Origin of the sequence: Saccharopolyspora spinosa NRRL 18395 (assembly GCF_000194155.1) — a bacterium.
Lineage (GTDB): Bacteria > Actinomycetota > Actinomycetes > Mycobacteriales > Pseudonocardiaceae > Saccharopolyspora > Saccharopolyspora spinosa.
This window is the reverse complement of sequence record NZ_GL877878.1, coordinates 2,522,810-2,606,003: the sequence shown is the minus strand read 5'-3', so window position 1 is coordinate 2,606,003 and position 83,194 is coordinate 2,522,810. Positions and strand designations below refer to the sequence as shown.

79 protein-coding genes (1 of these 79 only partly in view) are annotated in these 83,194 nt (G+C 69.4%); 49 read left to right on the top strand and 30 right to left on the bottom strand.

Annotated features, from left to right (window positions below):
* Nucleotides 1–80 precede the first annotated feature (80 nt).
* From SSPN_RS63250 to asnB, 3 genes are all read right to left on the bottom strand, one after another.
* Complete coding sequence (locus SSPN_RS63250) at nucleotides 81–797, bottom strand: hypothetical protein (protein ID WP_010695322.1); 717 nt, start codon at nucleotides 795–797, stop codon at nucleotides 81–83.
* Complete coding sequence (locus SSPN_RS59645) at nucleotides 798–1,070, bottom strand: hypothetical protein (RefSeq protein ID WP_237710536.1); 273 nt, start codon at nucleotides 1,068–1,070, stop codon at nucleotides 798–800. It abuts the gene before it with no gap.
* Nucleotides 1,071–1,466: 396 nt separating this feature from the next.
* Nucleotides 1,467–3,395, bottom strand: coding sequence for an asparagine synthase (glutamine-hydrolyzing) (gene asnB, locus SSPN_RS0113050; RefSeq protein ID WP_010695320.1), 1,929 nt, complete (start codon nucleotides 3,393–3,395; stop codon nucleotides 1,467–1,469).
* A gap of 263 nt (nucleotides 3,396–3,658) precedes the next feature.
* Between asnB and ctaC the strand changes: the two genes are divergently transcribed.
* The 3 genes from ctaC (at nucleotide 3,659) to SSPN_RS0113035 (ending at nucleotide 5,416) form a co-directional block, all read left to right on the top strand.
* Entirely contained in the window at nucleotides 3,659–4,597 is a 939-nt protein-coding gene (gene ctaC / locus SSPN_RS0113045; protein ID WP_010695319.1) for an aa3-type cytochrome oxidase subunit II, read from the top strand.
* A gap of 42 nt (nucleotides 4,598–4,639) precedes the next feature.
* Nucleotides 4,640–5,038 carry a cytochrome c oxidase subunit 4 gene (locus tag SSPN_RS0113040; protein ID WP_010695317.1) on the top strand — a complete coding sequence of 133 codons (399 nt, stop codon included), beginning with the start codon at nucleotides 4,640–4,642 and terminating at the stop codon, nucleotides 5,036–5,038.
* Between the two features lie 93 nt (nucleotides 5,039–5,131).
* Entirely contained in the window at nucleotides 5,132–5,416 is a 285-nt protein-coding gene (locus tag SSPN_RS0113035) for an Lrp/AsnC family transcriptional regulator (protein WP_010695315.1), read from the top strand.
* A 94-nt stretch (nucleotides 5,417–5,510) separates the two neighbouring features.
* Here SSPN_RS0113035 and trpD read toward each other — a convergent pair whose 3' ends face one another.
* From trpD to SSPN_RS0113020, 3 genes are all read right to left on the bottom strand, one after another.
* Complete coding sequence (gene trpD / locus SSPN_RS0113030; RefSeq protein WP_029535286.1) at nucleotides 5,511–6,539, bottom strand: anthranilate phosphoribosyltransferase; 1,029 nt, start codon at nucleotides 6,537–6,539, stop codon at nucleotides 5,511–5,513.
* A gap of 149 nt (nucleotides 6,540–6,688) precedes the next feature.
* A complete protein-coding gene (locus SSPN_RS0113025) occupies nucleotides 6,689–7,096 on the bottom strand; it encodes a response regulator (RefSeq protein WP_010695312.1) in 408 nt (135 codons plus the stop codon).
* Between the two features lie 121 nt (nucleotides 7,097–7,217).
* On the bottom strand, nucleotides 7,218–7,592 hold the full coding sequence (locus SSPN_RS0113020) for a hypothetical protein (RefSeq protein WP_010695311.1): 375 nt from the start codon (nucleotides 7,590–7,592) through the stop codon (nucleotides 7,218–7,220).
* 148 nt (nucleotides 7,593–7,740) lie between these two features.
* On the opposite strand from SSPN_RS0113020, the gene ctaE reads away from it, so the two are divergent.
* The 5 genes from ctaE to SSPN_RS0112995 all read left to right on the top strand — a co-directional run bounded on the left by ctaE (nucleotide 7,741) and on the right by SSPN_RS0112995 (nucleotide 12,513).
* Complete coding sequence (gene ctaE / locus SSPN_RS0113015; RefSeq protein ID WP_083821697.1) at nucleotides 7,741–8,352, top strand: aa3-type cytochrome oxidase subunit III; 612 nt, start codon at nucleotides 7,741–7,743, stop codon at nucleotides 8,350–8,352.
* 64 nt (nucleotides 8,353–8,416) lie between these two features.
* Nucleotides 8,417–9,223, top strand: coding sequence for a cytochrome bc1 complex diheme cytochrome c subunit (gene qcrC, locus SSPN_RS0113010; RefSeq protein WP_010695309.1), 807 nt, complete (start codon nucleotides 8,417–8,419; stop codon nucleotides 9,221–9,223).
* Nucleotides 9,220–10,344, top strand: coding sequence for a cytochrome bc1 complex Rieske iron-sulfur subunit (gene qcrA, locus SSPN_RS0113005; protein WP_010695308.1), 1,125 nt, complete (start codon nucleotides 9,220–9,222; stop codon nucleotides 10,342–10,344). Before qcrC ends, qcrA begins: the two co-directional genes overlap by 4 nt.
* The gene (gene qcrB / locus SSPN_RS0113000) at nucleotides 10,341–11,993 is read left to right on the top strand and encodes a cytochrome bc1 complex cytochrome b subunit (RefSeq protein ID WP_010695307.1); all 1,653 of its coding nucleotides are present in this window, start codon (nucleotides 10,341–10,343) and stop codon (nucleotides 11,991–11,993) included. The genes qcrA and qcrB overlap by 4 nt, the downstream gene beginning before the upstream one ends.
* 94 nt (nucleotides 11,994–12,087) lie before the next feature.
* Nucleotides 12,088–12,513, top strand: coding sequence for a PPOX class F420-dependent oxidoreductase (locus SSPN_RS0112995; protein WP_010695306.1), 426 nt, complete (start codon nucleotides 12,088–12,090; stop codon nucleotides 12,511–12,513).
* 43 nt (nucleotides 12,514–12,556) lie between these two features.
* Here the strand turns inward: SSPN_RS0112995 and SSPN_RS0112990 are convergent, their stop codons facing one another.
* Nucleotides 12,557–14,275 (bottom strand): DEDD exonuclease domain-containing protein, encoded by a 1,719-nt coding sequence (locus SSPN_RS0112990; RefSeq protein WP_010695305.1) that lies wholly within the window; start codon nucleotides 14,273–14,275, stop codon nucleotides 12,557–12,559.
* Nucleotides 14,276–14,693: 418 nt separating this feature from the next.
* On the opposite strand from SSPN_RS0112990, the gene SSPN_RS0112985 reads away from it, so the two are divergent.
* The 4 genes from SSPN_RS0112985 (at nucleotide 14,694) to SSPN_RS0112975 (ending at nucleotide 18,841) form a co-directional block, all read left to right on the top strand.
* Nucleotides 14,694–16,010 (top strand): NYN domain-containing protein, encoded by a 1,317-nt coding sequence (locus tag SSPN_RS0112985; RefSeq protein ID WP_010695304.1) that lies wholly within the window; start codon nucleotides 14,694–14,696, stop codon nucleotides 16,008–16,010.
* 371 nt (nucleotides 16,011–16,381) lie between these two features.
* Nucleotides 16,382–16,687, top strand: coding sequence for a hypothetical protein (locus tag SSPN_RS59640; RefSeq protein ID WP_237710535.1), 306 nt, complete (start codon nucleotides 16,382–16,384; stop codon nucleotides 16,685–16,687).
* Nucleotides 16,688–16,765: 78 nt separating this feature from the next.
* A complete protein-coding gene (locus SSPN_RS43640) occupies nucleotides 16,766–17,440 on the top strand; it encodes a C40 family peptidase (protein WP_237710534.1) in 675 nt (224 codons plus the stop codon).
* Nucleotides 17,441–17,539: 99 nt separating this feature from the next.
* Nucleotides 17,540–18,841: a basic secretory protein-like protein gene (locus SSPN_RS0112975; RefSeq protein ID WP_192814542.1), complete on the top strand. Its 1,302-nt coding sequence runs from the start codon at nucleotides 17,540–17,542 to the stop codon at nucleotides 18,839–18,841.
* A 107-nt stretch (nucleotides 18,842–18,948) separates the two neighbouring features.
* Here SSPN_RS0112975 and SSPN_RS0112970 read toward each other — a convergent pair whose 3' ends face one another.
* Complete coding sequence (locus SSPN_RS0112970; RefSeq protein ID WP_029535283.1) at nucleotides 18,949–20,760, bottom strand: AMP-dependent synthetase/ligase; 1,812 nt, start codon at nucleotides 20,758–20,760, stop codon at nucleotides 18,949–18,951.
* A 241-nt stretch (nucleotides 20,761–21,001) separates the two neighbouring features.
* Between SSPN_RS0112970 and SSPN_RS0112965 the strand changes: the two genes are divergently transcribed.
* The 5 genes from SSPN_RS0112965 (at nucleotide 21,002) to SSPN_RS0112945 (ending at nucleotide 24,876) form a co-directional block, all read left to right on the top strand.
* Nucleotides 21,002–21,790, top strand: coding sequence for a metallophosphoesterase family protein (locus tag SSPN_RS0112965; RefSeq protein WP_029535282.1), 789 nt, complete (start codon nucleotides 21,002–21,004; stop codon nucleotides 21,788–21,790).
* 64 nt (nucleotides 21,791–21,854) lie between these two features.
* Nucleotides 21,855–22,298 carry an SRPBCC family protein gene (locus SSPN_RS0112960; protein ID WP_010695297.1) on the top strand — a complete coding sequence of 148 codons (444 nt, stop codon included), beginning with the start codon at nucleotides 21,855–21,857 and terminating at the stop codon, nucleotides 22,296–22,298.
* 38 nt (nucleotides 22,299–22,336) lie between these two features.
* Nucleotides 22,337–23,554: an ArsA family ATPase gene (locus tag SSPN_RS0112955; protein WP_010695295.1), complete on the top strand. Its 1,218-nt coding sequence runs from the start codon at nucleotides 22,337–22,339 to the stop codon at nucleotides 23,552–23,554.
* A gap of 3 nt (nucleotides 23,555–23,557) precedes the next feature.
* On the top strand, nucleotides 23,558–23,950 hold the full coding sequence (locus SSPN_RS0112950; RefSeq protein WP_010695285.1) for a hypothetical protein: 393 nt from the start codon (nucleotides 23,558–23,560) through the stop codon (nucleotides 23,948–23,950).
* Entirely contained in the window at nucleotides 23,944–24,876 is a 933-nt protein-coding gene (locus tag SSPN_RS0112945; protein WP_010695278.1) for an ROK family protein, read from the top strand. Before SSPN_RS0112950 ends, SSPN_RS0112945 begins: the two co-directional genes overlap by 7 nt.
* A gap of 89 nt (nucleotides 24,877–24,965) precedes the next feature.
* On the opposite strand, the gene SSPN_RS0112940 is transcribed toward SSPN_RS0112945, so the two are convergent.
* Together SSPN_RS0112940 and SSPN_RS0112935 are read right to left on the bottom strand one after the other, a co-directional pair.
* Nucleotides 24,966–25,436, bottom strand: a complete 471-nt coding sequence (locus SSPN_RS0112940) for a DUF308 domain-containing protein (RefSeq protein WP_010695273.1) — start codon at nucleotides 25,434–25,436, stop codon at nucleotides 24,966–24,968.
* Complete coding sequence (locus tag SSPN_RS0112935) at nucleotides 25,433–26,200, bottom strand: alpha/beta hydrolase (RefSeq protein WP_010695271.1); 768 nt, start codon at nucleotides 26,198–26,200, stop codon at nucleotides 25,433–25,435. Before SSPN_RS0112935 ends, SSPN_RS0112940 begins: the two co-directional genes overlap by 4 nt.
* Nucleotides 26,201–26,390: 190 nt before the next feature.
* Between SSPN_RS0112935 and SSPN_RS0112930 the strand changes: the two genes are divergently transcribed.
* The 10 genes from SSPN_RS0112930 (at nucleotide 26,391) to SSPN_RS0112880 (ending at nucleotide 35,193) form a co-directional block, all read left to right on the top strand.
* The gene (locus SSPN_RS0112930) at nucleotides 26,391–27,140 is read left to right on the top strand and encodes a lysophospholipid acyltransferase family protein (protein WP_010695270.1); all 750 of its coding nucleotides are present in this window, start codon (nucleotides 26,391–26,393) and stop codon (nucleotides 27,138–27,140) included.
* Nucleotides 27,141–27,185: 45 nt separating this feature from the next.
* Nucleotides 27,186–27,683, top strand: a complete 498-nt coding sequence (locus tag SSPN_RS0112925) for a polyadenylate-specific 3'-exoribonuclease AS (RefSeq protein WP_010695269.1) — start codon at nucleotides 27,186–27,188, stop codon at nucleotides 27,681–27,683.
* A 223-nt stretch (nucleotides 27,684–27,906) separates the two neighbouring features.
* On the top strand, nucleotides 27,907–28,932 hold the full coding sequence (locus tag SSPN_RS0112920) for a 6-phosphofructokinase (protein ID WP_010695268.1): 1,026 nt from the start codon (nucleotides 27,907–27,909) through the stop codon (nucleotides 28,930–28,932).
* A gap of 89 nt (nucleotides 28,933–29,021) precedes the next feature.
* Nucleotides 29,022–29,171: a DUF397 domain-containing protein gene (locus tag SSPN_RS50900; protein WP_010695267.1), complete on the top strand. Its 150-nt coding sequence runs from the start codon at nucleotides 29,022–29,024 to the stop codon at nucleotides 29,169–29,171.
* Nucleotides 29,172–29,276: 105 nt separating this feature from the next.
* Nucleotides 29,277–29,714 carry a hypothetical protein gene (locus SSPN_RS0112910; RefSeq protein ID WP_010695266.1) on the top strand — a complete coding sequence of 146 codons (438 nt, stop codon included), beginning with the start codon at nucleotides 29,277–29,279 and terminating at the stop codon, nucleotides 29,712–29,714.
* Nucleotides 29,711–30,235 carry a DUF3558 family protein gene (locus tag SSPN_RS0112905; RefSeq protein WP_029535281.1) on the top strand — a complete coding sequence of 175 codons (525 nt, stop codon included), beginning with the start codon at nucleotides 29,711–29,713 and terminating at the stop codon, nucleotides 30,233–30,235. Before SSPN_RS0112910 ends, SSPN_RS0112905 begins: the two co-directional genes overlap by 4 nt.
* A gap of 11 nt (nucleotides 30,236–30,246) precedes the next feature.
* Nucleotides 30,247–31,722: a PPE domain-containing protein gene (locus SSPN_RS0112900; RefSeq protein ID WP_010695264.1), complete on the top strand. Its 1,476-nt coding sequence runs from the start codon at nucleotides 30,247–30,249 to the stop codon at nucleotides 31,720–31,722.
* A 163-nt stretch (nucleotides 31,723–31,885) separates the two neighbouring features.
* Entirely contained in the window at nucleotides 31,886–32,704 is an 819-nt protein-coding gene (locus SSPN_RS0112895) for an ESX secretion-associated protein EspG (protein ID WP_010695263.1), read from the top strand.
* Between the two features lie 389 nt (nucleotides 32,705–33,093).
* Nucleotides 33,094–33,570 (top strand): PPOX class F420-dependent oxidoreductase, encoded by a 477-nt coding sequence (locus SSPN_RS0112885; RefSeq protein ID WP_010695261.1) that lies wholly within the window; start codon nucleotides 33,094–33,096, stop codon nucleotides 33,568–33,570.
* 183 nt (nucleotides 33,571–33,753) lie between these two features.
* Nucleotides 33,754–35,193 carry a class II 3-deoxy-7-phosphoheptulonate synthase gene (locus SSPN_RS0112880; protein ID WP_044572886.1) on the top strand — a complete coding sequence of 480 codons (1,440 nt, stop codon included), beginning with the start codon at nucleotides 33,754–33,756 and terminating at the stop codon, nucleotides 35,191–35,193.
* Nucleotides 35,194–35,434: 241 nt separating this feature from the next.
* Here SSPN_RS0112880 and mptB read toward each other — a convergent pair whose 3' ends face one another.
* Both mptB and pknB read right to left on the bottom strand, forming a co-directional pair.
* A complete protein-coding gene (gene mptB, locus SSPN_RS0112875) occupies nucleotides 35,435–37,027 on the bottom strand; it encodes a polyprenol phosphomannose-dependent alpha 1,6 mannosyltransferase MptB (protein ID WP_029535279.1) in 1,593 nt (530 codons plus the stop codon).
* Between the two features lie 226 nt (nucleotides 37,028–37,253).
* The gene (pknB, locus tag SSPN_RS0112870; RefSeq protein ID WP_029535278.1) at nucleotides 37,254–39,239 is read right to left on the bottom strand and encodes a Stk1 family PASTA domain-containing Ser/Thr kinase; all 1,986 of its coding nucleotides are present in this window, start codon (nucleotides 39,237–39,239) and stop codon (nucleotides 37,254–37,256) included.
* 171 nt (nucleotides 39,240–39,410) lie between these two features.
* Here pknB and SSPN_RS0112865 point away from each other — a divergent pair, with 171 nt between their 5' ends.
* Nucleotides 39,411–39,776: an Rv2175c family DNA-binding protein gene (locus SSPN_RS0112865; RefSeq protein ID WP_202798810.1), complete on the top strand. Its 366-nt coding sequence runs from the start codon at nucleotides 39,411–39,413 to the stop codon at nucleotides 39,774–39,776.
* Between the two features lie 164 nt (nucleotides 39,777–39,940).
* Here the strand turns inward: SSPN_RS0112865 and crtI are convergent, their stop codons facing one another.
* Nucleotides 39,941–41,404, bottom strand: a complete 1,464-nt coding sequence (gene crtI, locus SSPN_RS0112860) for a phytoene desaturase family protein (RefSeq protein ID WP_010695255.1) — start codon at nucleotides 41,402–41,404, stop codon at nucleotides 39,941–39,943.
* On the bottom strand, nucleotides 41,404–42,525 hold the full coding sequence (locus SSPN_RS0112855; RefSeq protein ID WP_010695254.1) for a polyprenyl synthetase family protein: 1,122 nt from the start codon (nucleotides 42,523–42,525) through the stop codon (nucleotides 41,404–41,406). Before SSPN_RS0112855 ends, crtI begins: the two co-directional genes overlap by 1 nt.
* Before the next feature lie 246 nt (nucleotides 42,526–42,771).
* Here SSPN_RS0112855 and SSPN_RS0112850 point away from each other — a divergent pair, with 246 nt between their 5' ends.
* On the top strand, nucleotides 42,772–43,641 hold the full coding sequence (locus tag SSPN_RS0112850; protein WP_029535275.1) for a methylenetetrahydrofolate reductase: 870 nt from the start codon (nucleotides 42,772–42,774) through the stop codon (nucleotides 43,639–43,641).
* A gap of 3 nt (nucleotides 43,642–43,644) precedes the next feature.
* Here SSPN_RS0112850 and SSPN_RS0112845 read toward each other — a convergent pair whose 3' ends face one another.
* Entirely contained in the window at nucleotides 43,645–44,313 is a 669-nt protein-coding gene (locus tag SSPN_RS0112845; protein ID WP_010695252.1) for a DUF3153 domain-containing protein, read from the bottom strand.
* Between the two features lie 253 nt (nucleotides 44,314–44,566).
* On the opposite strand from SSPN_RS0112845, the gene SSPN_RS0112840 reads away from it, so the two are divergent.
* A complete protein-coding gene (locus tag SSPN_RS0112840; RefSeq protein WP_029535274.1) occupies nucleotides 44,567–46,246 on the top strand; it encodes a DUF885 domain-containing protein in 1,680 nt (559 codons plus the stop codon).
* 202 nt (nucleotides 46,247–46,448) lie between these two features.
* Here SSPN_RS0112840 and SSPN_RS0112835 read toward each other — a convergent pair whose 3' ends face one another.
* Nucleotides 46,449–47,018, bottom strand: a complete 570-nt coding sequence (locus SSPN_RS0112835; protein WP_010695250.1) for a GNAT family N-acetyltransferase — start codon at nucleotides 47,016–47,018, stop codon at nucleotides 46,449–46,451.
* Between the two features lie 437 nt (nucleotides 47,019–47,455).
* Here SSPN_RS0112835 and SSPN_RS0112830 point away from each other — a divergent pair, with 437 nt between their 5' ends.
* Together SSPN_RS0112830 and SSPN_RS0112825 are read left to right on the top strand one after the other, a co-directional pair.
* Complete coding sequence (locus tag SSPN_RS0112830; protein ID WP_237710533.1) at nucleotides 47,456–47,779, top strand: SAV_6107 family HEPN domain-containing protein; 324 nt, start codon at nucleotides 47,456–47,458, stop codon at nucleotides 47,777–47,779.
* Nucleotides 47,776–48,546 (top strand): maleylpyruvate isomerase N-terminal domain-containing protein, encoded by a 771-nt coding sequence (locus SSPN_RS0112825; RefSeq protein WP_029535272.1) that lies wholly within the window; start codon nucleotides 47,776–47,778, stop codon nucleotides 48,544–48,546. Before SSPN_RS0112830 ends, SSPN_RS0112825 begins: the two co-directional genes overlap by 4 nt.
* A gap of 255 nt (nucleotides 48,547–48,801) precedes the next feature.
* On the opposite strand, the gene SSPN_RS0112820 is transcribed toward SSPN_RS0112825, so the two are convergent.
* The 3 genes from SSPN_RS0112820 to SSPN_RS0112810 form a co-directional block, all read right to left on the bottom strand.
* Nucleotides 48,802–49,014: a hypothetical protein gene (locus tag SSPN_RS0112820; RefSeq protein WP_010695246.1), complete on the bottom strand. Its 213-nt coding sequence runs from the start codon at nucleotides 49,012–49,014 to the stop codon at nucleotides 48,802–48,804.
* 72 nt (nucleotides 49,015–49,086) lie between these two features.
* Nucleotides 49,087–49,356, bottom strand: coding sequence for a MarR family winged helix-turn-helix transcriptional regulator (locus SSPN_RS0112815; RefSeq protein ID WP_143539512.1), 270 nt, complete (start codon nucleotides 49,354–49,356; stop codon nucleotides 49,087–49,089).
* Between the two features lie 73 nt (nucleotides 49,357–49,429).
* Nucleotides 49,430–53,998: an ATP-dependent helicase gene (locus tag SSPN_RS0112810; RefSeq protein WP_010695243.1), complete on the bottom strand. Its 4,569-nt coding sequence runs from the start codon at nucleotides 53,996–53,998 to the stop codon at nucleotides 49,430–49,432.
* A 252-nt stretch (nucleotides 53,999–54,250) separates the two neighbouring features.
* On the opposite strand from SSPN_RS0112810, the gene SSPN_RS0112805 reads away from it, so the two are divergent.
* A complete protein-coding gene (locus SSPN_RS0112805) occupies nucleotides 54,251–56,080 on the top strand; it encodes an Hsp70 family protein (RefSeq protein WP_029535271.1) in 1,830 nt (609 codons plus the stop codon).
* 5 nt (nucleotides 56,081–56,085) lie between these two features.
* On the opposite strand, the gene SSPN_RS56655 is transcribed toward SSPN_RS0112805, so the two are convergent.
* A complete protein-coding gene (locus SSPN_RS56655) occupies nucleotides 56,086–56,262 on the bottom strand; it encodes a hypothetical protein (RefSeq protein ID WP_010695241.1) in 177 nt (58 codons plus the stop codon).
* Here SSPN_RS56655 and SSPN_RS0112795 point away from each other — a divergent pair.
* The gene (locus SSPN_RS0112795) at nucleotides 56,252–56,446 is read left to right on the top strand and encodes a DUF3046 domain-containing protein (RefSeq protein WP_029535270.1); all 195 of its coding nucleotides are present in this window, start codon (nucleotides 56,252–56,254) and stop codon (nucleotides 56,444–56,446) included. The genes SSPN_RS56655 and SSPN_RS0112795 overlap by 11 nt on opposite strands.
* Here SSPN_RS0112795 and SSPN_RS48810 read toward each other — a convergent pair.
* Nucleotides 56,443–57,213: a DUF4383 domain-containing protein gene (locus SSPN_RS48810; RefSeq protein ID WP_049887630.1), complete on the bottom strand. Its 771-nt coding sequence runs from the start codon at nucleotides 57,211–57,213 to the stop codon at nucleotides 56,443–56,445. The genes SSPN_RS0112795 and SSPN_RS48810 overlap by 4 nt on opposite strands.
* Before the next feature lie 263 nt (nucleotides 57,214–57,476).
* On the opposite strand from SSPN_RS48810, the gene recA reads away from it, so the two are divergent.
* The 3 genes from recA (at nucleotide 57,477) to SSPN_RS0112775 (ending at nucleotide 60,056) form a co-directional block, all read left to right on the top strand.
* Nucleotides 57,477–58,517, top strand: coding sequence for a recombinase RecA (gene recA / locus SSPN_RS0112785; RefSeq protein WP_010695238.1), 1,041 nt, complete (start codon nucleotides 57,477–57,479; stop codon nucleotides 58,515–58,517).
* Nucleotides 58,518–58,544: 27 nt separating this feature from the next.
* Nucleotides 58,545–59,165, top strand: coding sequence for a regulatory protein RecX (locus SSPN_RS0112780; RefSeq protein WP_010695236.1), 621 nt, complete (start codon nucleotides 58,545–58,547; stop codon nucleotides 59,163–59,165).
* A gap of 252 nt (nucleotides 59,166–59,417) precedes the next feature.
* A complete protein-coding gene (locus tag SSPN_RS0112775; RefSeq protein ID WP_010695234.1) occupies nucleotides 59,418–60,056 on the top strand; it encodes an HAD family hydrolase in 639 nt (212 codons plus the stop codon).
* Nucleotides 60,057–60,339: 283 nt separating this feature from the next.
* On the opposite strand, the gene SSPN_RS43630 is transcribed toward SSPN_RS0112775, so the two are convergent.
* From SSPN_RS43630 to edd, 3 genes are all read right to left on the bottom strand, one after another.
* The gene (locus SSPN_RS43630) at nucleotides 60,340–61,704 is read right to left on the bottom strand and encodes a polysaccharide deacetylase family protein (RefSeq protein WP_010695232.1); all 1,365 of its coding nucleotides are present in this window, start codon (nucleotides 61,702–61,704) and stop codon (nucleotides 60,340–60,342) included.
* Between the two features lie 375 nt (nucleotides 61,705–62,079).
* On the bottom strand, nucleotides 62,080–62,715 hold the full coding sequence (gene eda / locus SSPN_RS0112765; protein WP_010695231.1) for a bifunctional 4-hydroxy-2-oxoglutarate aldolase/2-dehydro-3-deoxy-phosphogluconate aldolase: 636 nt from the start codon (nucleotides 62,713–62,715) through the stop codon (nucleotides 62,080–62,082).
* Between the two features lie 152 nt (nucleotides 62,716–62,867).
* Nucleotides 62,868–64,715 (bottom strand): phosphogluconate dehydratase, encoded by a 1,848-nt coding sequence (gene edd, locus SSPN_RS0112760; protein WP_010695230.1) that lies wholly within the window; start codon nucleotides 64,713–64,715, stop codon nucleotides 62,868–62,870.
* A gap of 179 nt (nucleotides 64,716–64,894) precedes the next feature.
* On the opposite strand from edd, the gene SSPN_RS0112755 reads away from it, so the two are divergent.
* Nucleotides 64,895–65,509 carry a transporter substrate-binding domain-containing protein gene (locus SSPN_RS0112755; RefSeq protein WP_010695229.1) on the top strand — a complete coding sequence of 205 codons (615 nt, stop codon included), beginning with the start codon at nucleotides 64,895–64,897 and terminating at the stop codon, nucleotides 65,507–65,509.
* A gap of 321 nt (nucleotides 65,510–65,830) precedes the next feature.
* Here SSPN_RS0112755 and SSPN_RS0112750 read toward each other — a convergent pair whose 3' ends face one another.
* From SSPN_RS0112750 to SSPN_RS0112735, 4 genes are all read right to left on the bottom strand, one after another.
* Nucleotides 65,831–66,694 (bottom strand): amino acid ABC transporter permease, encoded by an 864-nt coding sequence (locus SSPN_RS0112750; protein ID WP_010695228.1) that lies wholly within the window; start codon nucleotides 66,692–66,694, stop codon nucleotides 65,831–65,833.
* Nucleotides 66,691–67,338 carry an amino acid ABC transporter permease gene (locus SSPN_RS0112745; RefSeq protein WP_029535267.1) on the bottom strand — a complete coding sequence of 216 codons (648 nt, stop codon included), beginning with the start codon at nucleotides 67,336–67,338 and terminating at the stop codon, nucleotides 66,691–66,693. Before SSPN_RS0112745 ends, SSPN_RS0112750 begins: the two co-directional genes overlap by 4 nt.
* A gap of 67 nt (nucleotides 67,339–67,405) precedes the next feature.
* Nucleotides 67,406–68,305 carry a glutamate ABC transporter substrate-binding protein gene (locus SSPN_RS0112740; RefSeq protein ID WP_029535266.1) on the bottom strand — a complete coding sequence of 300 codons (900 nt, stop codon included), beginning with the start codon at nucleotides 68,303–68,305 and terminating at the stop codon, nucleotides 67,406–67,408.
* Between the two features lie 29 nt (nucleotides 68,306–68,334).
* Nucleotides 68,335–69,063 (bottom strand): amino acid ABC transporter ATP-binding protein, encoded by a 729-nt coding sequence (locus SSPN_RS0112735; protein ID WP_010695225.1) that lies wholly within the window; start codon nucleotides 69,061–69,063, stop codon nucleotides 68,335–68,337.
* A 243-nt stretch (nucleotides 69,064–69,306) separates the two neighbouring features.
* On the opposite strand from SSPN_RS0112735, the gene miaB reads away from it, so the two are divergent.
* The 3 genes from miaB to SSPN_RS43625 are packed head-to-tail and all read left to right on the top strand — an operon-like array spanning nucleotide 69,307 to nucleotide 71,712.
* A complete protein-coding gene (gene miaB / locus SSPN_RS0112730; protein ID WP_083821695.1) occupies nucleotides 69,307–70,782 on the top strand; it encodes a tRNA (N6-isopentenyl adenosine(37)-C2)-methylthiotransferase MiaB in 1,476 nt (491 codons plus the stop codon).
* Nucleotides 70,770–71,246, top strand: a complete 477-nt coding sequence (locus SSPN_RS0112725; RefSeq protein ID WP_029535263.1) for an Rv2732c family membrane protein — start codon at nucleotides 70,770–70,772, stop codon at nucleotides 71,244–71,246. Before miaB ends, SSPN_RS0112725 begins: the two co-directional genes overlap by 13 nt.
* A gap of 19 nt (nucleotides 71,247–71,265) precedes the next feature.
* A complete protein-coding gene (locus tag SSPN_RS43625) occupies nucleotides 71,266–71,712 on the top strand; it encodes a tyrosine-protein phosphatase (RefSeq protein WP_010695222.1) in 447 nt (148 codons plus the stop codon).
* Nucleotides 71,713–71,767: 55 nt separating this feature from the next.
* Here SSPN_RS43625 and SSPN_RS0112715 read toward each other — a convergent pair whose 3' ends face one another.
* The gene (locus tag SSPN_RS0112715) at nucleotides 71,768–73,093 is read right to left on the bottom strand and encodes a DUF349 domain-containing protein (RefSeq protein ID WP_010695221.1); all 1,326 of its coding nucleotides are present in this window, start codon (nucleotides 73,091–73,093) and stop codon (nucleotides 71,768–71,770) included.
* Between the two features lie 352 nt (nucleotides 73,094–73,445).
* Between SSPN_RS0112715 and SSPN_RS0112710 the strand changes: the two genes are divergently transcribed.
* The 5 genes from SSPN_RS0112710 to SSPN_RS0112690 all read left to right on the top strand — a co-directional run bounded on the left by SSPN_RS0112710 (nucleotide 73,446) and on the right by SSPN_RS0112690 (nucleotide 78,930).
* Nucleotides 73,446–74,150 carry a class III extradiol ring-cleavage dioxygenase family protein gene (locus SSPN_RS0112710; RefSeq protein ID WP_010695218.1) on the top strand — a complete coding sequence of 235 codons (705 nt, stop codon included), beginning with the start codon at nucleotides 73,446–73,448 and terminating at the stop codon, nucleotides 74,148–74,150.
* 317 nt (nucleotides 74,151–74,467) lie between these two features.
* On the top strand, nucleotides 74,468–75,379 hold the full coding sequence (miaA, locus tag SSPN_RS0112705; RefSeq protein WP_010695216.1) for a tRNA (adenosine(37)-N6)-dimethylallyltransferase MiaA: 912 nt from the start codon (nucleotides 74,468–74,470) through the stop codon (nucleotides 75,377–75,379).
* Nucleotides 75,380–75,482: 103 nt separating this feature from the next.
* Nucleotides 75,483–76,325 carry a diaminopimelate epimerase gene (gene dapF / locus SSPN_RS0112700; RefSeq protein ID WP_010695214.1) on the top strand — a complete coding sequence of 281 codons (843 nt, stop codon included), beginning with the start codon at nucleotides 75,483–75,485 and terminating at the stop codon, nucleotides 76,323–76,325.
* Nucleotides 76,326–76,516: 191 nt separating this feature from the next.
* The gene (gene hflX, locus SSPN_RS0112695) at nucleotides 76,517–77,884 is read left to right on the top strand and encodes a GTPase HflX (RefSeq protein WP_237710640.1); all 1,368 of its coding nucleotides are present in this window, start codon (nucleotides 76,517–76,519) and stop codon (nucleotides 77,882–77,884) included.
* Nucleotides 77,881–78,930 (top strand): NHL repeat-containing protein, encoded by a 1,050-nt coding sequence (locus SSPN_RS0112690; RefSeq protein WP_010695211.1) that lies wholly within the window; start codon nucleotides 77,881–77,883, stop codon nucleotides 78,928–78,930. The genes hflX and SSPN_RS0112690 overlap by 4 nt, the downstream gene beginning before the upstream one ends.
* Nucleotides 78,931–79,211: 281 nt before the next feature.
* Here SSPN_RS0112690 and lexA read toward each other — a convergent pair whose 3' ends face one another.
* On the bottom strand, nucleotides 79,212–79,934 hold the full coding sequence (gene lexA / locus SSPN_RS0112685) for a transcriptional repressor LexA (RefSeq protein ID WP_010695210.1): 723 nt from the start codon (nucleotides 79,932–79,934) through the stop codon (nucleotides 79,212–79,214).
* A gap of 213 nt (nucleotides 79,935–80,147) precedes the next feature.
* Between lexA and SSPN_RS59635 the strand changes: the two genes are divergently transcribed.
* From SSPN_RS59635 to SSPN_RS0112665, 3 genes are all read left to right on the top strand, one after another.
* Nucleotides 80,148–80,612 (top strand): LysM peptidoglycan-binding domain-containing protein, encoded by a 465-nt coding sequence (locus SSPN_RS59635; RefSeq protein WP_237710531.1) that lies wholly within the window; start codon nucleotides 80,148–80,150, stop codon nucleotides 80,610–80,612.
* Nucleotides 80,613–80,961: 349 nt separating this feature from the next.
* Nucleotides 80,962–81,456: a transcriptional regulator NrdR gene (gene nrdR, locus SSPN_RS0112670; RefSeq protein WP_010695206.1), complete on the top strand. Its 495-nt coding sequence runs from the start codon at nucleotides 80,962–80,964 to the stop codon at nucleotides 81,454–81,456.
* Nucleotides 81,457–81,619: 163 nt separating this feature from the next.
* On the top strand, nucleotides 81,620–83,194 hold the 5' portion of the coding sequence (locus tag SSPN_RS0112665) for a vitamin B12-dependent ribonucleotide reductase (protein WP_010695205.1). Its footprint extends 1,254 nt past the window's final position; 1,575 of the gene's 2,829 nt are visible here — the first part of the coding sequence; it begins with the start codon at nucleotides 81,620–81,622; its stop codon lies beyond the right edge, outside the window.

Here is an 83,194-nt window from a genome sequence, read left to right as displayed (position 1 = left end):
GTCAGTCCGTTCGAGGGTCAGACCCACCAGCGGCGTCACTACACACATCATCACTGTCCGTTCACTCCAACCGCCCAGCGTCAGCGGTTCCTCGTCAGCGGCCTCTCGGCCGCAGGCACTGCCACCAGCGCCGACGCTGCCGCCAAGTGTCCCCACTCGGCGCGGTTCTGCTGCGCGAACACCTGCAGGCCCAATGCCAGCGTCTTCGACCGGTCCCGGCCGAGAGGAACGCCGAGGCGAACGCCACTTCGCTCCAGGCCATGATGAACAAGTAGAACGCCGTCACCGCCAACCCCGGCTTCGCCAGCGGCAGCACGAGAAGCCAGAACATCCCGAACAGCGACAGCCCGTCGACCCGCCAGGGCTCGTCGATCTCGCTGGGCATCCCGTCGAAGTAGCCCTTCAACAGGTAGGTGCGGAACGAGATCGCGGTGCTTGCAGCAGTACACCGGCACCAGTCCGAATACGCTGCCCTGCAGGCCAAGGGGCAGCAGGCTGTTGTACAGCGGCACGATCAGCACCGCGAACGGGAACATCTGCACCACCAGGAACGACGGCAGCAGCCAGTGCCGCCCCGGGAAGTGGGACCGGCTGGCGGCGTAGGCGGTGGTGGCCGCCAGCGGCACGCCGAGCACCGTCGTCAGCCCCGCGATGGGCACCGAATTGCCGAACCAGCTCCGGAATGCGCCCTTGGTGCTGGAGAGCACGTCCCGGTAGTTGTCCAAACTGGACCCGTTGAACAGCGTCGGGGTGGACTCGATCGCCTTGGCGTCCGGCCTGAACGACACCACGAGCATTTAGAACACCCCCGAGCCCCCAGAACACCGCGAGCACCCAGAACACCGGGAACACCAGAACACCGGGAACACCCAGAACACCGGGAACATCGCGATCAGCGAAGCGACGACCAGCGCCGCGTGCAAGCCGATGCTGGCTGCGGTGGATCTCCCAGGATCAGCACGCCGTAGGTGGAGGCGATCGCGTAGCGACACCAGCGCCAGGTCCGACTGCCCCAACCACACCTGCGCGGACAGCCCCACTGCGTCATGGCCGCGACCTTCAGCGGCCACAGCCACAACCCGCAGTACTCGGTGAACTTCCCCGCGACACACGATGTTCGCGGCAGAATCGCGAAATGTTGATCTTCTCGCCCTGTGTGGCGCGTGACTGCGGCGACGAACTCAGGATCCACCGAGAAACCCTGTTCTGCCCATCCGAGCACGATCACCAGGCAACACCCGATGATCACGGGCAACACCCGATGATCACGCCGACAGGCCGGTCAGTGTTCACGATGTCCTGAAACATCAACTGTTCACGATGTCCTGAAAAGACAGGCTGCTGTCACGACCCAAGGTGCTCACGAGTCCTGATCCGGCGGAACGGTCATCTGGTCCGGCCAGGAAAGCGAACGGCCCGTTCGCCTCGGTAGGTGAAGTGAACGGGCCGTTCGCTGCGCGGAGCCGTCAGAGGCGGACCGGGTAGTGGGGCTCCGGGACCTCGGGGGACAGGCGTCCCTCGACGAAGATCCCGTGCCACAGCATGAACACCAGCAGCGCCCAAAGGCGGCGGCTGTGGTCTAGCACGCCGGAGCGGTGCTCCTCCAGCAGCTGCAGCACCGCGGTGCGGTTGAGCAGGTGGTCCGTCTGGGACTGCTGGATGATGTTGCGCGCCCAGTCGTGCATCTCGTCGCGCAGCCAGTGCTTGATCGGCACCGGGAACCCGAGCTTGCGGCGGTTGATCACGTGCGCGGGTACCACCTGGTACATCGCCTGGCGCAGCGCGTACTTGGTGGTCTCCTTGGTGATCTTCTGCTCCAGCGGGATGCCCCTGGCGACCCGGAACACCTCCGTGTCCAGGAACGGCACCCGCAGCTCAAGCGAGTTGGCCATCGTCACCTTGTCGGCCTTGACCAGGATGTCGCCCCGCAGCCAGGTGAACAGGTCCACGTGCTGCATCCGGGTCACCGGGTCCCAGCCCGCCGACTGCCGGTACGGGTCGGCCGTGACGTCCTTGTGCGACACGCCCGGGTCAAAGCTGCGCATCACGCTGCGCAGCTGGTCGTCGCGGAAGATGCGCGCGTTGCCGTAGTAGCGCTCCTCCAGGCTCAGCGCGCCGCGCCGCAGCAGATCCTTGCCCCGCACGCCCTCCGGGATGGCGGTCGACACGCGGCCCATCGCCTTGCGCAGCGCCCCCGGCACCTTCTCGAACGGCGCCAGCGACAGCGGTTCCCGGTAGATCGTGTAGCCACCGAACAGCTCGTCGGCGCCCTCGCCGGAGAGCACCACCTTGACGTGCTGGCGGGCCTCCCGTGCGATGAACCACAGCGGCACCAGCGCCGGGTCGGCCACCGGGTCGTCCAGGTACCAGATGATCAGCGGCAGCGTCTCCATCATCTCCTCGGCGGAGACGGTGCGGACGACGTGCTTGACACCGATCGCCGCGGCGGACTCGGCGGCCACGTCCACCTCCGAGTAGCCCTGCCGCTCGAAACCGGTGGTGAAGGTGATCAGGTTCGGGTTGTGCTCCTTGGCCAGCGCCGCGATCGCCGTGGAGTCGATGCCGCCGGAGAGGAACGAGCCGACGGTGACGTCCGCGCGCATGTGCTTGGCGACCGAGTCGCGCATCACGTCGACGATCTCGTCGTGCAGCCGTCGCGCGTCGGCGTCGGTGTTGACCGGCCGGGACTGGAAGTTCGGCTGGAAGTACCGCTCGGTGACCAGCTGGCCGCCCGGGGAGACGGTGAACGAGGTGCCCGACTCGATGCGGCGGATCTGCCGGTGCAGCGACTCCGGCTCCGGCACGTACTGCAACACCAGGTAGTGCTGCAGCGCCTTGTGGTCCAGCTCCTCGCCGATGCCCAGCGTGCTCGCCAGGCTCAGCAGGCTCTTCTTTTCACTGGCGAACGCCACGCCACCCGGCCCGGCCGCGTAGAACAGCGGCTTGATGCCGAACGGGTCGCGCGCGCCGAAGACCACCTTGCGCTCGTTGTCCCAGATCAGGAACGCGAACATGCCGCGCAGCCGACCGACCACCGAAGTGCCCAGGTAGTGGTAGGCGGCGACGATCACCTCGGTGTCGCCGTCGGTGCTGAACCGGGCGCCGAAGCGCTCGATCAGCTCGGCGCGCAGCTCCAGGTAGTTGTAGATCTCACCGTTGAAGTTGATGGTGTAGCGCTGCGGGGTCTCCGGTGGGCCCCACGTCAACGGCTGGTGGGAGTGCTCCAGGTCGATGATCGACAGCCGGTTGAAGCCGAAGACGACCTCACCGCCGTGCCAGGTGTCGCTTTCGTCCGGGCCCCGGTGTCGTTGACACGGCAGCGCGTTGGCCACCGCGTTAACGGCGAAGCCGGCGTTCTCTTCGGTGGGACAAACAAGTCCAAGCAGGCCGCACACGCGTCTGGTGCACCTCTTCGAGTCGGCGGTCGTATTTCCAGCCCCCCACAGCTCGCACCAGTATGCCGTCCGTTCGCCCTCGCGCTGCACGCGCGGGGCGGCAATCCGGGCCGGGCCGCGATCTACGCCCCCGGAGCAGTATCGCGGCTACACCTGGGCTAGGCTCTGCGCAGGATTCCGGCGGCAGATCTCCGGCTTCGTCCGCGGACGAACGGCGATCACCAGGCCGCAGCGGTGAGTTTTGCACGAGGAGGCGTCGCGCAGTGGGCCTGAAGGAGGGGACCCGAGTGCCACGGCTGGTCAAGGTCGCTGGTCTGATCGGTCTGGTTGGTGTCGCGGCCACGGGCTGCACGACCGACGAGGTCCTGCGGTTCGGCTGGCCGGAGGGGGTCACCCCGCAGGCCGAGGCGATGCGGAACCTGTGGACCTGGTCAGTCATCGCGGCACTCGCGGTAGGTGTGATCGTGTGGGGGCTGATCTTCTGGACGGTCGCCTTCCACCGCAAGAAGAAGGGTGACGAGGAGCTGCCCCGGCAGTTCCAGTACAACCTGCCGCTGGAGCTGATCTACACGGCGGTCCCGTTCGTAATGGTGGTCGTGCTGTTCTACTTCACGGCCGTCACCCAGAACACCGTGCTGGCCAAGCCGGCCAACCCGGACCAGCGGGTGAACGTGGTCGCGTTCCAGTGGAACTGGGAGTTCAACTACCCCGGGTACAAGACCCCGGACGGGCAGCCGGTCCGCACCATCGGTAGCAGCAGCGAGATCCCACTGCTGGTCGTGCCGGTCGGCCAGCGCGTCGAGTACAACATCCGCGCGACCGACGTGATCCACTCGTTCTTCGTGCCGGAATGGCACTTCAAGCGGGACACCTTCCCGGACCCGGAGAAGAACAACCAGGACAACGTCTTCCAGAACACCGTCGAGCGCGAAGGTTCGTTCGTCGGCCGGTGCGCCGAGCTGTGCGGCACCTACCACTCGATGATGAACTTCGAGGTCCGGGCGCTGTCGACGGACAAGTTCGACCGGTACATGCAGCTGCGGACGCAGGCCAACCCGCAGACCGGCCAGCCGTACACCGCCGCCGAGGCGCTGGGCGCCATGAACTGCGGTGAGCTGTGCACCCCGCACGCGGTCACCGGTGTTCCGTTCAACACCGTCCGCACCGGCGGAGTGCCCTCAGGGCAGAGCGGGACCAAGTAGGGGTGCCCTCGGCAGGGCGTACGGCGTGAGAGCGAGGACTCCATGAAGGTCGAATCCAAGATCTTCAACTACATCACCATCTTCTTCTTCCTGTCCGCGATCGTGTACGGGGTCTGGGCCAAGGAGCCGGTCGGCACGGTGGCGCTGATCCTGGTCGGCGGCCTGTCTCTGATCATCGGCAGCTACTTCTCGTTCGTGGCGCGCCGCATCGAGGACCGGCCCGAGGACAACCCGGACGCGGAGATCAGCGACGGTGCCGGTGAGCTGGGCTTCTTCAGCCCGGGCAGCTACTGGCCGGTGGGCCTGGCGGCCTCCGCCGCCTTCGCCGGTCTGGCCCTGGCGTTCTTCCACGTGTGGATGATCGTCATCGCGGTCGGCTTCGTGCTGATCATGGTGGCCGGGCTGGTGTTCGAGTACCACACCGGTCAGAGCCACCACTGACGACGACACCGACCGCAGGCCCCCGAGTCCACCGGACCCGGGGGCCTGCGCGGTTTAAGATCTTCCAGTACCCCTGCAGCAGGAGGTTTTGCCGTGATCACCGCGATCGTGCTGATCCAGACCGCCGCCGATCGCCTCGCCGAGGCGGCCCAGGAGATCGCCGACCTGGACGGCGTCGACGAGGTCTATTCCTGCGCGGGCGATGTGGACCTAATCGCCATGCTGCGGGTGTCCCGCCACGAGGACCTGGCCGAGATCGTGCCCGGCCGGATCAACAAGATCGAGGGCGTCCTCGACACGGACACCCACATCGCGTTCCGCTCCTACTCCCGCAGGGACACCGAAGCGGCCTTCTCGATCGGCCTCGAAGAGGAGTGACCCCGCTCGGTTTCAGTTGAAACCGAGCGTCGCAACGCCTGACGGACCCGCAGTTTCAATTGAAACTGCGGGTCCGGTCGTTTCCGGTACCGGGTCAGGCGCGGAGGGCTGTGGAGCGCGCCGCCCAGCGGTCCAGGAGGTCCGCGGCGGCACCGGAGTCGACTGCGTTCGCCGCGCGTTCCAAACCGGCGTTGAGCTGGTCGCTTAGGTTCGTTCCGGGGCCGTCGTAGGCCGCCGCCGCGCCGGCCGCGTTCAGCAGCACAGCGTCCCGCACCGGGCCCGTGGCGCCGGCCAGGAGATCGCGGACCGCCTTCGCGTTGACCGTCGCGTCGCCGCCCTGAAGATCCTCCGGGCGGCTGCGGGCGATGCCGAACTCCTGCGGGTCGATCCGGTCCTCGCGGACCGCGCCGTCGTGCACCACCCACACCGTGCTGTCGGCAGTGGTCGTGATCTCGTCCATGCCGTCGTCGCCGCGCACCACCAGCGCGGAATTGCCGCGGGAGGCGAACACCTCGGCCACCACCGGCGCCATCCGGGAGTCGGCGCAGCCGATCAGGCCCGCAGCCGGGAGCGCCGGGTTGGTCAGCGGCCCGAGCATGCCGATCTCGCGCCGCGGGCCGCCCGCGTGCTTGAACGCCGGGTGGAACACCGGCGCGAAGCAGAACCCGATGCCGATCTCCTCGACGCAGCGCCGCACGCCCTCGGGCGCGAGGTCGATGGCCACGCCGAGCTCCTCCAGCACGTCCGCGGTGCCGCACTTCGACGACGCGGCCCGGTTGCCGTGCTTGACGACCGTGATGCCGGACGCGGCGAGCACGATCGAAGCCATTGTGGAGATGTTCACGCTGCCGGATCGGTCACCGCCGGTGCCGACGATGTCCACCGCGCGCTGCGTGATCTCCAACCGCCGGGCGTGCGCGAGCATCGCGTCGGCCATCCCGCGCACCTCGGCGGGCGTCTCGCCCTTGGCGCGGAGCGCGACCACGAACGCCGCGACCCGCGCGGGCGAGGCCTCCCCGGACATGATCAGGTCCATCGCCCAGGCGGTTTCCTCCGCGGCGAGATCCTCACCTGCGACCAGGCTGCCCAGCAGTCCTGCCCAGTTTCCCGCCAAGGTTCCCACGTTCTTCTCTCCGTCTTCAGCAAGCGGCGGCGGCCCGACACGGTGCAACGGACACCTCCACGAGCCGCGCGCCAGAGGACGCAGCGGCGGTGCCTCCTGAAAGGGGAGCGCGGACCGCGCCGCTGCGCAAATCATCCCGCAACGTTAGGTCAGGCGGGTACCGGCTTGCCCTGCGATCGCAGGACCTCGGCGACGGTTTCGGCCGCGGCCAGCGGGTCCAGCGGGTGTACCAGGACCGCGTCGGCCTGTGACCAGGTTGCCAGCCATCGGTCGTCCTTGCGGCGCACAGCGACCACCACCGGCGGGCACTGCGTGATCTCGTTCTTCAGCTGCCGGGATACGCCCATGCCGCCGGTCGGCTGCGCCTCGCCGTCCAGGATCACCAGGTCCGCGTGGCCCGCGTCGACCTCGCTGAGCACGTCCGCCACGGTCCCGGCCTCGATGTAGTGCAGCCGGGCGAGATCCGGGGCCGGTCGGCGCCCGATCGCTGTGATGATCGCCTCTCGGACCTCGGGGCGATGGCTGAACACGAGAACGTTCGTGGTCGGTGTGCTCATCACTAGCTCCTCGCGGGTCGGCGCAGGATGGGGCGGTGGGACCGCCGAACATCTCCGGATGCTATCCGCCCGACCGGGGCGAACAGTAGCCGCCCGGGCAAATCGATCAACCGGAAGTCGATCAGCTCGGGTCGGGCTGCAGGGCGTCCCAGCCGAAGGACTGACCGCCGTGGCGCTGGGCGAGCCCGGCCATCCGGGAACTCTCCTGTGAGCAATGCAATGCGTCGAGTTGCTGGACACGCAGCGCGATCAACGCGGTCAGGCCCGGCGCGGCGAGCTCGCCGCCCCGCCCACCTGGGCGGAGTTCCCAGCCGTCGGCGGCCAGCAGCACCCGGGCGGCCTCGATCGAATGATCCGGCAGGGCCAGGTGGTGGCGCAACACCGCAGGTAGTTCGGGCTGCCAGCGCTCGGAGCGGCCGAGGGCGGCCGAGGCTGCCTCGGTTTCGTCGAACGCGGTCACGACGACCTTCAGCGCGGGATCGCCGACGCTGATCACGGGCCTGCTGCGGGCCCTGCGGGCGGCCCGGAAGGCTGACCATCGCGCGTGGATACTTTTCACAGAGCGTTACCTCCCAGTTGCAATCCGAACACCCTGCGGCTGACGGCCGGACCCGAAGGCGCGAGGCGAAAACGTGCAAGACATAATGCGTCGCGTGACAACGGCAGCGCCCTCAATCAGTCAACGCGTGCACTCGCTGAACCGGCCGAACATGGTCAGCGTAGGCACCATCGTTTGGTTGGCCAGCGAGCTGATGTTCTTCGCTGGGCTCTTCGCCATGTTCTTCACGGTGAAGGCGCAGAACGAGGGCGAGTGGCCACCATCGCCCACCGAGCTGAACCTTCCGTACGCCCTCCCGTTCACGATCATTCTGGTGGCGTCCTCGTTCACCTGCCAGTGGGGCGTGTTCGCGGCGGAGCGGGGTGACGTCTTCGGCCTCCGCCGCTGGTACGTGATCACGCTGATCATGGGCACGGTCTTCGTGCTCGGGCAGGCCGGTGAGTACCACACGTTGGTCACCGAGCACGCGACGACGATCGCGTCGTCGGCTTACGGGACGGTCTTCTACATGACGACCGGCTTCCACGGGCTGCACGTCATCGGCGGGCTGATCGCCTTCATCTTCCTGATCATCCGGACGAAGCTCAGCAAGTTCACGCCGGCCCAGGCCATCGCCGCCATCGTGGTGTCGTACTACTGGCACTTCGTGGACATCGTGTGGATCGGCCTGTTCGCCGTGATCTACCTCGTCCCGTGATCGGCTTCTTATCACGAGGTCGAAACCGAACACCCCGAACCGGACAGCAAGGGTTGCCGCTCTCATGACCACCAACAAGAAACGGAACCGCGCGGGCTCGAAGCTTAAGCGGCGGATCTCCGGTGTACTGGCGTTGGGCATCGCGCTGGTGGGCGCTGGCGGGCTGTACACCGTCGTGACTCCCGAGCCGCAGACCGCGCACGCCGCTGCGGACCCGGCTCTGGTGAGGCAGGGCGAGCAGCTCTACAACAACGCCTGCATCTCCTGCCACGGCTCGAACCTGCAGGGCGTCCAGGACCGCGGACCGAGCCTGGTCGGCGTCGGCGAGGCCGCCGTGCACTTCCAGGTCGCCACCGGCCGGATGCCGATGGTGCGCCAGGAAGCGCAGGCGTTGCGCAAGCCCCCGAAGTTCAACCCGGAAGAGATCGACGCGCTGGCCGCCTACGTGCAGACCTACGGCGGTGGGCCGGAGTCGCCGAAGAAGACCGGCGAGGCGCTGCAGGGCAGCAATACCGCGCGCGGCGGCGAGCTCTTCCGGCTCAACTGCGCGTCCTGTCACAACTTCACCGGCCGCGGCATCGCGATGTCCTCCGGCAAGTTCGCGCCGAACCTGAACGAGGCCACCGAGCAGGAGATCTACGAGGCGATGCTCACCGGCCCGCAGAACATGCCGAAGTTCTCGGACCGGCAGCTGACGCCGGAGGAGAAGCAGGACATCATCGGCTACATCAAGTCGGTCACCAACGGCAACAACAACCCGGGTGGTAACGACCTGGGCGGCTACGGGCCCGGGCCGGAGGGTGTCATCGCCTGGGTGGTCGGGCTCGGCGCGCTGATCGGCCTCACCCTGTGGATCGGAGCCAGGGCATGAGTGAGCACAAGAAGGAATACACCGAGGCCGAACTGGCCGAGATGAGCCGCGACGAAAAGGTCCGGCTGGGCCTGGCGCTCGACGATGTCGAACTCGTCGAGTACCGGGACAACTTCCCGTTCTCGGGCACCCGGGCGGAGCGCCGGGCGGAGCGGGCGGTCGCCGCCTGGTTCACCCTCGCCGGGCTGTCGGCGCTGGCCTTCATCGCGGTCTTCGTGTTCTGGCCGTGGGGTTACGCGCCGCCGTCGGACGAGCGCGCGCACTTTATCTATTCGCTGTACAACCCGCTGATCGGTTTCTTCTTCGGCCTGGCGATCCTGGCCGTCGGCATCGGCGTCGTGCAGTACCAGAAGAAGTTCATCCCGCACGAGGTCGCGGTCCAGCAGCGGCACGACGGCCACGGCTCCGACGAGGTCGACCGGCAGACCACCGCCGCGCTGCTCGCCGACGCGGGCAACCGCAGTGGCATCACCCGCCGGTCGATGATCCGCCGCACCGCCGGCTTCGGTGCCGGTGCCTTCGGCGTCGGCGCGGGCGTTTTCGCGATCGGCGGCCTGATCCGCAACCCGTGGGCGACCGAGGGGCCGGAGTCCCTGAAGCACACCGGGTGGCTGTCGGAGAACGGCGAGAAGACCTACCTGCGCCGCAACACCGGCAACCCGCACGAGATCTCCCTGCTGCGGCCGGAGGACATCGACGCGGGTGGCTTCGAGACCGTCTTCCCGTTCCGGGAGTCGATGCGGCAGGACGAGCACGAGCTCGAAGCCTCGATGCGCAAGGGCGACGCGCCGGTCATGCTGATCCGGCTGCGCCCCGGCAGCAAGCCGGTCAAGCGCAAGGGCCAGGAAGACTTCAACTACGGCGACTACTACGCCTACTCGAAGATCTGCACCCACGTCGGCTGCCCGACCTCCCTGTTCGAGCAGCAGACCGGGCGCCTGCTCTGCCCCTGCCACCAGTCTCAGTTCGACGTGGTCAACACCTACGCCAAGCCGGTGTTCGGTCCGGCCACGCGGGCGCTGCCGCAGCTTCCGATCATGGTGGACGAGGACGGCTATTTCGTGGCCAAGGGCGACTTCATCGAACCGGTCGGCCCGGCGTACTGGGAGCGTAATTCATGAGTTCGATCACTCGACCGACAAAGGCGGAGAGCGCCACGTACCGCAAGGTGGCCACCGCCGCCGACGAGCTCGACTCGCGGTACCAGCTCGCCAAGGGCATGCGGCGCCAGCTGAACAAGGTCTTCCCCACGCACTGGTCGTTCCTGCTCGGGGAGATCGCGCTCTACACGTTCATCATCCTGATCGTGACGGGCGTCTACCTGACGCTGTTCTTCGACCCCTCTATGGAGGAGGTCGTCTACAACGGCGTCTACCGGAACCTCCAGGGCGTCCCGATGTCCCGGGCGTTCGAGACGACGCTGAACATCTCGTTCGAGGTGCGTGGCGGTCTGTTCATCCGGCAGCTCCACCACTGGGCGGCGCTGCTGTTCGTCGCGGCAATGGCGGCGCACATGTTCCGGGTGTTCTTCACCGGTGCGTTCCGCCGCCCGCGCGAGAGCAACTGGACCATCGGCGCCCTGCTGTTCATGCTGGGCATGTTCGAGGGCTTCTTCGGCTACTCGCTGCCGGACGACCTGCTGTCCGGCACCGGTATCCGGGCCACCCTGTCCGGCATCGTCCTGTCGATCCCGGTGCTCGGCACCTGGCTCCACTGGGCGCTGTTCGGCGGTGAGTTCCCGGGCACGGAGATCATCCCGCGGCTGTACGTGCTGCACGTGCTGGTGATCCCGGGCGTCATGCTCGGCCTCGTCGCGGTGCACCTGGCGCTGGTCTGGTACCAGAAGCACACCCAGTTCCCCGGGGTGCGGCGCAAGGAGAACAACGTCGTCGGCGTCCGGATCATGCCGACCTTCGCGCTCAAGGGCGGTGCGTTCTTCGCGCTGGTCACCGGCGTGTGCGCGATCCTGGCCGGCGTCTTCCAGATCAACGGGGTCTGGAACATCGGCCCGTACAACGCGTCCCAGGTGTCGGCGGCCTCGCAGCCCGACTGGTACCTGATCTGGGCGGACGGCATCCTGCGGATCTGGCCCGCCTGGGAGCTCTACATCGGCAAGTACACCGTGCCGCCGGTGTTCTTCGCGGGTGTCATCGGCATGGGCATCCTGTTCACACTGCTGATGACCTACCCGTTGATCGAGCGCAAGCTCAGCAAGGACAACGCGCACCACAACCTGCTCCAGCGGCCGCGTGACGCGCCGGTTCGGACCGGTCTCGGTGCGATGGCGCTGACGCTCTTCGGCGTGCTGATGATCTCCGGTGCGAACGACATCGTCGCGTTCCAGTTCAACATCTCGCTGAACGCGATGACCTGGGCCGGCCGCGTCGGCCTGCTGATCCTGCCGCCGATCGCCTACTACCTCACCTACCGGGTCTGCCTGGGCCTCCAGCGCAGCGACCGCGAGGTGCTGGAGCACGGCGTGGAGACCGGCATCATCAAGCGCCTGCCGCACGGCGAGTTCATCGAGCTCCATCAGCCGCTCGGCCCGGTGGACGACCACGGCCACCCGGAGGAGCTGCCCTACCAGGGCGCTCCGGTGCCGAAGAAGATGAACAAGCTCGGCGCGGCCGGCAGCCCGGTGGCGGGCAGCCTGCTCACCCCGGACCCGATCGAGGAGACCGCGGCGCTGGAGCGGGCGCGGCACGAGGACGAGGTCCAGCAGGCGGAGCGCGAGCTGACCGCTGGCAAGCCGCAGCAGCCCGCCGAGTAAGCGCGGTTCGATCGAGGCCCGGCCCCCGAGGGGTGCCGGGCCTCGTCGTTTTCCGGGATCGCGAGGCGGTGGCGGGCCCACTACGGTTGCCCACGTGACATCGATCAACGATCCGGAGGTCCGTGCCTTCCTCGAAGCGGGCACCCGCACCGGCATGCTTGGTTTCACCGCGAGCGACGGGCGACCGCTGGTCGCGCCGGTGTGGTTCGTGCTGGACGACGGTGATGTGGTGTTCAACACCGGCAAGAACACTGCGAAGGGCCGCGCGATCGCCCGCGATCCGCGGGTCGCGCTGTGCGCGGACCTGCCCGAGCCGCCGTTCGCCTTCGTACAGGTGCAGGGCATCGCGGAGCTCTCGGAGGATCCCGCCGAGCTGCTGCGCACGGCGACCGAGATCGGTGGCCGCTACATGGGACGGGACCGGGCCGAGGAGTTCGGCCGCCGCAACGGGGTGCCGGGCGAGCTGGTGGTCCGGATCCGGCCGACCAAGGTGATCGCCAGCCTCGACATGACGGGCTGACGGCTCCAGGCGCGTTGGTTCCGCTGGCAGGTGGCCGCGACCTTCAGTTGATCGCGGCGTAGGGGGTGCGGCCAGTGGTCGCCTTCTCCAACCAGGCGCGCCAGGAACCCGCGGCGTTCGCCGGTTCGGCCCACGGGATGCTGCAGCGGACCATGCGGGTGCCGCCGGTGGTCAGCCAGCGGTAGACGACCCGTGCCTCGTCGGCGGTCGTGCCGTGCAGCGGTCCCGCACCGGGGATCACGGTCTCCGCCGACGCCTGCAGCAGATCCACGATCGGCATCGGCGGGACGCCGCGCCGAGCGGTGCCAGCGGCGGCGAGTCGCCCGTGCCGGATTACCGACAGGTGCCAGCCGCCTCGGCCGTCCGGCCGGGCCGCTACGAGCTCGGGCACGCTGGTCAGGGCGGCCAGGCGGTGCCCGCGGTCCAGCGAGCGCACGAGCGCTGCCAGTTGGTCGCGGTGCACGGAGGCGTCTTCGAAGCGTTGCGCGGCGGACAGCCGGTCGAGCTCGTCGCGCAGCCGATCCAGCAGATCGGCGCTGCGGCCGCGGATGACGTCCCGGATGGAGATCACTGCGGGCTCGTACTCCTCGGCGCTCTGACGGCCCGCACAGGGCGCGCCGCAGCGCTTCAGCTCGTACAGGGCGCAAGGCCGGCCGCTGGGTTCGCGCGCCGAGATGCGTTCAGCGCACCGCCGCACGGTCGTGGCGGACTGGAGCGCCTCGACGGCGTCGGCGGCGGCTTGGCGGGAGCTGAACGGGCCCAGCGCATCGGGTTTCGGGATCCGGACCACCGACAGGCGCGGGAACGGTTCGTCGGTCAGCACCACCCACCAGGCGCGCTGCGGGAACTTCGAACGCCGGTTGTAGCGCGGCTGGTGCGCGGCGAGCAGCCGCAGTTCCCGGACCTCCGCCTCCAGCGGGTGAGCGCACACCACGTGGTCGACCCGCTCGGAGATCAGCACCATCTCCTTGATCCGGCTGCGCCGCTCCCCGGCGGTGAAGTACTGCCGGACCCGCCGCCGGAGGTCGGTCGCGGTGCCGACGTAGAGCACCTCATCCTTCGGGCCGCGGAACAGGTAGACGCCCGGTGAGTTCGGCAGACCGTCGGCGAGGCCGCGCTTGCGCCGCTGCTGCGGTGTGACGTCCGGCAGGTGGCCGAGCAGGTCTTCCAGCGTCCGCACCCCGAGCGGACCGACGCGCTCCAGCAGGGCGTGCAGCACGTCGACCGTGGCGCGAGCGTCGTCCAGCGCGCGGTGCACGGGAACGGTGCGGGCGTTGAGCACCCGCGCCAGCGTGCCGAGCTTGTGGTTGGGCGTCTCGTCGCGGGTCAGCACCCGGCGGGACAGCCGAACGGTGTCCACCACCTGCGGCTTCGGCCACCGCAGACCGAGCCGCTCGCAGTTGGAGCGGAGGAACCCGATGTCGAACGGGGCATTGTGCGCCACCAGCACGCTGCCGCGGCAGAACTCCAGGAAGGCCGGCAGCACCGCGTCGAAGCGGGGCGCGTCGACGACCATCGCCTCGGTGATGCCGGTGATCGACACGATCGAGGGCGGAATGCCGCGATCCGGGTTCACCAGCGTCGCGAACTCGCCGAGCACTTCGCCACCGCGGACCTTGACGGCACCGATCTCGGTGACCGCATCCCCGTCGCGGTCACCACCGGTGGTCTCCAGGTCGACGACGACGAAGGTCACCTCGTGCAGCGGGACTTCCTCGGTGGCGAGGAGCTCGTCGAAGGACAGTTGCGGGTGCGCGGACATCGGCGCTCAAGTTACGTCCCGCTACCGACAGGACCGGTGATCGCCCCGGTCTTCAGTCAGGCCGGGGAGGAAACGCGTCAAGTCTGTGCACGAGGCGACCAGGCGATTGGCAAGGTCATCGGCGCGCTGAGCGAGAACCAAGCCAGCACAACAACCTTTTGCCTTCTGGGGAAACCGGGCCGGTTCCGACCCGGCTGGCGTTGATCGTGGCAGACCAGGCTGCTCGCCCAGCGGTCAGGCAGCGAGCGGCAGCGAGAGCCGGGAATCCCTCCTTTGATGCGGGGGAGGGTTCGAGTTACGTCCTGCTACCGCAACAGGGTCGGTGGATGCGGGATTCCGGCACCCCGGCCGTTAGCCTGTGGGGGTGGTACCGCCGAAGCCGGGGTCAGCCGATACCCCCACCCCCGACGAGTCTGCTGTGGACAGTGCGCAGCAGGCCGGTGGTGGCCCGCCGATCGACTGGGACGCGCTGCCCGGCCCGCTGCGTCTCCGGCTGGCGGAACTCGCTGCCGGCGCACTGGACGAGATGCGCGCGTCGGACGTGCCGGGCCAGCTTCGCCCGGTGGTCCGCTTCGCCCCCGCCAAGCGGGCCAAGCTGGGCCAACCTGTGTTGATCGCTGCGCTGCGCGACTCCGGGGTGTTCCACACCGCCGTTGTGGACTGGTGCCGCAACCACCGCCCCGGGGCGCTCGCCCTCGACGACACCGACCCGGTCGCGGTCGCCGCGGCCGTCGTGCTGCTCGGCTCGCCGATTGCGCCGCACTACGTGGACCTGATCGCGTTTCGCACCGAACATGGCCAACTGCGAGCCGAACGCGACTCCGCGATGGCGCGAGTCGAACGGCTGACCGCCGACGTCGAGCGGCTGCGCGGCGAACTCACCGAAGCCAAGCAGATCGCCGACCGGGTAGGTGGCGAGAACAGCGCGGAGGCGGACCGGCTGCGCAAGCGCCTGCGGGAGCAGGGCGTGCGTCTCAAGGAAGCCAAGGACGCCGCGGTGCACGCGCGCAGCGAGCTGGAGAAGGTCCGCGCGGAGCGCGAGGCTGCGCTCGGGGAGATCGCCGCGGAGCGGGACCGCGAGCGGACGCGAGCGCAGGACGAGCGACGGCGCGCGGAGCGCGCGAGCGCCGAGGTGGAGGTCGCGCGGCAGTCCGCCCGAGAAGCCCGTCAGGGCGACGAGGTGCGGCTGGCGCTGCTGCTGGACACGCTGGAGGGCGCCGTAGGCGGCCTGCGGCGCGAGCTCGGGGCGAGCGGGAGCGGGCCGCGGCCCGCGGACGTCGTGCAGCGGGTGCGCGCGCATTCCGGCGCGACCGGCGAGGTGCCGGACGTCGCCTCGTTGGACCGGTTGTTGGCGTTGCCCGCCGTGCATCTGATCGTCGACGGCTACAACGTGACCAAGACCGGATATCCGGAATTGCCGCTTTCCGATCAGCGGGATCGGTTGGCACACCAGTTGGCCGCGTTGTCGGCGCGGACTGGCGCGGAGGTCACCGTGGTTTTCGACGGCGCCGACGTGCTGGCGGTGCCGACCGCCGGGCCGCGCGGCGTCCGGGTGTTGTTCAGCGAGGCCGGGGTGCAGGCCGACGACGTCATCCGGGATCTCGTCTCCGCCGAACCGAAGGGGCGTCAAGTCGTGGTGGCGACCTCGGACCGGGCCGTGGTCACCTCCGTCCGCCGGCGGGGTGCTTATGCCGTTTCGTCCGCGATGTTGCTGGCTCGGCTGAACCGGGTCTAGCAGCTTGCCGATGCAACCGACCGCCTGGCGATTCGGTGGGTACGTGGCCGATCTCATAATCGATCACCGAGTTGTCCCGGATCTCCCTACCGAGCGGATTTTTTCGTCGCTATTCCAGGTAGTTAAGCCGCAAGATTCGTCACCGTGAGCGCATGACTCTCCTCCGTTAGAGGTCTTGTGCATCGGTGCACAATTTTTTCGACCCGCTTCTGGACGTTGCGGCTCACCTTTCGTAACCTACTCGGGACCTCGTGGCGATCAGTTGCCCAGACCGGGCGGCCTGCGGGGCACCGCTGCATCGACTTGTCGGGGAGTCGGGCCGCGCCGGGCAGGGGGCAACCGGGCGGTAAGCGGGTGGAGACGAAGGAGCAGTGCGCGACGTGGAGTCGCACCGACTTAAGCGCTCTTTGCGAGGTGCCCTGGCCGCAACCGCGGTCGCAGCCGTCGTTGGTATGACCTCCGGGCCGGCACTCGCAGACCCGCAACTCCCTAACAACGCCTCGGACGCGGCCAAGCAGGTCCAGGAGCTCCAGCACCAGGCCGAGCAGCTCACCGAAGACGCCAAGAAGGCCGAAGACGACCACAACGCCAAGAAAGACGAGCTGGACCGCGCGAACCAGGAGGCCGGTCAGGCCGAGCAGGTCGCCAACCAGGCCCGCGCCGAGGAAGAGCGGTAGCGGTTCCGCGGCAAGGTCGACCAGCTCACCCACGCCTCCTACCAGGGTGCCCGGCTGAACAAGCTGTCGGCGCTGCTTGTGAGCGAAACCCCGGACGACTTCCTGGACCGCGCGTCCGCGCTGGACGTGCTGGCCAAGGACAACAACGACGCGGTCAAGGCGGTGTCCTCGGCGCGGCAGCAGGCGGAAACCGCCGAGCACGCCGCGCAGGACGCCCGCAACCGCGCCGTGCAGGCCGAGGCGGATGCCGCGCGCATCGCCGAAGACCTGGACCAGAAGACCAAGGCGATGCAGGACCAGATCGCTAAGGCCAGGCAGCGCTACAACGAGCTCAGCAGTGCGGACCGCGACTCGCTGAAGTCCGACGGCGAGACGGGCGTCGGCTCGATCGGCGGTGCCGGTGCGGCGGTCGCCGCGGTGAACGCCGCGCTGAGCAAGCAGGGCTCGAGCTACGTGTGGGGCGCGAAGGGGCCGTCGACCTTCGACTGCTCCGGGTTGACCTACTGGGCCTACAAGAATGCCGGCGTGACCATCGGCGGCTCGACCAAGACCCAGGTCGGCGAGGGCCGTAGCGTCTCCGCCAGCGACCTCAAGCCGGGCGATCTGATCTTCTTCTACAGCCCGGTCAGCCACGTCGCCATGTACATCGGCAACGGCAAGGCGGTGCACGCCCCCACCGAGGGCGATGTCGTCAAGGTGGCCGACTACAAGAAGATCGGCCCGGTTACGGCGATCCGACGAATCGCGGGCTGAGCCTGCACCACGCGACTTCCGGGGCCGGCACCACGAAGAAATGCCGGCCCCGGAAGTGTGTCGGGGGGCCACGGGTCCGCCGATGTGATCGGGAATACCATGCGCCCTGTGCCTGCGCCGGGGACGTATCGGGGGTGGCTGGCGGCTGCCGCCGCCGGCGCCGTGCTGGCCGGGATTTCTTCGCTTTCGCTGCCGTCGCCGGAACCTCCGCGCACCGCGCCGGTGCAGGTGTCCGGGCGGGCTGGGTTCACCGTCGCGACGTCGCCGCCGGAGGTGGCTGTGCGGCACCTGCTGGAGCAGCGGGCCGCCGCGGTCCGCTCCGGTGACGAGTCGGCGTTCGCGGCCACGGTGGACCCGAAGTCGCCGCCGGACTTCCAGCGGCGACAGCACGAACTCTTCCGGAACCTCGCGACGATCCCGGTCACCGAGTGGGCCTACCAGTTGGACGGCGCGACCGGGGACCGGCCGCCGGTGCCCGAGGCTGACGAGACCTGGGCGCCGCGAGTGGTGCTGCGCTACGCGCTGACCGATGTGGACAGCGTGCCCACCCAGCGCCCGCTCGGCTACGTGTTCGCCCGGCGCGGCAGTTCCTGGTACCTCGCGGGCGACGAGGGCGCGCACGGGAACGCTTGGCGCGGCCCGTGGGACTTCGGGCTGTGCCAGGTGCGGCGCACCGCCACCGGAATGGTCATCGGCCACCGCCGGCAGCCGGTGGAGCGGGTGGCCCGGCAGCTCGACGTCGCCGTGGCCGACGTGACGCGGATTTGGGGTCCGGGCTGGTCCCAGCGCGTCGGCGTGGTGCTGCCGGAGTCCAGGGAGGAGCTGCGGTCGCTGGTGGGGCCGGAGTTCGCGGTGGACGACATCGCGGCGGTGGCGGTGGCCGATCGGGTGGACGTCGCGGCTCGCCGGGTGGAGGGCCCGCGCGTGGTGCTCAACCCGAAGGCGGCGAGCGAGCTCTCCGACACCGCTCTGAGAGTGGTTCTGCGGCACGAGATCACGCACATCGCGGCCCGGGCGGACACAGTGGACGGTGCGCCGATGTGGATGCTGGAGGGCTTCGCGGATTACGTCGGCTACCGCGGTAGCGGGGTGGCGCCCAAGTACATCGCCCCGGACCTGGTCCGCCAACTACGAGAGACCGGGCCACCGGCGAAACTGCCCGACGACGGCGACTTCCACCAGGGCGGACGACGCCTGGACCTGGCGTACCAGCAATCCTGGTCGGTGGTCCGCCATCTCGCCGAACGCCTCGGCGAACGACGCCTCGTGGACCTCTACCGCCGCGTCGCGGCCTCGAACTCACCGACCACAGTGGACAAGGCGCTCCGCGAGACCACGGGCCTCACCAAGGACCAGCTGGTCGTCGACTGGCGAGCAGACCTCCCCGACACCTTCGGCTGATCTTTTCGAGGCGAAGGTCACCTTAGAGCGAGCAAGTCGCTCGGAGAACTCACCCGGGGTGGTGGCAATTTCGCGCGAAACCGGCGGCCCTGCGAGGACGAGCGCTCCTACTTGGAGTAGATGGCTTCGATCTCGGTCGCGTGGTTCTCGGCCACCTTGTTGCGCTTGAGCTTCATGCTCGGCGTCAGCTCGCCGGTGGCCTCCGTGAAGTCCTGCGGCAAGATGCGGAACTGCTTGATCTGCTCCGCGCGGGACACCGCCTTGTTGGCCTCGTCGACCGCCTTCTGCACCTCGGCGCGCAGGTCTGGGTCGTCGATCAGCTCGGACGCCGAGGTGTTCTCCGGGCGGGCGTTGTTCGCCAGCCAGGACGGCACGAACTCCGGGTCGAGGGTGATCAGCGCGCCGATGAACGGCTTCTGGTCGCCGACCACCATGCACTGGCTGATCAGCGGGTGCGCCCGCAGCGCGTCCTCCAGCACCGCCGGGGCGACGTTCTTGCCGCCCGCGGTGACGATGATCTCCTTCTTGCGGCCGGTGATCTTGAGGAAGCCTTCGTCGTCCAGCGAGCCGAGGTCGCCCGTGTGGAACCAGCCGTCCTCGAGGGACTCCTTGGTGGCGAGCGGGTTGTTCCAGTACTCGCGGAACACGACGTCGCCCTTGATCAGCACCTCGCCGTCCTCGGCGATGCGCACCGACGTGCCGGCCACCGGCTTGCCGACGGTGCCGACCTTGAACGCGGACTCCACGTTCACCGCAGCGGCGGCGGTGGTCTCGGTGAGCCCGTAGCCCTCCAGCACCGGTACGCCGACGCCGCGGAAGAAGTGCGCGAGCCGTTCGCCCAGCGGCGCGCCACCGGAGACCGCCGCGATGCAGCGACCGCCGAGCGCTGCCCGGAGCTTGCCGTACACGAGCTTGTCGAACAGCGTGTGCTTGAGCTTCAGCCCCAAGCCGACGCCGCCGTCGTCCACGGCCCGGCTGTAGGCGACCGCGATGTCCTCGGCGAGGTCGAAGATCCGGCCCTTGCCGCTGCCGTGCGCCTTCTGCTTGGCGGTGTTGTAGACCTTCTCGAACACCCGCGGCACGGCCAGCACGAACGTCGGCCGGAACGAGCTGAGGTCGGTGACGAGGTCCTTGACGTCGCTGGTGTGGCCGAGGGTGACCCTGCCGTACACGCACATCACGGTGATCGCGCGGGCCAGCACGTGCGCCATCGGCAGGAACATCAGCATCGAGTTGCCCGGCCGGGTCAGCTGCGGGAAGGCCTCGATGTCCGCGCGCACCTCGGCGAGCATGTTGCGGTGCGTGAGCACACAGCCCTTGGGGCGGCCGGTGGTGCCCGAGGTGTAGATCAGCGTCGCGACGTCCTCGGCGCGCACCGCGCGGCGGCGCAGATGTAGGTCCCGGTTGTCGACGTCCGCGCCGAGCGCGGTCAGCTCGTCGACCGCGCCGGCGGCCCCGCCACTGGTCGGGCCCTCGATCTGCCAGACGTGGGAGACCTCGGAGAGCCGGTCGACGACCTTGTCCACCTCGGCGCGGTGCGCCTCGGTCTCCACGATCACGGCCCTGGCGCCGGAGTCGTTGAGGATCCACTCCACCTGGTCGGCGGCGGAGGTTTCGTAGATCGGCACCGTGACGCAGCCGGCCGCCCAGATCGCGAAGTCCAGCAGGCTCCACTCGTACCGGGTCCGCGACATCAGCCCGACCCGGTCACCGGCCTGCAGGCCGGCGGCGACGAGGCCCTTGGCCACGGCCAGCACCTGCGCGGCGAAGTCGGCGGCGGTGACGTCGACCCAGGTGCCGTCCACCCGGCGTCGGAAGCTCACGGTGCTCCCGAAGCGCTCCGCGTTGGCCCACACCATGTCGGTGAGGTTCTCGTCCTCGGCCACAGTCGTCGTGGCGGGTGCGCTGAACTCTCGCACGTCGAAACCTCCGGAAACACGCCAGTCAGTGGGGCACAACCTAACGCCGATAGTTACTGTGCGGTAGTCCTCGTGGGTCTCCCGCTGCAGTCAACACAGCGTAGTCGTCACGGCGATTAGCGCGGTGCCGCCGGTTGGCGGCTTGCGCCATTCGGCGTGACACCCACCTCAACGGGCGTTCCACCGCGGTACCGGAACGGATTAGGTTCGACGTAGGAGTTGTCGGCGGATGGGAGTTGAGTTGCGCGTCCACGTCGTTTCGGACGTTCATGGCAACGTCGAGGCCCTCAAGCGCGCGGGGGACGGCGCGGACGCGTTGGTGGTGCTCGGCGACCTGATCGACTTCGTCGACTACCACGACCACGGAAAGGGCATCCTGGGGCGGGTTTTCGGCCCGGAGAAGGTGGCGCGTTTCGCCGAACTGCGGCGCAGCCGCTGCGGGCCCGAGTTCGGGGCGTACGTGCGTTCGTTGTGGGCGGGGCTGACCGATCCGGCGGCAGTGGTCGAGGAAGCCGTCCGCGAGCAGTACGACGAGCTGTTCGCCGCGATGACCGCGCCCGCCTACGCCACCCCCGGCAACGTCGACGCGCCCCGCCTGTGGCCGGAGTTCGTCCGCGACGGCATCCACGTGCTGGACGGCGAGAGCGTCGAGATCTGCGGCCTGACCTTCGGTTTCGTCGGTGGCACCCTGCTGCCGCCGGGTGCGACGCTGCGCCGTCACGCTGCGTGGGTGCCGTACCTCAGGCCGGAGGACGAGTACAACGCCGCCCTGGCGGCGCTGCCCGAAGTGGACGTGCTGTGCACCCACCTGCCGCCGGCCGTTCCGGAGCTGATCTACGACGTGGTGGCGCGGCGGCCCGAGGACGGCTCGACCGCGCTGGTGGAGCGGATCGTCGCCGACCAGCCGCGGTGGTCGCTGTTCGGGCACGTGCACCAGCCGCTGACGCAGCGCATGCGCATCGGGCGCACCGAGTGCGTCAACGTCGGGCATTTCAAGCGCACCGGGCGGCCGTATGTGATCCAGTGGTGAAGGTGAGGAAAAACCCGGCTCCTCCGCGCCGCTGCCGTCACGCGCACCCGGTAACCTGCGGCGCATGGTCGATCAGTCCACCCAGTCCATCGTGATCGAGGCCCCCGCCGGGCAGATCATGGCAGCCATCGCGGATTTCGCCGCCTACCCGGAGTGGGCGGAAGCGGTGAAGGAGACCGAGGTGCTCTCGCGCACCTCGGACGGCGACGCGGCGAAGGTCCGCTTCGTGCTGGATGCCGGGGTGGTCAAGGACACGTACGTCAACGTCTACGACTGGGCGGCCGACGGGCTGTCGGTGAGCTGGGAGCTCGTCGAAGGGGGCGTGCAGAAGGCGCAGCGGGGCAGCTACCGGCTGAACCAGCTGACGGACGAGCGCACCGAGGTGACCTACAGCCTGGCCGTGGACCTGGCGATCCCGATGATCGGCCTGTTCAAGCGCAAGGCCGAGAAGATGATCATGGACACGGCGCTGAAGGAGCTCAAACGCCGCGTCGAAGGCGCGAAGTAGGACGCTGGCCGAAGCCCGACCGAGACCGAGACGATCCGTTGCGAATCCTGCTGTTCACCGGAAAAGGCGGGGTGGGCAAGACCACCCTCGCGGCAGCCACCGCCGCTCGCGTCGCCGGGCACGGCGGCAAGGTGCTCGTCGTCTCCACCGACCCGGCGCACTCGCTGGCCGATGCGCTCGACGCCGACCTCGACGCGCACCCGCGCGAAGTTCGACTGGACGGTTCGCGCGCCGTGCTGCACGCGGCCGAGGTGCAGACCCGCGAACTGGTCGACGGCACCTGGCGCGAACTGCGCGAACACCTGCGGACCATGCTGCAGGGCGCGGGGGTCGACGACGTCGACGCGGAAGAGCTCACGGTGCTGCCCGGGGTGGAGGACCTGCTGGCGCTCACCGAGGTGCACCGGCTCGCCGCGAGCGCGCTGTGGGACACCGTGATCGTCGACTGCGGCCCGACCGCCGAGACGTTGCGGCTGCTCGCGCTGCCCGAATCGCTGGCCGGGTACCTGGAACGGCTGTTCCCGGCGCACCGCCGGGCCGTGCGCGGCCTGCTGGCCGGCATCGCCGGCAGCGAGCAGGTCGAGCGCTGGGACTCCGTCGCCGATGGGCTGGGGCGGCTCGCGGAACGGCTGGCCGGGCTCAAGGACATGCTCAGCGACGAAGGCACCAGCGTCCGGTTGGTGCTCACCCCGGAGTCGGTGGTGGCGGCCGAAACCCGCCGGACGCTGACTGCCCTGGCACTGCAGCAGATCCGGGTGGATGGCCTGGTGGCCAACCGAGTGGTGCCGCACCCGGGATCGGCGCGCGGTGCCGCGGCCGGGTGGCTGCGCACCCGTCGCCGTGAGCAGGAGAAGGTGCTCGACATGCTGCGGGGCGCGACGGAACTTCCGCTGCGAATGGTCGAACACCGCGCAGCGGAGCCGGTCGGCGCGGAGGCGCTGCTGGCGCTCGGCGACGAGCTCTACGCCGAGGTCGATCCGCTGGAGAACCCTTCGAGCACGCCGTCCATGCAGGTCACCGGCGGTGGGCGCGGCTTGGATGCGGAGTACGCCCTGCAGATCGCGCTGCCGCTGCACCCGTCGGCCGACCTGGATCTGGCCCGGATCGGCGCCGAGCTGGCGATCACCGTCGACGGCCGCCGGCGGCTTTTCGCGCTGCCCGCGGTGCTCCAGCGGTGCATCGTGATCTCGGCGGTCGCCGGTGACGACGGGCTGACCGTGCGATTCCGGCCCGACCCCGAGTTGTGGATGCGGTGAGAGATGCGCGACGAATCCCGGCACGACCAGCTATTCGAGGAGCTCCGCCTGCTGCTCGACGCGGCCGCCGGCAAGGCCGAGGAATACCTGCGCGGCTGCGATCAGGACGCCGACTCCGGCGGTAGGGCCAGCTGCGGTTGGTGTCCACTGTGCGCAGCGGTTGGGCTGCTGCGCGGCCACCGACCGGAGCTCAACGACCAGCTCGCGGGGATCGTGCAGTCGCTCCGGCAGATGCTGGCCGATGCGCGTCCGGTGGAAAAGCCCGAGGAGTCCGAGGAGTCCGGGGAGTCCGAAGAGGACGTTCCGGTGGTGTCGAAGGTCCAGCGGATCCGGGTCCAGCGGGTCGGCGGCACGGTGCTGGCCGACGACGAACCCGAGGCCGTGTCGCAGTGCTGACCATCGGAGTGGACGTCGGCGGGACCAGAGTGCGGGCTGGCGTGGTGGATCAGCACGGCGAGATCTTGGAAACCCACCGCGTTCCGACGCCGGCCACCAGCGCCGAGCTGAACGCGGCGATCGCGGACACGGTACGCGCGTTGTCCGACCGGTACGCCGTCGCCGGGGTCGGCCTGGCCGTCGCCGGGTTCGTCAGCGAGGACCGCCGGGTGGTGCGTTTCGCGCCGCACCTGGCGTGGCGGCACGTCGTGGTCGCCGACGAACTCGCCGACCGGCTCGGGCTGCCGGTGGTCCTGGAGCACGACGCGAACGCCGCCGCCGTCGCGGAGCAGCGCTTAGGCGCGGCAGCGGGGGCGCGGGTGGCCGCGTTGGTGGCCATCGGCACCGGCATCGGCGGCGCGCTGGTGATCAACGGCGAGGTGTTCCGGGGGGCCTACGGAATCGCGCCGGAGCTCGGACACCTGCGCGTCGTCCCGGACGGGCGGCCGTGTTCGTGCGGCAAACGCGGCTGCTGGGAGCGGTATTGCAGCGGCACCGCTCTGGCTGCCACCGCGGCGGAACTAAGGCAGGAGGAGCCGGGAGCGCCGGTCGAGCAGACCGGTGTCGAGGTGGCGCGCGCGGCGGAGGCGGGCGATCCGGTCGCCCGCCGCGCGGTGGCCGACCTGGCCCGCTGGCTGGGCGAGGGCCTCGCGCTGGTCGCGGACGTCTACGACCCGGAGGTGGTGGTGATCGCCGGCGGAGTGTCCGACTCGGCGCACCTGTTCATCGACGACGCCCGCGAGTACTACGCCACGGCCATCACCGGAGCCGGGCACCGCCCGCTGGCGAGGATCGTGGTGGCCTACTACGGAGATTCGGCGGCCATGATCGGCTCGGCGGCGCTGGCCCGCGAACACGCCTTAACCGAAGCTCCACACCTCGCCTGACGCCGCCGGGAGTTCGCCACAGCATCCTCCGGCGTGTCGGGCTCTGACACGCGGGAGTTCCGCGACTTCCATTGAAATTGCGGATTCCGTCAGACCTGGGCTCCGTCGTCGTTGCCGGAGCTCGGCGGGCCCTGGCGCAGTCGCAGCAGGAGCCAGCCGATGCCCGCGCTGATCAGCACCAGCCCCAGCGGCATCGACAGCGAGCTGGCCATCCCGGCCAGGCCGGGCACCAGCAGTGTCAGCACGCCGACCGCGATCACCGCGATCCCCAGCAGCGTCGTGATGCGCGGGGTCGGCAGCGGTGGCGGTTCCGGCGGGACGAAGTGCTCTTCCTCCTCGTCGGGCTGCGGCGTCCAGTCCCGCGGCCCCGCGTCGCGCTCGGGCTGCGGCTCGACTTCGGCCGCGTCCGAGACCGCACTCGCGGTGTTCGCGGCGCGGTCGGAAGGAACGTCCTCGGGCCACCGCGCGAACGTCGAGTCCCGCTCCAGGTCGGCGACTATCTCGGCGAATGCGGCGTCGATGTCCTCCGGCCCGTCGGGGTTGTCGCGGCGCGTGTTCATACGACTTCCTCGGCCCGTTCGCGGTGGATTCGTTGCAGGAACTCGACGCTACCGGCGAACACCGCCTGCGCGTCATGGTCCAAGGTCGCTACGTGGAAGCTGTCGGCCAGCACGACCTCCGTGAGATCAACGCTTGCGACCCCGTCCAGCACGATCGCGGAGTTGACCGGTTCGACGATGTGGTCGACGGTCGACCGGAACAGCAGCAGCGGCTGGCGCACCCGACCGAGGTCACCACGCACGATCCCCCACAGCTGCTGGAGGCTGGCCATCGCGCGCAGCGGCAACCGGTCGTAGGCGAGTTCGAAGCCGCCAGGTTTGGCGATGTCGCCGGGGATCCCGCCGACCGCCGGCCACACCCGGCTCAGCAGCGGCAGCAGCCGGGCCGTCTTGCGCAGCGTCATCACGGAGGGGTTGACCAGCACGATCCCGGCGATTTCGGGATGCCGCTGGGCCAATCGCAAGGTGAGCGTGCCGCCCATGGACTGGCCGAACACGAACACCAACCGGCACCGGTCGCGCAGCTCGGCGAGCTCGGCCTCGGCGGCGTGGTACCAGTCCAGCCAGGTGGTCCGGTTCAGGTCCGGCCACCGGGTGCCGTGGCCCGGCAGCAGCGGGCAGCGGACCGTGTACCCCTCCGCCGCCAGGTGCTCGCACCAGGCCCGCATGCTCTGCGGGGTGCTGGTGAAGCCGTGGCAGAGCAGCACGCCGATGTCTTCTGACCCGTCGTGGACGAACGGTTCGGCACCGGGGAGCACAGGCACCGCGGCCTCCCAACAGCATCGGCGAGCCAGTACCGCCTCATCGTCGCATGCGCGGCCGACATGCGGGGTGGCCTTGACGGTTCATCCACAATCGCACCGGCGAGATCGCCGACGGCGAGGCCGCATTGTGCCGGATCTCGGGGCTCCGTAGGCTGAGCAGGGAAGTCGGCGGCGAGGAGGCGGCGGAGCGGTGTTGTACTGGGTGATGAAGCACTTCTTGCTCGGGCCCTTGATGAAGCTGTTCTGCCGTCCGAAGGTCGAAGGCGTCGAGCACGTGCCGACCACCGGCGGCGCGATCCTGGTCAGCAACCACCTGGCGGTCGCCGACTCGTTCTTCATGCCGCTGATGATGCCGCGGCGGGTGACGTTCCTGGCCAAGCGCGAGTACTTCACCGGCAAGGGCTTAAAGGGCAAGTTCAAGAAGTACTTCTTCTCTGGCGTCGGGCAGGTGCCGATCGACCGCTCCAGCGGCGCCGCCGCGCAGGCCGCCCTGGACACCGGCGTCCGCCTGCTGCGCGAGGGGAAACTGCTGGGCGTCTACCCGGAGGGCACCCGGTCCCCGGACGGCCGGCTGTACAAGGGCAAGACCGGTGTGGCGAGGATGGCGCTGGAGTCGAAGGTGCCGGTGCTCCCGATCGCGATGTTCGGCACCGATCGGGTCAACCCAATCGGGTCGAAGATGTGGTACCCGCACAAGGTGGTGGTGAAGGTCGGCCCGCCGCTGGACTTCTCCCGCTACGAGGGCATGGCCGGCGACCGGTTCGTGGAGCGGTCGATCACCGACGAGATCATGTACGCCCTGATGGAGCTCTCCGGCCAGGAGTACGTCGACGTCTACGCCGCCAAGGTCAAGGACGACCTGGCCGCGCAGGGCAAGCACGTGGCGGGCTGGAAGACTCAGAAGCCCGCCGAGCGCCTCCCGGAGTCCAAGGCCGGCTGACGGCCCGAGACCGGACCCGGAACCGCCGCCACCTAGGCTGACCTGGTGCGGTACTTCTACGACTGCGAGTTCATCGAGGACGGACACACCATCGAGCTGGTGTCGATCGGGGTGGTCGACGAGTCCGGCCGCGAGTTCTACGCAGTGTCCACCGAGTTCGACGCATCTCGGGCCGGTGCCTGGGTTCGGCAGCACGTGCTGCCGCAGTTGCCGCCGCCCGCCGATGCGTGCTGGCGCTCCCGCGCCCGGATCCGTGAAGACCTGTATTCCTTCCTGACCGCGCGCAACGGGAACATCGAGCTGTGGGCCTGGTACGCGGCCTACGACCACGTGGCGCTGGCCCAGCTCTGGGGCGCGATGCCGCTGCTGCCGTCGCGGATCCCGAAGTTCACCCGCGACCTGCGGCAGCGCTGGGAGGACCTCGGCAAGCCGAAGCTGCCCGCCGCGCCGGACAACGCGCACGACGCCCTGGCCGACGCCAAGCACAACCTCGAACGCTGGCGGGTGATGGAGGAGGTCCGTCGCAAGCGCGGCTTCGCGTGATTCCAGACTCCTCGGAGGTGCCGGTTCCAGCTGGAACCGGCACCCCTTTTTTTTGCCGGATTCCTCGGGGCGGGTGTTCCCGGTCGTCTGCCGCGACCGGGATAACGTCCCGGATACTTGCTGCAACGATCCAGTTCGTGCCACGCTGTGACGCAGGGGAGACGCAGATCACTTCCCGTCCGGACTGGATCAGAGGAGGCGGCGAAAAGCGATGCCGGCTGGAATGCGTGTCGGAGTGCTCACCGGTGGCGGCGACTGCCCCGGGCTCAACGCTGTGCTCCGCGCGGTGACCCGCAAGGGGATTTCGGTTCACCAGCACGAGATCCTGGGATTCCGCAATGGGTGGCGAGGCCCGGTGGAGGGCCTGACCACGCCGCTGACCCTCGACAAGGTGGAGGAGGTCCTCAACCGGGGCGGCACCATCCTGGGCTCCTCGCGCACCAATCCGTACAAGGTCGACGAGGGGATCGCCAAGCTGAAGGCGACCCTCGAGGCGAACCGGGTGGACGCGCTGATCGCGATCGGCGGCGAGGACACCCTCGGCGTCGCCGAGCAGCTCACCCACGACGGGGTACCGGTGGTCGGGGTGCCGAAGACGATCGACAACGACCTGGACGCCACCGACTACACGTTCGGCTTCGACACGGCGGTGCACATCGCCACCGATGCCATCGACCGCCTGCGGACCACCGCGGAGTCGCACCACCGGGCTCTGGTGGTCGAGGTGATGGGTCGGCACGCGGGGTGGATCGCGTTGCACTCGGGGCTGGCGGGCGGCGCGAACGTCATCCTCGTGCCGGAGCAGCCGTTCAGCGTCGAGAAGGTCTGCACCTGGGTGGAGCAGCGCTTCGAGCGCCAGTACGCGCCGATCATCGTGGTAGCGGAGGGCGCGGTCCCGGAAGGCGGCAAGGAACTGCTGCTGACGGGGGAGAAGGACGCCTTCGGCCACGTCCGCCTGGGCGGTGTCGGCACCTGGCTGGCGGAGGAAATCGCGGCGCGCACGGGCAAGGAGTCCCGCGCGGTGGTGCTGGGGCACGTGCAGCGAGGCGGCACGCCGACGGCCTACGACCGGGTGCTGGCGACCCGCTTCGGCCTGCACGCGATCGACGCGATCACCGAAGGCGACTACGGCAAGATGGTGGCGCTGCGGGGCACCGACATCGTGCGAGTCCCGCTCAGCGACGCGACGGCATCGCTGAAGACGGTGCCCCTGGAACGCTACGCAGAAGCAGAAGTCCTCTTCGGCTGACCTGATTTGAAAACCGCCGCCCGGCCTGCGAGGTCGGGCGGCGCCTGTTCGTACGTTCAAACCCAAACGAGATGCAGGTTCGAGGCTTGATGCAGACCGAGGCGCATGCCTCAGCGCTGACCGCGACGAGCACTCGTGTTCACCCCGATCACAACGAACGCTCGAAGGATCCGGATGGGCCGGTGTTGGTGTTCTCGCGGGCTCGGTGGGCGTCGTTCCTGGCCGGGCTGAACGGGTGAAGTGAGCTCCCGCATGTGATCATCTCTCCGGTTCACCCGTGCGTGGGATGTCCGGTTCGCTAGGGTTGTCTCGGGTTGGGTGATCTGTGCCGGAGGAGGCTCGGGATGGCTGACGCCTACTCGCCTGGGGATCTGGGCTCGGCCGTCGGCTTCGCCGGTGCTGGCGCGGCGCTGGGCGCGATCGCGCAGCAGAATGACCAGCTGGCGCAACAGGTTTCATCCGGCCAGCTGAGGATGAACCCCGGCGCAGCCAACAAAGCCGCCGATGTGTATGAAGACGAGGCCTACGAGGTCGACCGACTCGCGAAGCAGGCTCTTGCACTCGCGCGTGTCGAGGGTTTGGGCGCGTACCGCTCTGCGCAGGAGTTGGCATCCAAGTTTGGGCAGAAGGCTACAAACGGCTCGACGGGAGCTGCTGACCTGCTGGGAAAGCTGCGTGACGAGCTGCTGCGGAAGGCGGATCTCTTCAGGCAAGCGGCGAAGGACTACGTGGCCACTGACGAGCGGATCGGTCAGGACTTGCAGAGGGGTAGTCAGGCGTGAAGGTGCTGTCTCGAACCGTCGTTGCAGTCTGTTCAGGCGCGGCTCTGTTGGCAGCCGCTGGGTGCGGTGGAGGTTCACCGAAGGACGTTTCCCCGGGTTCAATGGAGACGGATCAGGGGCTTGCGAAGGTTGATCCGTGCACGCTGCTGACTCCAGATGAACTTAAATCGTTCGGGTTCGAAGGACCTGGTCAACCGGAGACCGGCATTACTGCAGAGCCGGGTTGTTCCTTCAGGGGCAAGCCGTTTACCGCCACGTTCTACAAGAACCAAGAGAAGACGGTCGAGTCTTACAGCAAGCAGGACAACTGGGCGAAGTTTGACCGTGCAGAGGTCGATGGGCGTCCTGCGGCTAGTGCGATTGACAAGAGTGCGACGCAGGCGCGGATCTGTTCGGGTCTGTTCAACGCTGGTGGCGGCGTGATCATCATCGACGTGAGCGAGTTCCGCGACCAGGGACTTGATGAGTGTGCTGAGGGTTTGAAGATTGCTGAGGCTATTGCGCCTCGGATGCCGGGATAGCTGGGGGATCGATGGGGTTTCTCGAGTGGGCAGGGGGTGTAGCCAAGGGCGTCGGCGGTGCCATCGTTGATGGTGCCACCGCCGTGGGCAACGCCGTCGCAGAAGGCGCTGGCCAGGTCTACGACGCCGGCGCGGGCCTGTTCGGCTACAACACCCGGGCAAAAAACGCCCAGGAGGCCGCTGCTGCTGTTTCCGAGCAGTACAACGAGAAGTTGCGCCAGCAGCTTGCGGCGCAGAACAGTGCGATGGGCAGCGGCCTGGCGGTCGACCCCGCATCGATCACCCAGCAGGAGAACTGGCAGTCCTACAGCCACCAGGAGCTCTACGACACCAACCAACAGACGCTGGACCAAGGCAAGGCCACCGAAGCGGCCCAGCAGTGGCGGGAAATCGCCGCCAAGCTCAAGGAAGTCGGGCCAAGACTTCAGCAGAACGCCGGTGCGGCGATCGCAAGCGGCTGGGAGGGCGATGCCGCCCGTGCGGCCAACGATTCGTCGGAACCGCTGGTCAACTGGATGGCCAGCAGTTCAGAGGCGTTCCACCTAACCGGCAACAAGATCGAGGAAGCCGCCTCGGCCGCCGGTCAGGTCAAGGCGATGGTTCCCGAACCCGAGGTACATCACTACGGCCGGACCATGCTGGCCAGCATCCCAACCGGATTCGTTGGTGGCGGTATCGATGCGCTGGCGCAGATGCGGGAGCGGCAGCAGGCCGAGCGCGGGGCGCAGGAGACTATGGGGCGGGTGCTCAGCCCCACGTACTCCAATGTGGACACCTCGGTTCCGGCGTATCGGGACCTCAACGACAAGCCCACGCCGCCGCCCCCTCCGCCTCCGCCGCCCCCGATCGAGCCGCCGCCCCCGCCGGTTCCTCCGAGGAATAGGAACCGCACGGGCAGCGGACAGCCCTCGACGCCTTCGGTTGCCAACGTTGGCGACATCACCGGCGGCAACCCCAACATTCCGGCAGAAACCGGATCGGCGTGGACACCGGGTGACTCGCCGGCGAGGCTGCCAGGTGATCTGCCCGGGACCTTCCCCGGTCGTACCGGAAATGGAGACATGGGCGTCGGCTACCTGCCCGGCCCCGGCGCGGGACGCACTGGCCCTGGTGTCCCCGGCCCGGGAACGGCACGCGGCGGACCTGGCGGTGCAGGTGGTGCCGGCGGCGGTAAGCCCGGCGGGCTCGGAGCAGGTGGCGCCGGTCGACTCGGCGGCGGTGCTGGTGCGGGCACGCTCGGAGCCGGTGGTCGCGCCGGAGTCGGCGGGCTCGGCGCAGCCGGCGGTGGTGGAGCCGGTGGTGGAGCCGGGGGCGCGGGTAGCGCGGCCGGACGCGGCGGCACGGGCGCCGGTGGAATGGGCGCGGCCGGTCGGCGCGGCCAAGGCAGCGAAGACCAAGATCATGAGCGCCCCGGGTGGCTCGAAGAGCAGGACGACATCTGGCTCGAAGACATGCCCAAGACCGCGCCACCTGTGTTCGGCGCCTGACCAGTCCCCAGTTTCAATTGAAACTGGGGATCGTCGGCGTGTCGCACCACGACACTCCGACGCCACTGGGCAACTTCTGCAATTTCAATGGAAATCGGCCCTTCGATTTCCATTGAAATCGCGACACACCTGACCACACCGATCACTCCTTGGGGGAGGACACGTGGCCCTCGCCGGTCGCTGGCAACTGCACCCGCTGCATCTCTACCTCGTCCGCAGCTACCTCGAACTCGAAGACCTCACGCTGCCGCTGGAAGGACCGGCCTACTGCCGCACCATGCAGCAACTCGGTGAGGTCGCCCAGCGCGAGGCCGGCATCATGGCTGAACTGGGCATCCTGGTGAACAACGAGGTCGACCCGGCCCTGGTGCAGGCGTTGAAGGTGCTCACCAAGCCGTACCTGTGGGTCGACTCGCTGTGGTTCCCGGACTTCGCCAGCGACGCGGCCTGGCGCACGGTCGCCGCGTTGACCGAAGGCGACCGGGTGGTGCTCGGCGTGCAGGGGCCGAGCGAGACCGACCGGTTCGGTGGCCCGCTCACCGTCGAGGTGCACGAGAAGATGCAGCTCTCCCAAGTGCTTCTGCCGACGCTGCCGCCCGCGCCGCCGGGCAACCGCCCCGCGATTCGGGTTCCGGCCAGCTCGCTCAAGCCGGCCCCGCAAGCCGAGGAGATGCCGGACAGCATGATGCAAGAGGTGACGCAGTCGCGCGGTAGCAGCGGTGACCAGCAGGTGGCCGCCTACAACGAGATCGGGAACGCGGTGCACGTGCGTGGCGGCCAGATCGCTGCGAACCTGCGCGACCCGCACGGTCGGGTCCGTCGGTCGCCCGTGGCGCGCTGGTTCGACAACGCCGAACCCGACGGCCGTTACCTCGACCACACCGAACGCGGCTCCGCCGGCGAGCAGATGTTCGTGCTCACCCCCGCCGACGCAGGTCGGATCCGCAGCGGCATCGACCGGCTGATCGCCACTGTTCGCTGACCTCGCGTCCCACCAAGTGGGCGAAGTTTTTCACCCGTTCGGCTAGCCCCCTCGTGATTCACAGTGCCTTGCGGACGCGGTGCGGCCCCGCGAGCATGATCCACCAAACGCAGCGGGGTACAACCGTGTCCACACAACCGGTCGCCGCTGGTGCTGTTCTTCTCCCGGTGCTCAGCGCGTCCCTGGGCAGCGGCATGTTTTCGGTGATCGCGCTCGCCCGCTGATGGGCCTGGTGGCGCTGCTGGTCAAGCGCTCGGAGCCGGTGGGCTACGACGCGGACGCGGTCGAGGCGGAGTGGACGCAGGAGACTGCGGCGGCCCGTTGACGGATCGCGGCCCGCGGCCGAAGATCGGCGGAACTCCAGCACCCGCACGGAAACCGGAGCACGCATGTCGCGACGCGGCCAGATCACCATGTCCGGGGATGAGATCGTCGACTTCATCGCCCAGCGCCGGATCGTGGTGCTGGCGACGCTGAAGAGCGACGGGCGGCCACACCTGGTGCCGATGTGGTTCGTGCACGACGGTCTGGTGATCGAGGTGTGGTCCTACGGCCGGTCGCAGAAGACGCTGAACCTGCGCCGGGATCCGCGGGCCACGCTGCTGCTGGAGACCGGCACGGAGTACGGCGAGCTGCGCGGCGTCTCGCTGGAATGCGACGTGGAGGTCCTGGAGGCCCCGGAGGACGTCGAGCGCATCGGCATGGGTCTCGCCGAGCGCTACCGAGGGGCAGCCCCGAGTGGTCTCGCGGCGAGCGACGAAGCCCGGTCGGTCCTGCGCGCCCGGGCCGCGAAGCGCGTCGGTCTGCGCTTCACCCCGACGCGGACAATCACCTGGGACCACCGCAAACTTGGCGGCGCGTACTGAATCGAAGCTTGTTGGGCGAACTGTTATGCGGAACGGCTCTCCCGGATTTAAAGGGGTAGCGCCCAGAGCTTATTCTGGGAACGTGAACTGGACCGTCGACGTGCCGGTGGTCACTGGCTACCGAGCTGGAACGACGCGAAGCCAGACCCAAATGATGGCGCATCACCGATCGAGGATTAGTTCATGCCCACTGACCCTGTAAACGCAGCTCAAGGCACCGATGCGTCTGGTTTGAAATCATGGACCGTCGACGTCCCAATAGATGACCTGCCCGAGCTGCCACCGCTGCCGCCGGAGATGCGCGCCCGCCTCAACGACGCGCTGGCCCGTCCCGCCGTGCAGCAGCCGCAGTGGCCGAACCAGGACCAGGCCTGCAACGTCCGGAAGGTGCTGGAGAGCGTGCCGCCGGTGACCGTTCCCTCCGAGGTGGACCAGCTGCGTCAGCACCTCGCCGCGGTCGCCAGGGGCGAGGCATTTTTGCTGCAGGGCGGAGACTGCGCGGAGACGTTTGCGGACAACACCGAGCCGCACATCCGCGGCAACATCCGCACGCTGCTGCAGATGGCGGTGGTGCTGACGTACGGCGCGAGCATGCCGGTGGTCAAGGTCGGCCGGATCGCCGGGCAGTACGCCAAGCCGCGGTCCAGCAACACCGACGCGCTGGGCCTGCCGTCCTATCGCGGCGACATGATCAACTCGCTGGTCGCCACCGAGGAGGCGCGCCGCCACGATCCATCGCGGCTGATCCGGGCCTACGCCAACGCCAGCGCCGCGATGAACCTCTCCCGCGCGCTGACCAGCGCCGGGATGGCCGCGCTGACCAAGGTGCACGACTGGAACAAGGACTTCGTGCTCAACTCGCCGGCCGGTGAGCGCTACGAGTCGGTCGCCGCCGAGATCGACCGCGGCCTGCGCTTCATGGCCGCCTGCGGCGTCGACGACTCCAGCCTCCACGCGGTGCAGTTCTACGCCAGCCACGAGGCGCTGGTGCTGGACTACGAGCGCGCCATGCTCCGGCTGGACACCTCCGGCGACCAGCCACGGCTGTACGACCTGTCCGGGCACTTCCTGTGGGTGGGGGAGCGGACCCGCCAGCTTGACGGCGCGCACATCGCGTTCGCCGAGCTGATCTCCAACCCCATCGGTATCAAGATCGGCCCGGGTACCACGCCCGAGCAGGCCGTCGAGTACGTCGAGCGGCTGGACCCGAACAACGAGCCCGGCCGGCTCACCCTGATCAGCCGGATGGGCAACGGCAAGGTGCGCGACGTGCTGCCGTCGATCGTGGAGAAGGTCACCGCCTCCGGGCACCAGGTGATCTGGCAGTGCGACCCCATGCACGGCAACACCCACGGGGCCAGCACCGGCTACAAGACCCGGCACTTCGACCGGATCGTGGACGAGGTGCAGGGCTTCTTCGAGGTGCACCACCGGCTCGGCACGCACCCGGGCGGCATCCACATCGAGCTGACCGGCGAGGACGTCACGGAGTGCCTCGGCGGCGCCCAGGAGATCTCTGATGCCGACCTGGCGGGCCGCTACGAGACGGCCTGCGACCCGCGCCTGAACACCCAGCAGTCGCTGGAGCTGGCGTTCCTGGTCGCGGAGATGCTGCGCGGCTGAACCAGCAGGAAGCACGCGGGAGGGCCCGGAACCAGCGCGGTTCCGGGCCTTCCCGCGTTTCGTGCAGCTCGATTCGTCACTCGACGGGACGCGCGCGGCGTGCAGGCGGGTGGTCGAACAGCGGCGTCCGGACCGATCAGCAGCGTTCCTGGACTTGAGGGTGCACGTCGCAGCCGCCGAATCCGGAACTACGTCGCGGGCTGTCCTGGTGCACACCGCGCCTTGGCCGGGGCGGGCTCGGTCAGCGCTGTGACCCGTGCGCTTCCTGCGGAAGGTGGCCAGTCGCGACAGTGCGCGACAGCTTGCCGAAGGTACAGCTCAGGCCCAGCGGGTCGAAGCGGACCAACGACAGCGCGCCGAGCAGGGCGGCGCCGATCCCGACCGCGACGAAGGGCCAGTTGTACATCGCCTGCTCGCCGTCGGGGTAGTACGCCAGCACCAGCGCGATCGAGGCGCCGACCACGTAGGACAGCGCCCGCGGTGTCCAGAGGAAAGCGCTGCCCAGGGCCAAGCCCCAGGTCGTGTACCACGGCAGCAGGACCGGCGAAAGGAGCGCGCCGCAGCACAGCGCGATGGCCGCCCGGCGCACCGCCTCGGGCCCGCCATCGCGGGCCTGCCACCAGTTCCAGGCGAGGATCGCCACCAAAAGCACCGAGCCGAGCGTGCGCGTGGCGCCCACGAAAGGCCAGATGTTGGTCTCGCCGAACAGCGACACCAGGCTGTGCAGCGCCTGCCCGACGGCGGTTGGCGCGGACAGGTAGTTGACGATCATGCCGGGTGCGGACAGCGCGGAAAGCCAGCCGAAACCGACCTTGGCGAGCGCCGTGCAAGCGCCGAAGACCACCACGAACACGCCCACCGCCGGGAACGCGGCGCGGAGGAAGCGCCGCCACAGCGGCCCCTCCAGCCGGGACGCCCAGATCCACACCAGGAACGGCAGGGCGAGCCCGGCGGTCGCCTTGATGGCCATCGCCGCCGACACCAGCCCGATCCCGGCGACGTTCTTGCCTTCGAGCATCAGCAGCGTGCCGACCGACAGCAGCCCGATCATCAGCATGTCGTTGTGCGGGCCGCCGACCAGGTGCACCACCGTCATCGGGCTGGCCGCGACCAGCCAGAGCGCGACCGGCAGCCGCCCGCCGAGGTGCCGGACCAGGCCCGGGAGGGCGCAGATCAGCATCACCAGGCCGCCCAGCAGCACCAGCCGCATCACGATGACGCTGGCGATGATGTCGTGCCCGGCCAGCAGGATCACGCCCTTGGCGACGCCCATGAACAGCGGCCCGTACGGGGCGGGCGTGGTCTGCCAGGTCGGGTGCACGTTCTCCGGGATCGGGCCGGTCAGCGCGGACGGGCCGACGCCGTAGGGGTCGAGGCCGTTCAGCGCCAGCAGGCCCTGGCCCAGGTAGCTGTAGACGTCGCGGGTGAACAGCGGCGGCGCGACGAGCATCGGGCCGAGCCAGGCGGCGGTCGCCCACAACACGCCGCGGGAGGTCACCAGGTGCGCGATCACCCCGCGACCCAGCCGCACCCACGCCCACACCAGTAGTGCGAAGCCGACGTAGACGACCGTCACCGCCACATCGCGACCGTGGCCGTAGCGCAGCACTGACAGCGGTCCGGAACCGAGGACGGGGTCGTGGACGAGCGTCCCGCCCGCGCCGAAGGAGCCGATCAGCAGCAGCACGGACCCGATCGCGCCCAATGCGATGGTGCGCAAGGGCAGCGGACGACGAGGTGGCCGACGTCCGCCGAGATTGGGCAGGTCGGCTGCGGTGTTATTGGTCCGTTCGGACCAGTCGGGTGCCGACTCGATCGAAACACTCGGGGGCATTGTGGTCCCAATAGTTCCACAACCGGCCGCCCGAGCCGCCGTGACCAGGTCAGATCGGTCCTGTCGTGGCCTTCGGTCCCGCTTTTTGGTGACGGCCGCCCGTCGAGTCCCCGCTGGTAGACCCTGGCAGGGCGAAAACGTTACAGCGACAAGAAGAGATCAGGATCACATTGCGCGTCGTGCATTTCTGGCCGGTTCGCGGGTGCGCGCACCCACGAACCGGTGCTCAGAAAGCGGTCGCGTGGATCGTCGTGCCGGGCTCCACTCGGCTGCCGGGGAGCGGGTACTGGCCCAAGATCACCATGTTCGGCCGCTCGAAGAACTCCTGCACGCTCAGCTGCAGTCCCAGCGCGGCGACCTGCTGCTTCGCCTCGTCCACCTGAACACCGTTGAGGCTGGGCACCTGGACCGCGTTGGACAGCACCACGCCGATCCGTGGCTGGCCGACCAGCCGGAGTTCGCTGCCGATGGCCGGATCGGTGCTGATGACGTGGTCGCCGTCGACGCCGGAGTCGAACTGGCGACCCGCCTCGTAGGGGTCGAAGCCGGCGTTGCGCAGCGTGGTGAAGGCGTCGTCCCGGCTCATCCCGCGCACATCGGGCACCTTCACCGGGGGTGGGCCCTTGCTGACGATCAGGGTCACCTCGGTACTGATGTTCAGGGCGGTGCCGGGGGCGGGGTTGACGCTGATGACCCGGCCTTCGGGCACCGTGGTGTGGTATTGGTCGCCGGACTCGTCGTGCTTGGGCTGCAGCTTGACGTTGCGGATCGCGCTTTCCGCCTCGGCCACCGTGGTGCCCTCGGCGATCTGCGGAACCTTGGGCTTGCCCAGCGAGACGACGAGATCCACGGTGCCGCCGCTGCGCACCCGGGAGCCCTCGCCGGGGTTGGAGCTGATCACCACGCCTTCCGCGATGGTGTTGTTGTACTCCTTGGTGACGTTGCCGGTCAGATCTGCGCCCTCCAGCGTCTGCTGCGCCGCTGCCTCCTGCTCTCCGACGACGCGCGGCACCTGCACGTAGCTGCCGATGCCCAGCCAGTACGCCGCGCCTCCCACCAGCGCGGCCAGCACCAGGACCAGGACGGTCCACACCACGACCGTCCGCCTGCTGCGGCGGCGATCCCGCTCCGGCCCGCTGGGCGGAGCGGCGACGGTGGAGAACTCCTGGGTGTGGTCGCCGGTGGCGGGCCGCGCCATCGCGCGGGTGCGCTGCGGGCCGACGGGGGGCGTGTCGCGGACGGGCGGGATCTGCTCGGTCGGCGGATCTCCGGCCGCGACCGGCGGCGTCAGCTGCCTGGTGCGCTCCTCGGACGCCGGGGCCGGCACGGCCACCGGGGCGATGCCGAGTTCGGTGCGCACCCGCTCCAGTTCGGTGAGGAACGCCTCGGCGCTCTCCGGGCGCCGCGCCGGGTCGCGCCGCGTGGCGCGGAAGACGAGGTCGTCGACGGCCGGGGGGATCTCCGGGACCAGCTCGCTCGGCGGCGGGACGTCGTCGTTGACGTGCCGGTAGGCCACCGAAAGCGCGGTGTCGCCGACGTAGGCCGGGCGGCCGGTCAGCATCTCGTAGAACACGATCCCGGCGGCATAGACGTCGGAGCGGGCGTCGGCGGCCCCGGTGGTCACCTGTTCCGGCGACAGGTACGCGACGGTGCCCAGGATGACGCCGCCGCTGGTCGTGCCCGCCTCGGCCGCAGCCCTGACCAGCCCGAAGTCGGCGACCATGACCGAGCCGTCGGTGCCGATCAGCACGTTCTCGGGCTTGACGTCGCGGTGCACCATGTCGGCCTGGTGCGCGGCGCCCAGCGCCGAGAGCACCGGCGCCATGACGCTCAGCGCCGTCGGCAGCGGCAGGCGGCCGCCGCAGTCCATGATCAGATCGCGCAGCGTGCAGCCCTCGACGAGCTGCATCACCAGGAACACGTGGTCGCCGGCCGGGCCGTGGTCCACGCCCTGGTCGTAGACGGCGACGATGTCGGGGTGGTGCAGCCGGGCCGCCGCTCGCGCCTCGCGCTCGAAGCGCTCGACGAACGAGCGGTCGCCGGAGTACTGGGCGTCCATCACTTTGATGGCCACCGGCCGGTCCAGCCGGGTGTCCAGGCCGCGGTAGACCGTGGACATGCCGCCGCGGGCGATCAGCGAATCGACCCGGTAACGGCGTTCGAGCATGGCTCCGACGAGGCTCGCGCCGCTGGAGCGTGTCTCAGGAGTCATCTTCCGCCAACCGCCGGGTAACCTTTCCGATCCGATTGTGGCAGGCCGGGCGGGCGGTCCGGGGGACACCTCCGCGTTCGGACGCGGGATCGATCACGATCTTGATCGTAGGCCGAAGAAAACTCGTGCGGTGCGCGGCATCACCTTCGGTCATGTGGCAAGGTGTGCAGCGTGAGTGCGATCCCTGCTGCCCCGGATGTGCTCGCTCCCGATGTGGAGGTTGTCCCGCTGCCCGACGTCGCCGAGCGGCTCGGTCAGCCCGTGACCCGGGTGCACCAACTGATCCGAGATGGCCATTTGCTCGCTTTGCGCAGGAACGGCGTGTTGGGCGTGCCCACCGCGTTCCTCACCGACACCGAAGTGGTGAAGGGCCTGGCGGGCACGATCACGCTGCTCCGGGACAACGGCTACCAGGAGGACGAGATCCTGCGGTGGCTGTTCACCCCGGACGACTCGCTGCCCGGAACGCCGATCGACGCCCTGCGCGGCGACCGCGGCCGGGAAGTGAAGCGGCGGGCCCAGGCGATGGGCTTCTGAGGCCATCGGAAGGGTTCGGGACGCCCGGCGAGTCGCGAGCGCAGCCGGGCTGGAGGCCCGAGCCAGTAGCTTTCGTATGCCTAAAACCTGTGAGCACTTCTGGGGGCTATGACGCGGCTATGACGCTCAGAAGTGCTCACGGGTTTTGACTGCGCGAACATCGGTCAGCCGGTGATGCGTTGTGCGGCGAGCCTGCCGGACAGCAGGACCGGCGGAACTCCCACGCCGGGTGTCGTGCCGGAGCCGGCGAGTACGGCGTTGGCCAGGCCGCGCACCAGGTTCCGCGGCCGGAACGGCCCTGTCTGAGCGAAGGTGTGCGCAGCTGAGAACGGTGTTCCTGCTGCGTGCCCCTCGGCAGCCCAGTCCGCTGGGGTGACCAGTTTCTGCGCCTCGATCGCGGCACCGAAGCCGGTGAAGCCGCGCCGTTCCAGCGTGCCCAGCAGCTCGTCGCGGTATGCCGGGCCGACCCGCTCCCAGTCGATCGGCCCCGTGCGCAGGTTCGGGCACGGCGCGAGCACGTAGTGCAGCTCGCGGCCGTCGGGTGCCAGCGACGGATCGGTGGCGGTCGGGCGGGTGATCAGCAGCGACGGGTCGGTCATCAGCCTGCCGTCGCGGATGATCTCGGTGAACGTGCCGTGCCAGGCCGCGCCGAAGGAGATCGTGTGGTGGGCGCCGGACCAGCCGCGGGTGGTCCCGGCGTGCAGCACCACCGCCGACGGTGACCAGCGCAACCGCCGTCGCGGGCGGTGGTCCAGGAGCTCGTGCACGACCGGCAGGTCGGGGGTGAGCACGAACGCGTCAGCCGCGATCCGGGCACCGTCTGACGTGCGCACCGCGGCGATCCGATCGCCCCGCCGCTCCAGCTTGGTCACCTCGGCGTGGTAGCGGAACTCGACGCCCGCGTCCGCCGCCGCATCGGCGAGCGCGGTTGGGACCTCGTGCATGCCGCCGCGCGGGAACCACACGCCGTTGACGGTGTCCATGTACGAGATGACCGCGTACAGGGCGAGCGCGCGGCGCGGGTCCAGCCCCGCGTAGAGGGCCTGGAAGGAGAAGACCCGGCGCAGCCGCTCGTCCGACAGGAACCGGCCGATCGCCGGGCCGAGCCGACCGAAACCGCCGAGCGCCGCGAGACGCGCCAGTTCCGGCGACAGCAGGCCCAGCGGCGAGTCGAAGTTCGCGTCGATGAAGCGGTGCATCTCCGCCCGGTACACCTCGGTCAGCCAGCGTCGCAGCCGCCGGTACCCGGCCGCCTCCGCAGGCCCGGCGAACCGCCGCACCTCCTCCTCCATCGCGGCGGCGTCGGTGTGCACGTCGAGCGTCGAGCCGTCGGCGAACCGTGCCTGGTAGGCCGGATGCAGCGGGATGAGGTCGAGGCGCTCGGACAATGATTCGCCGACCGCGCCCAAGGCTTCGTCGACCAGCTCGGGCATGGTCAACACGGTCGGGCCGGTGTCGATCCGGTATCCCGCGAGCTCGTGCAACCCGGCCCGCCCGCCGGGCAGTCCGGCGCGTTCGACGACTGTCACGCGCCGCCTGGCGCCCGCCAGGTGCAGGGCCGCCGACAACCCGGCCAGCCCAGCGCCGATTACCACGACGTGATCGGTCCGGCCGGATACCGTGCGCATCAGTGGTTGCGGTCGGTGACCGCGATCGCCAGCTCGGCCAGCCGGGACGCGGCCGGTTCGGCCAACCTCGCGGCGTGCAGCGCGAGCATCGCCGACCCGGTCAGATCGCTGATCCGCTTCTCCACGGCCTCGACCGCGCCGAGCCGGGTGAGCAACTGCCGGGCCTGCTCGACGCGGTCTGCGTCCAACTCGGGGTCGCCGAGCACGTCGCGCAGCAGGTCCAGCGCGGGCTGGTCGGCCTGCCCGCGGGCCGCCGCCACGGCCTCGGCGATCAGCACCGTCCGCTTTCCCTCGCGCAGGTCGTCCCCGGCGGGCTTGCCGGTCACCTCCGGGTCGCCGAAGACGCCGAGCAGGTCGTCGCGGAGCTGGAAGGCGACGCCGATGTCGGAACCGAAGCGACGCAGCGCCTGCAGCGCGTCCGGGCCCGCGCCGGCGATCTCCGCGCCCAGCTCCAGCGGCCGCTGCACGGTGTAGGAAGCGGCTTTGAACTGGCAGATCTGCAGCGCAGCCTGCGGCGTCTCGTCGCCGCGGAACTGGCCGAGCACGTCGAGGTACTGGCCGGCGAGCACCTCGGTGCGCATCGCGCGCCACGGGCGCAGCGCGCGGGCCAGCGCCTCCGGCGCGATCCCGGCGCTGTGCAACATGTCGTCGGCCCAGGACAGTGCGAGGTCGCCGAGCAGCACCGCGGCGGCCAGCCCGAACTGGGTGGCATCACCGGAGAACCCGGACTCGCGGTGGATCTGCTCGAACTTGCGGTGCATGGTCGGGTTGCCCCGCCGGGTGTCCGATTCGTCGATCAGGTCGTCGTGTACCAGCGCACAGGCCTGCAGCAGCTCCAGCGCGCTCGCGGCACGCAGCATCGCCTGTGCCGTCGGCCCCTCGGCCGGTCCGCCGACCGCCCGCCAGCCCCACCAGGCGAAGGTCGGGCGGATCCGCTTCCCGCCGCCGAGGACGAACCCGGAGAGCTCGGCCACCGCAGCCGCGAACGCCGGGTCGACGTCGGTTGCCTCGGCGCGGCGGGTCTGCAGGTATTCGGTCAGCGTGTGCTGGACCTGACCTGGGAAGTCGAGTTCCACGGCGACGTCGTCCTTGCTGGTTGCTTGCACGGCGGTCGAATTCAATGGGGGCACACCTCCATCCTCCGCGATGCCACCGAGCGGTGACGGCCGGGTCCGAAGGGGTGCTCGGAGTCACCAGATTGACTCCGGAGCGTAGCCAGATGGTCTTGCGGTGCCCTCTTCGAGCGTTGCAGCGTGCGCTTCCGCGCCCGGATGTGCGCGAATCGGCGTCAAGCGGCTCCTGAGCGGGCTGCTTGCTCGAACCGCCATGTGGCACCGGTCGTGGGACGGTTCACTATCCTGTTCGGCATGACGGCGGTGGTGGATCGGTTGAACACCGAGAAGACGACTTTTTCGGTGGAGTTCTTCCCGCCGCGCAGCGATGACGAGGAGCGCATCCTCTGGCGGGCGGTCCGGGAGCTGGAACCGCTGGATCCCGCGTTCGTCTCGGTGACCTACGGCGCTGGCGGATCCAGCCGGGACCGCACCATCCGCACCACCGGTCGCATCGCGCAGGAGACAACGCTGACGCCGATGGCGCACCTGACTGCCGTGGACCACTCGGTCGCCGAACTGCGCAACGTCATCGGCTGGTACGCGGCATCCGGGGTGCAGAACGTGCTGGCCGTGCGCGGCGACCCGCCGGGCGACCCGAACGGCGAATGGCGCCAGCACCCCGAGGGGCTGACCTACGCCGAGGAGCTCGTCCGGCTGGTCCGGGAGCTCGGCGAGTTCTGCGTCGGGGTGGCGGCCTTCCCGCACGGCCACCCGCGTTCCACCGACCTGGACATCGACGCGGACCACCTGGTGCGCAAGATCAGGGCCGGTGCCGGGTTCGCCATCGCCCAGCTGTTCCTGGAGCCGGAGTACTTCCTGCGGCTGCGCGATCGGATGGTCGCCCGCGGCTGCGACGTGCCGCTGCTACCGGGAGTCATGCCGATCACCACCCCGCGGGTGCTGGGAAAGTTCGGCGAGCTCGCCGGGGTGCCGGTGCCTGCGGAGGTGTCGGAGCAGCTGATGCCGCTGGCGGAGGACCCGGCAGGCTTCCGCGCAGCGGGCGTGGACCTGGTGACCCGGTTGTGCGAGCGGCTGATCGCCGAAGGCGTGGCCGCGCTGCACTTCTACACCCTCAACCGCTCGAAGGCGACGCGCCAGGTGGTGGCCAACCTCGGCCTCTGAGGCTCAGGCGCTCTGCTCCGCCAGGGTGCGGATGTGGGTGCGCAGCGCGAGCAGCGCCACGACGACTGCCGCGCCGAAGGTGAGCGCGCCGACCAGCAGCGCCCAGCCGATCCAGTCCATGCCAGCGGCGTTGGAGAACTGGTAGGTGGCCGACAGCTCGGTTACCGAGCCGGGCTCCAGCGACCAGGTGACCGTGCCAGCGCTCTCCTGGCCGTTGGTGTTGGTGATCTCGCCGGGTGCGCTGATCTTCAGGTCGATGCCGGAGTCGGTGTCGGCCAGCGGGGTCAGGTCCGCCGAACCCTCGAAGAACACCAGCGAGCCGGATCGGGACAGGCGCAGCCGGTACCGGGAGTCGGTGGGGCTCAGCGCCTCGGCGAGCTGCTCGACCTCGGGGAAGGTCAGGTCGTGGAACGACAGGTGCGAGCCGGTCCGCCCGCCGTCGTCGTTCGGCGTGACCTGCACCCGGTCGGCGAGGTTCTCGGGCGGCTGCAACCGGAACGGGGCCTGGCCGTCGGCGATCTGGGTGGACAGCTGGACCTCGCCGGACACCAGGTCCTCGCCGGAGATGTTCAGCGCGCCGTTGACGTGCAGGCACCCGCTGAGCAGCGTGCCGAGCACGCCGATCAGGACCGTCAGGAGCGCGGCGCGGCCGCGCGGCGACTTGGCGTCCACTCGGGCGATCTTCCCACCCGCAGCACGTTTCCGCCGCCCCGCGAACTTGAAAGAGTGCGCGGCCTTCCCGACTCCGGCATCCTTCGGCGCTCGCGGCGACTCTTGAGGTAGCCGCTTCGTGCGCGGTGGAAGGAGAAACAGCCGAGATCGCTTTCCGGCACCGCTTGCGGCTGAGCTGGGCTGCCCCATTTCCGCGCGGATCTGGCTTCGCCGCGGAGGGTGCGGGTCGTTGGTGCGCGATAGCGTGGCGGGCATGGGAGTTGACCACAACGGCGTGCACGAGATCAGCGACCGGTTCGTCACCGAGCTGATCTCGCTCGATCCGGTCGCCGGAACCTATATGGGCGTACCCGATCGGGAAGAAGAACTGACCGACTACTCGCCGGACGGGTACCGGGCCCGTGCGGAACTCGCCCGGCGCAGCCTGGCCGCGGTGCAGGCGGCCGAGCCGTCCGACGACTCGGAACGGATCGCGCAAGCGGTGTTCGCCGAGCGGATCGGCCTGGACCTGGAGCTGCACGAGGTCGGCGCGGACATGGCGGCGCTGAACGTGATCGCCAGCCCGGTGCAGGGACTCCGGCAGGTCTTCGACCTGATGCCGACCGACACCCCGGAGCAGTGGCGCACGATCGCCCGCCGCCTGTCGGTGATGCCCGAAGCGATGCTTGGCGTGCGCGCCGGGCTGCTGGCGGCGGCCGCCGACGGCAACGTTTCGGCGGCCCGGCAGGTCAGCAAGGTCGCGGAGCAGTGCGACACCTGGTCCGGGCGCGGCGGGCAGTCGTTCTTCGCGGCGATGGTCGCGCGGGCCGAAGGTGTGGACGAGTCGCTGCGCCGCGACCTCGACACCGCGGCCGGATCGGCCGCCGAAGCCTTCGCCGGGCTGGCCGACTTCTTGCGCGGCGAGCTGCTGCCGAAGGCGCCGGAGAAGGACGCCGTTGGCGAGCAGCGGTACCGGTTGTGGTCGCGGTACTTCACCGGTGCCCGCCTCGACCTGCAAGAGGCGTACGAGTGGGGCTGGCAGGAGTTCTCCGGCATCGAAGCGGAGATGAAGCAGATCGCGAACCGGATCAGGCCGGGCGCGACGCTCGCCGAGGCCGCGGCGGTGCTGGACGCGGACCCCCGCTACCAGGTGCACGGGCAAGACCGGTTCGAGGCGTGGATGCAGCGGTTGTCCGACCAGGCGTTGCAGGACCTGCGCGGCACCCACTTCGAGATCCCGGACCCGCTGATGCGGCTGGAGTGCAAGATCGCCCCGCCGGGCGGCGGCGTCGGCGCCTACTACACCGGCCCGACCGACGACTTCTCCCGGCCCGGCCGGATGTGGTGGTCGGTGCCCGCCGACCGGCAGGACTTCCCCACCTGGCGCGAAGTGTCCACTGTGTACCACGAGGGGGTTCCCGGGCATCACCTGCAGGTCGCGACCGCGGTGCACGAGGCGCAGCGGCTCAACAAGTTCCAGCGGCTGGCCTGTTTCGTCTCGGGGCACGGCGAGGGCTGGGCGCTGTACGCAGAACGCCTGATGCGCGAGCTCGGCTACCTCGAAGACGACGGGGACCTGCTCGGCATGCTCAACGACCAGCTCTTCCGCGCGGCGCGCGTGGTGGTCGACATCGGCATGCACCTGGAGCTGGAGATCCCGGCCGGCACCGGTTTCCACGAGGGGGAGCGCTGGACCCCGGCACTGGGCCTGGAGTTCATGCTGAGCCGGACCATCACCGACCCGGCGCAGGTCCGCGACGAGATCGACCGCTACCTGGGCTGGCCGGGCCAGGCGCCGTCCTACAAGCTCGGCGAGCGCCTCTGGCGGGCGGCCCGCGACGAGGCCAGGCAGCGCCACGGCGCGGCGTTCGACATGAAGGAGTTCCACACGCAGGCGCTGAAAATGGGCGGCATGGGCCTCGACACCCTCCGCGAGCAGCTAGCGCTGCTGTGATCACGCGGCGAGGGGCACCCGCGACCCGATTGCCGGGTCACGGGTGCCCCTCACCTGTTTCCAGGTTCAGTCGCCCTCGCGACGCGGGGTGCCCCGAACCTGGACCCGCTTGGATCGCGCCCGATTGGGTTGCGGGGTGCCGATTTTGATGCGAAATCGGCGCCGTCGCGAACGGAACCGCTGAGCGGAGCGGGCGTCGTTTTCAGCGGGGTTCGAGGGGGAGGGAGCGGCCCAGGACCGCGAAGGGCCGCGGGTCGCCCGTGAAGCGGTAGTTGCGCAGGACGTCCCCGAAGCCGACCCGGCGGTACAGGCGCCAGGCTCGGGTCGGCCCTTCCGGCGTCGACAGCAGCACCTTGCTGCCCTGCGCCCCGGCGAGCAGGCGGCGCAGGATCTCCTCGCCGAGGCCGACGCCCTGGCTCCCTGGGTAAACGTGGAGCTCGGTCAGTTCGAAGTACTCGTCCAGCCAGGCTTCGGCATCGCCGCCGCTGCTGAGCAGGCCGCGGCGGACCTGCTCGTGCCACCACTGCCCGGGCGCGCCCAGGTAGCCGTAGCCGAGGCCGACGAGCTCATCGTGGTCGTTGAACGCGCCGATGCACCGCCATCCCGCGCGCAGCATGTGCGCCGACCACATCGGGGCGCGCTGCTGGGCGGTCGCGGGTGGGTAGTTCATCGCGGTCACGTAGATCTGCAGGGCCTCGGGGAGCCGGGCCCGGAGTTGGTCCGTGGTCAGCTCGGTGATCCGATCGAAGCTGGGGGATGGCGCGGCGGTCACGGCCGAACACTAACCCCTTCCCAGCGCGCGGTCCTTCTCGCGGCCGATCCGGCCGCCGAGGCGGCCTCGCCGGGTGCCGGATTCGGCCACTCGGGTGATCATCTCGGCTGGTCATGCCTCGAACAGGTGAGCTACGGCGCATTGCTTGAGTCCGTCGGTGGGGCGAGCTAATCTGTAGTTGTTCGAACGCGAGTTCGATGAACTCCAGTTCGGGCATCGAGTCCGGCGGTGGGGTGGGGGAAGCACCCCGCCGCCGGACCTGCCGGCTCCCCACGGCAGGCGTGGACGGCTTCGTCGTGCAGAGGAGACTGCCGATGTCTTTTTCCACTGATCTCTCGATTCCTGCTCCGCGGTGCTCCGTGGATAACCACGAACCGACACCAGAGGCCGAGACGCCGGCCGGCTCCCTGTCGTTGCTGCTAAACGCGCGAACGTGCTTGCACGAGGCGGAGGAGGCGGACCGCCCCGGGGAGCGGTACGTCGCCGCGCACGTGGCCGCGTTACGCGCGGCGACGGCGGTCGTCGTGGCGCGCTCCTGGCGGCGGGAGAACGCTCGTCCGGCCAGCGTGTGGACGTTGCTGACCGGGGCCGCTCCCGAGCTGCGTCAGTGGGCGGCGTACTTCGCGGCGCGCTCGGACCGGCGGGCCGCGGCGGAGGCCGGAGTGCCCACCATCACCTGGCTGGACGCCGACGGACTTCTGGCGCGCAGCCGGGAATTCCTCGACATCGTGGGGCGAAGCCTGTTGGGGGTGGCTCGATGAACGGTACTGAAGTGAGGCTCGACTACGGGCGGATGCTGAACCTGCTCGGCATCGAGGCCCAGCTGCTCACCGCGGCGACCCACGACGCGCACGTCCACGCGCCGGTATGGGGCGCGTCCGGGAGGACCTTGGGGCAGACCATCCGGCACCTGGGCGATCTGTGCGAGGACACGCTGTCCTGGCTGGGCTCGTCCGCGGTGGACCGGCGCTGGGACCTGCCGGACCAGCCCGAGTTGCGCGAGGTGACCGGCCGGTTCGCCGTCCGGTTGGCGGATCTGCTCGCCGAGTTCGGCGCCAGGCCGCCGCACGATCCGTGTCCGACGTGGTGGCCGGAGCAGCACACCGTGCGGTTCTGGCTGCGCCGGATGCTGCACGCCACGACGGTGCACCGGGTGGACGTGCAGGCCGCTGCGGGGGTGCTGCCGACTCCGATCGAGCCCGACGTGGCGACCGACGGCATCGACGAGGTGCTGCGGCTGTGGTTCGGCTACCGGTTGCACGCGCTCGGCATCACCGCGACGCGCGCCTGTTCGGTCGGGGTGTACGTGGAGGGCCGGAATTGGCTGGTCACCGCCGACCAGAACGGGACTGCGGTGGTGAGCTCGGACGACGTGTCGACCGCGACGCCCGACGCGGTCGTTGGCGGCGATGCGCCCGCCGTCTACCTCTGGATGTGGGGTCGGCTGCCGGATCGCGCCGTGGAGACCGGCGGCGATCTCGACGCGATCGCACAGCTGTGGGGCCTGCTGCAGCTGGCCACCCGCTGAGCACGCCGTTCGCGGGCCGGTCGTGGGTTTGCGACCGGCTTCGCGCTGCGGCACGTCGTTCGCGGTGCGGCACGGCGGGGTCGACATGTGCGGGCACCGCTTCGGCGGGAAATTCCCGTCCATGTCGCCGTTTCCGCGAAAGCCGCGAAGCCGGGCCAGCTTCGGGTTTGGGGCGAGGCTCGGCCCCGGCGACGCGCTCGCGCTTGCCGTCCACCCGGCGTCGCTTCCGAGGTGAGTTTCCTTGCGTCAAGCCGTTCAAGAAACTGCGCCGAGGAGTACCCAAACCAGTCCCAGCAGCACGGCGACCAGCACGTAAGTCGCGAAGAACGCACCAACCGCGACCAGGGCGGACGTGCTGGCCACCCCGAAAATGCGCCAGAAGCCGCGCTCCGCGTTGTCCTGCCGCAAGAGCCAGCGCAGCGAAAACCCGCCGCCGAGCAGCGCTCCGGCGAACTGAATCCAGATCATCAAACCCCATCTTGCCTGGGCGGAGGGGTTCATGCGGGCTTCAGATCCGAAGTCCGCGCGAGGTCATCGGATTCACGCGACGTCCAGGAGCTTGCCCAGCAGCGCGGTCAGCTGGTCGCGTTCGGTTCCGCTGAAGGCAGCGAACGTGAGCTCGACGAACTCCGGCTCCGCCTTCGTCAGGGCCCGCTTGCCCATGCCGGTGATGGTGACCGAGCAGGCCCGCCGGTCTTGCAGGTCGCGTCCCCGCTGGGCCTCGGAGCCTTGCGTTCCTGACCGCGCGCATGCGAGCACGTTCAGGCCGTGTGGACCACGTTCTGGATGCTCTTCATCCCGGCTGGGCAAGGAAGCTTGCTGTCGCCGCGCAGGCCGGGGAGCTGATCCAACGGCACGTGAGCCGCGGAACCGAGGCCCGTGCTCAGGCACGCAGCCGGAGGCCCTTGGGCGTGGCGCGGAATCCCGCTTCGGTGAGCACTTCGGCCAGGCGGGATCCCCAAGCTCCTTCGCCGTCGGCGCGTTGCACCGCGAGCTGCTCCAGCCAGCCGTCCCGGACCACCCGGGCCAGCCCGGCCGCCGCGCTGCGCAGGGCGGATTCGTCGTCGGTGAACGACAGCAACGACTTCCCGCCGCGTTCGACGTAGAACACGGCTCCGCCGGACACGAGCACCACGAGCGCACCGGCCTTGCGGCCCGGTCGATGCCGGGTTTCGCCCATCACCGCAGGCCATTCCAGCGCGCCTCCGTAAGGCTGCGCGGGATCGGCAGCGGCTAGCACCACCGCGTCCCCGTCACTGTCCTCGTGGGACATGGCACGCAGGCGGTCGATCGCACCGGGCACCGCGAACTGCGCGGCGCCGAGGCCCTCGATGACGTACCCGCGTCGGCAACGACCGGATTCCTCCATGCCCCGAAGAACCTTGTACACCGCGGAAAACCCGCCCGTGACGCGCTCGATGTCCAGCGCTCCGCGCGTCAGCACCCCGTGCCGCTCCAGGAAGGCCTCGGCCCGCGCGTGCGCTCGACGGGTCGGGTCGCCCGACGGTTGCGGTGCCAGCGACCAACGTCCGGACACCGTGGGCGGGCCACTGCGGCTGGGCATCGACGGACGGCCTGCGCGCAACCGCGCGTAGCGGCCGCGCGGTGCGCTCCGGCGTGGCTTGTGCGCCGCGCCGCGCCCGGAAACCAAGGCCCGCAACGGCGCCAAGGTGTCGTTGGTCGCCGTGCCGGACCAGACCAGGTCCCACAAAGCCGAAGTGACCGCGTCGTCGGCGGGCGCGGCCTCGCCCTGCTCCACCAGCAGGGCTCCCGCGCGATCCGCCAGCTGGCGGAAGAACAACGCGCCACCGTCCAATGCGGACACGACGGCGCGGTGCAGCGGCGAATCGGCGGCGGACTCCGCCGGCAGGTCCGGAAGCAGCAGGTCGGCGACATCGTTGGGCGCCAACGCGATCCAGCCGTCACCGCCGGCCAGGGACCCGGAGCCGACCCAGGTGACCTCACCGGTGGCGGTCAGCTCGTCGAGCAGCGCGGGGGAGTAGCCGGGCAGTCGGGCGGGCAGGATCAACGACTCCAACCCGCTCGCCGGAACCGGCGCCCCCGCCAGCTGCTCGACCACGGCGTACACGTCGTTCACCGTGGGTGCGGAGCGCAACCGGGCTCCGATGCCGTGCCACGCAGGCAGGAAACGGCCCAGCGCTGCCGGTTCCACCGGCTCGACCTCCGCACGAAGCCGCGCCAGCGACGCCCGCCGCAGCCGCCGCAGCACTTCGGCGTCGCAGTACTCCAGCGGCCCGCCACCACCAGCCTCCAGCGGCCGAAGCTCGCCGCGGACCAACCGCCCGCTGCCGGTCAACCGGTCCAGCACACCGTGGACGACGGCCACGCCCAACCCGAACCGCTGCGCTACTGCATCGGCTGTGAACGGTCCGCGGCAGCGCGCGTAGCGGATCAGCAGGTCGCCCAGCGGGTCGGCGACCGGCTCGGTGAACGCCTCCGGCACGCCGACCGGCAGTGCGACGCCCAGCGCATCGCGGACCTTGCCCGCGTCCTCGACCGGAATCCAGCGCTCTTCGCCCGCGATGCGGACCCGCAGCACTCGTCGCTGTTCGGTCAGGTCGGCCAGCCACTCCGGCCGCACGCCCCGCGCCTCGGCTTCGGCCGTGGTCAGATCTCCAAGGAAGTGCAATATGTCCATTGTGGACTCAGCGTCGCGGGCCTGCCGTTCCGGGGCGAGCCGTTGCAGCTGCTGCTCGATCTCGTCGAGCGCCTCCGGATCGAGCAGCTCCCGCAGCGCCTCCGACCCGAGCAGCTCCGCCAGCAGCGTCGAATCCAGGCTCAACGCCGCCGACCGGCGCTCCGCCAGCGGCGCATCGGTCTCGTACAGGAACATGCCGATGTAGCCGAACAGCAGGCTGCGCGCGAACGGTGACGGGGTCGGGGTCTCGACCTCGACGACGCGCACCTTCCGCGCCGCGACCTGCGACATCAGCTCGGTCAACCCGGGCAGGTCGTAGACGTCCTGCAGGCATTCCCGCATCGCCTCCAGCACGATCGGGAACTGCTCGTACTGCGCGGCTACCGCCAGCAACTGCGCGGCCCGCTGCCGCTGCTGCCACAACGGTGTGCGGCGGCGCGGATCCCGGCGCGGTAGCAGCAGAGCCCGCGCCGCGCACTCCCGGAACCGGGCCGCGAACAGCGCCGAGCCGCCGACCTCGTCGGTCACCACCTGCTGGACTTCTTCCGGCGGCAGCAGCACGTCCTCGGCGGTCGGCAGCACTTCCGCACCGGACTCGTCCAGCGCATCGGCCAGCCGCAGCACGATCCCGTCGTCGGAGGAGGCGACCTGCGGTTCGATCCCGCGCCGCTCCCGGATCCGGGCTCCGATGGCCAGCGCCCACGGGCCGTTGACCTTGGCGCCGAACGGCGAATGCACCACCATCCGCCAGTCGCCGAGCTCGTCGCGGAACCGCTCCACCACGATCGTGCGGTCGTCCGGGACGTGCCGGGTCGCCCGCCGCTGTTCGTCCAAATAGGACAGCAGGTTGTCCTGGGCCCATTCGTCCAGCCCCGCCGCCGCGATGCGCGACCGTGCCGCCGGGGTGTCCGCGCCGGTCAGCTCCCGGACGAAGGCGCCCAGGGCGCGCCCGAGCTCCAGCGGCCGCCCCGGCGAATCGCCCTTCCAGAACGGCATCCGGCCCGGCTCGCCAGGCGCGGGCACCACCACGACCCGGTCGTGGGTGATGTCCTCCACCCGCCAAGCCGAGGTGCCGAGCAGGAAGGTGTCGCCGACCCGCGACTCGTAGACCATCTCCTCGTCGAGCTCGCCGACCCGCACCCCGCCCTTGCCCGCTTCGTCTGCGGGCGTGGTAACCGTGAACAGCCCCCGGTCCGGGATCGTGCCGCCGGAGGTCACCGCGAGCCGCTGCGCACCGGGCCGCGCGCGCAGCTCGTCGTTCACCCGGTCCCACACGATGCGCGCCCGCAGCTCGCCGAACTCCTCGCTGGGGTACCGGCCCGCCAGCATGTCCAGCACCGCGTGCAGCGCAGAGTCCGGAAGCCCCGCGTAGGGCGCGGCCCGCCGCAGCAGCGCCGCGAGCTCCGGCACCGGCCAGGTGTCCATCGCGACCATCGACACGACGTGCTGCGCCAGCACGTCCAGCGGGTTGCGCGGGAAGGACAGCGACTCGATCAGCCCGTCGGCCATCCGCTCGGACACCACCGCGCAACCGACGAGATCGCCCCGGAACTTCGGGAACACCACGCCCCGCGAAACCGCGCCGACCTGGTGCCCGCCGCGCCCGATGCGCTGCAGCCCGGAGGCCACGCTCGGCGGCGTCTCCACCTGGATCACCAGGTCCACCGCGCCCATGTCGATGCCCAGCTCCAGCGACGACGTGGCCACCACGCAGGCCAGCCGCCCGGACTTGAGCTCCTCCTCGACCACAGCCCGCTGTTCCTTCGACATCGAGCCGTGGTGCGCCTTGGCGACGATCGGCGGGGCGCCGCCGCCGATACCGGAACCGCCCACCGCCTCGGCTGGGAACCGCTCCAGCGCAACCGGTTCCTCCGCGGCGAGCTCGTTGATCCCGGCGGTGAGCCGCTCGGCCAGCCGCCGCGAGTTGGTGAACACGATGGTCGAGCGGTGCTGCCGGATCAGCTCCAGGATCCGCTCCTGCACGGACGGCCAGATCGACGTGTGCTGCTCCGCGCCCGCCGCCGGGCCCTCGACCTCGCCGGTCGACGCACCCAGCTCGGCCATGTCCGGCACCGGCACCTCGACCCGGACCTCGACCTCCTTGGGGTGCGCGGGCTGGATGGTGCGCACCGGCCGACCACCGGCCAGGAAGGTCCGCACCTCCTCCACGGGCCGGACCGTCGCGGACAGCCCGATGCGCTGCGCTGGCTGCGGCAGCAGACCGTCCAGCCGCTCCAGCGACAGCGCCAGGTGCGCCCCGCGCTTGGTACCGGCCACCGCGTGCACCTCATCGACGATCACGGTCTCCACGCCGCCCAGCGATTCCCGAGCCGCCGAAGTCAGCAGCAGGAACAGCGACTCGGGCGTGGTGACCAGCACGTCCGGCGGGGTGCGGGCGAACGAACGGCGCTGGTCGGCCGGGGTGTCCCCGGTACGGACGCCGACCTGGATGTCCGGCGGGGCGCTGCCCCGGCGTTGCGCGGCCTGCCGGATCCCGGCCAGCGGCGCGCGCAGGTTGCGCTCCACGTCGACGGCCAGCGCCTTCAGCGGCGAGACGTAGAGCACCCGGCAGCGCTGCTTCGCGTCGGCGGGCGTGCCTTCGGCGGCCAGCTTGTCCAGGGCGGAGAGGAACGCGGCGAGCGTCTTGCCGGAGCCGGTCGGCGCGACGACCAGCGCGTGCTCGCCGTCGGCGATCGCCTCCCACGCCCCGCGCTGCGCTGCGGTGGGCGCGGCGAATGCCCCGCGGAACCAGTCGCGGGTCGCCGCGGAGAAGCCGTCCAGCACATCGCTCACCCCTACATGCTGGACCAACGCCCCGACATCACGTCCACCGCGGCTTCGGCCGCAAACCGCCGCCCCGCCGCCCCGGCGCCGCTGCCCCGACCGGTCTGGACTGCGGTCGCAACGGAAATCGGCGCGGTGGCGCACTTTCCACAAGGGGTGGATGGCAGGTGATCCGAGACGATTGCGGGGATTCTTTGCAATTCGCCGATTCGAACGTGGCAGCATTCGATCCCGAAAGCGTCAGGCTTGGGAGGGGGACGGGTGCGCGTCCTGTCAGTGGATCTCGGCACCTCGAACACCGTCGCGGTGCTGTCCGCACACGGCCGGCCACCACGGGTGGTCGAAGTGGATGGTTCGGCGACCATGCCGTCCGCGGTGTTCGCCACCGAAGACGGCGGGATCATCGTCGGCCGCGACGCCGAGCGCCGGGCGCGGCTCGACCCGTCCAGGTTCGAGCCGAACCCGAAGCACCGCGTGGACGAGAGCACCCTGCTGCTCGGCGAGAACGTAATCACCGTCACCGATGCGTTGGCGGCGGTCCTGCACCGGGTCGCCGAGGAGACCACCCGGCAGCTCGGCGGCGCCCAGCCCGACGAGGTACGCCTGACCCATCCCGCGCAGTGGGGCACGGTCCGCCGCAACGTGCTGCTGTCGGCGGCCCGGCTGGCCGGGTTCAGCTGCAACCTGGTGCTGGTCCCGGAGCCGGTGGCCGCCGCCGCGCACTTCGCGTCGTTCCCCGACCGCACCCTCGGTGCCGGCCAGGCGTTGGCCGTCTACGACCTGGGCGCGGGCACCTTCGACTGCGCGATCGTGGGCGCCACCCAGAACGGGTTCGCGGTGCTGGCCGAGGACGGCCTGGCCGACCTCGGCGGCCTGGACGTCGACCAGGCGCTGCTGGAGCACGTCGGGCGGCAGGTCTCGAACAAGGACCCGCAGCGCTGGCAGCGGCTGCTGCGGCCGGAGAGCACCGGCGACCGGCGGGCCCAGCGTGCCCTGCGCGAAGACGTCCGCGCCGCCAAGGAAGCCCTCTCCCGGCACCCGCAGACCGAGGTGCCGATGCCGGAACCCTTCGACGACGTGCTGGTTACCCGCGCGGAGCTGGAAGCGTTGGTGCGACCGAGCATGCTGCGCAGCGTCGAGCTGCTGGCCGCGGTGCTGCGCTCCAACGGAATGAGGCCGGAGAACCTCGTCGGGGTGTACCTGGTGGGCGGCTCCAGCCGGTTGCCGCTGGTCGCCAGCCTGATCGGCGAGCAGCTGCGGATCGTGCCGACCACCCTCGACCAGCCGGAGACCGCCGTCGCGCTGGGGGCGCACCACGTGTCCCGGGACGGGGCGGCGATGTGGACCCAGGACTTCCGGAACAACCCGCCGTCGGGCCCGGTCGCCGTCCCGCAAACCGGGCAGCCGCAGGTCGGGTACCGGGAACCCGACACGGTGCGGACCTACCCCGTCGCGCCGCCGCAGCAGCAACAACCCCACTTCCAGCAGCCCGCCGCCAAGCCCGACTCGCGGCGCAACCTGCTGATCGGCCTCGGCGCGGTCGCGACCGTCGCGGTGATCGTCGCGATCGTGGCGATCGTGTTCCGCGTCTCCGGCGGGTCGAGCGCCCCCAGCGCGGCGGAATGCCAGCAGCCCGGCACCGTCGACGCCAAGGGCTTCACCGCCTGCATGGCCAACCTGGCCGGCAGCGTTCCCGAGCAATCCAACTGCGCGCCCGGCTGGCAGCGGATCATGCCCGGCCTGCGGGAGCTCGACGGGACCGTGGCATCCTGCTCGATCGGCAATCCCAACTCGGGCACCCAGATCATCTACACCCAGCTGGGCTCGCAGGAGGCCGCGCAGAAGCGGGCCGACCTGCTGCTGGAGTTCAACGGCGTGACCAGCGACCAGCAGGTCGAGGCGGAGTGGAGCGGCAACGGCCTGTCCGGCACCTACCGCGCGGTCACCAGCGACACCTTCGGCACCTTGGTGTTCACCGTCGACGACCGCCCGCTGGTCGGCATGGTGCTAAAGCCCAACGAAGACAAGAAGCTGGACCCGGGCAAGATGGCCGACGAGTTCGAGCAGGAGGTTCAGCCCGGCACCGACTGATCGGCTCACCGCCGGTTGCGGTGCTCCCAGAAGAAGCGCACCGCGAGTGCGATGACGACGAGGAACCCGGCGCCGATCACTGCTTGCCCCAACGGGCTGGACAAGCCGGTCGGATCGGCCAGCAGGAGTAGCACACCACCAGGGTACGGCCGCCGCGTACGCTTGCGGGCGATGCGCCACACAGCTTTCCGCCAACGCATGGCCGACGAATTCGGCCGGGTTCGCGCCGAGATGCTGGCCCAGGACCACGTTTTTTCGTTGCTCGGCGGGCGCACGGTCGACCAGGCTCTGGAAGCCGGGCTGTCGACCAAAGAGGTCTGGCAGGCCGTCTGCGACGCCTTTGAAGTTCCCGCCGAACGGCGCTAGGACTCCGGGCCCTCCTGCCGCTCGGCCGTCGGCCGTTGCGAGGGTCGGCGTTCCGGCACCTCGAAGTCCGCCCACAGGTTCTGCGCGCTGATCTGTTGCTCGGGGGTGCGCCCCGCGTCCTGGTAGTGCTGGTAGGCCCGGCGCCGTTCCTCCTGCATGTGCCGGTACGCCTCGGATTGCACCAGCCGGTGCTGCTCCGGCGTTGGATGGCCCTCGGCGACGGCGACCTCGGCCCGGCAGATCTGTTCGAGCTCGGCGATCCGCCGTTCATCGGCTAGCCGCTGCTCCGGGAAGTCCTGGGCGGGCGGCTCGTGGTGCCGGTAGCGCACGTAGGGGTTGTCCTGCGGCAGGCCGCCGCTGAGCCGGCCGTAGAACCCGAAGAACATCAGCAGCATGCCCGCGATCAGGCTGAACACCACGTTCGGCAGCTTGAAGGCGAACACGTTCCAGGGCGTGTTCAGCAGGCCCAGGTTGATCAGCCCGGACAGGAAGAACAGCACCCCGATGGCGGCGGTAGTGGTGGAGGCGACCGGTCCGCCCCAGGCCGCGGCGCTGATCAGGAGGACGCCGACCACGACCGAGACCAGGGCCAGCAGACCGTTGCTGGACAGCCCGACGATGTCGATGCCGCTGGTGGTGAACAGCGGAACCTGGTTGGCCAGCCCGAACGCGCCGAAGACCAGCAGGAAGGCCCCGAAGATGGCGGCCGCGACCCGGTAGAACCGGCTCAGCGGGTGGTCGGGTGGCAGGTAGCGGTCCATTCGCATGGTCGGCACCTCCTCGGGGCCGGGCGGCAGGTTCACCCGATGGGTTATTCCGAGTGTCCACCTCGTTTGCGCTGATCGCACCGTCACACGATCAGGTGGTGGAGCTGGCGTGTCGGGACGGTGATCGAACATCCGTTCGGCTAGGATGGGATCGCACGGGATCGAATGGGTGAAGCACCCTGCAGCCGGATTGTCGGTCCCTGCCCGTAGCGTCTGATCTGACACACGACGACCAAGTTCGACTCGACCAAGGTGGACCCCCGATGGCAGCGACACCAGACAAGGGCAAGGCGCTGGAGCTCGCGCTCGCCCAGATCGACAAGCAGTACGGCAAAGGGTCGGTCATGCGGCTCGGCGACGAGTCGCGCGCACCGATCGAGGTCATCCCGACCGGTTCCATCTCGCTGGACGTCGCGCTGGGAATCGGCGGTCTGCCGCGAGGCCGCATCGTGGAGATCTACGGCCCGGAAAGCAGCGGTAAGACCTCCGTGGCGCTGCACGCCGTGGCCAACGCGCAGAAGCTGGGCGGCACCGCGGCGTTCATCGATGCCGAGCACGCGCTGGACCCGGAGTACGCCAAGGCGATCGGGGTGGACACCGACGCGCTGCTGGTGTCCCAGCCGGACACCGGCGAGCAGGCGCTGGAGATCGCGGACATGCTGATCCGCTCCGGCGCGCTGGACGTCATCGTCATCGACTCGGTGGCCGCGCTGGTGCCGCGCGCCGAGATCGAGGGCGAGATGGGCGACAGCCACGTGGGTCTGCAGGCCCGGCTGATGAGCCAGGCGCTGCGCAAGCTGACCTCCGCGCTCTACAACGCCAAGACCACCGCGATCTTCATCAACCAGCTCCGCGAGAAGGTCGGCGTGATGTTCGGCTCGCCGGAGACCACTACCGGTGGCAAGGCGCTGAAGTTCTACTCGTCGGTGCGCCTGGACGTGCGCCGCATCGAGACGCTGAAGGACGGCTCGGACGCGGTCGGCAACCGGACCCGGGTCAAGGTGGTGAAGAACAAGGTCGCCCCGCCGTTCAAGCAGGCGGAGTTCGACATCATCTACGGCGTCGGCATCAGCCGCGAGGGCTCGCTGATCGACATGGGCGTCGAGCAGAGCATCATCCGCAAGTCCGGTGCCTGGTACACCTACGAGGGCGACCAGCTCGGCCAAGGCAAGGAGAACGCCCGCAAGTTCATGCGGGAGAACCCGGACATCGCCAACGAGATCGAGAAGCGGATCAAGGAGAAGCTCGGCATCGGGGCGACGCTGGACGCCGAGAACGCCGAACCGGCGCCGGTGGACTTCTGATCCCGCTGAGCACCTGCTGGACGTCTAATGCAGATGAACGGTGACGGTGCGCGTCGGGGGAGCGGTGCACAAAGCCGCGTCCCCGACGACGCCCCGCCGGGTGGTCCCTCGGACGCGGCGGAGGACTCGAAGCCGCGGCGCAAGCCGGACGACCCCGAGCAGCTGGCCCGCGACACGGTGTACCGGCTGCTGACGGCCCGCGCGCGTAGCTGCTCGGAGTTGCGACAAGCCTTGCTGCGCAAGGAGATCGACGAGGACATCGCGGACGCGGTGCTGCAGAAGTTCGTCGACGCGGGCCTGGTCGACGACGCCTCGTTCGCCGAGGAGTGGGTGCATTCGAGGCAGCGGTCCCAAGGGCTGGGGCGCAAGGCGCTCGGCTTCGAGCTGCGCCGCAAGGGCGTCGAAGAGCACGTGGTCGAAGCGGCGCTGTCCACTGTGGATGGCGACGCGGAGGTCGAGCAGGCGCGGGAGCTGGTGCAGCGCAAGCTCCGCACGATGGCGAACCTGGACCATGCGGCGAAGATGCGCCGCATGGTGGGCATGCTGACCCGCAAGGGCTATTCCGAAGCCCTGGCTTTCCGCGTGGTGCGAGAGGAAATCGAGCGCTCCGGCGCCGACGCCCCGGACCCCGACCTCGAATTCCCGTGATCGACCTCGTCGCGGCTGCGTTCGTTGGCTGAGCGAGCAGACCTGTCGAGCGGCCGGTGCGCGATGTGCACAGGCCGCTCAGCTTTCCCTGGTATGGCGGTAAAAACTATTCGGCGCACTGGAATCCACACGAAGCGTCTCCGAATGGTCGATGTCCCGCTCCACGTAGCTGAGCATCCTTAATTCTGGGACGGTGGTACCGGAACCTCGGTGTGGGATCGTAGAGTGCCCGTCATGAAGTCGAGGCGACGCGTGAACCACATCGTGTGGGACTGGAATGGGACGATCTTTTCGGACAACCACGCCGTGGTCTCGGCGGTGAACGAGGTCTGCACCGCCTTCGATCGAGAACACATCGACCTCGACGAGTGGCGGTCCGTATTCAGTCGTCCGCTGTTGCAGTGCTACGAGCGGTTGCTGCACCGCTCGCTGACTGACGAAGACTGGGCGCGCATCGACGTGCTGTACCACGAGGCGTACCGGGATCTACTGCACACCTGCGGCCTGGCAAACGGAGTTCCCGATGTGTTGGAGGAGTGGACCACGGTGGGCCGCAGTCAGTCCCTGCTGTCCATGTGGTTCCACGATGAGTTGGTGCCGCTGGTGGCGAAGTACGAGCTCACTGGCCTTTTCAAGCAGGTTGACGGTCTTCGGGCAGGAATTGGAGGGGGGTCGAAGGCTGCCCACCTGGAGCGGCATCTGGCCGAGCTGGGTCTTGCCCCAGAGGAAGCCGTCGTGATCGGCGACGTGGTGGACGATGCTGAAGCGGCGGCCCACGCAGGAGCCAACTGTGTGCTGGTGACGACTGGGGTTATGAGTCGAAGTGCCCTGGAAGCGGCTGGCGTCCCCGTCGCTGACTCCATTCAAGAAGCTGTGTCTTGGCTTGCATGAGTACTGTTATTGCAGTTCAGATGGTGCAGTCGATGTTGAGAAACCCGTTGGAACGGGACACTCCTCGACGACAACCACGCCGTGGTGTCCGCGGTCAACGCCGTCTGCGCGGCGTACGACCGCGAGCGCATCGACCTCGACGAGTGGCGGTCCGTATTCAGTCGTCCCCTGTTGCAGTGCAACGAGCGGTTGCTGCACCGCTCGCTGAGTGACGAAGCTTCGCCGCACGCCGCGACCGGTAGTGCACCCTGCGCCAACGTCATCGGGACCGCGCGGGTCGCTGTCAGCAGAGCCATCGGAGCAGGGAGATCCAAGGCAGGCGGGCGCAGAAGGCTTCGCCTTTCGGGATGACGTGCTCGTGCAGGCTGTAGTCGTCAGTCGTCAGCGAACCGCGACCGGTCAGGGTGAGTCCGAAGCTCAGCCCGGTGGTGCCCTCCGGTGCAGATGGGGTCGTCCACTTCGCCGACGCCCAGTCGGCCGAGGCGCCGAACCACGGACTGGTGATCCAGTAGCGCCAGACACCGGTCTCGTCGCGGCGGTAGACGGCGAGTTGGGTGGGCGCGGTCGACTTGTACCAGGCGCTGAGGTCATAGGTGTTGTTCGCGTGTGCGGCCGGAGCCGCCTCGCCCATGTCGAGCTGCTGCGTCAGCTTCGCATCGCCGCTGGTGTATTCGGTGATGTCCAGCCGCTGCGCCCACCGTCCGCTGTGCGCATCCCCGACCGTGGTCCACTGTGGATTGTTCTGGCCCCAGCTGCTCTGCACCCAGCCGCGCGGGCCCGGTTCTTCCAGCGACGCGTTGACCAGCCCGTCGCGCGGTGCGGGTGCCGGCGGCGGGACCAGTGTGCGGAATCCGCCGCCGATCACCTGGTCGACCGTGCGCACCACCGTGCCGTTCGCCTGCCGCTGCGCCAGCCAGGACGCGAACTGGTCCAGCACGACCGGGCTGATCGACAGTGGGCCGCAGAAGTCGCAGGTCCGGTGCAGCACCAGCGGAACCCAACCGCCGCCGGATGCCTCGGCCCGCAGCACCACCTGCTGCAGGTCCTCCAGGGTCCACTCGGGGTCGATCATGCCGGTGCCGCGCACCATCTGTGGGTTCAGCGGTGGCATCGATTCGGCGGGAGCGCAGTCGGAGCAGCCGTGCCCGGTCCTGATGCTGCCGGTGACCCGTGAGCTGTTGTACCCGCAGTCCTGCGCCGCCTGCTCGGCCTCGCGGTTGAAACTGCCGAACGGGTAGGCGAACGAGGTCGGCCGGAAGCCCCAATGCACGAGGTTGGCGCGGTCCTGGCAGATCTCCCGGCGGGCTTCGTCCGGCGAGACGGCGATGATGTCGGGGTGGTTGACCGTGTGCCCGCCGATCTCGTGCCCGGCGGCGGCGAGCGCGCGCAGGTCGTCCAGGCTGAGGTAGCTGCGCGCGCCGATGAATCCGGATACCACGTAGAAGGTGCCGCGCATCCCGTACTTGCTGAGGATTCGCGCGCCGGAGATCTGCGAAACGCTGCCGTCGTCGAGGGTGAAGGTGACCACGGTGCGCGGAGGCTGAGCGTTGGCGCTACCCGGCACGCCGAGGAGAACCGCGAGCAGCGTCGCGCAGACGTAGACAACGGCTCCGCACAGCCGTTTGCGGGCCGGGCGTGCTCCGTCCATGACTGACCGCCAACGGGTCGAAAGAACTTGACCACCAGCACGCTACGGACGATCTCGACGGCGGTAGAACCAGCTGCTGCGGGGTACGGCCTACCGCGTTTAAGGGAGAAACTCCGTGAGTCCTTCTGGTAGCCGTAGGAGGCTGTTTTTGGAAGTGATCGTCCGAGGCGGGGCGGGCTTGTGTCCTTGAAGCGGCGAAGCCGCTCGGCTCACCTATGCAACTTGCAAAGACGCCGGCTGGCGAGAACAGCCCCGGGGGCGTACATCAGTCGGGGATCCCCGAGTCCAGGAGGCTTCTTATGCACCGCTACCCGCACCGCTACGCAGGACGAGTTTGAAACAGCCTTATAGCACCAAAAGACTCACGGGCGGTTGCTAGCCCTGCGGGGAGCGCAGTGCGGCGGCTTCGCGGGCCAGTTGCTCGATCCGAGCCCAGTCGCCGGCGGAGAGCAGGTCCTTCGCCGCCAACCACGATCCGCCGACGCAGCCCACGTTGGGCAGCGCGAGGTAGTTCGGCGCGGTCTGCGGGCTGATCCCGCCGGTCGGGCAGAACTTCAGGTCCGGCAGCGGCCCGGCGATCGCCTTGAGGAACGGCACACCGCCGCTGGGCTCGGCGGGGAAGAACTTCATCGCCGTGACCCCGCGCTCGGCCAGCCGCATCGCCTCCGACACCGTGCCCGCGCCGGCCAGGTACGGCACCCCGGATGCGTCGATGTCGTCGAGCAGCCGGTCGGTCGTCCCGGGCGTGACCAGGTAGCAGGCCCCGGCGTCGGCGGCACGCTTGGCCTGACCTGGTTCAGTGATCGTGCCCGCCCCGGCGACCATTTCGGGCACCTCGGCGGCGATGCGCTCGATCGCGGGCAGCCCGGCCGGGGTGCGCAGGGTGACCTCGATGGTGCGGATTCCGCCACGCAGCAGGGCTTCGGCCAGCGGCACGGCGTGCGCGACGTCGTCCAACGCCACGACCGGGACCACCGGGGCGAGACCCAGCACGTCAGCTGCAGTGTTCATGAGGTGGTTCATCCGTTCCTAGTGCGTGCGGCGTCCCGGCTAGTGTCCGCGAGTGCTTTCGGGCGCTTATCGCACCCAAAAGTACTCACGGCACGTGACCAGCGGAAACAGCCGCCTCTTCTCGTCGGGATCGGCGCAGGTGGTCACCGGTGTCAGACGGTCGCGTCGGTCGGCTGCGCCTGAAGCTGGGTGAACACGCTGGCGCCGCGATCGGCCCGCCCGACGGCCTGCCGGAACGCCGCGAACAGCTCGCGGCCGGTGCCGAACTGGGCTCCGGGCGCGACCGGTGCGTTTTCGCGGGCGGCGAGCTCGTCGTCGGGCACCAACACCTCCAGCGTGCCGCGGTCGGCGTCCAGCCGGACCACGTCGCCGTCGCCGATGCGGGCCAGCGGCCCACCCGCGCTGGCCTCCGGGGTCAGCTGGATGGCCGCCGGAATCTTGCCGGACGCGCCGGACATCCGGCCGTCGGTGACCAGCGCGACCTGGTGGCCACGGTCCATCAGCACGCCCAGCGCGGGGGTCAGCCCGTGTAGCTCAGGCATGCCGTTGGCCTGCGGGCCCTGGTTGCGGATCACCACCACGACGTCGTGGTCCAGTTCGCCTGCCTGGAACGCGGCGGTGAAGCCGTGCTGGTCGTCGAAGACCCGGGCGGGTGCGGTGACGGTGCGGTGCTCCGCGCTGACCGCGGACACCTTGATCACCGAGCGGCCGAGGTTTCCGTCCAGCACCCGCAGGCCGCCGTCGGGCGCGAATGGCTCGTCGACGCCGCGCAGCACGTCCGGGTCCAGGCTCTTCGCGGGCGCATCCCGCCACACGAGCTCCCCGTCCTCCAGGAACGGCTGCTGCCGGTACCGGTCCAGCCCCGGCCCGGCGACCGTGTTGACGTCGGGATGCAACAGGCCGGCGTCGAGCAGCTCGCCGACGAGCGTCTGCACGCCCCCGGCGGCGGCGAAGTGGTTGATGTCGGCCGAGCCGTTGGGGTAGACCTTCGCCAGCGATGGCACGACCGCGGACAGGTCGGAAAAGTCGTCCCAGGTCAGCTCGATCCCGGCCGCGGCGGCGATGGCCACCAGGTGCAGCGTGTGGTTGGTTGAGCCGCCGGTGGCCAGCAGCGCGACCACGCCGTTGACGATGGCCCGTTCGTCGATGATCTCGCCGATCGGCGTGTAGTCCGCGCCGCGCCCGAGCTGCACAACGCGACGGGCGGCCTGCTCGGTGAGGGCCTTGCGCAGCGGGGTGCCCGGCGGCACGAAGCTCGACCCCGGCAGGTGCAGGCCCATGACCTCGACGACGAGCTGGTTGGAGTTGGCGGTGCCGTAGAACGTGCAGGTGCCGGGCGAGTGGTATGACGCGGACTCGGCTTCCAGCAGGTCCTCGCGGCTGGCCTTGCCCTCGGCGAACAGCTGCCGGATGCGGCTCTTCTCCCGGTTGGGCAGCCCGGAGGGCATCGGCCCGGCGGGTACCAGCACGGTCGGTAGGTGCCCGAACGACAGCCCACCGATCAGCAGGCCGGGCACGATCTTGTCGCACACGCCGAGCAGCAGGGCACCGTCGAACATCTCGTGGGAGAGTGCGACACCGGTGGCCATCGCGATGACGTCGCGAGAGAACAGCGACAGCTCCATGCCGGTGCGGCCCTGGGTGATGCCGTCGCACATGGCGGGCACGCCGCCGGCGAACTGGGCGACACCGCCGGCCTCGCGCACCGCGTCCTTCAGCCACGCCGGGAACTCGGCGTAGGGCTGGTGCGCCGAGAGCATGTCGTTGTACGCGGACACGATCGCGACGCCCGGTTTGGTGGCTCCACGCACCGCAAGCCGGTCAGCACCGCTGCACGCCGCGAAGCCGTGCGCGAGGTTGCTGCAGGGCAAGTCGGTGCGGGCCGGGCCGCGTGCCCCGGCCGCTCGGATGCGTTCGAGGTACGAGGTGCGGGTCGCGGCACTGCGCTCCGCGATCCGCTGGGTGACTTGTTCGACGACGTGCTGTGTTGGCGGCGCCATTGATCGCCTCCGGAAAGGCTCGAAATGCGGGGCGACGACGCTGGCGCCTCATGACGGCAGTCACACTAACGGGTGTGGCCTGGATTTCACAATCGATACAGCAGGGCGGGGATCCGGTCTCGATCGGGCCGCCGGGTGCGCGATCATGGGTGGTAGACCGAGATGTGAGGAGGGGGCCGATGCGGATTCGCGCGCTCGTTGCGTTGGTGTCCGTGGCTGCCGTGCTGTCGGGCTGCGGGCAGGATGCGCCGCCCGGGTCGAACGCGTTGCCGCCGCCGAACCTGCCCGCCCCGACCACGCCGGCGCCGTCGAGCCCGGCCCCGTCGGTTGGCGATTCGGTCGAGCTCGACACCTCGCCGACCATCGAGCGGATCAAGCAGCGGCGCCAGCTCCTGGTCGGGGTGCGGGTGGACGCGCCGCAGTTCGTCACCCGCGATCCGGCGGGCGAGTACCAGGGCTTCGACGTCGAGATCGCCCGCGACCTGGCGAAGCGCATCGGCCTCGCCCCGACCCAGGTGCAGTACCGGCGTCTGCCGTCGACGCTGCTGCTGGACGCGGTGGCCTCGGGCAATGTGGACGTCCTGCTCGGCGGTACCGCCGATTCCCCGCAGCTAGCTGCCGTCGGGCCGTACGTGGTCACCGACAGCAAGCGCTACGTCTTGATCAAGTCGGACGACAAGAAGCTGGCCGAGCAGCTGCAACAGATGCTGGACGCCGCAGTCGCCGATGGCTCCTGGCAGCGCGCCTACGACGCAACCCTGCGCCCAGCCGGGATCAACGCCCGCCCGCACTGACCGGCTCCGCCTAATCGCGCAGCTCAATGCCCGTGAGCGTTTTCCGGCGCTGGAGCACCCGAAAACGCTCAGCGAGCAACTCCTCGCGCGACAGTTTCCCAGGACCAGCCACATAGATCATCTCAGGCAGCGGTCACGCCACCCGACCCAGCGACCCAGCTGAATAGTTACGGTCAGAAGTCAGTTTGGACTGGGGCTAGCTTCCGTCCGATAAGACGTTCACCAACTCGGAAAGCTCTGTGCAACATTCCTGAGTAACCAGCGGATCGCTCACTCTCGGCTGCCGGGACCCGGTTCAGGCCCCGGCAGCCGAGAGCTGTTTCAGTCTCCGAGCGGAGTCTCCGTAAGGGGAGTGGTAGCCGGCGCGATCTGTTTGGTCTTCTTCGTGCGCCGGTTTCGCTTATCGAGGTAGTTCGCGAACCACGTGAGCAAGAGGCATATCGAGATATAGATTGCTGCCACGACCAGGCTCACCGGGATAATCGGCCGGTCGAGCGTGGGAATACCGCCGAGGTACCGGGCGTAGTACAGCAATTCCTGATAGGTGATCAGGAAGCCGAGAGCGCTGTCCTTGAGCAGCACCACGAGTTGGCTCACGATGGCTGGGAGCATGACGCGCACTGCTTGCGGCAGCACCACGTTGCGCATGACCTGGCTCTTGCGCATGCCGATGGAATAAGCCGCCTCGCTCTGCCCTGCTGGAAGTGCGTTAACCCCAGCGCGGAAGACCTCGGCAAGCACCGAGCCGTTGTAGAGCGTCAGGCCGAGCACGACCGACCAGTACTGGCCGAAGTTCACGCCCAGCCCCGGTGCCGCGTAGTACAGGAAGAAGATCAGGATGACCAGCGGGATCGCGCGGAACACCTCGACGATCGCCGTGCACGGCACCCGGATCCAGGCGTGGTCGGAGAGCCGACCGAGCGCGAACACCGCGCCGAACGCCAGCGCGAGCACGGCGCCCATGAGGAACGCGCGGACGGTGTTCCACAGAGCCCCGAGTAGTTCCAGCTGGATCTGCTCGTAGAGCAGCCATTCCCACTTGCTGGCGTCGAACTGCCCGGTGGCGTAGAAGCGGAGCACCACGTAGCCGAGCAAGGCAAGCACCACAACGGCGCTGACGACGCTGATGAGCCGGTTGCGCACGCGGGCGCGCGGGCCGGGAGTGTCGAACAGAACGCTGCTCATCGGGCCACGCTCCAACGTTTCTCGAAGCTGCGCTGGATCAGGGTCAGCGGGATAACCAGGATCAGGAAGCCGATGGCGATCCACACGAAGGCGTTCAGTGTCGGCTCACCCTGCTCGTTGAGGAACGGGATGACCGAGCCGACCTCTGCCACGCTGAACCCAGCCGCGACGGTCGTGTTCTTCAACAGCGCGATCAGCACGCTGACCAGCGGTGGAACCACGGCACGGAAGGCTTGGGGGAGGATCACGTTAATCAGCGACTGGGCGAAGCCGAGCCCGATGGAGCGCGCCGCCTCGGCCTGTCCGACCGGCACCGTGTTGATCCCAGCCCGCAACACCTCGCAGACGAACGCTGAGGTGTAGATGGTCAGCGCGATCACAGCAGCGGTGAAGAACGGGAACTGGATCAGCTCCAGTTTGGGGTAGGCGAAGACGAAGAAGAAGAAGATCAGTGTCAGCGGCGTGTTGCGGAGCAAGGTCACGTACCCGGCGCCGACGGCCCGCAACGCTGGGACGGGGCTGACCCGCAGCGTTGCCAGGATCGTGCCCAGTACCAGCGAGGCTGCAGCGGCCAGCAGGAAGAGCTCGATCGTCCGCAGGAAGCCTCTGGCCAGGACGTCGCCGTACTCCACCAAGATGTTGATCAATGAGTACTCCTGGAGTAACCGGATGCCCAGGGCGCGCTGCGGCCCTGGGCATCCGATGACGGGATCAGTAGCGGTCCACCTTGGGGGGCGTGGCGGACGTTCCGGACTTGCCGAGGGTGGCGTCGTAGACGCGCTTCCACTCGCCGTTGGTCACAGACTGCTCCAGGATGTCGTTGATCTTGTTGCGCAGCGCCGTGTCGTTGTGCGCGAGGCCGACCCCGTACGGCTCCTCGGAGAACGTCTTGCCGACGACCTTCAGCTTGTCCGGGTCCTGCGCAGCGTAGCCCTTGAGGATGGCGTCGTCAGTGGTGACGGCGTCGATCTGGCGGTCGAGCAGCTGCTGCACGCACTCCGAGTAGCGCTGGAACTCGACGATGTTCTGCGGCTCGGTGAGCTGGTCCTGCTTGACCCGCTGGATCGGGGTCGACCCGGTCGCCGAGCAGACCTTCTTGCCCTTGAGCGAGTCCTTGCCGGTGATGTCGGTGTTGTCCGCGCGGACGAGGAGGTCCTGCCCGGCCATGAAGTACGGCCCGGCGAAGCTGATCTGTTCCTTACGCTTGTCGTTGATCGTGTAGGTGCCGACGTAGTAGTCCACTTCGCCGGTCGAGATCGCCTGCTCGCGCGCGGTGGACGGGATCGGCTTGTAGTCGATCTGGGTGTTCGGGTCGAACCCGAGCTGCGCGGCGATTAGCCGGGCGATCTCGATGTCGAAGCCGGAGTACTGGTTGGTGACCGGGTCGCGGAAACCGAGCCCGGGCTGGTCCTCCTTGACACCGATCGTCACACGGCCCTTCTGCTTCATCCGGTCGAACGTCGGTGAGCCTTGGACCTGCACGTTCTGGGCGACGTTCTGCTGAACTTGCGGTTCGCCGCCGCCGGGACCACCCTCACGTCCACAGCCGGTCAGCGCCAGTGCCAGCGATGCGGCCAGCACCGTCATCAGCCGCAATTTCTTGGCTCGCATTTCGTCTCGCTGCCTCTCTCTGAAGTATGTCAGTGGGTGAGGATCTTGCCCAGGAAATCCTTGGCGCGGTCGCTCTTCGGCGCGCTGAAGAACTTCTCCGGTGCCGTGTCCTCGACCACCTCACCGTCGGCCATGAAGAGCACGCGGTGCGCGGCACGGCGCGCGAAGCCCATCTCGTGTGTGACCACCAGCATGGTCATGCCCTCGGCAGCGAGGTCGGTCATGACCTCCAGGACCTCGTTGACCATCTCGGGGTCCAGCGCCGAAGTCGGCTCGTCGAACAGCATCACCTTCGGCTTCATCGCCAGCGCGCGGGCGATCGCGGCTCGCTGCTGCTGTCCGCCGGAGAGCTGCGCCGGGTACTTCTCGGCCTGGTTCGCGATGCCGACCCGTTCCAGCAGTTGCAGAGCGTTGTCCTGAGCTTTGTCCCGGCTCTGCTTGCGGACCTTGATCGGGCCCAGCGTCACGTTCTCCAGGATCGTCTTGTGCGCGAACAAGTTGAACTGCTGGAACACCATGCCGACGTCAGCGCGCAGTTCGGCCAGCGCACGGCCCTCGGCGGGCAGTGGCACCCCATCGACCTCGATGCGGCCGGAGTTGATCGGCTCCAGGCGGTTGATCGCCCGGCACAACGTCGACTTGCCGGAACCCGACGGCCCGAGGACCACGACGACCTGGCCCTTGGGGACCTCGAGATCGATTTCCCGCAGCACGTGCAAGGAGCCGAAGTACTTGTCGACCGCGGACATCCGGATCATCGGGACGTCCGTGGGAGCTGCGGTCATTCATTCTCCTGAACGCGTCAAGTGGATTCGATGGCCGAAATTTAAGCCCCCGATGGGGGATAGTCCAGTCAGCTGCGGAGAACACTGATTGCAAGTTGGTTACGCTACGGAGTCGTGAAGCCGGTCCGAAACCTCCGGTTCGACGCACGTGGCCGGCCGCCGCGCACCCGCACGGGCGGGTGAATCCGCGATCTGACCAGGCGCTACCGTGGAACGGTGAGCACGAGGACGTACGAGATCCGAACTTTTGGCTGCCAGATGAACGTGCACGACTCCGAGCGGCTCGCAGGCATGCTGGAAGACGCCGGGTACGTGCGCGCCGAGTCCGACGCCGCCGACGTGGTCGTGTTCAACACCTGCGCGGTCCGGGAGAACGCCGACAACCGCCTCTACGGCACCCTCGGGCACATGCGGCCGGCCAAGGACCGCAACCCGGACATGCAGATCGCGGTCGGTGGCTGCTTGGCCCAGAAGGACCGCGACACGATCGTCAAGCGGGCCCCCTGGGTGGACGTCGTGTTCGGCACGCACAACCTCGGCTCGCTGCCGACCCTGCTGGAGCGCGCCCGGCACAACCACGAGGCCGAAGTCGAGATCCTCGAATCGCTGGACGTCTTCCCCTCCACCCTGCCCGCACGCCGCGAGTCGGCCTACTCGGGCTGGGTGTCGGTCTCGGTCGGCTGCAACAACACCTGCACGTTCTGCATCGTGCCCGCGCTGCGCGGCAAGGAGAAGGACCGCCGTCCCGGCGAGGTCCTCGCCGAGGTGCAGGCGCTGGTGTCCGAAGGTGTGCTCGAAGTGACGCTGCTGGGGCAGAACGTCAACGCCTACGGCGTCGAGTTCGGGGACCGCTTCGCGTTCGGGAAGCTGCTGCGCTCCTGTGGGGAGATCGAGGGGCTGGAGCGGGTCCGCTTCACCTCGCCGCACCCGCGCGACTTCACCGACGATGTGATCGAGGCGATGGCCGAGACGCCGAACGTCTGCCCGCAGCTGCACATGCCGCTGCAGTCCGGTTCGGACCGGGTCCTCAAGGCGATGCGTCGCTCCTACCGCTCCGAGCGGTACCTGAACATCGTGCGCAACGTGCGCGAGGCGATGCCGGACGCGGCGATCACCACCGACATCATTGTCGGCTTCCCCGGCGAGACTGAGGAGGACTTCGAGCACACACTGGAGGTCGTGCGGCAGGCGCGGTTCTCCAGCGCGTTCACCTTCCAGTACTCCAAGCGGCCCGGCACGCCCGCGGCCGAGATGCCCGACCAACAGCCCAAGGAGGTCGTGCAGCAGCGCTACGACCGGCTGGTCGCGCTGCAGAACGAGATCTCCTGGGAGGAGAACAAGAAGCTGGTCGGCAGCCCGGTGGAATTGTTGGTCGCCGAGGGTGAGGGCCGCAAAGACGCCGAGACGCACCGGCTCTCGGGTCGGGCCCGCGACGGGCGGCTGGTGCACTTCACCCCGGCCGGTGCCACCGACGGTGAGATCCGGCCCGGCGACGTCGTGCACACCACGATCACGCGTGCCGCGCCGCACCACCTCGTCGCCGACACGGACATCGCCGGCCACCGCCGCACCACGGCCGGTGATCACTGGGAAGAGGGTGTGCGACCCAAGACCTCCGGAGTCAGCCTCGGGCTGCCGTCGTTCGGAACCCCGCCGCAGCAGCCCGCCGACCAGCAGGGATGTGCGTGTTGAGCAAGGCGGAAGGTTCGGCCGGGTCGCGCCGCGCGCTGACCGGGTCGGAACGCGAGGTGCTGCGTCGCATCGACCCCGGCACGCGCGCGCTGGTGATCGCATCGGTGATGCTCGTGCTCGTCCTGTGCTCGCTGCTGCCGTGGGTCCGCGGTGCCGCAGGCTGGGAGGTGCTGATGGGGCAGGCCGACCCGGCGCTCAAGATCGGCCTGCTGCCGCGGTTGTTCGCGATCAACTCGACGATCGTCGGAATCGGCCTGAGTGCCCTGGCGCTGATCACCCGGCGTTGGATCTTCGCGTTCCTGGCCGGACTCGCCGGTGTGGTGGTGACGTTCGAGGGCGTGATCGCGATCTGGTCGCGCCAGACGAGCGGCGCGGAGGGCCCGTCGATCGGCCTGTTGCTTGCGGTGGCGTGCATGGCCGTGCTGGCCGTGCAGTGGATGCGGATCGTCTGGTCCCGTTCCTGACCTCTGGTTCGCCCGGCCAGTGCAACCCGATCACCGCTACTGGGGCAAGCGGCTGCACGGCACGCCGCTCTACTGCAAGCCGTTCCTCGACCGCTTCCCGGATCGCACCGCCAAAGTGGTCACCGCGATCGCGCACGTCGAACCCGGCGGGGTGCTCGTGCACTGCAGCGCCGGCCGCGACCGGACCGGGATCATCGCACTGATGCTGCTCGCCTTCGCCGGGGTGGCGGCCGACGAGATCATCGCCGACCACGAGCTCAGCCACGACCGGCTACGACCGCTGTTCGACAGGCTCGGCTGGCCAGACCAGGAGCCGCTGATCGACGAGGCACTCGCCCAGCACGGCACCACCAGGGTCGAGGCGCTGGCGGCGGCCCTCGACTCGTTCCACGCAGCGGCCCACCTGCGCTCCGGCGGCTGCACCGACCACGACCTCGCCGCCCTCCGGGCGAGGTTGCTCGCCTGACGGCGAGTTCGGTGCGCCGGACGCGCAGGTGGGCCTCCGGTGTCGAAACCCGCCGTCAGCGGCTGGCGATCGCCTGCTCCGCAGCCGTCAGCCACTCACGCCACTGGGCGGCCTGCTCCTCCGCCTGCTTCGCACGGCGTTCGTCGCCCGCCGCGCGGGCCTTCTCGGCCTGCCCCTCGAACTGCTCCACCCGGTCGCGGAACTGGTCGACCCGGGCCTGCGCCTCCGGGTCGGTGCGCCGCCACTGGGCGTCGGCGGCCGACCGCACCCGGTCGGCGACCGCGCGCAGCTTGCCCTCCAGCTCCCGCACCCGCTCCCGTGGCACCTTGCCGATCTCGTCCCACCGTTCCTGGATCCGCTGCAGGTGGGCCTGCGCGGTCTTGAGGCCGGCGGACGGGTCGATCTGCTCGGCCTCGACGAGCAGCTCCTCCTTCAGCTTGGCGTTCGCGGCGAACTCGGCGTCACGCTCGGAGAACGCCTCCGACCGGCGGCTGAAGAACCGGTCCTGCGCGGCGCGGAAGCGCTGCCACAGCAGCTCGTCGCTATCCTTCGGGGCGCGGCCGGCGGCCTTCCACTCCGTCATCAGCTGCTTGTAGCGGTTCGCGGTTTCGCCCCAGTCGGTGGACTCGGTCAGCGACTCCGCTTCCTCGACCAGCTCCTGCTTGTGCGCCTTGGACGCCGCGCGCTGCCGGTCGAGCTCGGCGAAATGCGAGCCCCGGCGGCGGCTGAAGGCGTCCCGCGCCTTGGAGAACCGGCGCCACAACTGCTCGTCGGTCTTGCGGTCGACGCCGCGGACCTTCTTCCACTCGTCGAGGATCTCGCGCAGCCGGTCGCCGGCGTTCTTCCAGTGCGTGGACTCGGCGGCGATCTGCTCGGCCTCGGCGACCAGCGCTTCCTTGCGGGCGACAGCGTCCGCCCGGGCGCGTTCCTTCTCGTGCTTGGCGCCCTCGACGGCCTGCTCGGCCTGTACCACCAAGTGCTCGATCCGGGCGGTCAACGCCACCAGGTCGCCGATCACGGCGGCTTCGGCCAGCGAATCGCGTAGGTGCTTCGCGCTGGTCAGGGTGTGCTTCGGCTCACCGGCGTGAGTGCTCAACCGGGTCTCCAACAGCTCGACTTCGGTGAGCACGTCGTCGAACTTCCGCGCGTATAGGGCCAGGCCTTCGGCGGCATCACCGGCCTGCCAGGAACCGATCGCCCGCTCCCCTTCGGGGGTGCGGACGTACACCGTGCCGTCGGTGTCCACCCGCCCCCACTTGGCAGGGTCGGCGGAAGCGGTCGGTACCGCGGGCGCAACCGTGGGTGACCCGGTGGTGCTGGTGGTCGAGTCCGCGGCCGCCTTGTTGGCGACTGCCTCGGGGGTCGTGTCCTGGTGCGTCATGGCCGGCTTCCTCCTTGCGTGCCCGCTCTGATGCCCGTGTCCGGCACGGGCGCCCCGCATCGGCGGGGCCCAGCAAGCGTCGACCCGAACCGTTCGTTGGTCCGGCCTCCGCTGGCGCATTCAAACAGGTCAGGGCGCGAATCGGTACTCCGTCGCGGAACCGATGCGCCGGGGAGTCGGCGCGCACCGCGACGTGGTGCCCGGATCGAACCTGTGACCTGCACGGCTCCATTGTCATCAGGCACCTGTTCGGCCGCAGCGGGCAGGGGGCGGTAACCCGCCTCAGCCTCCTGCCGCCGGTTGCGGCTCCCTGCTCTAGCCAACTCGCCCGTGACCTCTACCGTGCACAGGTGTGATCACCCGTGTCGCTGTGGTGCCCTACCCGCCGTTGCTGGTTCCCGCGTTGACCGTGCGGGCCGACCCGGAAACCGTTCGCTTGCGGGGCGCCTGTCTGCGCGCCGTGTCCAGTCTGACTGACTCTGCCGCCGAATGGGTGGCCGTTGGCGTAGATCAATCAGGGCCGCAGGTGCTCGGACCGGACACGGCGGGCACTTTCGCGGGCTTCGGCGTCGACTTCCCGGTGACTCTCGGTGGCGCCGGCACCCCTGACCCGGAGCTGCCGCTACCTGCGTTGATCGCCGGACTACTGCGTGAGCAAGCAGGGGCGCTGGCGGTCACGACGCACCTGTTGGCGCCGGGCACGCCAGCCGGGGATTGCCAGCGGCTCGGCGCGGAGCTGGCTGCCGACGATGTCGGTCTCCTGGTGCTCGCCGATGGCACCAACCGCTCCGACGAGCACTCGCCGTACTCGCCGGACGAGCGGGCAAAGCCGGTCGACGAGCAGATCCGCAGCGCGCTGGCCGACGTCGACACGGCAGCGCTGCTCGCGCTGGAACCGGAACCGTGCGCGGAGCTCGGCGTCGCGGGCCGGGCCGCGCTCCAAGTCCTGCCCGGCGTCGTTGAGGCCACCGGCGGGACCTGGCGAGGCGAACTCCTGTACTCGGCCACCCCGTTCGGCGTCACCTATTACGTGGCGACCTGGACTCGCACAGCCTGAACAGGGTGTTTCCGCAGGGCTGCGTCCACACCCGTCTTGCGTGGCGGTGCCGATGCGTCTGGTCTGCGGGATTCCCGACTTGTGCATGACCAATACGCGGCTTCGGGCCTGTCCTCACCGAACCTGACAACCCGCAGCGGTGCGTTGCGAGGGTGGGCTGATCGGCAGCGCCGCTTCAAAAGCCCGCCCCACGGCGCCCCGGACGATCCTCCAATACAGCTTTTACCGCGCCCCAACGCACTCACGGCCCCTGGTCAGCAGAAATACCGGGCGGACCGCTGTGCTGCGCGCCCGGCACGCGCTTCTAAGGTCGAAGCGTGCAGTCCTTCCCGCATCTGGTGGCGATCGTCGGTCCCACCGCCACCGGCAAGTCAGACCTCGGCATCGAGCTCGCCTCAGCCTTCGACGGCGAGGTGATCAACGCCGACGCCATGCAGCTCTACCGAGGGATGGACATCGGCACGGCCAAGCTCTCCGCCGCGGAACGCCGCGGCATCCCGCACCACCTGCTGGACGTCCTCGACGTCACGGAAACCGCCTCCGTGGCGGCCTACCAGCAGCAGGCGCGCGACGCCGTCGAAGATGTCCTCGCCCGGGGCCGGACTCCGGTGCTGGTGGGCGGCTCCGGCCTCTACGTGCAGGCCGTCGTCGACGACCTGTCCTTCCCCGGCACCGACGCGCAGGTGCGGGACAAGTACGAGCGGGAGCTGGTGCGGGTCGGCCCGGCCGAGCTGCACCAGCGGCTGCAGGAGCTCGACCCGGCGGCCGCGGAAACCATCCTGGCCAGCAACGGTCGCCGCATCGTCCGGGCGCTGGAGGTCATCGAGATCACCGGGCGGCCGTTCTCGGCGAACCTGCCCAAGCCCGGACCACCCCGCTACGGAGCGGTGCTGATCGGGCTGGACCGGCCCGTCGAGGACCTCGACGACCGGGTGGACCGCCGGGTGACCCGGATGTTCGACGCCGGACTGGTCGACGAGGTCCGGAGGCTGGAGAAGGCCGGGCTCCGGCACGGCCGCACCGCCAGCCGCGCGCTGGGCTACCAGCAGGTGCTCGGCGAGCTCGACGCCGCGGGCGACATGGCCGCCGCCGCAGCCGAGACCGCGAAGCTCACCCGCCGGTTCGTCCGGCGGCAACGCTCGTGGTTCCGCCGAGACGCGCGGATCAACTGGTTCGACGCCGCCGACCCGAAGCTGGCATCCGACGTCCGCGCGCTGCTGGGCGAGTAGCGAACCAGCGCTGCTCCTCCGAGGCGACGCCCCGAACGCGGCTTTCCGCAGGCCGGCGTCGAGCCGCGCCGGACCAGCGACCCGGCGAACGTAGACTGGGCGCGTGCATTCCTCCCAAGGGCCCGAGTTCATCAAGGGCCACGGCACCCAGAACGACTTCGTCATCCTGCCCGACCCGGACGGCGCGCTGAAACTCACCGACGAGCGGGTGCAGGCGCTGTGCGACCGGCACCGCGGGCTGGGTGCAGACGGCGTGCTGCGGGTCATCCGCGCAGGGGCGCTGGAGGACGCCCCCGCCGACGTGCCGGCCGACGTGTGGTTCATGGACTACCGCAACGCCGACGGCTCGATCGCCGAGATGTGCGGCAACGGTGTGCGGGTTTTCGCCCGCTACCTGATCGACGCCGGGCTGGCCGCACCCGGCGAGCTGCCGGTTGGCACGCGCGCTGGCGTCCGGTGGGTCCGAACCCACGACGACGGCCAGGTCACGGTCGATATGGGCCCGGCAAAGGTCTTCGGCGAGTCCACCACGAGCGCCTCCGGGCACGCCTTCGCCGGAGTCGCCGTCGATGTCGGCAACCCGCACCTGGCCTGCGTGAGCGACGTGGACCTCGCCGAGCTGGACCTCAAGACCGCCCCGCCGCATGACCAACACCTTTTCCCGAACGGCGTGAACGTCGAGTTCGTCCGGCCGCTCGAAGGTGACCACGTGCAGATGCGCGTGCACGAGCGAGGCGTCGGCGAAACCCGTTCCTGCGGCACCGGCACGGTCGCCGCCACGGTCGCGGCGCTGCGTGCAGCCGGTGCGGAAACCGGACGCCGGGTCGTCCACATCCCGGGTGGCACCGTGGAGGTGGAGGTCACCGCGACCAGCTCCACCCTGACCGGCCCCGCCGTCCTGGTGGCCCGCGGAAACCTCGATCCCGCCTGGTGGCAGCAGCCGTAACCGCCGCTGGCACGCGTCACACCAGTGCAAACGGGTAATGCCAGGAGCGAGGCGTGAAAATCAGTCGCGGACCGTGGGACAATGGTCTCGATATGAAAAACTCTTTGACCTGGTCCGCCGAGCTCGACCGCGATGCGGTCGAAGCCGACGAATACGAACCCATCTTCACTGCGGAACCGTCCACGGGCGAGATGGAGCTCGCAGACCGTGCGTCGCTGCGGCGGATCGGCGGTCTGTCCACCGAGCTCGCGGACATCACCGAGGTCGAATACCGCCAACTCCGCCTCGAGCGCGTGGTGCTTGTCGGGGTCTGGACCGACGGCGACGCCGCGCACGCCGACGCGTCGTTGACGGAGCTCGCCCGGCTCGCCGAAACCGCCGGCTCCGAGGTGCTGGAAGGCATCATCCAGCGCCGCGACCGCCCGGACCCCGGCACCTACGTCGGCTCCGGCAAGGTCCGCGAGCTGCGTGACATCGTCGTCGCCACCGGGGCGGACACCGTCATCTGCGACGGCGAGCTCTCGCCCGGTCAGCTGCGGCAGCTGGAGGAGAAGCTCAAGGTCAAGGTGGTCGACCGGACCGCCCTGATCCTGGACATCTTCGCCCAGCACGCCCGGTCCAAGGAGGGCAAGGCGCAAGTCGAGCTCGCCCAGCTGCAGTACTTCCTGCCGCGCCTGCGCGGTTGGGGCGAGACGATGTCCCGGCAGGCCGGTGGCCGCGCCGGCGCCAACGGCGGCGTCGGTACCCGTGGTCCCGGTGAGACCAAGCTGGAGACCGACCGGCGGCGCATCCACAAGCGCATCAGCAGGCTCCGCAAGGACCTTTCCGCGATGCGCACGGTGCGCGGCACCAAGCGAGGTCGGCGGGAGGCCAACGCGGTTTCCAGCGTGGCCATCGCCGGCTACACCAACGCCGGGAAGTCCAGCCTGCTGAACGCGTTGACCGGGGCCGGAGTGCTGGTGGAGGACGCGCTGTTCGCCACCCTGGACCCGACCACGCGGCGGGCCAGCACGCCGGACGGCCGGAACTACACGTTGACCGACACGGTCGGCTTCGTCCGGCACCTGCCGCACCAGCTCGTGGAGGCGTTCCGCTCGACGCTGGAAGAGGTCAGCGGCGCGGACCTGCTGGTACACGTCGTGGATGGCTCCGAACCGTCGCCGCACGAACAGGTCGCTGCGGTGCGCGAAGTGCTGAACGAGATCGCCGAGGATCACACGACGGCGATGCCGCCGGAACTGCTGGTCGTCAACAAGATCGACTCGGCCGATGCGACCCGGATGGCCGAGCTTCGGCGGCTGCTGCCCGACGCTGTGTTCGTCTCCGCGCAAAGCGGCAAAGGCATCGAGGAGCTGCGCGAGGCCATCGCCGACCGGTTGCCCCGGCCCGACGTCTTCGTGGACGCGCTGGTGCCCTACACCCGTGGCGAACTCGTCGCGCGGGTGCACGCCGAAGGCGAAGTGGTCGACGAGGAACACACCCCGGACGGCACCCGGGTCCGCGCCAAGGTCCGGCCCGACCTGGCCAGCGCGCTCCAGCCGTTCGCGGGAACCGGGTGAGCACTGCCGGTGCGGGCGGTGCGGCTGCGGCCGCACTGCTGCTGTTGGTGGGCTCGGGTACGGCGCCCGAGGCTGCTGCGGAGCAGGTGCTCGCGCCGGTCGAGAAATGTCGCGTTGACGACAAGCGCCTCGCCGAGTTGTCCGGTCTCGCATCGGATGGCTCCGCCTGGTACGCCATCAGCGATGGCGGCAGCTCGCTGCGGGTGTTCGTGCTGGATCCGGCCGACTGCTCGGTCCGCGGAATCCGGACAGCGTCGAATGACCCCTACGACGTCGAGGACCTCGCGTTGGGGCGCGACGGATCGCTCTGGTTGGCCGACACCGGGGACAACCGTCGCCGCCGGGACGACATCGCGCTGCACGTGATGCCGCCAGGCGGCGGCGCGACGCTGTACCGCCTCGCCTACCCGGACGGGCCGCACGACGCGGAGGCCCTGCTGCTCGACCGGGCCGGCGTGCCGCACATCGTCACCAAGGAACCGCTCGGTTCGGCCGGTATCTACGGCCCGGCCGGACCATTGGCGGCGGATCGCACCGTGCCGTTGGAGCGGGTCGGTTCGATCTCGCTGCGTTCCACCCAGACACCGGGTGGCCCCTTTAACGGCTCGCTCGGCTCGGTTCTGGTGACGGGTGGGTCCGTTAGCCAGGACGGCACGGTGGTCGCGATCCGCACCTACACCGAGGCGTACGTGTACGACGCTCCGGACGGCGATCTGGTCGCGGCATTCCAGCGCGAACCGTTTCGCATCTCGTTGCCGAACGAGCAACAAGGCGAGGCGATCGCGTGGGAACCGGACGGCGCACTGCTGTCCGCGTCGGAAGGCAACCAGCCGGTCCGGCGCATTCCCGGGGTGGCGGCAGCAGCGCGAGCGACCGGGGCGCACACCGAAGGCGACGGCTCGGCTAAGCCGACGCTGGGCGGTGACGTTGACCAAGCGCAACTGGCGGACCGGACCGGTTCCGGGATGTCCGCCGGCCAAGCTCTGTTGCTCGCGGCCGCGGTGGCCGGACTGCTCATCTTCGTGACGCGTCGGCTGCGCCGCTGAGCGGCCGCGAGACTCGGGTAGGTCACCTGCTTGATGTGGATGTGTACCGGCCGGGAACCCAAAGCGAAGCGATGTCCGAAGTTCCGCTACCCGCATCGTGGCGCGAGCCAAGCCCCGCATACGCCAGGCCTACCGACTTGGGCAAGCGCGGCCAACTGCGTTCGTCAGACGCCACCAGCCGATGCTCCGCCGCCTGCGCGGGATGCACGAGTTGACATCCCGCTGCGAGGCGGCGGAGGCCCGGTTGTCGGAAGACCCGGCCGAGGTCGGCTGCCCGAAGGTCAGAGGCGCCGCAGCACCGCGACGACCTTGCCCAGGATTGCTGCGTCGTCGCCGAGGATCGGCTCGTAGGCCGTGTTGTGCGGCAACAGCCATACGTGGTCATCGGTTCGCTTGAAAGTCTTCACGGTCGCTTCGCCGTCGATCATCGCGGCAACGACGTCGCCGTTGTCCGCATCGGGCTGCTGGCGAACCGCCACCCAGTCACCGTCGGTGATGGCGAGGTCCACCATCGAGTCGCCGACCACCTTGAGCAGGAAGAGGGTGCCGTCGCCGACGATCTCCTTCGGCAGCGGGAAGACGTCCTCGATGGACTCCTCGGCCAGGATCGGGCCGCCGGCCGCGATCCGGCCCACCACCGGCACGTAGGCGGGCTTGGCCTGTCCGGCTAGCTCCGGCGAGTCCGGCTCGCCGCCGACGAGCACGCCGACGGTGCGTGGTCGGTGCGGATCCCGGCGCAGGTAGCCCTTCCGCTCCAGCACGCGGAGCTGGTAGGCCACCGACGATGTCGAGGTGAGCCCGACGGCATCGCCGATCTCGCGAACGCTGGGCGGATAGCCGTGCTCGCGCATCCACTTCCGAATGGCCTCCAGAACCTTGACCTGGCGGTCGCTGAGCTCGTCGGCCCCGCTGGCCTGGTCGGGCAGGTTGTGCACGTCGGCCGGGGAGTCGTCCTTGACGTCCTGTACGCGGCCCTTGATCGAGCCGGTCGCATTACTCGCCACCGCTGCCTCCTGTCCGTGTGAACTGCGGTGCTGATCGCGGGGGAGTTCGGTCCGCCCGATTTCCACAGTAGACGGGAGAAACCCAGAGATCAAACACCTGTTCGAGTTAATTTCAGGCCTCAAGTCTCGCCCTACGGTGTGCTCCTGGTACACAATCGCACGCAGGTTCGATCGAACATCTATTCGATCATGGTTTCCGGTGTGGGAGGCATCATGACCACGTACATCGATGCGACGAGACGAGCACGTCCTGCCGAGCGGGAGGTCGTCGAGCGGAGGCGAGTGGGCGATGCGGTCCTGGTGTCACGGCCGCGCGACGACGCCCAGCGTGTTCCCGGTCGTGTCATCTTCCGCGCGACCGGCGCATCCGCCGCGGGATCGGTCGCCGCTTGCGACCGGGCTCGCCGGCGGGGCGAGTGGCTCTGGCTGACCTCGGTGGCGATCTTCACTTTCCTCATTGTCATGCTGGTGGGGCTCTTCGGGCTCGGGGACGCGCCGGTGACGGGTGGTACCGCAGTCGTGGAAGTGCACGCCGGTGACACTTTGTGGCGGATCGCGGACCGGGTGGCGCCGGACCGCGACCCGCGCGCCGTGGTCGCGAAGATCATCGAGCTCAACGATTTGGATGCGGCCGCTGTGGAGGCCGGTCGGCTGCTGAGGGTTCCGGTCGGCAACTGATTCGCGCGACGGTGTTCGGCTGGGGATCGCCGGTGGATCGGCGGCGGGCGGCGCCGATCCTGGCCGGCCGGTGGTCGTCCGGCGGCTCGCGTCCGGTGGTTTCGGTGGCGACCTCGGTGTTTTCCGCCGGCTGGGCCGATCGGCGGCGACCGGTCAGGCCGAAGGGGCGTGCCGAGTTTGCTTCGCGGTAGGCCGAGGTTTAGAGTCGACCACAACATCTAGTAGTTACGTCCGTGTATTTAGTCCACAGGTTGGGCTTGTAGGGTGCTCACGCACGTACGGACGGTGAGTTGGGCGCTGGTTGCCGGAGGGCGACCGCGACCAAACTGGGGAAGGGGGGTGAGGGCCGGTGCGGTGCCCGTTCTGCCGCGGCGAGGACTCCCGGGTCGTCGATTCGCGCGAGGTCGAGGAAGGCCAGGCGATCCGGCGCAGGCGATCGTGCTCGACGTGCGGTCGGCGGTTCACGACCATCGAGGAGCTCGTGCTCTCGGTGGTCAAGCGTTCCGGCGTTACCGAGCCCTTCAGCCGCGAGAAGGTGGTGCGCGGCGTGCGCCGCGCCTGTCAGGGGCGCCCGGTGGAAGAGGACGCGCTGCAGCAACTCGCGCACCAGGTGGAGGACACGGTCCGGTCCCTCGGGGTTTCCGAGCTGCCCAGCCACGAGGTGGGGCTGGCCATCCTCGGGCCACTGCGGGAGTTGGACGAGGTCGCCTACCTGCGCTTCGCGAGCGTGTACCGGGCGTACTCCTCGGTGGAGGACTTCGAGAAGGAGATCACCGACCTCCGCGCGGCGCGGCGCGCCGCGCAGGCCGGTGCGGAGCAGAACGCGGAGAGCGGCCGTGAGTAAGCCGCGTCGGCGCACGCCCCGCCGCGGGGGCGGAAACGCAAGGCGTCAGCGGACGGCCCCCGGTGGGGCTTCGCTGAACATTGAGGCACGACCGAACCGGACGGGGAGACCGGACGGGGCCGACGAAGCACGACCAGCGAGCGATAAGGAAGAGGGTCAGGTCATGACAGAGACCGTCGGTAGCCCGGCCGGCGCATCGGGGGAGCCGGAAGCAGGTGCCCGCGAGGGCATCCGGGTGCAGCGCGTCTACACCACGGAGGGGGTGCATCCCTACGACGAGGTCAAGTGGGAGCGCCGCGATGTGGTGATGACCAACTGGCGGGACGGGTCGGTCAACTTCGAACAGCGCGGGGTGGAGTTCCCCGACTTCTGGTCGCTGAACGCCGTCAACATCGTCACCAGCAAGTACTTCCGCGGCGCGGTGGGCAGCGACACCCGTGAGAGCAGCCTCCGGCAGCTCATCGATCGCGTCGCGCTGACCTACGTCGCAGCGGGCGTCGAGCACGGCTACTTCGCGACCGATGCCGACGCCGAGATCTTCGAGCACGAGCTGACCTGGATGCTGCTGCACCAGGTGTTCAGCTTCAACTCGCCGGTGTGGTTCAACGTCGGCACCAGCTCCCGGCAGCAGGTGTCGGCCTGCTTCATCCTGTCGGTCGATGACACGATGGAGTCGATCCTCGACTGGTACAAGGAAGAGGGCCTGATCTTCAAGGGCGGTTCCGGGGCCGGGCTGAACCTGTCCCGCATCCGCTCCTCGCGAGAACTGCTGTCCTCCGGCGGCACCGCGTCCGGTCCGGTGTCGTTCATGCGTGGCGCCGACGCGTCCGCGGGCACCATCAAGTCCGGCGGTGCGACCCGCCGCGCGGCGAAGATGGTGGTGCTCGACGTCGACCACCCGGACATCGAGGAGTTCATCGACACCAAGGCGCGCGAGGAGCACAAGATCCGCGCGCTGCGCGACGCCGGCTTTGACATGGACCTCGGCGGTGCCGACTCCAACTCGGTGCAGTACCAGAACGCCAACAACTCCGTGCGCGTCTCCGACGAGTTCATGCGCGCGGTGGAGAGTAACGGCCGGTTCGGGCTGCGGGCCCGGATGACCGGCGATGTGCTGGACACGGTGCAGGCCCGCGACCTGTTCCGCAAGATGGCGAAGGCTGCCTGGGAGTGCGCCGACCCGGGCATCCAGTACGACGACACGATCAACGACTGGCATACCTCGCCGGAGACGGGCCGGATCACCGCGTCCAACCCGTGCTCGGAGTACATGCACCTGGACAACTCCAGCTGCAACCTGGCCTCGCTGAACCTGCTGAAGTTCCTGCGCGATGACCTGACCTTCAACGCCGAGGTGTTCGAGAAGGCCGTCGAGTTCGTCATCACCGCGATGGACATCTCGATCTGCTTCGCGGACTTCCCGACCGAGGCGATCGGCGACACCACCCGGAAGTTCCGGCAGCTGGGTATCGGCTACGCCAACCTGGGCGCGCTGCTGATGGCGACTGGCCACGCCTACGACTCCGACGGCGGCCGGGCGCTGGCGGCGGCGATCACCTCCCTGATGACCGGTACCGCCTACAAGCGGTCGGCGGAGTTGGCCGGCGTGGTCGGCCCGTACGACGGGTACGCCCGCAACGCCGAGGCCCACCGCCGCGTGATGCGCAAGCACGCGGCGGCTAACGACCTGGTCCGCACTTACCACCGCAACGACGCCTCCGTGCACAAGCTGGCGACG

Bases quoted from the DNA above. Each gene is read 5' to 3' on its own strand.
- SSPN_RS0112990 (WP_010695305.1), bottom strand. From the start codon at position 14,275: ATGTCCGCGCACCCGCAACTGTCCTTCGACGAGCTCCTCGCCACCGAG.
- SSPN_RS0112795 (WP_029535270.1), top strand. From the start codon at position 56,252: ATGCGCCACACAGCTTTCCGCCAACGCATGGCCGACGAATTCGGCCGG.
- ctaE (WP_083821697.1), top strand. From the start codon at position 7,741: ATGCGTCGCGTGACAACGGCAGCGCCCTCAATCAGTCAACGCGTGCAC.
- SSPN_RS0112750 (WP_010695228.1), bottom strand. From the start codon at position 66,694: ATGAGCAGCGTTCTGTTCGACACTCCCGGCCCGCGCGCCCGCGTGCGC.
- hflX (WP_237710640.1), top strand. From the start codon at position 76,517: ATGGAGCTCGCAGACCGTGCGTCGCTGCGGCGGATCGGCGGTCTGTCC.
- SSPN_RS0112715 (WP_010695221.1), bottom strand. From the start codon at position 73,093: ATGACGCACCAGGACACGACCCCCGAGGCAGTCGCCAACAAGGCGGCC.
- SSPN_RS63250 (WP_010695322.1), bottom strand. From the start codon at position 797: ATGCTCGTGGTGTCGTTCAGGCCGGACGCCAAGGCGATCGAGTCCACC.
- SSPN_RS0112975 (WP_192814542.1), top strand. From the start codon at position 17,540: ATGCGCCCTGTGCCTGCGCCGGGGACGTATCGGGGGTGGCTGGCGGCT.
- SSPN_RS0112850 (WP_029535275.1), top strand. From the start codon at position 42,772: ATGACGGCGGTGGTGGATCGGTTGAACACCGAGAAGACGACTTTTTCG.
- SSPN_RS0113025 (WP_010695312.1), bottom strand. From the start codon at position 7,096: ATGAGCACACCGACCACGAACGTTCTCGTGTTCAGCCATCGCCCCGAG.
- edd (WP_010695230.1), bottom strand. From the start codon at position 64,715: ATGGCGCCGCCAACACAGCACGTCGTCGAACAAGTCACCCAGCGGATC.
- SSPN_RS0112960 (WP_010695297.1), top strand. From the start codon at position 21,855: ATGGTCGATCAGTCCACCCAGTCCATCGTGATCGAGGCCCCCGCCGGG.
- SSPN_RS0112820 (WP_010695246.1), bottom strand. From the start codon at position 49,014: ATGATCTGGATTCAGTTCGCCGGAGCGCTGCTCGGCGGCGGGTTTTCG.
- SSPN_RS0112880 (WP_044572886.1), top strand. From the start codon at position 33,754: ATGCCCACTGACCCTGTAAACGCAGCTCAAGGCACCGATGCGTCTGGT.
- crtI (WP_010695255.1), bottom strand. From the start codon at position 41,404: ATGCGCACGGTATCCGGCCGGACCGATCACGTCGTGGTAATCGGCGCT.
- SSPN_RS43630 (WP_010695232.1), bottom strand. From the start codon at position 61,704: ATGGACGGAGCACGCCCGGCCCGCAAACGGCTGTGCGGAGCCGTTGTC.
- SSPN_RS0112885 (WP_010695261.1), top strand. From the start codon at position 33,094: ATGTCGCGACGCGGCCAGATCACCATGTCCGGGGATGAGATCGTCGAC.
- qcrB (WP_010695307.1), top strand. From the start codon at position 10,341: ATGAGTTCGATCACTCGACCGACAAAGGCGGAGAGCGCCACGTACCGC.
- SSPN_RS48810 (WP_049887630.1), bottom strand. From the start codon at position 57,213: ATGCGAATGGACCGCTACCTGCCACCCGACCACCCGCTGAGCCGGTTC.
- pknB (WP_029535278.1), bottom strand. From the start codon at position 39,239: ATGACTCCTGAGACACGCTCCAGCGGCGCGAGCCTCGTCGGAGCCATG.
- SSPN_RS50900 (WP_010695267.1), top strand. From the start codon at position 29,022: ATGCAGACCGAGGCGCATGCCTCAGCGCTGACCGCGACGAGCACTCGT.
- SSPN_RS0112940 (WP_010695273.1), bottom strand. From the start codon at position 25,436: ATGAACACGCGCCGCGACAACCCCGACGGGCCGGAGGACATCGACGCC.
- SSPN_RS0112840 (WP_029535274.1), top strand. From the start codon at position 44,567: ATGGGAGTTGACCACAACGGCGTGCACGAGATCAGCGACCGGTTCGTC.
- SSPN_RS0112735 (WP_010695225.1), bottom strand. From the start codon at position 69,063: ATGATCCGGATGTCCGCGGTCGACAAGTACTTCGGCTCCTTGCACGTG.
- SSPN_RS0112725 (WP_029535263.1), top strand. From the start codon at position 70,770: ATGTGCGTGTTGAGCAAGGCGGAAGGTTCGGCCGGGTCGCGCCGCGCG.
- SSPN_RS0112755 (WP_010695229.1), top strand. From the start codon at position 64,895: ATGCGGATTCGCGCGCTCGTTGCGTTGGTGTCCGTGGCTGCCGTGCTG.
- SSPN_RS0112740 (WP_029535266.1), bottom strand. From the start codon at position 68,305: ATGCGAGCCAAGAAATTGCGGCTGATGACGGTGCTGGCCGCATCGCTG.
- SSPN_RS0112950 (WP_010695285.1), top strand. From the start codon at position 23,558: ATGCGCGACGAATCCCGGCACGACCAGCTATTCGAGGAGCTCCGCCTG.
- SSPN_RS0112910 (WP_010695266.1), top strand. From the start codon at position 29,277: ATGGCTGACGCCTACTCGCCTGGGGATCTGGGCTCGGCCGTCGGCTTC.
- SSPN_RS0112920 (WP_010695268.1), top strand. From the start codon at position 27,907: ATGCGTGTCGGAGTGCTCACCGGTGGCGGCGACTGCCCCGGGCTCAAC.
- eda (WP_010695231.1), bottom strand. From the start codon at position 62,715: ATGAACACTGCAGCTGACGTGCTGGGTCTCGCCCCGGTGGTCCCGGTC.
- recA (WP_010695238.1), top strand. From the start codon at position 57,477: ATGGCAGCGACACCAGACAAGGGCAAGGCGCTGGAGCTCGCGCTCGCC.
- qcrC (WP_010695309.1), top strand. From the start codon at position 8,417: ATGACCACCAACAAGAAACGGAACCGCGCGGGCTCGAAGCTTAAGCGG.
- mptB (WP_029535279.1), bottom strand. From the start codon at position 37,027: ATGCCCCCGAGTGTTTCGATCGAGTCGGCACCCGACTGGTCCGAACGG.
- SSPN_RS0112900 (WP_010695264.1), top strand. From the start codon at position 30,247: ATGGGGTTTCTCGAGTGGGCAGGGGGTGTAGCCAAGGGCGTCGGCGGT.
- SSPN_RS0113040 (WP_010695317.1), top strand. From the start codon at position 4,640: ATGAAGGTCGAATCCAAGATCTTCAACTACATCACCATCTTCTTCTTC.
- qcrA (WP_010695308.1), top strand. From the start codon at position 9,220: ATGAGTGAGCACAAGAAGGAATACACCGAGGCCGAACTGGCCGAGATG.
- SSPN_RS59635 (WP_237710531.1), top strand. From the start codon at position 80,148: ATGACCACGTACATCGATGCGACGAGACGAGCACGTCCTGCCGAGCGG.
- SSPN_RS0112780 (WP_010695236.1), top strand. From the start codon at position 58,545: ATGCAGATGAACGGTGACGGTGCGCGTCGGGGGAGCGGTGCACAAAGC.
- SSPN_RS0112825 (WP_029535272.1), top strand. From the start codon at position 47,776: ATGAACGGTACTGAAGTGAGGCTCGACTACGGGCGGATGCTGAACCTG.